Origin of the sequence: Curtobacterium sp. P97 (assembly GCF_023712445.1) — a bacterium.
GTDB lineage: Bacteria > Actinomycetota > Actinomycetes > Actinomycetales > Microbacteriaceae > Curtobacterium.
Genome location: NZ_JAMAYF010000002.1, coordinates 1 through 115,343 on the forward strand (window position 1 = coordinate 1; position 115,343 = coordinate 115,343).

Below are 115,343 nucleotides of genomic sequence, written 5' to 3' on the forward strand. Positions count from 1 at the left end.
GAAGCTAAGCCTCTCAGCGCCGATGGTACTGCAAGGGGGACCTTGTGGGAGAGTAGGACGCCGCCGGACTCAACTTCAGCAACACCAGGAAACCCCTGACCGTGATCGGTCAGGGGTTTCCTGCGTTTCCGGGCCGACCCGCACACCGCCACCGCAGGTCGGGCAGCGTGGCGCGCCGGTAGGATCGTGTGGTCATGACTGCACCGTTCACCACTGCCACCGGCTCCGACGTCCGAGTCCGTTTCTGCCCGAGCCCGACCGGGACCCCGCACGTGGGGCTCATCCGGACGGCCCTGTTCAACTGGGCCTACGCGCGCCACACCGGCGGCAAGCTCGTGTTCCGCATCGAGGACACCGACGCCGCTCGGGACAGCGAGGAGTCCTACGAGCAGATCCTCGACGCGCTCCGGTGGCTCCGGCTCGACTGGGACGAGGGCGTCGAGGTGGGCGGTCCGCACGGTCCGTACCGCCAGTCCGAACGCTCGGACGTGTACGAGGACGTCATCGCGAAGCTGCGTGCGTCCGGCCACGTCTACGAGTCGTACGTGACACCGGAGGAGATGGAGGCCCGGAACACGGCCGCCGGTCGCGACCCGAAGCAGGGGTACGACAACCACGAGCGCGACCTGACCGAGGCCGAGCGCCAGGCGTTCCGCGACGAGGGGCGGCAGCCGGCGCTGCGGCTGCGTGTGCCCGACCGCGACCTCAGCTTCGACGACCTGGTGCGCGGCGAGATCACCTTCAAGCAGGGCACCTTCCCGGACTTCGTGGTGGTCCGCCCCAACGGCAAGCCGCTGTACACGTTCACGAACCCGGTCGACGACGCCCTGATGGGGATCACCCACGTGCTGCGCGGCGAGGACCTGCTGTCGTCGACCCCGCGGCAGATCGCGCTGTACGAGGCGCTCGTCGAGGTCGGCATCACCGACGTCGTCCCGCGTTTCGGTCACCTGCCGTACGTCATGGGGGAGGGCAACAAGAAGCTCTCGAAGCGCGACCCCGAGTCGAACCTGTTCCACCACCGTTCCGCCGGCATGGTGCCGGAGGGGCTCCTCAACTACCTCGCGCTGCTCGGCTGGTCGATCGGCCCGGACCGCGACGTCTTCTCGTCGGACGAGATGGTCGCCGCGTTCGACGTCGTCGACGTGAACCCGAACCCCGCCCGCTTCGACCACAAGAAGGCCGAGGCGATCAACGGTGACCACATCCGTCTGCTCGACGCCGACGACTTCCGCGGACGCCTGCTGCCGTACCTGACGGACTTCGTGTCGGTGCCGCCGACCGCCGAGCAGGAGCGGGTGCTCGCGGCTGCGGCCCCGCTGGTCCAGGAGCGCATGCAGCTCCTCGGCGAGGCTCCGGCGATGCTCGGCTTCCTGTTCACGACCGACGACGAGCTCGTGGTCGAGGACGACGCCCGCGCCACGCTGAAGGACGACGCCGGGGACGTGCTCCACGCCGGGGTCACCGCGCTCGAGGGCGTCGAGGACTGGACGACCGGGTCGATCGAGGCAGCCCTGCGGTCGTCCCTCATCGACGGCATGGGCCTCAAGCCGCGCGTGGCGTTCGGACCGCTCCGCGTCGCCGTGTCCGGGCGCCGGATCAGCCCGCCGCTGTTCGAGTCCATGGAGATCCTCGGCAAGGAGTCCACACTCACCCGTCTCCGCCGACTCGCGGACCGCTGACACCGTCGTGGTGACGACTCCGGGTGCGCGGGACGGCGACGGCCTGTCCGTCGACGTCGCGGTCATCGGTGCCGGTCCGGCCGGGCTGAGCGCTGCGCTCAACCTGGTCCGCGCTCGGCGGACGGTGCTGCTCGTCGACGCGAACCGACCGCGCAACGCTGCCACACTCCGTTCGCACGGCTTCGTCACGCGCGACGGGATCTCGCCGCTCGAGCTCCGGAAGCTCGGCCGGGTCGAGGTCGAGTCCTACCCGGAGGCGACCGTCGTGCAGTCGGTCGTCGACCGTGTGGCCCGCGACGGTGACGGCTGGTCGGTGCACGGTTCCTCCCGCGGGGCCGAGCTGCGGGCCCGCGCGAGGGCCGTCGTGGTCGCGACGGGGCTCCGGGAGGAGTTCCCGGCACTGCCGTCCCTGCGAGCCCTCTACGGCACGTCGGTGCACAGCTGCGTCGAGTGCGACGGGTACGAGCACGCAGGGCAGCCCCTCGCGTTCCTGTGCGAGACGCCCGACGTGGTGGACCGCGCGTTGCTCGTCGGTTCGTGGACCGACGACCTGGTGGTGTACACGAACGGTGTCGCGGTGCTGGACGATGCCGGCCGTGCGCGACTGTCGGCGGCGGGCGTGACGGTCGACGAACGGCCCGTGGCCGACCTCGAGGGCGGTCGGGACGGCCTCACCGGTGTCCGCCTGGCGGACGGCGACGTGCGGCCGCACACCGGAGCGTTCGTGCGACCCATGTGGCACGCCGACCTCGACTGGCTCGACGCGCCGGCGGACCGGGACGCCGAAGGGCTCCTCCGCGTGGACCGCGTCGGTCGGACCCGGGTGCCCGGGCTGTACGCCGTCGGGGACGTCACCCCGCCGGGTCCCGAGCAGCTCGTCGTGGCAGCCGGTCACGGGGCGTCGACGGCAGCCGCGGTGCACCGGGACCTGGTGGGTGGTCTCGAGGACCTCCGGGATGCTGTACAGTAGTTGATCGTGCCCCGGACAACGGGGAACGGAAGGCCAGCAGGCCTTTTGGGGTATGGTGTAATTGGCAACACAGCGGTTTCTGGTACCGTCGTTCTTGGTTCGAGTCCAGGTACCCCAGCTGGAAGGAAAAGCCCCCGGGAGATCCCGGGGGCTTTTCCCGTTCCCGGGCGCCTCGTACGAGGAGACACGCCCGGATCGACACGGAACGCCCGAATCAGCACCGGGCGCGCGACCGGACGCGGAACGCCCGGAACGACACCGGACGCCGGCACCGAGGAGACGCCGGCACCGAGGAGCGCCGGTGTCCCGGAGGTGTCGACGGTCGGTCCATCGTGGTCGGCGTCCGGGCAGGAGCCCGCTCGGCGTCAGTCGGCCGCGCGGTACGCCACGACCCAGTCGACGAGCACGTGCCCGTCGGACCCCGCCGGCACGCGGGCGTCGCCGATCGCGGTCTCGGCCTGCAGGGTGACGCGCATCGGCACCCTCGGCACGGCGCCCGTCGTCGAGGCGACGAGTGCACCGTCCCACCAGAAGCGCACGATGTCGGCGGTCCACTCGACGGTGGCGACGTGCCAGTCCTCCTGGCCGCCCGGCACCGTCGGAGCGTCCTCCGGCAGGAACCGCATGGTGCGGTCCGCGGCGTCGAAGCTGCCCGGCACCGCCGACACCGGGCGGACGTCGCCGCCCAGGTCGCCCTCCGGCCAGTCGATCTCGCCCTCGTTCCAGTCGCCCGACAGCGGCCAGAGGAGCATCACGAACTTGTAGCCGGGGGCGTCACCGGCCCGGTAGCGGATCGAGACGCGCTGGTGCGTGTACGACCGGTAGCCCGCGGGCAGCACGGCCGCGACGAGTGGCTGACCGTCCTCGGTCCGCAGGTGGAAGTCGAGCGTCGAGTCGTGGACCGAGACGACCTCGTCCGGGTGGTAGATCCCCTTGCCCGAGGTGTCGCGGAACCCGCGGTACTCGGCCATCGCCGGGTAGACCGCGAGCAGGTCGCCGTGGGCGGCGTCGCGGTCGAAGTCCTCGGCGAGGTACGGGACCCAGCGGACCCCGCCCGACTCGACCGTCCCCGAGGGCATCTCCGCGGGCACGGCACGGTCGGCCCGGCGGATCGCCGTCGGCAGGACGACGGCCACGGTGCCGGTCAGCGCCGCGGCGCCGACGAGTCCCGCGACGACCGCACCGTGGCGCAGCACGTCGCGCCGTGTGGGGCCCGGTTCGGGCGTCGCGGGCTCACGCCGCACGGGCGACCTCGTAGACACGGACACCGTCGCGGTCGTAGCGCAGCGTCCCGCGATCCGCTGCCGAACGTTCGAGGGCGTCGACCTCCGCGCCCGTCGCGGTGCCGCGGGCGACCACGTCCGCGCGCTCGGCGTCGGAGAACACCAGCCACGCGTCCCCGCCGTGCGCCCGGTCCGCGAGCGACTCGTCGAGGTCGGCCGGCGTGATGCCGTCCGGGTACCACTGCGTGAGGTCGCCCAGCGACTGCACCTGGCCCCAGCGCTGCAGGTACGCGGGGTACCCGGCGCCGATGACGGCAGGGAAGCCGCCGACGGTCGTCAGGGTGTCGTCCGCCGTGAAGCGGCCGTCCAGCCACCGCGCCGCCAGGACCTCGCCGGCCGGCGTCCGGTTCGCCTGCTCGGCCTGGAACGTCGTCGCGACGAAGAGCAGCGTCGTGACGCCGACCAGTGCGCCGGTGAGCAGGAGACGGAGCCGACGCCCGTGCAGCGCGTGGACGGCGGCGATCGCCAGGAAGGGCGCCGAGAAGAGCACGACGCGGAACCTGCCCTCACCCCCGTAGCTCTGCCCGAGGACGAGCACGACCGGGCACGCGGCGAGCCAGAGCACGAGCAGCGCCCGGTGGCCGTGACCGGCACGCACCGTCCGCACGATGCCGACCAGGGCGACGACCGCGACCAGGGCGGTGAGGGCGAGCACCCCGCGGCTCTGCAGGGTGGTCGCGAGCGACGGGATCGCGATCGACGTCGAGGCGGCCGTGGCGTTGCTCACCGGGTCGAACCCGGTGGTCAGGCCGAACTTCTCCTGCACGTAGTCGAGGTTCGGCAGGAGGTACAGCAGCGGTGCGGCGACGACGGGCAGCGCGGTCCACCAGGGGCGGACGACCCCGATCGCGACGAGCGGGACGAACGCGGCGACGAGCACGTAGGGCGTGAGCTGGTGCGACGCCGTGATCACCGCCTGGAGGAGCACGACCAGGACCACCGCGGTGAGGGTCGCGGTGCGGGTGGCGGCGGTACCGGGGTCGACGGCCGCGGCGGTCCCACCGGTCGGCACGATCGGTGCCCGGCGGGCCCGGAGCAGCCGGGAGACGACACCGACGATCCCGCGCCCGAGCGCGTTCGGGGTGCTGCGCAGCGTGGTGAGCACGACGAGCACGACGGCGAGGAAGAGCGCGAAGGCGAACGCCTGCGGTGAGTAGTAGTCCTGACCGACCCAGTTCGCGGCGCTGAAGACCACGGCGGCCGTGACCGTCCAGCGGCCCCGGAGCCCGAGCGCCCGGGCGATGCCCAGGACGAGCGCACCGTCGAGCAGGGCGAACGCGACCTCCACGAAGCGGACCGGCGCGGCGGCGTCCGTGGTCCCCGTGACGGAGCCGAGGAAGGCGCTCACCGCGAAGAAGCCCGGCCAGCGGTTGTAGATGTCGATCGCCGGGTCGACCGAGCCGTGCTGCTGGATGTACGCGGTGACGGCGATGTGCTTGAAGACCCAGGGCGGTCGGGGCTCGGCAGCCGCGAGGTTCGCCGTGCCGTACACGACCACGACGAGCACGGCGGCGGTGGCGGTGCGGAGCGCGGCCGGGAACCGACGGTCGACCAGCGCGACGACGGTCACCGCGAGGACCGCACCGGCACCGACCCACCACACTGGGGGGACGGCGGTGAGCAGGCCCCACTCGCCGAGCGCCCCTCTGGTGGTCTGCGCCGTGCCGACGACCCAGAGCGCGACCCCCGTGACGAGCACGCCGCCGCCGACCGCGAGCCGGACGAGCGTACCGTCGCGGCGTGCTGCCCAGGCGGAGCGGACGGCGTGCTGCACCGACGCCCGGTCGGACGACCGGGCCGTGACGACCCCGTGCGCCAGCGCCGCCCAGCCGCTGACGACGAGGACGAGGCCCGCCGCCGGGACGGGGGCCCAGCGCTGGGTCCAGACCATGGCGAGGGCGACGACGGTGTCGACCGCGGCGCCGGCGACGAGGACGAGCGCCGCCCGGCTCACCGGCTCGGTCAGGCGGAGGGGCCGGACGACGGCCGTCCCGGGCACGACGAGGAGCGCCGTCAGGACCACGGCGGTCTGCACCGGACCGGTCGTCCCGGTGAGCAGCACCGCCGTCGCCGCGAACGCCAGCACCGCGGCAGCGACCGCCGGCAGCGGGGACCGGTGCACCCGGTGCGCCCGGCGGAGTTCCACCCGCGTGGGCGCCGTCGCGGTCACGGGGTGACCACCGCGGAGGTGAGGGGCATCGGGCGTTCCTTCGGGTCGGGTGCCGGCTGTCGAGGCAAGTCGACCATCGTCGACCGCCACCGACGAGGGTGCCGACGGTGTTGTGCGGGTGCCCTGCGGCATTGCGGCATCACGCACGGTCGCGTCCGCTCCTGCGGGGGAACCGCAGGCTCCCCGCGGCCGCGTTGACGCCACCGCCGGGGCCGACGACGGTGGTCCCATGACCTCCACGCCGCCGCGACCGTCGTCGTCCCGCCTCGTGCTCGAGCGCACGATGGCGAGCCCCGAGCCGCCCACCTGGCCGGGTGCGGTCTGGGTCGGCGCCGTCGACGCGTACGAGGTCCCCGACGGCGACGTCGCGATCCCGCTGGCGGACGCCGCCGGCCACCGGACGGCGCGGCTCCTCGTCCGTGCGGGCACGTCGCCCCGGGGCTTCGTCGACCTGCCCGTCACCGACGGGGCGGTCGACGCCTCCGAGCTCCGCGCGGCCGTCGACGCGCTGCCCCCGGCCGAGCACCCGCCCGTGCCGGTGCGGCTCCCGAGCACGACCGTCGTGCTCTGCACCCGCGACCGCGCCGACCAGCTCGCCGACGCCCTGCGGTCGGTCCTCGCGCTCGACCATCCCGACCTGGAGGTCGTCGTGGTCGACAACGCGCCGTCCGACGACGCCACCCGTCGACTCGTCACCGCGCCCGGCACCGACCCGCGCATCCGGTACGTGCTCGAGCCGACGCCCGGGCTGTCCAGCGCCCGGAACGCCGGTGTCCGTGCCGCCCGTGGCGAGGTCGTCGCGTTCACCGACGACGACGTGGTGGTCGACCGCGGGTGGCTCCGTGCCCTCGCGTCCGGCTTCGCCCGCGGGGAGGACGTCGTGTGCGTCAGCGGGCTCGTGGCGAGCGGCGAGCTCCGCACGCCGGCCCAGCGCTGGTTCGACGAACGGGTGACCTGGTCGCGGAACCTCACCCCGCGGGTGTTCCGGCTCACCGCCCCGCCGGCGGACCGGCCGCTCTTCCCGTTCTCGGTGGGCGACTACGGCACCGGGGCGAACTTCGCGATGCGCCGTGACGCGGTGCTCGCGCTCGGCGGCTTCGACGAGGCGCTCGGCGTCGGCACCGCCACGGGCGGCGGCGAGGACATCGACGTCTTCGCCCGCGTGGTGCTCTCCGGCGCGGCCCTCGCGGTCGAGCCCTCCGCCCTGGTCTGGCACCGGCACCGCGCCGACGTCGCCGCACTCCGCACCCAGGCGGTCGGGTACGGCACCGGGCTCGGGGCGTGGCTGACGAAGACCGCCCTCCGGCCACGGACGCTCGGGATGGCGCTGGTCCGCGCGCCCGGCGCGGTCCGGCACCTGCTCGCCGGGCCGGCGGTCCCCGCGGCGGACGTCGCCGGTGGGCCGGCGCGCTCCGACACCGTCCCCGCAGCGGGTGACAGCGCCTTCGACCGCGAGGTCGCCGCGGTGCGCGGCGTCGAGCTCCGCGCCGTGCTGCGGGGTGTCGGTCGCTACGCGCGGTCCCGTCGCAGGGTGCGCGCCCGCTCGGCTGCCGCCCGCCGGACCTCCTGATCCGGCACGCGGTCCGACCGCGTGCCGACCGGGAGGCGCGCCGTGCGCCCGCACCGCGGGCTGCGGCCCGGCCCGGTACCGGACAGCAGCGACCGTCGCGCGGCCGCACCCCGCGCCGCGACGCGACGACGTGCGGGACGTCGGACGAACGGTCCACCCGTCCCGCCCCTCCCGGTCGCCACGTGGCGCGTCGGGCGGTGCGTCGGAGCGTCAGCACGTGCCTCCCGGCCGCCGTGCCCGCACGATCCGCGCCCGCTTGCGGGATTCCGTACGCGCGGTCGCGGCTGCCGCAACGCACCCCGCGCCGCGTTGACCGGTGACCACGGCGCGGACGAAGGTGGGACCGCCGCGGGAACGGCGTACCCCCGTCCCCGCGGCGAGAGCACCCCACCCGCCCCACGGACCATCCCCACACGTCCCACCGGCGCCCACCCAGCGCCGGACCGACGGGACACGACCCACGCAGCCTGAACCCGACAGGAGCACCATGAGCACCACCGTCCGACCCCGAGACCCCCGTGTCTCGGTCGTCATCCCCGCACGCAACGAGGCGCGCAACCTCGAGATCATCCTGCCGATGCTGCCGCCCGTGCACGAGGTGATCCTCGTCGACGGGAACTCGGTCGACGACACCGTCGCGACCGCGCGGCGCCTGATGCCGTCGATCACGGTCGTGCAGCAGACCCGGAAGGGCAAGGGCAACGCACTGGCCTGCGGCTTCGAGGCGGTCACCGGCGACGTCGTCGTCATGTTCGACGCGGACTGCTCCGCGGACGCCGCCGAGATCCCGCGCTTCGTCGACGCCCTCGTCGCCGGTGCCGACGTCGCCAAGGGGTCCCGGTACGCGCCCGGCGGCGGCAGCGACGACATCACGGTGATCCGGGGCCTCGGCAACAAGGGGCTCAACATCATCTCGAACCTGCTGCTCGGTGCGCGGTACACGGACCTCTGCTACGGCTACAACGCGTTCTGGGCGGACACGCTGCCGACGGTCGGTCTGCTGTCCTCGACGCTCCCGCAGCCCGCCGACGGATCGATGCGGTGGGGTGACGGCTTCGAGATCGAGACGATCCTGACCTGCCGGTGGTCCGCCGCCGGCTTCGCGATCACCGAGGTCCCGAGCCACGAGAAGCTCCGCGTGCACGGCACGAGCAACCTCAACGCCGTGAGCGACGGCATCCGCGTCCTCACCTCGATCATGCACGAGCGTCGTCGCGCCGGCGAGGTCGCCGCCCGCGCCCGTCTCGCGCCGACGCCGGTGCGCGCCCGCGCCGTTGCGGAGCCGGTGGCCGTCCTCGACGAGGAAGCCGCGTGAGCCTGCCCACGGTCGCGGTCGTCATCTGCGCCTACACCCAGCAGCGCTGGGGCGACCTGCAGGCAGCCGTGGAGTCGGCGAAGCGGCAGCCCGAGGCCACCGAGGTCGTCGTCGTGATCGACCACGAGCCCGAGCTGCTGCTCCGCGCCGCGGCCAGGTGGCCCGAGCTGCGGGTCGTCCCGAACGCCGAGGAGCGCGGCCTGTCCGGCGCCCGGAACACGGGCGTGGCACTCGCCGCGTCCGACGTCGTGGCCTTCCTCGACGACGACGCCGCGGCGGACCCGGACTGGCTGATGCACCTCGTCGAGTCCCTCGAGCTGCCCGACGTCGTCGGGGTCGGCGGCCGCGCGACCCCGTCGTGGCCGGACACCACCGGCGCCGGACCGTTCCCGGACGAGCTGCTCTGGATCGTCGGCTGCAGCTACACCGGGCTGCCGACCGAGGCCGGCGACGTCCGGAACGTGATCGGGTCGAGCATGGCGTTCCGGCGGGACGTCCTGCTCGCCGCGGGCGGGTTCCGGTCCGGCATCGGTCGGGTCGGCAACCAGCCGCTGGGCTGCGAGGAAACCGAGCTCTGCATCCGGATCGCCCAGATGCGCCCGACGGCCCGGATCCGCTACGAGCCGCGGTCGAACGTCTCGCACCGCGTGTCGGCCGACCGGGTGTCGATGCGGTACGTCCGTCGTCGCAGTTACTACGAGGGGATCTCGAAGGCCGTCCTGAGCCGACGGGTCGGTGCGCGGGACTCGCTCTCGAGCGAGGGCACCTACCTGACCCGGGTGCTGCCGGGGGCGCTCCTGCGCGAGCTCGGGACGGTCGGCCGTGGTGGTGGTGTCCGTGCGCTCGCGATCGTGACGAGCGTCGTCGCCACGGTGACCGGGTACGCGGTCGGGCGGACGTTCGGCGCCGTCGTGGTGCGGGCGACGGCGCCGGCTCCGGAGCCCGTCGCGGTCTGACCCTGGCAGATGCAAGGCCCCCGGTACCCCGAGTGGGTACCGGGGGCCTCGCGCGTGCTGCCCGGGCGGGCGTCGGTGCGCGCGGGTGCCGGTCAGCGCGAGCCGCCGCGGGCCGCCCGGAGCCGCTGCAGGAACCAGGGCAGGCAGGCGACGACGCCGACGATGCGCACGACGTCCCAGACGGTGTCCTGCGGGGCGAGCAGGGAGGCCGCAGCCAGGAGCACGGCCGGCACCACGACGAGGGGGACCCGGCGGGCGGGTCCACGCCACAGCCTCCGGTCCCGCAGCGCGGCCTGCTGCAGCACGGCGAGCAGCGCGTACGACAGCACCGTGGACAGCGCGGCGCCGGCGATGCCGAGCGGTGGGACGAGCAGCAGGTTCGCGCCGACGTTCACGGCGGCGGCGGTGGCGGCGATCACCCCGACGGCGACACCGCGGCGCTCCACGACGAGCAGTCGTCCGGTGGCGCCGCTCGCGACGACCGGGAAGGCCGTCAGGGCGACGACGAACACCACGACCGACAGCTCCTCGACCCGGTACGAGGGCGGTGCCAGCACCGGGAGCGCGACCGGCGACACGAGGGTCACGGCGAGGAGCACCGGCGCGAGGAGCAGGTACAGCTCGTCACGCGCGTGCATCGCGAGGCGCCGTCGTGCGGCGGCGTCGCGGAGCGCGGCGAAGTGCGGCGCCCACGCGCTGTTCGTGAAGGTCAGGAGCAGGACGACCGCCGAACCGACGACGTAGGCGATCTGGTAGCGGGCCACCTCGTCGGGTCCGAGGAGGCGCTGCACGACGATGCGGTCCCCGGCGTTCAGGACGAAGTAGGACAGGTTGCCCAGCGCGATCGGCACGCCGAGCCGGAAGGCGCGTGCCGTCGTCGCGTGGTCGACCAGCCCCCGCAGGCGCGGGCGGACGGCGACGACGCCGATCACCATCGCCACGCCCTGCGCGACCACGCCGCCCCAGGCGTAGGTGGTCGCGTCGGCGTGCACGAGTACGAGGAGGCCGAGGCCGATGACCGAGCCGCCCACCGACGACAGCAGGCTGGTGACCGCGAAGACGCGGATCCGGTCCTGCGCCACGAGGAGCGCCAGCGACGTCTGCACGACCGCCGCGGGCAGCGTCCAGAGCACCGCGACCAGGAGGAGCGGGTGCTGGCCGACGAAGCCGGCCGCGTCACCCCACGCCGGCAGCGACCCCAGCGCCGCGAGCGTGACGAGGGTCGCGAGGACCGCACCGACCGGGACGAGCCCGCGGGCCCGACGGTCGTCGCCGTCCTCGGCGCGTTGCAGCACCGCCGCCTGGTCGAGTCCGGCCACGGCGAGGACGCCGAGCGCCTGGAAGAGCGCGATGGCGGACGCGAGCACGCCGAACTCGGACGGCGGCAGCAGGTGCGCGAGGACGGGGGAGACGAGCGAGCTGACGACCAGCTGCATGGACCAGACGACCACGTAGAGCATGCCCCGGCCGAAGAGCGCCGAGGCACCCGTGCGGACGGCGGTGCTGCCGGTGTCGGTGCTGCCGGTGTCCGTGCCGGCGGTGCTGCCGGGGCTGCTCGTGGTGTCGCGGGTACGGGCGACGTGCCGCCCGGCGCGCCGCACCGTCGTCGTCCGCGTCGCACTCCCGGTGTCGGACGGGACGCTCACGGCGCGGTGGCCCCGGCGGGACGGTGCGCCCGCAGGCCGACCGCCGCGTCGACGAGGTCGAGCAGGTCGGCGCTGCGGCTCGTGGAGAACTTCCGCGCGAACAGGTACGGCGGCTGGTCGTCCGGACCGGTCCAGTGCTCCAGCAGGCGTCCGGCGTCCGGCGTCCCGAGCCACGGCGGGCTCTTCATCCGGGTACCGTCCCACCCGATGTACCAGAGCGGGTGCTCGAGGTGCTCGTCGGCGAACCCCGGGACGAGTGCGGGGGAGTTCAGGATCGAGGCCACGAGCGACTCGTCGGCGATCCACACGCGGCGCCAGAAGCGCACGAGGTCCGGGCGGGCGTCCACGACGTCGACCACGGCCTGCGCGTGCTCACGACTGATCAGCTTCACCTGGGACCCACCGGTCAGGACGACCCCACGCGGCAGCCGACGCGGCACCGGCAGCCGCAGCATGTGCTTGCGCCACGCCCAGTGGCGGTAGCGGAACCGCGACCAGCCCCCGCCGCGCCAGTCCGGGTGCGGGAGCGGGTGGGTGACGAGGAACGAACGACCGGGGTGGCGCCCGAGCACCGCGCGCACCTCGTCGGCGGTGGCGAGCGGGTAGTCGCTGCCCGTCAGGACGGCGATGTGGCTCGCATCCGTCCCGGCGAGCGCGGCGCGGTACCCGGCGAGCTCCGCTGCTGCGTTCTCCCACCGCGCCCATCCGGTGCGCCGGCGGTCGAGCAGGTGGACGCGCGGCGGGAGCCCGTCGGTCATCGCGTCGTGCGCGGCGTCCGGAGTGCGGACGTCGCAGTGCAGGAAGACGGGGAAGGGGTCCAGCGCCTCGAGGAGTCGGCGGACCTGGGTCGGGTCCTCGTGTGCGAGGACGACGCAGGCGAGCTCCGCGGTGGGGGTGGGCATGCGAGCGACGCTAACTCCGGCCCCGGAGCCCGACAAGGAACCGCCGGGGCGGCTGCGGGGATGCAGCGGTTTCCCGCACGCGGTACCGCTCGAGCGCGGCGGTCAGCCCCGGCGACGGAAGCGCGGGCAGTCGCAGAGCGCGCAGTCCGAGCCGCGTCGGTAGTGCTCGTGCGCCTCCCGCTGGTGGCCGCACGCGCACGTGGCGGCGTCCGTCGCGCTCGGCGCGACGAGGTGCAGCACCGGCGCTGGACCCGTGGCGTCGTCCGCCGGGACGTCACGGCGCTCGGTGTCGGTACCCAGCAGCATGCGCCCTCCTCGCGCCCGACGCAGTCGTCGGACGTGACCGATCCTACGGTCACGCGTGGCGCTGCGCCTCCGGGTCACCCGGCGAGGGGCCGTCCCGCCCTGACGGCGCGCCAGCGTCGACGACTGCGGAGCCATGCGGACGGTCCCGCGGGGAACCCCCGGAGCTCGTGGTACGCCAGTGACCGCGGCACCGGTGTGCTCGCCGGAGCCGGGAGGGTCGGGTCCGCGGCCCGTCGGTGGTCGGCGCCACGGCCGCGGAACAGGGCCGCGGCCGCGACCCGGGCCTTCGCCGTCGCCGCGAGGGGGACGAGCCGAGCGAGGACGGCGACGTGTCGTCGGTCCCGGGCCACGAGTGCGCAGAGCAGGGCGGCGAACCCGACGCCGTTGCCGTGCAGCTGCGCGTGCAGCTCCGCGACGGTCCGGCGGTGCCGGTGGTGCACGACGGCGCGGGGTTCGAAGCCGATGCGTCCGCCGCGCCAGAGGGTCTCGACGAACATCGCCAGGTCCTCGCCGCCGCGTGCGGGGGACCCGGCGCCGAGGGTCGGGTCGAACCCACCGACCGACTCGAGCAGTGTCCGGCGGAACGCCATGTTCGCGCCGGCGCCGTACGCACCGATGCCGTACACCGGGAACCGTCGCCGGACCGAGCCGTCCGGTCGCACCGCGGCCACGCGGGCGAAGCGCATCGCGCCGGGCACGTCCTCGGGGACGATGGTCACCGGCTCGAAGGAGCGCTCGCCGCTGAAGCCGCCGTAGTACGCCTCGTACCAGACCTGCGCGGGCGTCGCGAGCTCGGTCGGCAGGACCACGCCGACGACGGCGTCGAGCTCCGGCTCACGGACGAAGCGCTCGCCGAGGGCACGGAGCCAGCGCGGGTCGACCTGCACGTCGTCGTCGGTGAACGCCACGACCTCGCCCCGTGCCGCAGCGATCCCCGCGTTCCGCCCGGCGGACAGCCCGGGGCGCCGTTCCTCGACGAGTCGGACACGGCGTCCCGCGAGCAGGGCCGGCAGCGGGTCGTCCTCCGGGACCCGGACACGGTTGTCGACCACGATGACCTCGTGCTCCGGGTGGTCGTGGCGCTCGAGGGCGTCGAGCAACCGACCGAGGCCCTCGACGCGGTCGACCACGGTGGACACGACGACGGAGACCGACGGCAGGTCGTCGTCGTCGTGCACGGGGGCCGGCGCGGTCGGGGTGGTCACGGACGACGATGCGGCGAGCGCCCGCAGCACCCGCGCGGCGTCGGACGGGTCGGCCGTCAGCGTCAGCCCGGCCGTGCAGACGGGGTACCCGTCGCGGCGTCCGACGACGAGGGCCTCCGTACCGGTCCCGTCGGCGACGAGCTCCGGCAGCGCGGCATCGAGGTCGACGTGCACGACGCGCCGGGGTCCGGGCAGGGCGACGGCGGTGGTGGTGGCCATGTCCCGGACGCTACGGGCACGCATCGACGTCCGACAACGGCGTGCCAGGACCGTGGCGGGACCCGTGCGGAACCCCGCAGCCACGCGCGTAGGGTCGCCCGCATGGAGGTCACCAAGCTCGAGCACGCGTGCCAGGTCGTCACGAAGGACGGGGCACGGCTCGTCCTGGACCCCGGCGGGTTCACCCGCCCGGTCGACGTGACCGGGGTCGTGGCCGTCGTCGTGACGCACGAGCACCCGGACCACGGCACCCCCGAGCAGCTGCACGGGATCCTCGACCGGAACCCGGACGCGGTGGTCCTCGGGCCGTCGGGCGTGGCCGCGGCGCTCGCCGACGCGGGCATCACGGTCGAGGTGGTCGGCGACGGTGACCACCGCGAGGTCGGCCCCTTCACGCTCGACCTGCACGGCGCCCGGCACCAGCGCATCCACTCCTCGGTGCCCCTCGTCGACAACACCGGGGTGCTGGTGGACGGTCGTCTCTTCCACCCCGGGGACGCGTACACGGTGCCCGGCGTCCCCGTCGAGGTCCTCGCTGCTCCGGTCGGCGCACCGTGGCTCAAGGTCGAGGAGATGATGGACTGGATCGCCGCGGTCGGTCCGCGGCGCGCCTACCCGGTGCACGAGGCGACGCTGTCCGAGATCGGCTTCGCCATGCACACCGACCGGCAGCGCGAGGCGCTCGGGGACGGGGAACTCGTCGTGCTCCGGCCCGGCGAGTCGCTCACGATCTGAGACACTGCGGATCCGCCCGGAGGCGCGGCACACCCGGGCGACACGCCCCGTTTTGGCAGCGTGCGCGCGTTGTGCCATACTTATCGGGTTGTCGGAACGGCCCCATCGTATAGCGGCCTAGTACGTCGCCCTCTCACGGCGGTAACGCGGGTTCGAATCCCGCTGGGGTCACCACAGGTGGCTAGCCTCCGAGTCCGACAACGAGTGTGTCCCGCTCTCGAGCGGGGCGTGCGGCCCCATCGTATAGCGGCCTAGTACGTCGCCCTCTCACGGCGGTAACGCGGGTTCGAATCCCGCTGGGGTCACCACACCCGAGAACCCCTCCGAGCTCCGGCCCGGAGGGGTTCTCGTCGTTCGCGGCGAGGCGGTGCTCTCGGGGATGCGGAGCCCGTTGCTCCCGGCGAGGCGCCGCCCGTCGATCAGTGGGCGGTCGCGGTGGTCGAACCACCGCTCCGACGCGCCGCGAGGCGCGTGTTCGCCGCGGTCGCCGCCGTCGTCATCCGCGCGAGGAACCGCAGTGCGGCCCGGAGCTCGGTGGGGTCGCTCTCGCGGAGGGCGCCCGCGATCTCGCGCCCGGCGAGCGCGAGGAACGCCTCGTTCGCAGCCCGCGCCGCGGCGGTCGCGCGCAGGGTCACCCGCCGGCGGTCCGTGCTCTCGCGGTGGCGGGTCACGTGACCTGCCGTCTCGAGCCGGTCGACGAGCACCGAGGTCGCACCCGACGTCATGCCGATCTGCCGGGCGAGCTGCGCGGGGGAGAGCGGCTCGCCCGCCTGCTCGGCCCACAGCACCTGACCGAGGGCGTTCGCATCCGTCGTCGACATCCCCATCCACACGCCGAGGTGCCGGTCGAGCTCCTCGAACGCCACGGCCCAGTCCCGGAGGTGGTGCATGACGGCGACCTCGTCGTCCTGCCAGTCCGTCGTGAGCGGGTCGATGTCGGGCATCCAGGTTCCTCCACAGTCAAGTCGCTTCACTGTAAAGCACGAGCGGTCGGTCCCAGCCGACCGCGCAGCACACGAGGAGCAGGACATGTCCGCACCACACGCAGTGATCTCGGGAGCGAGCATCGCAGGTCTGTCCGCCGCCTGGTGGCTCCGGCACACCGGTTGGGACGTCACCGTCGTCGAACGCGCTCCGGCCTTCCGTGACGGCGGGCAGAACGTCGACGTCCGCGGCGTCGCGAAGCAGGTGCTCGAGCGGATGGGGCTGACGGATGCGGTCCGTGCCGCGAACACCACCGAGACCGGGACCGTCCTGGTCGACACCGAGGGACGGGTGACCGCGACCCTGCCCGAGGGGCCGGACGGCGCGACCGCCGAGCTCGAGGTGCTCCGGGGCGACCTGGCCCGCACGGTCCGCGACGCGCTGCCCGACGAGGTGCCCTTCGTCTTCGGTGAGCGGATCACCGACGTCGACGACACCGCGCCCGGACACGTCGCCGTCACGACGACCTCAGGTCGGACGCTCCGGGCGTACCTGCTCGTGGTCGCCGAGGGTGTCCGGTCGACCACCCGGGCGCTGGTGTTCGACCACCCGGGCGACGTCGCCGAGCGGGACCTGGGCGTCACGATGGCGTTCGGGACGATCCCTCGGACGGACTCCGACGACCGACGGTGGCGCTGGTACAATGCCGTCGGTGGACGCCAGGTGCACCTGCGCCCCGACCCGTACGACACGACCCGCGCGATCCTGGCCTGGGCCGGCGACGACGACGGGGTGACCGGCGCCGAGCGCACGGGGGTGCAGGCGGGGCTCGAGGAACGGTTCGCCGACGCCGGGTGGCAGTCGCGCCGTGTGCTCGACGGCTTCGCGACGTCGGACGACGTCTACGTCGACCGGCTCACCCAGGTGCGGATGCCCGTCTGGCGGCGGGGCCGCGTGGCCCTCGTCGGCGACGCAGCGTGGTGCGTCACGCCCATGGGCGGAGGAGGCGCGTCGCTCGCCCTCACGAGCGGGTACGTGCTCGCCGCATCGGTCACGGGTCGCTCCTCGGACCGTGCGGACCTCGACCGTGCGCTCGCGGCGTTCGACGACTGGATGCGACCGCTCGTGGACGACGTGCAGGGCATCCCGCGCGGGATCGTCCGGTTCGCCTACCCCCGGACTCGGCTCGGGCTCGCGCTCCGCCACGTCGCCGACAGGGTGCTGCTCGAGGGGCCGCTGCAGGGCCTCGCCGCGAAGGCCACCCGCGTCGCCGAGACCGACCGCGAGCTCCCACCGGTCCCGGTGGCCTGAGGCTGCTCGGCGGCACCGTTCGGCGAGACGCTGATCGGGTCCGGGGTCCGGGGTCCGGCGGTCAGCGCTCGACGTCAGCACTCGGCGGTCGACCGTCCCCGCGGGTGCCCTCGTGGGTGTCGAGCCAGCGGTCCAGGTCGCGGGCGGCGGCCCGGCCCGCGCGGTTCGCCCCGACGGTCGACTGCGACGGGCCGTAGCCGACGAGGTGCACGCGCGGCTCGTCGGTCACCTGCGTACCGGCGACCGAGACGCCGCCGAGCGGGCCGCGCAGGTGCATCGGCGCCAGGTGGTCGAGGTCCGCGCGGTACCCGGTCGCCCAGAGCAGGACGTCCACCGAGGTGTCGGTGCCGTCGGCCTCCACGACGCCGTGCGGTCGGACCCGCGTGAACATCGGCCGCCGCTCGAGCACACCGCGCCGAGCGGCGTCACGCAGCGCGCCGGTCCAGATCAGTCCGGTGTACGACACGATGCTCGCCGGCGGTCGACCGGCCCGGACGTCGGCGGCCACGCGTCGTTCCACGTCGACGCCGTCGACCTCGTGGACGAAGCCGCCCGGCAGGAACACCGGTTCGCGCCGGGTGTACCAGACGGTCGAGGTGACGAGGCTGATCTCCCCGAGCAGCTGCACCGCGGAGATCCCGCCGCCGACGACGGCCACGCGCCTGCCGCGGAAGTGCTCGGCGTCGACGAAGTCGCGACTGTGCAGCTGCTCGCCGAGGAAGGACGCGGCACCCGGCACGTCCGGGACCACCGGGGTGTCCCACGTGCCGGTGGCGTTCACCACGGCGCGCACCAGCCACGAGCCGTGGTCCGTGTCGAGACGGAGTGCCCCGTCGGGGCGGTCGTCGACCGGGGTCACCGACCGCACGCGGACGGGCCGCAGCACCGGGAGGGCCTCGCGCGCCTCGTGGTCGGCGAAGTAGCGGGGGACCGCGGTGCGGGCCTCCTCCGCAGGGTCGACGGGTGGGAGCGGCGTGCCGGGCAGGTCGTGGATGCCGTTCACCGTGGCCATCCGCAGCGACGCCCACCGGTGCTGCCACGCGCCTCCTGGCCGCTGGTTCGCGTCGAGCACGACGACGGTCCTGCCGGCCGGCCCGCCGCGGTCCCCGGCGCCGGACACGGCGCGGAACCCGCGTCGGCGCAGGTGGTGCGCGACCGACAGCCCGGCCTGCCCCGCGCCGATGACGGCGACGGTCGCGACGGCGTCGACGGTCGCGACTGCGTCGGCGGTCGCGTCCGCGTCGGCGTCGGCGGCGGACGGAGGGCAGGTCACCCGGTGAGCGTACCGGGGCAGGCCGGGGCGAGCCGAGCGCGACAGAACGACCGGTCTTCCCCCGGGTGTGGCTTCCGTTCCGCGGAGGAGTGAGGTTAGCCTTACCTAACGTGAACAGCTCCACGCCATTGCTCGAACTCCTCACGTCCGACCGCTCCGACCGGTACCGCAGGGTCGTCCGGGGCGCGGTCGACCGGACCGCCGACCGACTCGCGGCCGTCACCGCGCCGACCACCGACACGCCCGCCGCCGTCCTCCGGCAGCGTGTCGCGGCGGTCGACCTCGACCGACCGCTCGGGTCGGCGGAGGCCGCCGTCGCCGAGGTCGACGACCTCTTCACCGCGGAGGCCGTCTGGTTCCACGACCCCGGGTACCTCGCGCACCTCAACTGTCCGGTGGCGGTGCCCGCGGTCGCTGCCGAGGCGGTCCTCGCGGCGGTCAACCCGTCGGTCGACACCTGGGACCAGTCGCGGATCGGCACCGAGATCGAACGTCGGACGGTCCGGTGGGTCACGGACGCGATCGGCTTCCCGACGGGGGACGGGGTCTTCACCTCGGGTGGGACCCAGTCGAACCTGCACGCCCTGCTCCTGGCGCGCCAGGCCGCGACCGCACCGCTCCGCGCGGGAGACCGTGCGCACCGCTCGCCGGCACTCGACGACCTCGTCGTGTTCGCCACCGCGTCGAGCCACTTCAGCGTCCGGAAGTCCGCGATGCTGCTCGGCCTGCCGGAACGTGCCGTGGTCGACGTCGCCGCCGACGCAGCGGGCCGGATGCGACCGGACGCCCTCGCCCACGCGATCGCCGACGCCCGGCGCGAGAGCCGGACGCCCGCGGCCGTCGTCGCGACCGCGGGCACGACCGACCGCGGCTGCATCGACCCGCTCGAGGCGATCGCCGACGTCTGCGACCTCGAGGACGTCTGGTTGCACGTCGACGCCGCGTACGGCTGCGGTCTGCTCGTGTCCCCGACCCGCCGACACCTGCTCGCCGGCATCGGACGAGCGCGGAGCGTCACCGCGGACTTCCACAAGTCGTTCTTCCAGCCGGTGTCGTCGAGCGCGCTGCTCGTGCGGGACCCGGAGGACCTCCGCCGGGCCTCGTGGCACGCGGACTACCTCAACCCCGAGGACGCCGACGAGCCGAACCAGGTCGACAAGTCCTTGCAGACCACCCGACGGTTCGACGCCCTCAAGCTCTGGGCGACCCTCCGGGCGAGCGGCGCCGAGGCGATCGGACGGGCCTTCGACGCGGTGCTCGACGTCACGGAGCGGGTGCACGAGCACGTCGCGGCACACCCGGACCTGGTGCTCGTCGCGCCGACGCAGCTGAGCACGGTGCTCTTCCGCTGGCAGCCGGACGGGGTGTCGGACGCCGAGGCCGACGCACTCGTCGCGCCGCTGCGCGCGGCCCTGCTCGCCGAGGGGCGGGTACTCGTCGCGAAGACCGTGATCGACGGCCGTCCGTGCAGCAAGCTCACCCTGCTCAACCCCACCACGAGCACGACGCAGGTCGTCGCGGCGCTCGACCACGTGGTCGACACCGCGGCGCGCCTGCACGCCAGCGGCGTCCCCAGCACGGCCGGCACGACGACGGGAGCAACCCGGTGACCACCAGCACCAGCACCAGCACCACCAGCACCAGCGCCACCAGCACCAGGACCAGCGACACCGGCACCAGGACCAGCGACACCGGCGACGGTGCCGGCCGCGTCCTCGACCTGGTCGGGATCGGGATCGGCCCGTTCAACCTCGGGCTCGCCTGCCTGACCGACCCGATCGACGACCTCGACGCCGTGTTCCTCGACCAGGCCGACGGCTTCGCCTGGCACCACGGCATGATGCTCGACGACGCCACCATCCAGGTCCCGTTCCTGGCCGACCTCGTGACCATGGCGGACCCGACGTCGCCGTTCTCGTTCCTCGCCTGGCTCAAGGAGACCGGGCGGCTCTACCCCTTCTTCATCCGCGAGGACTTCCACCCCCTGCGCGTGGAGTACGACGCCTACTGCCGCTGGGCCGCCGAACGGCTCGACACGCTGCGCTGGGGCCGTCGGGTCGTCGCCGTCGAGCACGACGAGGACACCGACCTGTTCACCGTGCACGCCGAGACCCCGAGCGGGTCCGAGCGGTACGTCGCCCGGCACGTCGTGCTCGGCATCGGCACGGAACCCGCGGTGCCCGAGGCGCTCCGCGACCTCGACGGACCGGTCGTGCACTCCGCGGGGTACCTGCCGGCGCGTGACGCGCTCCGGAGCGCCGACTCGATCGCCGTGGTCGGGAGCGGGCAGTCCGCGGCCGAGGTCTACCGCGACCTGCTCGAGGGCATCCGCGACGGCGGCTACCGCCTCGACTGGATCACCCGATCGCCCCGGTTCTTCCCGATGGAGGACACCAAGCTCACGCTCGAGATGACGAGCCCGGAGTACACCGACCACTTCCACGCCCTGCCCGGCGAGGTGCGAGACCGGCTCGGTCGCGAGCAGCGGGGGCTGTACAAGGGCATCAGCGCCGACCTGGTGGACGAGGTCTACGACACGCTCTACCGGATCAGCGCCCGCGGGCCGGTCCCGACGACGCTCCGGACCGACACCAGCGTCGTCGCGGCTGCGTGGCTGCCCGAGCGGGACCGCTTCCGACTGACCCTCCGACACGCGCAGCTCGGCACCGAGGCGGTGCACGAGGTCGCCCGGCTCGTCCTCGCGACCGGGTACCGACCGCGGACCCCGGACTTCCTCGCCCCGGTCGAGCACCTCGTCCGCCGCGACGACCGCGGTCGGTTCGCCGTCGCACGCGACCTGCACGTCGACACCCTCGGCGGACGGATCTGGGTGCAGAACGCCGAGGAGCACACGCACGGTCTGACCGCCCCCGACCTCGGGATGGGGGCGTGGCGGAACGCCTCGATCATCCGCTCCGTCACGGGGCGGTCCGTGTACGGCCTGGAGGAGCGGATCGCCTTCCAGGAGTTCGGCCTGCCCGGTGGACGGCCGGTTCCGGACGCTGCTGCCGACACCGGAGCGGCCGCTGCGGCCGGCACCGGGCCGGACGCTGCGACCGGTCCCGTCGCCGACGCCCCGGCGAGGGCCGCAGCCGCGGCAGCCCGCCGGACCGCGACCGCCGGGGCCGCGTCGTGAGCGCCCCGGCGACCGTCGCCGCACGGGCGGACGCGACCACGGGCCTCCCGTCCGTCCACCCGGTGGTCCCGGACCGCGACGCCGCCGTCGTGCAGGCGTGGCTCGCCGCCCCGGCGTCCTCGTGGTGGGCGATGACCGACCACGACACCGACGCGGTCCGCACGTACCTCCGTTCCGTGCAGGAGGACCCGGCGCAGGCGGGGTGGGTGCTCCGGTGGGAGGGCGAGCCCGTCGCGTACGCGGAGACCTACGACCCGGCGGCCGTGCTGCTCACCGACGTGTGGGACGCGGAACCGGGCGACGTCGGCATGCACCTGCTCGTCGCTCCGCCGCCCGACGAGGGACGTGTCCACGGGCTGACACGTGCCGTGATGCGAGCGGGGGTCGAGCACTGCCGCGACGCCCTCGGCGCGCAGCGGGTCGTCGTCGAGCCGGACGTGCGCAACACGGCGGTGCAGCGGAAGAACGCCGAGGTCGGGTTCCGTGTCCTGCGCGAGGTCGACGTCGACGGAAAGCGCGCGCTGCTGTCGGTCCTGGACACCGGCCGGATCGGCACGCCCGACGACGACGGACCCGCCGCGCACCTGCGGCCGGAGCACCTCGAGCCGGCCGAGCGGCACCTCGTCGCCAAGGCGATCGCGGAGTTCACGCACGAACGGTTGGTCGCCCCACGGCCCGACGGTGCGGGCTGGGTGCTCGACGCCGGGGACTCGACCTACCGCTTCCGCGCGCGGGTGCACACGCTCGAGCACTGGGTCGTCGACGAGGCCTCGCTCACCCGCAGCCGCGCGGGCGTCCCGGCGCCGCTCGATGCACAGGACCTCGTGCTCGCGCTGCACGAGCAGCTCGGGATCCCCGACGCCCTCCTCGGGACGTACCTGGAGGAGATCGCCTCGACGCTCGCCAGCGCCGCGGCGAAGCACCGGCGCGGCGGCCCCTCCGCCGCGCAGCTCGCCCGCGGCCGGTCGGACGGCGACGTGGTCGCGGGGTTCCAGGACGCCGAGGCCGCGATGACCGAGGGGCACCCGGCGTTCGTCGCCGCGAACGGGCGGATCGGGTTCGGGCTCGACGAGTACCGCGCGTTCGCCCCCGAGTCCGGCGGGCGCTTCCGGTACCGGTGGCTCGCAGCCCGTCGTGAGCACACGCACCTGGCGCTCGCCGCGGACCGGTCCGAGCACCAGCACTGGGACGCCGAGCTCGACGCGTCGACGGTCGCGCGCTTCCACGAGGTGCTCGACCGCCGCGGGCTCGACCCCGCGGAGTACACGTGGTTCCCGGTGCACCCCTGGCAGTGGCAGCACCGGATCGCGGTGACGTTCGCCCCGGACCTCGGGCGGCAGGACCTCGTCGACCTCGGCGAGGGGCCGGACGACCACCAGCCGCAGCAGTCGATCCGCACCGCGTTCAACCGTTCCCGGCCGGAGCGGTCGTACGTGAAGACGGCGCTCGCCGTGCAGAACATGGGGTTCCTGCGGGGGATGTCGCCGGCGTACATGCGGACCGCGCCCGCGGTGAACGACTGGGTGGCGGGACTCGTCGAGGCTGACCCGGTCCTGGCCGACGCCGGCTTCGGGGTGCTCCGCGAGCACGCGGCGATCGGGTACACGGGGGACGTCTGGCACCGGATCGGGGCCGTGCCCGCACAGCAGGGCGCGCCGCAGCGGAAGATGCTCGCGGCGCTCTGGCGGGAGAGCCCGGTGCCGCGCCTGCTGCCGGGGGAGCGGCCGATCACCATGGCGGCGCTGCTCCACCGGGACGCGAGGGGGCGGTCGGTGGCTGCTGCGCTCGTCGCGGAGTCGGGGCTCGACGCCGCGTCGTGGGTCGAGCGGTACCTTCACGCGTACCTCCGCCCCGTCGTGCACTGCCTGACCGAGCACCAGCTGCTGTTCATGCCGCACGGCGAGAACCTCGTGCTCGTGCTGCGCGACGGTGCGGTGTCCCGCGTGTTCATGAAGGACATCGGGGAGGAGGTCGTGGTCGTCGGGGACGTCCCGGTGCCCGCCGGGATCGAGCGGATCGTGCACCCGGTCGACGACGACGAGGCGGCGCTCGGGGTCTTCACCGACGTGTTCGACGGGGTGCTCCGGTACCTCGCGGCGATCCTCGACGACGACGGAGTCCTGCCGAGCAGGGTCTTCTGGCGGCTCGTCGGCTCCTGCGTGGACGACGCCGCGGCGGGACGGGCGCGGCCGATCGACCTCCGCGTGCCGGACTTCGAGCACTCGTGCCTCAACCGGCTGCAGCTGCGGAACACCCTGCAGATGGTCGACCTGTCGGCGCAGACCGACTCGCTCATCCGCGCCGGCCGCACGGCGAACCCCGTCGCACGCTGAGGGTCCGCTCACACGGGCGGCTCCGGGCCGGTCCCGCGGGCGGCGGGCACGCTCCCGCGGGTCCGGTCGTGGCAGGCTGGCAGGGTGACCAGCGCCGTGCAGCTCATCCGCTCCGACCGACTCAGCTCCGTGGCGGAGTACGCGTACGCCGCCACCGCGCCTGCCGGTGCCCGACTGGTGTTCCTCGCCGGGGCCTGCCCGCTCGACGAGCAGGGTCGCACCGTCGCCAGGGGGGACCACCGTGCCCAGGCCGCTCGGTGCATGGCCAACCTCGAGACGGCGCTCGCCGCGGCCGGCGCCGGACTCGGCGACCTCCTGCACACCCGCGTGCTCGTGGCGTCGTCCGACCGGGCCGACCTCGTCGCCGCGTGGGAGGTCGTCCGGGCCGCGATGGGGGACCACGACGTGCCCAGCACGCTGACGGGCGTGACCGTCCTCGGCTACGACGACCAGCTCGTCGAGGTCGAGGGCGTGGCCGCCCTGGTGGACTGACGTCCGTGGACACCCGCACGACCGACCGGCCCCCGCACCGTCGCTGGCGGTACCTCGGACTCGTCGCGCTCGGCGGTGCGATCGGCACCGGGGTGCGGGCTGCGCTCGCCGCAGCGTTCCCCGCGGTGGACGGCATCAGCTGGACGATCCTCGGCATCAACGTCGTCGGAGCGTTCTGCCTCGGGGTGCTCCTGGAGGCACTCGCGCACGCGGGTCCGGACCTCGGCCGACGTCGGGCGCTCCGGCTGTTCGTCGGCACGGGCGTCCTCGGTGGTTTCACGACCTACTCGACCCTCGCCGACGACACCGCCCGGCTGCTCGACGTCGGGCGGTGGGGCGCCGGCACCGGGTACGCGCTGCTGTCGGTGGTGCTCGGGCTGGCCGCCGCGGCAGCGGGAGCGTGGGTCGCCGGCGCTCGGCGCTCCCGGGGCGCTCGGAGCGGGGGTGCCCGGTGACCCTGCTCGGACTCCTGCTGGTCTCCCTCGGCGGCGGGGTCGGCGCGGCGCTGCGCTGCTGGCTCGACGGCACCGTCAAGGCCCGGGTGGACGGCACCGCGCTCGGACGCTTCCCGCTCGGCACGCTCGTCATCAACGTGACGGGATCGCTCGTGCTCGGGCTCGTCACCGGGCTCGGGGAGACCGGCGCCCTCGGCCCCTCGGTGGTCGCCGTGCTCGGGACGGGCATGATGGGCGGGTACACGACGTTCTCGACGGCGAGCGTCGAGACCGTGCAGCTCCTCCGATCCGGCAAGACCCGGACCGCCGTCCTGAACGGCCTCGGGATGCTCGTCGTCTCGGTCGGCGCAGCCGCGCTCGGCCTGCTCATCGGAAGGAACACATGACCTCGGAACGCCCCGGCGAACTCGTCCTCGTCCGCCACGGAGAGACGGAGTGGTCGAAGAGCGGTCAGCACACCGGCCGCACCGACATCCCGCTCACCGACGAGGGCATCGAGCAGGCGAAGCGCGCCGGCCGGTACCTCGCCGACCGCACCTTCGCGCTCGCGCTCTCGAGCCCGCTGCAGCGCGCGCGGGACACCGCTGCGCTCGTCGGCGTCGACCCCGAGCTCGACGAGGACCTGTACGAGTGGGACTACGGCGCGTACGAGGGCCTGACCACCCCGCAGATCAAGGTCAAGCGGCACGGCCCGTGGGACCTCTGGACCGACGGGGTCCCTGCCGGCGACACCCCGGGTGAGAACGCCGCCGAGGTCCGGGTCCGCGTCGAGCGGGTCCTGAACCGCGTCCGTCCGGTCCTCGCCGAGGGCGACGACGCGATCGTGGTCGCGCACGGACACGTGCTCCGCGCGCTCGGTGCCGCCTGGATCCGCCTCGCGCCGCAGGACGGAGCCGTGCTCAAGCTCGGCACCGCCACCGTGAGCTCGCTCGGCTACGAGCACGGCCGCCCCGTCATCGACTCCTGGAACGTCGCCCCGCGCGACTGACGCGCGCTCGCTGGCGCGTCCTGCTCCCGCACGACCCGGGGCACGTCGCGCCACGTGTTCCCGCGGCGCGACGTGCTCGCAGTCGTGCGCGCGACAGGCGACCCGGTTGCGGTCGGGAGGCGCGGTGCGGGCTGACCACGCGCCTCCCGTCCGGCGCGCGCTCGCTTGCGCCTCCCGTCCGGCGCGGGCTCGCTTGCGCCTCCTGCTCCCGCACGACCCGGGGCACGTCGCGCCACGTGTTCCCGCGGCGCGACGTGCTCGCGGCTGTGCGCGCGACAGGCGACCCGGTTGCGGTCGGGAGGCGCGGTGCGGGCTGACCACGCGCCTCCCGTCCGGCGCGCGCTCGCTGGTGCGTCCTGCGCCCGCACGACCCGGGGCACGTCGCGCCACGTGTTCCCGCGGCGCGACGTGCTCGCGGCTGTGCGCGCGACAGGGCGCGCTGCGCGGCACCGGCGCGCCGCGTCGGCGCCGCGCCGCGTCGGCGCCGCGCCGACGCCCCGTCAGACGGTGCGGATCGCGCTCGTCGCGCCGAGCGGCCGGCCTCGTCGACGCTCGACGAACCGCCCGACCACCAGGAGCGCGACGCTCACGAGCGCACCGAGCAGCGTCTGCGCGATGCGGTCGAGTGCGAGGAGCTCCGGCGCCTCGGGCAGGCTCAGCCACGACACGGCGAGCGCGAGCGGCGTGAGGAAGAGCAGGGTCACGGCGTAGTGCCGCGCGACGAAGATCTCCGCGAAGAACTGCCCGACGACGGCGATCACGACGATCCACCAGACGCTCGGCTCGAGCAGCAGGATCCCCACGGCCACGACCGTGCCCCCGACGGTGCCGACCACCCGCTGCCAGGCGCGACGCAGCGTGTGCCGCTGCCGGAGCGCGGGGAGCGTCGACACCACAGCGATCACCGCCCAGTACGGGTGTCCGAGCCCGGGGATCGTGACGGCGACCGCTCCGGCCACGACGGACCCGACGACGTTGAGGGCGACGGTCTCCCGCAGCGCCGGCGTGCGCAGGACGTCGAGCGTGCGGTGCTTGCGTGCCGCCAGCGGCCGGAAGCGGTGCGGCGCCCGTGGGTGCAGGAGTCGACGGAGCACCGCGCCCGACATCGCCACGAGCCACGCCCACGCGACCGAGCCGACGATGATCAGCAGGACCGTCGGCAGGTCGGCGGGCCGCAGCGGGACGAGCGAGGAGACGACGAACGCGAAGACCGGGAAGATCGGCTGCGCGGGGATCGTCTGCAGCGCCGTGAGCGTGCACACGGCGACGACGAGCACCACCACGAGCCCGACCGCCTGCAGCCACAGCGGGTGCCCGAGCAACGCGACGCCGATGCCCGCGAGCATGCACGCCGCCTGGAGCGCACCGGCGACGCCGGTCGTGACGGCACGCTGGCGGTACGGCTCGGTCGCGCCGAAGATCGCCGTGAACCCGGCGAACATCGCGAACGCCGCGTATCCCGGCATCCCCAGGGCGATGAGCAGCGCGAGCGGTGCGCCGCCGGCGATCGCGGCGCGGGCTGCGCCCTCGAGGTTGGTGGTCCGGGTCGAGTGCGCAGGTGTCGTCATGTCGTCACCATCTTCCCACCGCGACGGGTGTCGCCGACGCGGGTCGCCTCGTCCGGACCGCACCACGGCCGGACGGGAGGCGCGTGGCGGCGCCGCACCGCGCCTCCCGTCCGTCCCGGCCCGCGTTGGTATACCAACCTGCTAGACTCGCCGGACCGAGCCGCGAGAGCGGTACCGCAACGTCGATGAGGAAGGGCCGGGCCGATGGGAAAGACGCTCGCCGAGAAGGTGTGGGACGACCACGTCGTGGTCAAGGGCGAGGACGGGAGCCCGGACCTCCTCTACATCGACCTCCACCTCGTGCACGAGGTCACGAGCCCGCAGGCCTTCGACGGCCTCCGCCAGGCCGGCCGCCCGGTGCGTCGCCTCGACCTGACCATCGCGACCGAGGACCACAACACCCCGACCCTCGCGATCGACCGGCCCATCGCCGACCCGACGAGCCGCACGCAGATCGAGACCCTGCGTCGCAACTGCGAGGAGTTCGGCGTCCGTCTGCACTCCCTCGGTGACAAGGAGCAGGGCATCGTCCACGTGGTCGGCCCGCAGCTCGGCCTGACGATGCCCGGCATCACCGTCGTGTGCGGGGATTCGCACACGTCGACCCACGGTGCGTTCGGCGCGATGGCGTTCGGCATCGGCACGAGCGAGGTCGAGCACGTCCTCGCCACCCAGACCCTGCCGCTGAAGCCGTTCAGGACGATGGCGATCACGGTCGAGGGCACCCTGCGCCCGGGCGTCACGGCGAAGGACATCATCCTCGCCGTGATCGCGAAGATCGGCACCGGCGGCGGGCAGGGCTACGTGCTGGAGTACCGCGGCTCGGCGATCCGCTCGCTCTCGATGGAGGGGCGCATGACGATCTGCAACATGTCGATCGAGGCCGGTGCCCGCGCCGGCATGGTCGCCCCCGACCAGACCACCTACGACTACGTGCAGGGCCGCGACCACGCGCCGACCGGTCAGGACTGGGACGACGCCGTCGCGTACTGGGACACGCTGGCGACCGACGACGACGCCGTCTTCGACGCCGAGGTCTTCATCGACGCGGACGAGCTCGAGCCCTTCGTCACGTGGGGCACGAACCCCGGCCAGGGCGTGTCGCTGTCCGAGACGGTCCCGGACCCCGCGGGCTACAGCGACCCGAACGACCAGGCCGCCGCGCAGCGTGCACTCGAGTACATGGACCTCGAGGCCGGCACACCGATGAAGGACATCGCGGTCGATGCGGTCTTCATGGGGTCCTGCACGAACTCGCGCATCGAGGACCTCCGGGCCTTCGCGTCGGTCATCCGGGGACGGAAGAAGGCGGACGGCGTGCGGGTCATGGTCGTGCCGGGGTCCGCCCGGGTCCGGCTCGAGGCCGAGGCCGAGGGGCTGGACCGGGTCTTCACCGACTTCGGCGCGGAGTGGCGGTTCGCCGGCTGCTCGATGTGCCTCGGCATGAACCCCGACCAGCTCGCACCGGGGGAACGGTGCGCGAGCACCTCGAACCGCAACTTCGAGGGGCGGCAGGGCAAGGGCGGCCGCACGCACCTGGTGTCGCCGCTCGTCGCCGCCGCCACCGCGGTCCGGGGCACGCTGTCGAGCCCGTGGGACCTGGAGACCGACGACGCGATCGCGACGGTCACCGACGACACCGCCGCGACGGCAGCGACCGCTGAAGGAGCCAACTGATGGACAAGATCACCACCGTCACCGGGATCGCCGCGCCGCTGCAGCGCTCGAACGTCGACACCGACCAGATCATCCCCGCGGTCTACCTCAAGCGCGTCACGAAGACCGGCTTCGAGGACGCCCTGTTCGCCGGGTGGCGCCAGGACCCCGACTTCGTGCTCAACCAGCCCGTCTACCAGGGGGCGCAGGTGCTGGTCGCCGGCCCGGACTTCGGGACCGGGTCGAGCCGCGAGCACGCGGTCTGGGCGCTCCGCGACTTCGGCTTCCGCGTGGTGGTGTCGAGTCGTTTCGCGGACATCTTCAAGGGCAACGCGGGCAAGCAGGGCCTGGTCACCGCGATCGTGACCGAACCGGAAGTCGAGGCACTCTGGGCCGAGATCGCGGCGAACCCGGGCATCGAGGCGACCGTCGACCTGGTCGCGCAGCGCGTGTCGCTCGGCGCGGTGGACGTGCCCTTCGAGATCGACGCCTACACTCGTTGGCGGTTGATGGAAGGGCTCGACGACATCGGGCTCACCCTCCGTGACGAGTCCTCGATCACGGAGTTCGAATCCCGCCGCTCCCGATGGCGGCCGAAGACATTGCCGGTGAAGTAGTGAACTCCCTCGTACAGGACGCAGCAGCAGCAGGGGCCCGCGTCGGCCTCAAGTCGGACGAGATCGTCATCCGGGGCGGCAAGCCGCTCGTGGGGCGCATCGAGGTCCGCGGCGCGAAGAACCTCGCGACCAAGGCGATGGTCGCCTCGCTGCTCGGCGACACCCCGTCGATCCTCAAGGACGTGCCGGACATCTCCGACGTGAAGGTCGTCCGCGGCCTGCTCGAGGTGCACGGTGTGCGGATCACGGACCCTGCACGAGGCGAGCTCATCCTCGACCCGGCGAACGTCGAGTCGGCGCACTTCGCCGAGATCGACGCCCACGCCGGCTCGAGCCGCATCCCGATCCTGTTCTGCGGTCCGCTGCTGCACAAGCTCGGCGAGGCCTTCATCCCCGACCTCGGCGGCTGCCGCATCGGCGACCGTCCGATCGACTTCCACCTCGACGCCCTGCGCGCGATGGGTGCCGTGGTCGACAAGCAGCTCAACGGCATCCACCTCACCGCCCCGGACGGTCTCAAGGGTGCGAAGATCGAACTGCCGTACCCGAGCGTCGGGGCGACCGAGCAGGTCCTGCTCTCGTCGGTCCTGGCCGAGGGCGTCACCGAGCTCCGCAACGCGGCGATCGAGCCCGAGATCATGGACCTCATCGCGATCCTGCAGAAGATGGGCGCGATCGTCACGGTCGAGCCGAGCCGCACGATCTTCATCGAGGGCGTCGAGTCGCTCCGCGGGTACACGCACCGCGCGATCAACGACCGCAACGAGGCCGCGAGCTGGGCCTCCGCCGCGCTCGCCACCAACGGCGACATCTTCGTCGAGGGTGCCGACCAGCAGGACCTCATGACGTTCCTCAACGTCTTCCGCAAGGTGGGTGGCGGGTTCGACATCCAGGAGGACGGCATCCGCTTCTACCGCGAGCGCGAGACCCTGCGCCCGGTCGTCGTCGAGACCGACGTCCACCCCGGCTTCATGACGGACTGGCAGCAGCCGCTCGTCGTCGCGCTGACCCAGGCCGAGGGCACGAGCATCGTGCACGAGACCGTGTACGAGAACCGCTTCGGCTTCACCGACGCCCTGAACGAGATGGGTGCCGACATCGTCGTGCACAAGGAGGGGCTGCCCGGGCACGACCGCCGTGTCGCCCGCCGCCCGTTCGAGCAGGCCGCGGTCATCACCGGCCCGACGACGCTGCACGCCGCGAACGTCCGCGTCCCCGACCTGCGCGGCGGCTTCAGCCACCTCATCGCCGCCCTGACGGCCGAGGGCGAGTCGCACATCACGAACGTCGGCATCATCAGCCGCGGGTACGAGCACTTCATCCCGAAGCTGCGCAAGCTCGGCGCCGACTTCGACTTCGCGGGCTAGGCGCGTGGACGGCACGACGGGCGGCGACGGCACGGCGAGCGGCGCGGGTGACGGCCTGGAGGCACGGCGTGCGTCCGCCTCGGACGTCACCACGGGCCTCCCGAACCCGGGGCGCCGGTGGCGGCGCGGCGAGCTGAACACCGCCTTCCGCATCACGGCGTCCGTGGTGATCCCGGTCTTCCGGTTCACCGCCCGCTACCACTGGCACGGCCCGAAGCGCCTGCCGGAGGGCGGCGCCTTCGTGCTCGCCCCGAACCACTTCACGAACATCGACCCGCTCGTGGTCGGCACCGCCGTCTGGCTGTCCCGCCGTGCGCCGCGGTTCCTCGCGAAGGCGTCGATCTTCCGGGTGCCGGTCGTCGGCAAGCTCATGGCCGGCATGGGGCAGATCCCGGTCGAGCGTTCCGGCCGCACGCGCCTGAACGACCCGCTCGGCGGCGGCAGGTCCGTCATCGAGCAGGGTGGAGCGATCATCGTCTACCCCGAGGGCACGCTCACCCGTGACCCCGACCTGTGGCCCATGCGCGGCAAGACCGGCGCGGTGCGGATCGCGCTCGAGAACGACGTCCCGCTCATCCCGATGGCCCACTGGGGCACCCAGCGGATCATGGGCCGGTACGCGAAGAAGCTCCGGCTGTTCCCGCCGTCGCGCGTCGACGTGATCGTCGGCGACCCGGTCGACCTGTCGGCGTACCGCGGGAAGCCGCTCGACCAGAAGACCCTGCTGGCGGCGACCGACCTGCTCATGCGCCGGATCACCGAGCTGCTCGAGGAGCTCCGTGGCGAGCAGGCACCGGCGACCCGGTGGGACCCGGCCGCCAACGACCAGAAGGAGACCGGGAAGTTTGACTGACGACCGCTCGGGCCTGCGCCCGCACGACGACCACCCGGACCCCGCCGTGGCAGCCCCAGGCGCCGTCGACACCGCAGCCATCCGCGTGGTCATGCAGTCCACCGACAAGCCGCGCGTCGCCGTCATCGGTGCGGGCAGCTGGGGGACCACCTTCGCGAAGGTGCTGGCCGAGGGCGGTGCCGACACCGTCGTCTGGGCACGTCGGCCCGAGGTCGCACGGGAGATCACCGAGACGAAGCGGAACTCCGACTACCTGCCGGGCATCAACCTGCCGCGCACGCTGACCGCGTCGACGTCGCTGTCCGCGGTGCTCGACGGCGCCGAGCAGGTGTACGTGTCGGTGCCGTCGCAGACGCTCCGGTCGAACCTGTCCGCGATCGCGCCGCTGCTGCCCGAGGGCGTCCCCGTCGTGAGCCTGATGAAGGGCGTCGAGAAGGCCACGGGCCTGCGCATGAGCGAGGTCCTGCACGAGGGCCTCGGCATCGACCGCGACCGGATCGCGGTCGCGAGCGGACCGAACCTGGCGCTCGAGATCGCCCGCCGGCAGCCGACCGCCGCGGTCGTGTCGTCGACGTCGCTCGAGACGGCGACCGCGGTGGCCGCGGTCGCCACGAACCCGTACTTCCGCTCGTTCACGAACACCGACGTCATCGGCACGGAGTTCGGCGGCGTGCTGAAGAACCTCATCGCGGTCGCGATCGGCATCGTCGACGGCGTCGGCTACGGCGAGAACACCAAGGCGTCGATCATCACCCGCGGGCTCGCCGAGATGACCGACTTCGCGGTGTCGCTCGGTGCGCAGCCGTCGACGCTGTCCGGGCTCGCCGGCCTCGGCGACCTGATCGCGACCTGCCAGTCCCCGCTGTCGCGGAACAACACGGCCGGCCGCCTGCTCGGTCAGGGGTACCGCTTCGACGAGGTCGTGCGCCAGATGAACCAGACCGCGGAGGGCCTGGCATCGGTCGCCCCGATCCTCGAACTGGCGGCGGCGAACGGCGTCGACATGCCCATCGTCGGGCAGGTGGCCGAGGTCCTCGCCGGTAGGCTCGACCCGCGCAACATCGCGCCGCACCTCACCGAGACCGACGAGCCGCAGGGCGAGTGACCGGTCCGGTCCCGACCACCAAGGGGACTGCCATGCCCACGATCGCTCCCGCTCCCACGACCGTCGCCGTGCTGTTCGGCGGCCGGTCCAGCGAGCACGAGATCAGCTGCGTGACCGCCGGCGGGATCATGGACGTCGTCGATCGCTCGGTCTACGCGGTCGTGCCGATCGGCATCACGAAGGAGGGCGCCTTCACCCTGCAGTCCGACGACCCGGCGCAGTGGGCGCTCCGGGACGGCGCGCTCCCCGTCGTGCCGGACAACGGCACCCGTGTGGCGTTCCCCACGTCGCCGGCCACGAACGAGCTGGTCGTGTCGCACCCGGACGGCTCGGTCACGACGATCGCGGTCGACGTGGCGTTCCCGATCCTGCACGGTCCGTTCGGTGAGGACGGCACGGTCCAGGGGCTCCTCGAGGTCGCCGGGCTGCCGTACGTCGGCGACGGCGTCCTCGCGAGCGCCCTGGCGATGGACAAGCACACCGCGAAGGCCGTGCTCGAGCACGCCGGGCTGCGGGTCGCGCCCTGGACGACCGTGCTCCGCCGGCAGTGGTCGGCCGACCCCGACGGCGTCGCCGAGGCCGTCGCGGTGCACGGGTGGCCGCTCTTCGTGAAGCCCGCCCGCGCCGGGTCGAGCATGGGCGTGTCCCGGGTCGACGAGCCGTCGCAGCTCGCGGCCGCGATGGACCTGGCGTTCGAGCACGACGCGAAGGTGATCGTCGAACCGCGCGTCGCCGGGCGCGAGGTCGAGGTCGCGGTGCTCGAGGGCCGCGACGGTGTCCCGCGCACGAGCCTGCCGGGCGAGATCGTCGTGGCGGAGGACGGTTTCTACGACTTCGCGTCGAAGTACCTGGGCGGCGACGAGGCGCTCCTCTGCCCCGCGCCCCTGACCGCCGACGAGACCGACGCGATCCGGTCGATCGGGGCACGGGCGTTCGAGGCGATCGGCGGTGCGGGTCTCGCGCGCGTGGACTGCTTCCTGACCGACGACGGCTTCGTCGTGAACGAGGTCAACACCATGCCGGGGTTCACGCCGCTGTCGATGTACCCGCGCTGCTGGGCGGCGTCCGGGATGTCCTACGGCGAACTCGTCGCCGAACTCATCGAGCTGGGACGGGTCGCCGTCCGCTGACGTCCGGCGTCGCGTGCAGCAGGCCGTGCGCGCCGCACGCGGTCGTCACCCCTGCACGTCCGAGGGGTCGAGGCAGCGGTGTCCGTCCTCCGGCAGCGTCGACACGACGTCCGACAGGTCCTGCACCACCTGGTTCGTGGTCTTCGTCGAGTCGATGACGACCTGCACCGCGGGGGAGCGACCGAACGTCGTGTAGACGACCTGCTCGCCGCGGTCGTCGCGGATCCAGTCGACCCCGCCCTTGCTGAAGCACGGCAGGTCGGACACCGTCGGCACCGCGACGCCGCAGTGGTAGAGCGCTGCGGCCGGGTCGCCCCACGCGGCCGTCGACTGCGCGTTCGTGTTCCGCAACGGCAGGTCGTTCCCGACGGTCGTGGGGAGGCGGACCTGCACGGCTGCGCACGCGGCGGTGTCGGCGGACGGAGCGGGTGCCATCGACACGGCGTTCGTGCACCCGGTCAGCCCGGCGGCGAGTGCCACGGCGACACCCGCGATCGCGGTCCAGCGGAGGGGTCGGCGCACGGTGTCCATCGACGTCCAGGCTACCGTTGCGGACGTGGACGAGATGGACGACGCCTGGACCGGACCGACTGTGGGACAGCTGGGGGAGCTCGCCGTGCTGGACCGGATCGTCCGTCGACTGCCGGCGGGTGCACCGGACGTCGGTCCCGGTGACGACTGCGCCGTCGTCGCGGCCCCGGACGGCCGGTTCGTCGTCACGACGGACATGATGGTGCACGGGCCCGACTTCCGGTGGGCGTGGTCGTCGCCGGCGGACGTCGGGTGGAAGGCGGCAGCGACGAACCTGTCCGACGTCGCAGCGATGGGCGCGACGCCGAGCGGACTCGTGATCGCCCTGGCCGCGCCGCAGGAGACCCCCGTCGCGGTGCTCGAGTCCTTCGCGGACGGGGTGCGGGCTGCCGTGGACGAGCTCTGCCCGGGCTGCGGCGTGGTCGGCGGGGACCTGTCGACCTCGGCCGTGTTCACGGTCTCGGTGACGGCGTTCGGCGACCTCGGTGGGCGAGCGCCGGTGCTCCGCTCGAGTGCACGTCCCGGCGACGTCCTCGCGGTCTCGGGGGAGCTCGGCCGCGCCGCTCGTGGCCTCGCACGGCTGTTCCGCGACGGCGTCGACGCGCACGGAGAGCCCTCGCGGTCGGCGACCGTCGCGAGCGGCGCGGACACCGACCCCGACGTGGACCGGCAGCGACGCCCGGTCCCGCCGATCGCCGACGGTCCGCTCGCGGCCACGGCCGGGGCGACCGCGATGCTCGACCTGTCCGACGGGCTGGCGATCGACGCCGGGCGGCTCGCCCGGGCCAGCCGGGTGACGCTCGACCTCGATGCCGACGGTGTCGCGGGCGCCGACGACCTCGCACTGCACGGCGGCGAGGACCACGGCCTGCTCGCCACCTTCCCGCCCGGCGTGACGCTGCCGGGCGGCTTCCGGCGCATCGGCGCGGTCGTCGCCCGCGGCGGCGCGGACCTGGTGCGCGGAGGCGAGCCGGTCCCGACGACCGGGTGGGACCCGTACGCCGACTGGGACGGCGCCGCGGGCTGACCGTCGGAGCCGCGCCGGGCCTCCCGGCCGCCCGCGTCCGACCGCCCGCGTCCGCACGCCCCGCGTCAGGCCGGGGTGACGGCCTCCCACGCCACGGTCTCACCGTAGCTGCGCTTGCTGAAGGGCTCCAACCCGGCCGGCCACGTCGGCTCCGGCGACCGCTTGCTCCGCTCGACGACGACCACCGCGCCCGCCGTCAGGCGCAGCACGAGTGCCTCGAGCACGTCCGCGATCTCCTGCTCGGCGACCTCGTACGGCGGGTCGACGAAGACGAGGTCGAAGGTCCGCACCGTGCTCCGCAGGTAGCCGAGCGCCGGCTGCGGCTGCACGTCGATCCGCACCCCCGGCACCCGCTGCTGCACGGCCTTCGCGTTCGCCCGGCACGCCTGCGCGGCAGCGGACGCGCGGTCGACGAGCACGACCTCCGCCGCCCCGCGGGACGCCGCCTCGAGCCCCAGGGCGCCCGTCCCCGCGTAGAGGTCCGCGACCGAGGTGCCCTCCACGAGCCCGCGCGCGCCGAGCGACGAGAACAGGGCCTCGCGCACGCGGTCGCTCGTCGGCCGGGTGCCGGACTTCGGCACCCGGAGCGTCGTGGAACCGGCGGCGCCGGCGATGATGCGGGTCATGCAGCCACCGTAGCGGCGTGCACGGCTTCCACAGGCCGGACGGGAGGCGCGCGGTGCGTCGGACCGGCCCGGTACCGTGGTCGCGTGGTCACCTCCGACACCCCCGACACCGAGGCGCCGCCGGTGCGGCCCGACCTCGGCCCCGCGCCCCTCGACGCCCGGCTGGGCGGGGTCCTCGGCGGACGGACGGCGAAGGCGATCGAGAAGGCCTTCGGGTACCGCACCGTCGGTGAGTTCCTCGAGCACGCACCCCGGCGGTACGCGGAGCGCGGCGCCCTGACCGCGCTCGACTCGCTCGCGATCGGCGAGTCGGTCACGATCGTGGCCGAGGTCATCGACGTGCGCGAACGGACCATGCGCGCTCGACGCGGCTCGATCCTCGAAGCGAAGATCGGTGACGGCAAGGGCCTGCTCACGCTCACCTTCTTCAACCAGGGGTGGCGCACGAAGGACCTCGTGCCCGGTGCCCGTGGGATCTTCGCCGGCAAGGTCGGCGACTACCGGGGTGCGCGGCAGCTCGCCCACCCGGACTACGAGCTGTTCGACCGCGACGACCCCCGCGCGACGGCGGACCCCGAGGACGAAGAGGCGATCCGCTGGTCACGGCAGCCCATCCCGATCTACCCGGCGACGGCGTCGCTGACCTCGTGGCAGATCGCGAAGGCGATCGCCGTCGTCCTCGACACCCTGCCCGACGTGCCCGACCCGATCCCGGCACCCGCGCGAACGCGACTCGGCCTGGTGCCGTTCCGCCGAGCACTGGAGCTCCTGCACCGTCCGGAGAAGGTCGCCGACTTCAAGCGCGCGCAGGACGCGCTGCGCTACCGCGAGGCATTCGTGCTGCAGACCGCCCTCGTGCAGCGGCGCATCGCTGCCCGGGCGACCGCTGCCACCCCGCGTCGGGCGGCGCCCGGCGGGACCCTCGAGCGTTTCGACGCCTCGCTGCCGTTCACCCTGACCGACGACCAGCAGGCGGTGGGGGCCGAGATCGCGCACGACCTGGCGGGGGACTGGCCGATGCACCGGCTGGTGCAGGGCGAGGTGGGCTCCGGCAAGACCCTGGTCGCGATCCGGGCGATGCTGACGGTCGCCGAGTCCGGTGGGCAGTCGGCCCTCATCGCCCCGACCGAGGTGCTCGCGGCGCAGCACCTCCGGTCGATCGTCAAGTTCCTCGGCCCCGACCTGGCGGCCGAGCTCCGGCCGGTCATCCTGACGGGCTCGCAGTCGACCGACGAACGGCGCCGGGCACTGCTCGCGGCGGCATCCGGCAGCTCACGGCTCGTCGTCGGCACGCACGCGCTGCTGGGCGACCGGGTCGACTTCGCGGAGCTCGGTCTGGTCGTGGTCGACGAGCAGCACCGGTTCGGCGTCGAGCAGCGCGAGGCGCTGCGGACGAAGGGCGCGACCCCACCCCACGTGCTCGTCCTCACCGCGACGCCGATCCCGCGCACCGTCGCGATGACGGTGTTCGGCGACCTCGACGTGTCCACCATCACCGGGCTGCCGTCGGGCCGTGCCGGTGTCGAGACCTTCGCCGTCGGGCTGGCCGAGCACCCCGGGTGGGAGGGGCGCATCTGGACCCGGATGGCCGAGGAGCTCGCCGACGGGCGGCAGGCCTTCGTGGTCTGCCCGGCGATCGACGACGCCCACGCCGAGGACGACGGCGGCCCCGAGCCCGCCGAGGACGACGCGCCGAAGCACGCACCGGCGACGGTGCTCGCGACGGCCGAGCGGATGCGGGCCATGCCGGTCCTGCAGGACCGACGGATCGAGGTCCTGCACGGGCGGATGACCGCGGACGAGAAGGACCGCGTCATGACGTCCTTCGCGGCCGGCGACGTCGACGTGCTCGTCGCGACGACCGTGATCGAGGTCGGCGTGGACGTGCCGAACGCGTCGATGATGGCGGTGCTCGACGCCGACCGTTTCGGGGTCTCCCAGCTCCACCAGCTGCGCGGTCGCATCGGTCGTGGGCAGTACGCCGGGGTGTGCCTGCTCGTGACGACCGCCGAGGCCGAGACGACCGCACGCGAGCGCGTCGACGCGGTGGCGGCGTCCGACGACGGCTTCGAGCTCGCCCGCGTCGACCTGGAGCTCCGGCGCGAGGGCGACGTGCTCGGCGAGCGGCAGTCCGGCGGCCGGTCGTCGCTGAACCTGCTCCGCGTCGTCGAGCACGCCGACCTCATCGTCGACGCACGCGGCGAGGCCGAACGCGTGCTCGAGCCCGACCCCGAGCTGCGGGAGCACCCCGCCCTGCGCGAAGCCCTGGCACGGCGGCTCGACGAGTCCGACGCCGCGTTCCTCGGGAAGAACTGACGCCGTCGGCAGGTAGCGTGACGGACATGGCCCAGATCGCCGTCGTCCCCGGCTCCTTCGACCCCGTGACCCTCGGGCACCTCGACGTCATCGGGCGTGCCGCGCGGCTGTTCGACGAGGTGCACGTGCTCGTCGTGCACAACCCGGACAAGCAGCCCGCGATGTTCGCCGCCGCCGACCGGGTGCGGTTGATCGAGCAGTCCCTCGTCGAGACCGGGGCACCGGACAGCGTCCGGGTCGGGGAGTGGACCTCCGGCCTGCTGGTCGACTACTGCCGACAGGTGGGTGCGGGTGTGCTCGTGAAGGGTGTGCGCTCGGGCGAGGACGTCGCGTACGAGACACCGATGGCCATCATGAACCGGCACCTGGCCGACGTCGAGACGGTCTTCCTGCTGCCCGAGGCGTCGCGGGCGCACGTGTCGAGCTCCCTCATCCGCCAGGTCGCGACGCTCGGGGGCGACGTGACGCCCTACGTGCCCGTCGTCGTCGCGGACGCGCTGGCCGAGCACCTCGGGCGCTGACACGCCGCATCCCGGGCGTCCTCGACGTCCGCAGGAGATCGCGGTAGACTCGTCGATCGTGTCTTCCCCCGTGAACAGCCCCTTCGCCCTGCGCGTGCGCGACCTCGCGCACCGGCCGGGCGAGATGCGCGAGCACTCGCTCGACGTCGAGGTGCCGGACGCGATGGGCGCCGGCGTCATCGCCGTGCGCGAGGGCGCCACGCTGCAGCTCGACGTGAAGCTCGAGGGCCTGCACGAGGGTGTCCTGGTCTCCGGACACGCCTCGGCCGAGGCCACGGGGGAGTGCTCGCGCTGCCTCATCGACATCAGCGAACCGGTCGAAGTCGACTTCGCCGAGCTGTTCGCGTACGATGTCTCGGAGGATTTCGACTTCTTCGTTCACGATGACCACGTGGATTGTGAACCGGTCGTTCGAGATGCGGTAGTGCTGGCGCTGCCGTTCCAGCCGGTCTGCCGGCCGGACTGCCCCGGCCTCGACCCCGTCACGGGTGAGCGGCTGGCCGACCTCGGCGAGGTCACCCCGCGCGAGGTCGTCGACCCGCGTTGGGCCGCGCTGAGCGGCTTCCGGGGCGCCGACGCGGACAGCACCGACGCCGACAGCACCGATGCCGACGACAGCACCCCCACCCAGAGCCCCGAGGGCGACGGCCGCACGGCCTGACGCACCTCGACCCTGACCACCGACCAACCGAAAGAGAACCACCATGGCCGTTCCCAAGCGCAAGCAGTCCCGTGCCAACACGCACGCCCGTCGTTCGCAGTGGAAGGCCGCGCCGGTCCAGCTCGTGAAGACGATCGAGAACGGCAAGGTCACCTACAGCCTCCCGCACCGCGCGAAGGTCGTCGAGGACTCGGCCGGCACCGCCCTGTACATGGAGTACAAGGGCCGCAAGGTCGCCGACGTCTGATCGGACCGGACCACATGACAGCGACGTCCGGCGCCACGGGGTCCCGCCCCGTGGGGCCGGACGTCGTTCGTCTGCAGGGCATCCTCGACGTCCAGATCGACGCCGAGCTGCTCCAGCTCGCCCTCACGCACCGCTCGTACGCGTACGAGCACGGGGGCATCAAGCACAACGAGCGCCTCGAGTTCCTCGGGGACTCCATCCTCGGCCAGGCCGTGACCGTGAAGCTCTTCCGGTCGTTCCCCGACCTCGACGAAGGTGAGCTCGCCAAGCGGCGCGCCAGCCTCGTCTCGACGGTCGCCCTGGCCGAGATCGCCCGCATGATCGGGCTCGGCTCCTACCTGCGCCTCGGCAAGGGCGAGGAGCAGACCGGCGGCCGGGGCAAGGCGTCGATCCTGGCCGACACGGTCGAGGCCGTCATCGGTGCGACGTTCCTGTCCGCGGGCCCCGACGCCGCGACGGACCTGGTGCTGCGACTGGTCGAGCCGCTGCTCGTCGACCCGGACCGCTTCGGCGCCGCCATGGACCCGAAGACGAGCCTGCAGGAGCTCGCCGCGAGCCTGTCCCTCGGCAACCCGGCCTACCGGGTGACCGAAGAGGGCCCCGACCACGACAAGACCTTCCACGCGACGGTCGTGCTGCAGGGCGAGGACGTGTCGACGGGGTCCGGCACCAGCAAGAAGACCGCCGAGATGGCCGCCGCGCTCGAGGCGTGGACGCGGCTCTCCGGCCGGGCGGCCTGACCGCGTGCCCGAACTCCCCGAGGTCGAGGTCGTCCGCGCCGGCCTCGAACCCGCCGTCAGCGGTGCCCGCGTGCTGCACGTCGACGTGGTCGACGACCGCGCACTCACCCGGCACGACGGCCCGGCCGAGGACTTCGCCGAACGCCTGACCGACCGCACGATCGCCGCGGCCGTGCGCCGTGGCAAGTTCATGTGGTTCCCCCTCGTCCCCGAGCGCGACGGCGACCGACCCGAGGCACTCGTCACCCACCTGGGGATGTCCGGTCAGGTCCTGCTCGGCCGCGACCGACCGGCCGCGAGGCACCGCCGCATCCTGATCGACGTGCAACCGACGGGGACCGACCGAGACGGCCGTCCCGAGCAGCCGGTCGCGCTGGAGTTCGTCGATCAGCGGACCTTCGGGTCGATGGCGATCGACGCGATGGTGCCGACCGTCGACGGGGCCCCGGCCGGGTCCGCCGGTGCGGTCGACGCCCACGACCCCGACGCGCCGTGGCGGAGGAGCATCCCGACCCAGGTGTCGCACATCGCCCGGGACCCGCTCGACCCCGCGTTCGACGACGACCGCTTCGTCGCGATGGCGCGGAAGCGTTCCAGCGGCATCAAGCGCGTCCTGCTCGACCAGGGCGTGGTGAGCGGCATCGGCAACATCTACGCCGACGAGTCGCTCTGGGCCGCGCAGCTGCACTTCGACCGTCCGGCCGACCGCCTGCCGCGGGCCGACCTGCACCGGCTCCTGGCCGAGGTCCGCACCGTGCTCGCCCGTGCCCTCGAGGACGGCGGGACGAGCTTCGACGCGCAGTACGTCAACGTCAACGGGCAGTCCGGGTACTTCTCGCAGCGTCTCGCGGTGTACGGGCAGCAGGGGAAGCCGTGCCCGCGCTGCGGCACGACCATCGTGCGCGAGGCCTTCATGAACCGGTCGAGCCACCGGTGCCCCGTGTGCCAACCCGCTCCGCGCCGACGCAGGCGTTAGCCTGACGCGCAACCGAGCACCCGGAGACCCGCATGTACTTGAAGAGCCTGACCATCAAGGGGTTCAAGTCCTTCGCGCAGCCGACGACGTTCGCGTTCGAGCCCGGCGTCACCTGCATCGTCGGCCCGAACGGCTCGGGCAAGTCGAACGTGGTGGACGCCCTCGCCTGGGTGATGGGGGAGCAGGGCGCGAAGACCCTCCGCGGCGGCAAGATGGAGGACGTCATCTTCGCGGGCACCTCGACGCGCGGTCCGCTCGGTCGCGCGCAGGTGCTCCTGACCATCGACAACACCGACGGCCTGCTGCCGATCGAGTACTCCGAGGTGACGATCGCCCGCACGCTCTTCCGGAACGGTGGCAGCGAGTACGCCATCAACGGCGAGAACTGCCGGCTGCTCGACGTGCAGGAACTCCTGAGCGACACCGGGCTCGGTCGCGAGATGCACGTGATCGTCGGGCAGGGCCAGCTCGACAAGGTGCTGCACGCCACGCCGGAGGACCGCCGCGGCTTCATCGAGGAGGCCGCCGGGATCCTCAAGCACCGGCGTCGCAAGGAGAAGACGCTCCGCAAGCTCGACGCCATGCAGACGAACCTGACGCGGTTGTCCGACCTCGCGGGGGAGATCCGTCGGCAGCTGAAGCCGCTCGGTCGGCAGGCCGAGGTCGCGCGCAAGGCGCAGTCCGTCGCCGCGGTGGCCCGCGACGCCAAGGCCCGCCTCCTGGCCGACGAGGTCGTCCGGCTGCGCCGTGAGCTCCACGAGCACCAGGAGGTCGAGACGGGCCGGAAGTCCGAGCGCATCGTCCTGCAGGAGCGCCTCGACCAGACCCGTGCCCGGCAGCAGCAGGTCGAGCAGAGCATGGTCGGTGACGCCGTCGACCGCGCCCGGACCGTCGTGCACCGGCTGGAGAGCGTGCAGGAGCGGCTCCGCGGGCTGTCGAGCCTGGCGAACCAGCGCCTGATGTTCCTCGCCCAGCAGGCCGACGCGCCGCAGCAGGGCCCCACGATCACGCCGGAGCGGGTGCAGGGCGTCCGTGCCGAGGCGGACCGGCTCGAGGCCCGTGCCGCCGAGATGGCAGCCGGGTCCGGGGCAGCGGCGGCGGCCGTCGAGCAGGCGCGGGCCCGCCTGGACGCCCTCGACGAGCAGATCGCCGCGCAGGCCGCGCTCGTCTCGCAGCACGACCTCGAGGCCCAGCGCCTCCGCAACGCCGTGGACGTGCAGCGGTCGCGCCGCGCCTCCGTCGTCGCGGACCGCGAGCGCCGGACCCGGGCGCTGGCCGAGGCCGAGGACCGAGCGGCCCGTGCCGCCGGGGCCCTGCACGACATCGGGGACGACCCCTCCGCCGGGGTGGACGCGGACGCACTCGCCGGCGCGCACGACACGGCGCGGCAGCGGCTCGAGGCAGCGCAGACGGCGCGCGAGACCCTGCGCGACCAGCTCCACGCCCTGGAACGCGAGCGCGACGCACTCGACGCCCGGGTCGCGGCCCTCGGCATGTCGATCGACGTCCGGGACGGGTCGCAGGCGGTGATCGACGCCCGGCGCGAAGGCGTGCTCGGTCGCCTCGCCGACGCGCTGACGGTCGAGCCCGGGTTCGAGGCCTCGATCGCCACAGCGCTGGACGGGCTCGCCGACGCGGTCCTCGCCACCGACCGCGGCACCGCCCTCGCCACGGTCGCCCACGCGCGCGGCGCCGACCTCGGCCGCGTGGACGTCGTCGTCGCGGACGCGGAGCTCGACGGGCCGGGGCTCCCCGCGTCGCTGCCGCCGGGCGTGCGTCCGGCCCTCGACGTGGTGCAGGGGCCGACCGCGATCACCGCGGTGCTCCGCGGGACGCTGGTCGCGGTGGCGGACGACGTCGACCTGGAGGCCGTGCTCGCCGCCGCCCCGCACGCGACGGTCGTCACGCGGTCGGGTGACCTCGTCCGCACCGTCCGGGTGACCGGCGGTGGCGCGCGCACGGTCTCCCGCATCGAGCTCGTGGCGGAACGCGACGACGCGCAGGCCCGCCGTGACGCGGTCGCGGCGGACGCGGCGGACGCGGCCACGGGCCTCCAGGCCGCTCGCCAGGAGGTCGAGGACGTGCGCCGCCGTGCCGACGAGGCCGATCGCGCGCTGCGCGCGCACACCGCGGCGGTCGCCGACTACGACCGCTCCAGTGCCGCGGTCCGCGCCGGGGCGGAGAACGCCGCGGCCGAGGTGGAACGTCTGCGCGCCGCCCTGGGCGAGACGGACGGTGCGGTCGAGGCGGTCGACGCCGCGCTGGCCGGGGCCGAGGACGCGCTGCGGGGGTTCGAGGAGCGACCGCGACCCGTCGTCGACGCGTCCGGGCGCCCGGCGCTGCAGGACGCCGTCGAGTCCGCGCGGGCCGCGGAGATCGAGCAGCGCATCCAGGTGGAGACCGTGCGGGAGCGGGCCCGGTCGGAGCGGAACCGTGCGGCCGGTCTGCAGCGGCAGCTCGAGGCGGAGCGTGCGGCTGCGGAGGAGGCAGCGCGGCTCGCGGTGATCCGGCGCGGACAGATCGCCGTCGCCGAGGGGGTGCTCGCCGACCTGCCGGGCGTGCTCGGCGCGGTCGACCGGTCGCTCGCCGAGGCCCGGGTGCAGCTCGCGACCGAGGAGGCCGAGCGCACGAAGCGGAACACCGAGCTGCAGGTCGTCCGCAACGAGGAGCGCGAGCTCCGCGAGCGGCTGCAGACCATCACCGACGGCGTGCACTCGCTCGAGATGGAGATCTACGAGAAGAAGCTGCACGTGTCCGGCGTGCTCGACCGCGCGCAGAGCGACCTCGGGCTGAACGAGGCCGTGCTCGTCGCGGAGTACGGGCCGGACGTGCCGGTGCCGGTGGACGTCCTGGTCGACCCACGGGTGCTCGCGCGTCGGCACCGCGAGGCCGACCGGGCACGGGCGGCGGCAGAGGCCGCAGCGGCGCCCGACGCGGACGCTCCCGATGGCGACGCCGCCACGACCGCCGTCGCCGATGTCGATGTCGACGCCGACCTGCCCGGGCTCGTCGACGCCGAGTCGACACTGCCCGGCGGTCCGGCGCTGCCCGAGCTCGACACCACCGACGAGGTCGACCCCGCCGACGTCGAGACGGTGCCGTACGTCCGCGCGGAGCAGGAGCAGCGGCTCGCAGCGGCGGAGCGGGACCTCGGCCGGCTCGGCAAGGTGAACCCCCTCGCGCTCGAGGAGTTCCAGGCGCTCGAGCAGCGGCACGCCTTCCTCGCGGAGCAGCTCGACGACCTGCAGAAGACCCGGACCGACCTCCTCACCATCATCGAGGAGCTCGACACGAAGATGCAGACGATCTTCGAGGCGGCGTACAACGACACGAAGGCCGCGTTCGACGTGATCTTCCCGATCCTGTTCCCGGGCGGCACGGGATCGATCACGCTGACCGACCCCGACGACATGCTCGCGACGGGGCTCGACGTCCAGGTGAAGCCCGCGGGCAAGAAGATCGACCGGTTGACGCTCCTGTCGGGCGGTGAACGCTCGCTCGCGGCGGTGGCCCTGCTCGTGGCGATCTTCACCGCCAGGCCGTCGCCGTTCTACATCATGGACGAGGTCGAGGCGGCGCTCGACGACGCCAACCTCGGGCGGCTGCTCACCGTGTTCGAGCGACTGCGGGAGTCGTCGCAGCTCATCGTGATCACGCACCAGAAGCGCACGATGGAGATCGCCGACGCGCTGTACGGCGTCTCGATGCGGCAGGACGGCGTGTCCGCCGTGGTCGGTCAGCGCGTGCAGCGGCGCGAGCCCGCGGACGCGGCCGCGGTCGCGTAGCGCGCCCGCGCCCGGCCCGCGCTGGCCCTGGCGCGCTGGCGGCCGCACGGCGAGACTCGGCTCGGCGGGCACGTTCGTGACGGGGACACCGCGAAACCGTCCGCTGGGGCGAGTCTCGGGGTGCGGAGACGGACGGGAGGCGCGGTGCCAGCCGGCACCGTCCTCCCTCGCAGGCTCGGTCGGCGCGCCCCGCGCAACGCTTCGCGTTGCCGCTGAGCGGGGCGCGCCTGTCCGCCACGTGGTCGCGACTACTTCGCGTCGGCCTCCACGGCCTCCTTCGGCTCGCCCGTCGGGGTCAGGCCGCGCTCCTGGCGCTTCTTCGAGACGATGAGCGAGGCGGCCGTGGCCACCGCGATCGTCAGCGCGATGAAGCTCAGCGAGAACCAGATCGGGATCTCCGGGGCCCACTCGATGTGCTCGCCGCCGTTGATGAAGGGCAGCTCGTTGACGTGCATGGCGTGGAAGACGAGCTTGACGCCGATGAAGGCGAGGATGACCGCCAGGCCCTGACCGAGGTAGATGAGGCGCTCGAGCAGCCCAGCGATGAGGAAGTACAGCTGACGCAGCCCCAGCAGGGAGAACGCGTTGGCGGTGAACACGATGAACGCGTCCTGCGTCAGACCGAAGATCGCGGGGATCGAGTCCAGGGCGAACAGCACGTCGGTGAGGCCGATCGCGACCATGACGAGCAGCATCGGGGTGAACAGGCGCTTGCCGTCGACACGGGCCGTGAGCTTGTCACCGTGGTAGTCGTCCGTGGTCGGGATGATGCGACGCAGGACACGGATGAGCTTCGAGTCGCCCTCGGTCTCGTCGTGCCCGCCGCCCTTCGCCTGCGACCAGGCGAGCCAGAACAGCAGCGCGCCGAACAGGTAGAAGACCCACGAGAAGTTCTCGATGATCGTGACGCCGAGGGCGATGAAGACGCCTCGGGCGACGAGGGCGATCGCGACGCCGACCAGCAGGACCTTCTGCTGGAACTCCTTCGGCACCGCGAAGCTCGACATGATGATGAGGAAGACGAACAGGTTGTCGACCGACAGGGCCTTCTCGGTCAACCAGCCGGCGAAGTACTCGCCACCGGCCTGACCGCCGCCGAAGACCAGGATCCCGACACCGAACAGGATCGCGAGCCCGACGTAGAACGCCGACCAGAACGCGGACTCCTTGATGTGCGGAACGTGCGGGGTCCGCACGTGCGAGTAGAAGTCGAACACCAGCAGCGCGAGGATGCCCGCGATGGTGAGGAGCCAGACGAAGAGGGGAACGTCCAATGGATGTCCTTCAGGTTCGGGGCGTCCCGCGGAGCGGGTACGCCGATGCCTGAAGGTCTCCTCCGCCGTGTCGACCGACTGGTCGGACACGACCGGCGTCCCGGGTCTGGATCGTCCCAGACCGTACTGACGGGTGCGCCGCGCGGGAGTACTCCCCTTCAGGAACCGAGGATACCGGGCGCAGCGCCCACTGGTCGCGCCCTAAGCTGGGAGCATGGCGAGTTCCTGGTCACTGTCCACCCGTCTGCGCGGCCTGTTCCAGCGGAAGACCATCGACGAGACCACGTGGGACGATCTCGAGACCGCGTTGATCGGTGCGGATTTCGGCCCCGACATCGCGGACGAGGTCATCGAGGACCTCCACGCCCGCGTCGACCGGTACGGCACGACGGACCCCGCCGACCTGCAGCGCATGCTCCGCGAGGTGCTCGAGGAGCGCCTGTCGAAGCTCGACACGACCCTCAAGCTCAGCAACCGCCCGGCGGTCGTGCTCGTCGTCGGCGTCAACGGCGTCGGCAAGACCACGACGATCGGCAAGTTCGCGAAGTTCCTCAAGACCTACGACCGCACGGTCGTGGTCGGCGCGGCGGACACGTTCCGCGCGGCGGCGGTCGAGCAGGTCGCGACGTGGGCGCAGCGCGCCGGGGTCGAGGTCGTCCGACCGGCGCAGCCCGGCCAGGACCCGGCCTCGGTGGCGTACCAGACGGTCGAGAAGGCCCTGCGCGACGGCACCGAGATCGTCGTGATCGACACCGCCGGCCGACTGCACACCAAGGCCGGCCTGATGGACGAGCTCGGCAAGATCAAGCGCGTCGTCGAGAAGCAGACCGAGATCGCCGAGGTGCTGCTCGTCCTGGACGCCACCACCGGGCAGAACGGTCTCGCCCAGGCGCAGGCCTTCATCGAGGGTGCCGGCGTCACGGGACTCGTCATCACCAAGCTCGACGGGTCGGCCAAGGCCGGCTTCGTGCTCAGTGTGCAGGAGAAGACCGGCATCCCGATCAAGCTCATCGGGCAGGGTGAGGGCATCAACGACCTCACCGGCTTCACTCCGCACGTCTTCGTCCAGAACCTGGTCGGTTGAGCGCCGTGGTGTCGTCCGCGACCGCGCCGTCCACGACCGGCGGGCGAGGGACCCGACCGCCGGCCACCGTCTCGGTGCTCGAGGTCGTCGTGATGTGCGTGGTCGCGGTCGGGCTGACGATCGGCAGCCTGCTGCACAAGCTGCAGTGCGCCGCCCCCGGGGTCGACTTCGTGACCGCCACCCGCAAGGCCTGCTTCGCGGACACCGTGAGCCTGTTCTCCAGTCGTGAGCTCGCGTCGCACGTGTTCCCGTACGTGCAGCCGCTCGGCGAGAACGGGCTGCCACCGGGGAGCCTCGAGTACCCGACGCTCAGCGGGATCTGGGCGTGGCTGAGCGCGCTGCCGGTGAGCTCGCTGCACGGGTTCCTCGTGGTCACCGCGCTGACCTTCGTGCCCGTGGTCGTCGTCACCGTCGTGGCGCTGGCCCGCGTCGCCGGACGCCGGGCGTGGTTCTTCGCGGCCACGCCGCCGCTCTTCCTCTACGCGCTCTACAACTGGGACCTGCTCCCGGTGATGTGCACGGTCGTCGCGATCGCGGCGGCGGTCTGGTGGCCGGCCGGGCGGTCGCAGGTGTGGCGGGCCGTCGTCGTCGGTGCGCTGTTCGGTCTCGGCGGTGCCTTCAAGCTGTACCCGCTCGTCTTCGTCGCGCCGTTCGTCCTCGCCCTGCTCGTCGACGCGACCGCGTCGTGGGGCGATCGCGTGCGCCGTGCCCTCGGCGCGGTGGCGGGCTCGGTGGGCGTGGTCCTCGTGGCGAACCTGCCGTTCGTGCTCATCAACGCCGAGTCGTGGTTCTCCGTGATCCGCTACCAGGGCATCCGGAACATCGACGGGGCGACGCTCTCGGTCTGGTACTACGCCTTCCAGCCGTGGTCGGCCGAGGACTCGCCCGCGTTCCAGCACACGCTGAACCTGCTGGCGACCGGAGCGACGGCGGTGGCACTGCTCGCGGTGCTGGTCACCGGGTTCGTCCTCGGGCTCTGTCGCGGTCGCATGCCCTGGATCGAGACCAGCGCGGCGCTCCTCTGCGCCTACCTGGTCGCGAACAAGGTGGACTCGCTGCAGTACGCGCTCTGGCTCGCGCCGTTCTTCGTGTTCGTCCGGATCCGCAGCGGTTGGGTGATCGCCTACCTGGCCGCGAACACGCTGCTCTTCGCCGGCTGGTTCCGGCACATCTACCTGCAGGCGATCGGGACCACCGTGCGGACCTACGCGGACGAGGCGATGTCGATCGGTGTCTGGGCGCAGATCGTCCTGCTCCCGATCCTGGCGGTCGTGTTCCTGCGCAGCCGGGCGGTGGACCGCGACGACGAGGTGTCGGTGGTGCACGGAGCGCCGGAGCCGCAGCGGACGCCCACGCCGAGCGCGTGAACACGCGCGCGATCGCCGGCAGCAGCAGCGTCCGTCCGGCCGGCGGGGTCGCCGCCGTCGAGCTCGTCGTGATGTGCGTGGTCGCCGTCGGCCTGACCGTCGGGAGCCTGTTCCAGAAGCTGCAGTGCGCGGGCGAGGGTCTCGACCTGGCGTACGTGACACGACACGCCTGCCTCGGCGACACCCTGAGCCTCTGGGGCATCCGCGACCTCGCATCGCACGTCTTCCCCTACGTCGGGCCGCTGACCACCCGCGGCCTGCCGCCCGGCACGCTCGAGTACCCGACCCTCACCGGGCTGTGGGCCTGGCTCAGCGCCCTGCCGGTCGGGTCCAGCCGCGGGTTCCTCGTGGTGACGGCGCTCACGTTCGTGCCGGTGGTGGTGGTCGTGACCGTCCTCCTCGCCAGGATGGCCGGCCGGCGCGCGTGGATCTTCGCCGCGACACCGCCGCTGTTCCTCTACGCGCTCTACAACTGGGACCTGCTCACCGTGGTGTGCACGACCGCGGGCGTCTTCGCCGCGGTGCGGTGGCCGGCCGGACGTGCGCCGGTGTGGCGTGCCGTCGTGGTGGGCGCGCTGTTCGGACTCGGCGGAGCGTTCAAGCTGTACCCGCTCGCGTTCGTGGCACCGTTCGTCCTCGCACTCCTCGTGGACGCCGGGCCGTCCTGGCCGGACCGGGTCCGTCGTGCCGCCGGGGCGGTGGCCGGCGCGCTCGGCGTGGTCCTCGCCGCGAACCTGCCGTTCGTGCTCGTCAACGCCACGTCGTGGTTCTCCGTGATCCGCTTCCAGGGGACCCGGGACATCGACCCGAGCACCCTGTCGGTCTGGTACTGGGCGCTGCAGCCGTGGTCCGCGCAGAGCAGCCCGGAGGTCCAGCTCCGACTCAACCTGCTCTCGACGGCGGCGACCGCCGTGGCCGTGCTGGCCGTGCTCGCCGTCGGTCTGGTCATCGGGCTCCGGCGCGGCCGCATGCCCTGGATCGAGACGAGCGCGGCGCTGCTGTGTGCGTACCTCGTCACGAACAAGGTCGACTCGCTGCAGTACGTGCTCTGGTTGACGCCGTTCTTCGCCGTCGTGCGGATCCGCCTCGGGTGGGTGGTGGCCTACGTGACCGCGAACCTGCTGCTCTTCGTCGGGTGGTTCCACTCGTTCGCGCTGAAGGCCGTGGGTGTCTCCGCCCGGACCTGGGCGGACGAGGCGCAGACCATCGGGATCTGGGGGCAGATCGTCCTGCTGCCGATCCTGGCGGTGGTGTTCCTGCGGAGCCGTGCGGTGGACCGCGACGCGGACCGCCCGGGGCCGGATCCCCGACCGGGGGCAGCTGCCGGGCTCCGTGCTCGGGGAACGGCGTCGCCGGCTCGCGAGTAGTGTCCGCTTCGGCCCGGGCGTCCGCTCGGTCTCGTTCCAGGGATTGGAGACCCTCATGCCCGCACTGCTGATCATCGCGATCATCGTCGGCCTCGTCCTGCTCTTCAGCGGCATCTTCGTCGGTGCGCTGAAGTTCCTGCTCTGGGTGGGCATCGTGCTCATCCTGCTGGCGGTCATCGGCTGGCTCCTCCGGAGCATCCGCGGTCGCGCGTAGCGTCGGCCGGTCACGTCGGACGTGACCACGGACGGACGGGAGGCCCGGTACCAGCTGGTACCGGGCCTCCCGTCCGTCCGTCGGTCGCCGGATCGGCGCTACACGGCCTGGCGACCCGGGGTCGCCTCGAGCAGGTGGGCGAGGTGCGGCGGCACCGTGCCGCCGCGCGCAACGGTGGCGCGCGCCCACAGCCGGCCCGCCCGGTAGGACGAGCGCACGAGCGGACCGGCGAGCACACCCGCGAAGCCGATGTCCTCGGCGATCTCGCGCAGGTCGACGAACTCCTCCGGCGTCACCCACCGCGCGACGGGCAGGTGCCGCGGCGACGGACGGAGGTACTGCGTCAGCGTGATGATGTCGGTACCCGCCTCGTGCAGCTGCTCGAGTGCGTCGACGACCTCGTGCCGTTCCTCGCCCATGCCGAGGATGAGGTTCGACTTCGTCACCAGGCCCGCGTCGCGGCCCTGCGTGAGGACGTCGAGCGAGCGCTCGAAGCGGAACGCGGGCCGGATGCGCTTGAAGATGCGCGGCACGGTCTCGACGTTGTGCGCGAAGACCTCCGGGCGGGCGTCGAACACCTGCCCGAGCTGGTCGGGGCGGCCGTTGAAGTCCGGTACGAGGATCTCGACGCCGGTGCCGGGGGAGTGCTCGTGGACCTGTCGGATGGTCTCCGCGTAGAGCCAGGCGCCGCCGTCGTCGAGGTCGTCCCGGGCGACCCCGGTCACGGTCGCGTACTTGAGGCCCATCGACACGACCGAGTCCGCCACACGCCGGGGTTCGCCCCGGTCGAGCGGGCTCGGCTTACCGGTGTCGATCTGGCAGAAGTCGCAGCGCCGGGTGCACTGCGAGCCGCCGATCAGGAAGGTGGCCTCCCGGTCCTCCCAGCACTCGAAGATGTTCGGGCAGCCGGCCTCCTGGCAGACGGTGTGCAGCTGCTTGTCCCGGACCAGTACGGAGAGGTCCCGGAACTCCGGGCCCTGCGTCGCGCGGGTCTTGATCCAGGCGGGCTTCGTCTCGATGGGTGTCGCGGCGTTGCGGGCCTCGACCCGGAGCATGCGGCGGCCGTCGGGGGCGAGGGTCATGCGGCGACCTCCTGTCGCGTGGTGCTGCTGATGCGGTGACCGGCGTGCATGCCGTCGACCGCCTGCTGGATCCGCGGCCCGACGAGGGCGGCGACCTCGTCGACCGTGACGTGGCGGCCGGTCGCGCGGCTGAGGGTGGTGACGCCCGCGTCGGCGATGCCGCACGGGACGATCGCGCCGTAGGGGGCGAGGTCGTTGTCGCAGTTGACCGCGATGCCGTGGCTCGAGACGTGCTCGGCGACGTGCAGGCCGATCGCGCCCACCTTGTCGTGCGGGCCGCCGCCCGGTCGGGGCACCCAGACACCGCTGCGCCCGTCGACCCGTCCGGCGGTGACCCCGACCGAGGCCGCCGCGTCGAGGACGACCTGCTCGAGGTCGCGGACCCACGCGACGACGTCGAGCGGGTCGGCGAGCCGGACGATCGGGTAGGCCACGAGCTGCCCCGGCCCGTGCCACGTGATCCGTCCGCCCCGGTCGACGTCGATGACCGGGGACCCGTCGGTCGGCAGGTCAGCGGCTTCGGTGCGGCGCCCGGCCGTGTAGACGCTCGGGTGCTCGCAGAGCACGACGACGCCGGGGGAGCGGCCGGCGACGACGTCGGCGTGGAACGACCGCTGGACGGCGAGGCCCTCCTCGTAGTCGAGGAGCCCGGGCCAGCGGATGATCTCGAGCTGGGGCACGTCGAGCACGCTACCCCGGTTCCTGGACGCAGTCCAACAACCGGTTCGTGGGCGGTCCGGGGCGGTCGGAGGTGGCCCTGTAGAATCGTCGGACCATGGCACAATTCGGCTCACTCTCCGATCGGCTGACCGAGACCTTCCGCAACCTGCGGAGCAAGGGTCGTCTGTCCCCGTCCGACGTCGACGGCACCGTCCGCGAGATCCGCCGGGCCCTGCTCGACGCGGACGTCGCGCTCGAGGTCGTCAAGGCCTTCACCGCCTCGGTGCGGGAACGTGCGCTCTCGGACGAGGTCAACAAGGCGCTCAACCCCGCGCAGCAGGTCGTCCAGATCGTCAACGAGGAACTCGTCGGCATCCTCGGCGGCCAGCAGCGCCGACTCGAGTTCGCGAAGCGACCGCCGACCGTGATCATGCTCGCGGGCCTCCAGGGCGCCGGCAAGACGACGCTCGCGGGCAAGCTCGGCAAGTGGCTCAAGAAGGACGGCCACACGCCGATGCTCGTCGCGGCGGACCTCCAGCGTCCCAACGCCGTGCAGCAGCTCCAGGTCGTGGGCGAGCAGGCCGGCGTGCACGTGTTCGCTCCCGAGCCCGGCAACGGCGTCGGCGACCCGGTCAAGGTCGCGAAGAACGCGATCAAGGCCGCGGTCGACCAGCAGTACGACACCGTCATCGTGGACACCGCCGGTCGACTCGGTGTCGACGCCGAGCTCATGAAGCAGGCGGCGAACATCCGCAAGGCCGTCGACCCGGACGAGGTCCTGTTCGTCATCGACGCGATGATCGGTCAGGACGCCGTCGCGACCGCTCGCGCCTTCCAGGAGGGCGTCGACTTCACCGGTGTCGTCCTGTCCAAGCTCGACGGCGACGCCCGCGGTGGTGCGGCCCTGTCGGTCGCCAGCGTCACGGGCCGCCCGATCATGTTCGCGTCCACGGGCGAGGGGCTCGACGACTTCGAGCCGTTCCACCCGGACCGCATGGCGAGCCGCATCCTCGACCTCGGCGACATCCTGTCGCTCATCGAGCAGGCGCAGTCCGCGTTCGACGAGGACGAGGCGCGCAAGGTCGCCGAGAAGATCGCGACCGACTCGTTCACGCTGAACGACTTCCTCGCGCAGATGCAGCAGCTCCGCAAGGCCGGCTCGATCAAGGGCATGCTCGGCATGCTCCCGGGCGCCAAGGGCATGCGCGAGGCGCTCGACAACTTCGACGAGAGCGAGATCGTCCGGACCGAGGCGATCATCCAGTCGATGACGAAGCAGGAGCGCGAGCTCCCGAAGCTCCTCAACGGCTCGCGTCGACTCCGCATCGCGAAGGGTTCCGGCACCACGGTGACCGAGGTCAACGCGCTCGTCAACCGCTTCGAGCAGGCAGCGAAGATGATGCGCACCGTCGCCCGTGGTGGCGTGCCGCAGATGCCGGGCATGGGGCCGATCCCGGGCATGCACGGCGGCAAGAAGAAGCAGCAGCAGGGCGGCGCCAAGAAGAAGAAGGTCGGCAACCCCGCCAAGCGCGCGGCGCTCGCGTCGGGTGCGGCGGCCCAGCCGCAGCAGCAGGCACCCACCGGGTCCGGTCTCGGACTCGGCGGTCCGAAGGGCGGCAAGGCGCCCACCGAGGAAGAGCTGGCCAGCCTGCAGAAGTTCCTCGGCCGCTAGACGCGACCCATGACGGACGGGAGGCCCGGTACCAGCTGGTACCGGGCCTCCCGTCCGTTCCGTGGTGTCGTCTAGAGCGACTCCCGCAGCTCCGTCACCAGGTGGCGGACCACCGCGCGGAGGTCCCCGCCGTTCTCCTGCGCCACCCGCAGCTGCCGCTGGTACGACGCGCCGTCGGCGATCATCGTGTCCAGGTGGTGCAGCTCCTGCTGGCAGCCCAGCCGGCCGGCGATCGGGTCGAGCCGCTGAACCAGGTCGTGGACCTCGTCGGTGACCAGGCGCTCGTGGCCGGCGGCGTCGGTGATGATCTCGGCCTCCATGCCGTATCGGGCCGCGCGCCACTTGTTCTCGCGGATGAACCACGGCTGCATCGACGGCAGCGTCTCGCCGCGGTCGAGGCGGTCCGAGAGTGCGGTGACGAGGCACTGGACGAACGCGGTCACGGCACCGACCTCGTGGAGGGTCGAGATGCCGTCGGACACGCGGTTCTCGAGCGTCCCCCACCCCGGCGACGGGCGGATGTCCCAGCGCAGGTCCTTGAACCCGTCGATCACACCGGTCTTCGTCAGGTCGTCGACGACGGTCTCGAAGCCGGTCCAGTCGTCGATGCCCGGCGGCAGGCCGCCGGTGGGGAGCTGCTGGAACATGAGGGCACGGTTCGAGGCGTACCCGGTGTCGGTCCCGCCCCAGAACGGGCTCGACGCGGTGAACGCCTGCAGGTGCGGGACGTACGCGAGCATCGCGTTCATGATCGGGACCGCCTTGTCGCGGTCGTCGATCCCCACGTGCACGTGCACGCCCCAGATGAGCATCTGCCGACCCCACCAGCGCGTGCGGTCGATCAGCGTGGTGTAGTGCTCGCTGTCCGCCGTGATCTCCTGCTGGTCCCACTGCGCGAACGGGTGGGTGCCGGAGCACATCACCTGCGCGTCGAGCGGTTCGGCGGCGTCGATCACCTCGCCGATGATGCCCGCGAGCTCGCTCGTCGCCCCACCGACGGTGTCGTGCACCCCCGTGACCACCTCGACGGTGTTCGTGAGGAGTTCCTCGGTCACCCGGTCGGGATCGCCGAGGCGCTCCTGCACGGCGGAGAGCACGGCGGGGGCACGGGGCGCGAGGTCGCCGGTGCCGCGGTCGACCAGCGGGAGCTCCCACTCGACGCCGAGGGTCGACGGGCGGGACTCGGTGAAGCGGATGTCCATGGGGCCATCCTGCCCGTCGGCTTGGAGGGTCGGCACAAGGAGTTCGGTCCCGGGCACGTCGTCCGGCAGAGTGGTCGCCATGAGCAGCGTTGCCGTGCCCGACCTCGCAGTCCTCTCCTCGTCCTGGAACCTCGGACCGCTCCACCTGCGGAACCGGGTGGTGATGGGGTCGATGCACACCGGGCTCGAGGTCCTCGACGACGGCGGTGCCGCGATGGCCGCGTTCTACCGCGAGCGCGCGGCGGGCGGCGTCGGCTGCATCGTCACCGGCGGGATCGCGATCAGCGACGAGGCCCGTGGTGGTCCGGACTTCGCGGTGTTCGGCAGCGGGGGCGCGGACGAACGGTTCCGGGTCGCCGTCGCGGCCGTGCACGACGAGGGCGGAGCCGTGCTCGCCCAGCTCTTCCACGCCGGCCGGTACGCCCTCGCGAACGGCCTGGTCGACCGGTACGGCCGACCCCAGCGCGTGGTGGCTCCGTCGGCGCTGCCGTGGGCGGCGGCGCGCGGGGTCCAGCCGATCGCGCTCACCGACGCCGAGGTCCGCCGGACGATCGACGACTTCGCCGCCGCCGCCCGGTCTGCCGCGGCGATCGGCTTCGACGGCGTCGAGATCATGGCGTCCGAGGGCTACCTGGTCAACCAGTTCCAGTCGCCGCTGACGAACCTCCGCGACGACGACTGGGGTGGGGACGCCGAGCGACGCCGCCGCTTCGCGATCGAGGTCGTCCGGGCCGTCCGCACCGCCGTGCCCGACCTGGCCGTCACGATCCGGCTGTCCGGTGCCGACCTCATGCCCGGGTCGACGACGGACGCCGAGGTCGACGCGCTCGTGCACGACCTGCTGCCGCTGGGCCTCGACGGGATCTCGGTCGGCATCGGTTGGCACGAGTCGCGCACGCCGACCGTGCAGGCCGCGGTGCCGCACGGCGCGTGGCTGGCGTACGCCGAGCGGGTCGCGGGCGTGGTCCGCGAGTCCGCGCACCCCGAGGTGCAGGTGATCGCGTCGAACCGGATGACCGACCTGCGCGACGGCGAGGCGGTGCTCCGCGGCGGGCAGGTCGACGCCGTCGCGCTCGCCCGTCCGTTCCTCGCGGACCCGGACATCGTCCGCCGGTCGCTCGACGGTCGCTTCGACCTGGTGAACACCTGCATCGGCTGCAACCAGGCGTGCCTCGACCGCTCCATCGTCGGACGGCCCGTGTCCTGCCTCGTGAACCCCCGCGTCGGCCGCGAGCTGACCATGCCGCTCCGGCCGACCGTCGAGCCGAAGCGCGTCGACGTGGTCGGCGGTGGCCCGGCCGGGCTGGCCGCCGCGGTGGACGCCGCGCGGCGCGGGCACGCCGTGACGCTGTGGGAGGCGACCGACGCCCTCGGCGGGCAGTTCGCCCTGGCCGCGGCGATCCCCGGCAAGGAGGACTACGCCGCGACCGTCCGGGCGGCGCGGGCCGAGCTCGACGACCGCGGGGCGACCGTGCACACCGGCCGTGCCGCCACCGTCGCCGACCTGCTCGACAGCGACGCCGTGGTGCTCGCGGCAGGGGTCGTGCCCCGCGTGCTGGACGTCCCGGGCGCCGAGCTGCCCCACGTGGTGTCCTACGAGGACGCCCTGCGCGACGGGGTCCCGCCCGGCACCGTCGCGGTGGTCGGCGGCGGCGGCATCGGGGTCGACACGGCGGCCTTCCTGGTCGAGTCGCCCGACGAGGCGGTGCGCGCGGCGGAGTTCGCGGCGCGCTGGGACGTCTCCGTCGCCGACGACCTGGTCGGCGACGTCCCGCAACGGCTTCCCGCGGTGGCACGGACGCTCCGCCCCGGCGCCGACGTCACGGTGCTCCGTCGGTCCGGGAAGTTCGGCCAGGGGATCGGCATCACCTCGCGCTGGGTGGCGGTCGGACGACTGCGGGACGCCGGGGTGCGGATGGTCGGCGGGGTGCAGGAGTACCTGCGCATCGAGCCCGGGACGCTGTGGATCCGGGACGAGGACGGTCGGGAGACCGCGGTACCGGCCGACCACGTCGTCGTGTGCGCCGGGCAGGAACGTGCACCCGCGGTCGAGGGCGACGAGGCCGAGGACGCGTCGGGGGTCGCCGTCGCAGGGGGAGGGCTCGCACCGGGCCTGGCTGCCGCGGGGGTGCCGTACGCCGTCGTCGGCGGTGCCCGGGACGCCAGGAGCGTCGACGCGGTCCGTGCCACGAGCGAGGCGATCGAGGCCGTGCGCGCCCTCGCACCGTGACGACACGGCGGCCACGGCGCGTCCCGGCTCGCTTCTCCGGCGGAAACCTGCAAGAATGAACGGTCGAATCGCGTCTGCTCGACCCTCTATCCAGCAGGTCGCGACTTCCTTCGAGCTTCCACCGCGCGTGCCCCCACGCCCGCGGTTCCGGTTCAACCACAACAACACGCAACAGGAGTAATTGTGGCTGTCAAGATCCGTCTCAAGCGTCTCGGCAAGATCCGTGCGCCCTACTACCGCATCGTCGTCGCCGACTCGCGCACCAAGCGCGACGGTCGTGTGATCGAGGAGATCGGTCAGTACCACCCGACCGAGGAGCCCTCGGTCATCAAGATCGAGTCCGAGCGTGCGCTCTACTGGCTCGGCGTCGGCGCGCAGCCGACCGAGCAGGTCGCGGCGCTCCTCAAGCTCACCGGCGACTGGGGCAAGTTCAAGGGCGAGGGCAACACCGAGTCCACCGTCAAGGTCGCCGAGCCGAAGCAGGCCTTCGTCGCGGACACCGCCAAGAAGGCCGTCCTGAAGCCGAAGTCGGAGAAGACGGCCCCCGCCGCCGCTCCGGCCGAGTCGGCCGACGACGCCGCCGAGACGACCGAGGCCTGATTCCTTGCTCGACTCTGCGCTGACGCACCTCGTCAAGGGGATCGTCGATCACCCGGACGACGTCCGCGTCGCCAGTTCCACCTCTGCGCGTGGCGAGGTCCTCGAGGTGCGTGTGCACCCCGAGGACCTCGGTCGCGTGATCGGTCGCGCCGGACGGACCGCAAAGGCGCTCCGCACCCTCGTCTCGGCTCTCGCCGACGGCAAGCGGGTGCGGGTCGACGTGGTCGACACCGATTCCTAGGGAGACGACCCAACTCCGGGTGGGTCGCATCACGAAGGCGCACGGGCTCAAGGGCGGCATCAAGCTCGAGCTCTACACCGACGACCCGGATCGTCGGTTCACGCCGGGGGCGGAGTTCACGCTCCAGGTCCCCTCGGACTCGCCGTGGTCGGGCAAGACCCTGACCATCGACGAGCTCCGCTGGTACAACGGCCACCCGGTCGCCTTCTTCGAGGGCGTCGCGGACCGCACTGCCGCTGAGTCCCTCGCGCGGGCGATCCTCTGGGTCGAGCAGGACGCCGACGCCGAGACCGGTGAGGACGACGCCTGGTACGACCACCAGCTGGTCGGCTTGCGCGTGCTCCGCGACGGCGTCGAGGTCGGTACGGTCGCCCGCGTCGACCACCTGCCCGCGCAGGACCTGCTCGCGATCGACACCCCGTCGCGCGGCGAGGTCCTGGTGCCGTTCGTCTCGGCGATCGTGCCGACGGTCGACACCACGGCCGGGACCGTCACGGTGACGCCCCCGACGGGACTGTTCGAGGACCCCGAGGACACCTCGCGGCCCGAGACGGTCACGCCGACCGACCGCGAGGGCTGATCGTGCGCATCGACATCGTCACGATCTTCCCGGAGTTCTTCTCCGTCCTCGACGTCTCGCTGCTCGGCAAGGCCCGCTCGGACGGGCTGCTCGACGTGCACGTGCACGACCTGCGGCACTGGACGACCGACCGGCACCGCACGGTCGACGACACCCCGTACGGCGGTGGCGCGGGCATGGTGATGAAGCCCGAGCCGTGGGCGCAGGCGCTGTCGTCGATCCTGCGCGAGGACGGTTCGTCGACGCTCGTCGTCCCCACGCCGGCCGGCACCCCCTTCCGTCAGCCGATCGCCCGGTCGCTCGCGTCCGAGCACGACCACCTCGTGTTCGCCTGCGGGCGGTACGAGGGCATCGACGCCCGCGTGTTCGCGTGGGCTGCCGAGCGGTGCTCGGTCGTCGAGCTCTCGCTCGGTGACTACGTGCTGAACGGCGGCGAGGTCGCGGCCATGGCGATGATCGAGGCGGTCGGCCGTCTCGTCCCCGGGGTCGTCGGCAACCCGGAGTCGCTCGTCGAGGAGTCCCACGAGGACGGCCTGCTCGAGTACCCGTCGTACACGAAGCCGGCACTCTGGCGTGACCTCGAGGTGCCGGACGTCCTGCTCAGCGGGCACCACGCGCGCGTCGCCGCCTGGCGGCACGAGCAGCAGGTGGAGCGGACCCGTCGCGTCCGCCCGGACCTGCTGCCCGACGCGTAGCGCCGGCCGCATCGCCGCGGTGCCGGCGCCTCCGGCAGTGGTGCTCCGCGCCGTTCCGGTCGCACGACGTGCCGCCGGCGCACGTTCCGGTCGCGCGACGTGCCGCCGGGCTGGATCGTGAGCGGCAGGTCGCGCGACGAGGGCGCCCGCGTCCCGACGGATGGATGGACGAACGGACGGGAGGCGCGGGGCGGGGTCGCGCCGCGCCTCCCGGCCGTCAGGCGGTCGCCTCGGTGCGCTGGGCGCGTCGCAGGGTGAGCACCTCGGGACCGTCGTCGGTGACCGCCACGGTGTGCTCGACGTGCGCGGCACGGGATCCGTCGACGCTCTTCAGCGTCCAGCCGTCCTCGTCCTGCACGAGTTCGTCGGTGCCCTGCATGAGCCACGGCTCGATCGCGACCACGAGGCCCGTGCGGAGCTTCAGGCCGCGGCCGGGGCGGCCGTCGTTCGGCACGTGCGGGTCACCGTGCATCGTGCGGCCGACGCCGTGCCCACCGAACTGCGTGTTGACGCTGTAGCCGGCGTCCTTCGCCACCCTGCCGATGGCGTAGGAGACGTCGCCGAGCTTGTTGCCCGGTCGGAACTGCTCGATGCCGGCCAGCAGCGCGCGCTCGACCGTCCCGACGAGTCGCTGGTCCTCGTCGCGGGCCGTGCCCACCTGCACCGTGACGGCGGAGTCCGCCACCCAGCCGTCGACGCTCGCGGCGAAGTCCAGGCTGACGAGGTCGCCGTCGACGAGCACGCGGTCGTACGGCAGGCCGTGCAGGGCCGCGTCGTTCACCGACGTGCACAGGTTCCGGCCGAAGGGGGAGTTGCCGAACGAGGGGTGGTAGTCGACGTAGCAGCTCACGGCGCCACGGTCGGCGATCATCCGAGCGGCCACGCGGTCGAGGTCGAGCAGGTTCACGCCCACGTCGACGGTCTCGAGCAGCTCGTCGAGGACGTCGGCGACGAACCGTCCGGCGGCGCGCAGGCCCTCCAGCTCGGCGGGGGTGCGGAGTTCGATCATGCGTCCATCCTGGTCGTTTTGCGAGCGGGCTTCCCTGTGGCATGATGGACCGCTGTGCCCTGGCTGGACTCTGCCACGGGGGAGTCGCCGATTCCGGGCACGCACACTTCTTTCCACACACCGATCCGCGGCGACCCGTGCGCGTCCGCAGAGAGTGAACGAACATGCAGCTCCTCGACCACGTCGACGCAGCGTCCCTGCGCACCGACGTCCCGGACTTCCGCCCCGGCGACACCATCAAGGTGCACGTCAACATCATCGAAGGCACGCGCTCGCGTGTCCAGGTGTTCCAGGGTGTCGTCATCGCCCGCCAGGGCCACGGCCTCGGCGAGACCTTCAAGGTCCGCAAGGTGAGCTTCCAGGTCGGCGTCGAGCGCTGGTTCCCGGTGCACTCGCCGATCATCGACCACATCGAGGTCGTCACCCGCGGTGACGTCCGTCGCGCGAAGCTCTACTACCTGCGCGAGCTCCGCGGCAAGGCGGCCCGCCGCAAGATCAAGGAGAAGCGCGACGCCTGATCGCCTTCACAGTGAGGGCCCGCGAGCCGGGTTCCACTGGACGCCCCCCGCCGATGTACGGTTGTGCATCGACGGGGGGCTTTCCCGTTGTGCGCGCTCCACGGAGCGCAGGGTCTTCCACGTCCGACGAGTGCGGGTGTGGGTCGGCACGCTGGTCGAGCGTGCATGTGAACGAGAGCGGACATGACGGACACCACCGAAGGATCGGGACGCCGCCCACGGGCTGAGCACAAGGGCAACGGCGTCCTGACGTTCCTGCGGGACCTCGTCATCATCTTCCTCGCGGCACTGCTCGTCTCGTTCCTCGTCAAGACGTTCCTGATCCGGTCGTTCTACATCCCGTCGGAGTCGATGGAGAACACCCTGCAGGTGAACGACCGGGTGATCGTCAACGAGCTCGTGCCGGACGTGGTGTCGCTCAAGCGCGGTGACGTCGTGGTCTTCAAGGACCCGGGCGGCTGGTTGACCGGCACGAACGTGCCGGGCGTCGCGCCGACCACGCAGCCGGCGAAGGCGATCGACTGGCTCCTCACCCAGGTCGGTCTCGGGACCGGCGACAGCGACGACCACCTCATCAAGCGGGTCATCGGCCTGCCGGGGGACAAGGTCACGTGCTGCAACGACCTCGGGCAGATGTCCGTGAACGGCGTGCCCATCAAGGAGCCGTACACGCTGCTGCCGAGCGGCGCCCCGGCGTCGGCCGACCCGTTCTCGGTGACCGTCCCCGAGGGCACGATCTGGGTGATGGGCGACAACCGCAACGACTCGAAGGACTCGCGCTACAACCGCGACACCCCGTCGAAGGGCTTCGTGCCGCTGTCGGACGTCACCGGCAGGGCGTTCGTCATCTCGTGGCCCACGAGCCGCTGGACGTGGCTCGACGACTACCCCGACGTGTTCGCGGGTGTGGAGGAGAAGGACCGGTGACCCCGGTCCGGCCATCGCTCCGGGTCGAGAAGAAGCTGCTCGGCTCCGGTCGCGTGACCGTGATCGGCATGGACGAGGTCGGCCGTGGGGCGATCGCCGGTCCGGTGGCCGTCGGGGTCGCGGCGGTGACGATCGACATCGGACGCGTGCCCCAGGGGCTCGCCGACTCGAAACTGCTGTCAGCCGCTCGGCGCACCGAGCTCGAGCCCGTCGTCCGACGGTGGGCACGGACCGCCGTGGGCATGGCGACGGCGGACGTGGTCGACCAGCAGGGGATCGTCCCCGCGCTCGGCCAGGCCGGTGCGGCGGCGCTCGGCGCGCTCGTCGACGACGGGCTGTGCCTCGACGACGCCGTCGTGGTGCTGGACGGCTCGTTCGACTGGTTGTCCCGTGCCGTCCCCACAGCACTGGTCCCGTCCGCCCGGCCGCTCGACGTCGTGGTGCGCGTGAAGGCGGACCGCGACTGCGCCTCCGTCGCCGCAGCGTCCGTGGTGGCGAAGGTCGAGCGCGACGCCCTGATGGTCGCTGCGCACGAGGGGGCTCCGCACTACGGGTGGGCGTCGAACAAGGGGTACGGGTCCACGGCGCACTACGACGGGATCCGGTCCGTCGGGGCGCACGCGCTGCACCGGAAGAGCTGGCTGCACCAGGCGTCGAGCGTCGCCCTGGACGGGTTCGACGAGCTGGCCGTCACCGGCTGACCCACCTCGTCGTCCATCGTCGGTCGGCTCGCCGTAGACTGTGCGGGCGATGGATGACGACGAATTCGACGACTACGACCGCGAGGTCGAACTTGCCCTGTACCGCGAGTACCGCGACGTCGTGTCGCAGTTCCGGTACGTGGTCGAGACCGAGCGGCGGTTCTACCTGGCGAACGAGGTCGACCTCGTCCGCCGTGACACCGAGCACGACTTCTACTTCGAGCTCACGATGAACGACGTGTGGGTGTGGGACGTCTACCGTTCCGACCGGTTCGTGAAGTCCGTGCGTGTCCTCACGTTCAAGGACGTGAACGTCGAGGAACTCACGTCGCGGGAACTCGAACTGCCCAAGGAACTCGCACTCGACGAGTGATCCACAGCTTTTCTGGAATTGCGACTCGGGCTTCTTCCGACGACATTCCCGCAATTGTCGCGCTACGGTGGTGGTGAAGCTTTTCCCGTGACCCACCGTCACGGGGATCACGACCCCTCGACCCAGGAGCACGACATGGCACAGAAGGTCACCGTCCAGCTCGTCGACGACCTCGACGATTCGCCCATCGCCGCCGGCGAAGGCCGCACCGTGGAATTCGCGTTCGACGGTTCGAACTACGAGATCGACCTGTCCGACGACAACGTGGACAAGTTCCGCGAAGCGATCTCGGACTACGTCGCAGCGGCACGGAAGGTCTCCGGTCGTCGTTCCGGTGGCAGCAGTGGTTCCGCGCCGAAGTCCGCACCCAAGCGCGGGAACTCCGAGGAACTCGCGAAGATCCGCGACTGGGCGAAGGAGAACGGTTACGAGGTCTCGAGCCGCGGCCGTATCTCGACCCAGGTGCAGGAAGCGTACGCAGCCGCGCACTGACGCACGACCTCACGAGACCCCGGATGTCCTGACGACATCCGGGGTCTCGTCATTCCTGCACAACATTTCCATCACGAGTGCTCATCCACAGTTCCGCCATCCGACCGACGGCGCCGGTTGCATTGCCGCATCGTCGTCGGTGGAGGCAACGACATGGAACGACGAACACTGGGGCAGTACGGCGAGGACCGCGCGGTGGAATGGCTCACGGCGCGCGGGTACCGATTGGTGGAACGGAACTGGCGGTGCGCACGCGGCGAGGTCGACGTGGTCGCCTGGCACGGGCGGACACTCGTGTTCATCGAGGTCAAGACGCGAGCGGGCACGGCGACCGGGCACCCGTTCGAGGCGATCACCACGGCGAAGACCGCGCGCCTCCGACGGCTGGTGCCGATGTGGTTCGCGGCGCATCCCGACACGCACGCCCCGGCGGTCCGTCTCGATGCGCTGGCGGTGCACGTGGCCGGTGACCGGCACGGCATCGAGCACCTGACGGGGATCCTGTGACCGGCATCGGTCGGTCCGCCGCGGTCGCCCTGCTCGGCGTGACCGGACGGCGGATCGAGGTCGAGGCGCACCTGACGAGCCAGCTGCCCGCCTTCAGCATCATCGGGCTGCCGGACACCTCGTTGGGCGAGGCCCGAGAGCGGGTCCGGGCCGCAGCGGCGAACGCGGGGGCGCCCCTGCCGGCCCGGCGGATCACGGTCAACCTGACGCCGGCGGCGATCCCGAAGCGCGGATCGGGCTTCGACCTGGCGATCGCCATGGCGGTGCTCGCCGGTGCGGACGTCGCGCCCTGCGTGAGCGAACGGGTCGTGTACATCGGGGAGCTCGGGCTCGACGGGCGACTCCGGCCCGTACCCGGGGTCGTGCCGATGCTGCTCGCGGCACGGGACGCCGGAGCCGAGCGGGTGGTGCTCCCCACGGGGAACGCCGAGGAGGCCCGGTTCGTGCGCGGTGTGGACGTCCGCGCCGTGGACTCGCTCCGTGCCGCCGCGATCGACGCCGGGGCGCTCCTCCCGCCGGTCGAGGTCGACCCGGTCGCCGCGCCGCCGGTCCTCCCCGAGCGATCACCCGTCGCCGAGCTGGCCGAGGTCGTGGGCAACCCCACCGGCGTCCGTGCCCTCGTCGCGGCGGCCGCCGGCGGACACCACGCCCTGCTCGTGGGACCGCCGGGCGCCGGCAAGACGATGCTCGCGGAACGGCTGCCGGGCCTGCTGCCGGACCTCGACGACGACGCGGCGCTCGAGGTCGCGGCGGTGCGGTCGGTCGCCGGGCACGGGGTCGCATCGTGGACCACGAGACCTCCGTGGGAGGCCCCGCACCACTCGGCGTCCGCGGTGTCCCTCATCGGTGGCGGCTCCGGCACGGTCCGACCGGGCGCCGTCTCGCGCGCGACTCAGGGCGTGCTGTTCCTCGACGAGGCCCCGGAGTTCCCGCGCGCGGTGCTCGACGCGCTGCGACAGCCCCTGGAGTCCGGACGGATCACGGTGCACCGGGCCGCCGGCGCCGCCGAGTTCCCCGCACGCTGTCAGGTCGTGCTCGCGGCGAACCCGTGTCCGTGCGGCAACGCCGGCTCGATGCGGCAACCGTGCGAGTGCGCGCCGGCCACCGTCCGCCGGTACCTCGGCCGCATGTCCGGGCCGTTGCTCGACCGCATCGACATCCGGGTGCGCGTGCCGCGGGTGACCACCGGCCTGATCCGCGGTGAGGACGGCACGACGCCCAGCACGGCGCAGGCTCGAGCGACCGTCGAGGCGGCACGCCACTCGATGCGCACCAGGCTCGTCGGTACGGGGTGGACCCGGAACGCCGAGGTGTCGGGGGCGTGGCTCCGCGGCCCCGGGCGGGTGGACCGGCGGGCGACGACGGCGCTCGACCAGGCGCTCGACCTCGGCACGCTGACGATGCGCGGCTGGGACCGGACGATGCGCCTCGCCTGGACGCTCGCGGACCTGCAGGGGGACGACCGGCCGGGCGAACGGCACGTGCGCGAGGCCCTCGCCCTCCGGAGTGCGCTGTGACCGGGGCGCCCGACCTGCTCGAGACGGTCGCGGTGCTCCTCGGTCGGGCTGGGGCCGACGCGGTGGACCCGGTGGAGGCAGCGGCGCGCGTGGCGTGGTCGGCCGTCGTGGAGCCGGGGGACGCGGTGGCGGGGATGCTCGTCCAGGGACTCGGGGCCGAGCGCTCGTTCGCGCTCGTCCGGTCGGCGTGCGACGACGGACCCGTTGGCCTGCTCGACTCCTGCATCGACCGGGGTGTCCCGGGGGCTGAGTCCCCGGCACCCTTCGCCCGCACGCTGCGGGTCGCCCTCGAGCGCTGGCGCCCACGGCTCGCCCGGGTCGACGTGCTGACGACGCTCGAGGCCGCGCGCGCGGTCGGTGCGCGGCTCGTCGTGCCGGGCACGGCCGGGTGGCCCACCGGCGTCGACGACCTCGGGCCGCACGCGCCCGTCGTGCTCTGGACGCGGTCGGGGCGTCGGGCCTCCGGTCCTGCCCTGGCCGTCGTCGGTTCGCGGGCGAACACCGTCGCAGGGGCCGAGGCGACCGCGGAGATCGCCTCGGCGGCCGCCGACGCCGGGTGCACGGTGGTGAGCGGTGGGGCCTACGGCATCGACGCGACCGCGCACCGGGTCGCGGTCGCGGCGGGCACGCCGACGGTGGCGGTCCTGGCCGGCGGGATCGACCAGCTCTACCCGACGGGCAACGTCGAACTGCTGCGGAACGTCGCACGGCAGGGCAGCCTGCTGGCCGAGTCCCCGCCGGGTACCCGGCCGACACGGTGGCGGTTCCTCGCACGGAACCGACTGATCGCGGCGCTGGGTGCGGCGACCGTCGTGGTCGAGGCCGGGGCCCGCTCGGGCGCGTTGAACACGGCGCACCACGCTGCGCAGCTCGGCCGACCCGTGTTCGCCGTCCCGGGGGCGTTCTCGTCGTCGGCGTCGGTCGGGTGCCACCGTCTCGTGGCGCAGGGGCGTGCTCAGATCGTCGTGGGTCCGGGCGACCCCGTCGAGGCCGTCGTCGGACGACGCGGATCCGGGCGAGGACACCCGTCGAGGGACGGTGGGCCGACGTGCGCCGACGAGCCGATCGGTGGTCGGCAGGACCCCGAGGTGGTCCGGGTCCTGGACGCATTGGGACGGCGGGCGCTCGGCGAGCAGGAGATCGCCGTGCGCTCGGGCATGGCGGCGGGTGCGGTGGCGGACGCGCTCGCGCTGGCCGAACTGCAGGGGCTCGTCACGCACACCGTCGGCGGGTGGACCAGGTCGTGACGGCGCCGGACGCTTACCCTGGGGCCCGTGGCGGAGCAGACGGACGGGCGACTCGTGGCGGCGGTGGAGTCGTTCCTCGACCACGTCCGTGGCGCCCGGGGCCTGAGCGACCAGACCGTCCGTGCCTACGCGAACGACCTCGACCAGCTGGTGCAGTTCGCCGACGAGCGGCGGATCGCCGCCACCGCGGACCTCGGTCTCGAGGTGCTCCGCGACTGGCTGTGGGAAGCGGACCGACGCGGGCTCGCCCGGTCCACGATCGCGCGCCGGTCGTCGTCGGTGCGGGCGTTCACCCGCTGGGCCAGCGAGACCGGTCTGCTCGACACCGACCCCGGCGCCCGGCTGCGCGCGCCGAAGGGGGCGGGGCACCTGCCGCGCGTCGTGTCGACCGACCAGGTCCGGACGGTGCTCGACGGACTCGCGGCTCGGGCGGACACGGACGACCCTGCTGCGCTCCGCGACCTGGCGGTCGTCGAACTGCTCTACGCCGCGGCGATCCGGGTGAGCGAGCTCGTCGGCATCGGCGTCGAGGACGTCGACCGAGACCGCCTGACCGTGCGAGTGCTCGGCAAGGGCGGCAAGGAACGGGTGGTGCCGTTCGGCGTGCCCGCAAGGGACGCGCTCGAGGCCTGGCTCGGACGGGGTCGCCCGGTCCTCGCTGCGCGCGCTGCCGAGCGGTCACCGGCCCCCGCCCGGCAGTCGGACACCTCCCCGCAGCCGGACCCCTCCGAGCAGCAGGTGCAGCGCTCCGGCGGGCCCGCGCTCTTCCTCGGCGACCGGGGTGGCCGACTCGGGGTCCGCAGCGTGTACCGGGTGGTCGCTCGAGCGCTCGGAGACCTGCCGGGCGCGGGTCCGAGCGGGCCGCACACCTTCCGGCACACCGCGGCGACGCACCTGCTCGACGGGGGAGCGGACCTCCGGGCCGTGCAGGAGCTCCTCGGGCACGCGAGCCTCGGGACGACGCAGATCTACACGCACGTCTCGTCCGCCCGGCTCCGGGAGGTCTACCGAACGGCGCACCCCCGCGCTTGACGGCGAACGGCCGGGCGGGAGTCCCGACGCCGTTCCGCCGCACGGCCTCGCTGCCTCGCGGCCTCCGGCACGTCACCCCGGCCACGCTGACTCCGGGAGCAGGACCGGCCAGGCAGCCGGCGACAGGAACCGCAGCGGATCGACGTAGCGACCCTCGACCCGTGCGCCGAGGTGCAGGCACGGATCGGCGGCGGGACAGTGTCCGACCGTGACGACACCGACCACCATCCCCTGCTGGACGGCGTCGCCCGTCGCCACCGAGGGTTCGACGGAGTCCAGCGTGCTCACGAGGCCCTCCCCGTGGTCGATCGTCACGACGCCCCTGCCGGCGACCTGCCCGGCGAACGACACCGTGCCGTCCGCCACCGCGACCGCAGGGGTACCGACGGACGTTGCCAGGTCGATGCCGCGGTGCCCGGGCGCGTAGTCGTCCGCGGGTGCCTCGATCGGTCGGACCACCTCGCGCGTGCCCGTCGGCCAGACCCACGGCGCCGGAGCGACGTCCTCGCTCGCCACGATCGTTCCGGCCGACCGGTCAGCCTCGTCGGACGTCGCCGGGTGCCCCGACAGGAACGCACTCGCGAGCGCGACCACGAGCGCGACCACGAGCGGACCCGCGAGTGCGACCAGGAGTGCGACCGCGAGGACGAGGAGCCCACCCGGCCGCCCGGGCCGAGGGAGGAGCGGTGACCGTCTCATGTGACGAGGGTCGTCGAGACGCACCCGGGCACGGGCGGCGGCAGGCCGGTCTGGGGACGGTGCCCGCTGCCTCCAGGGCTGTGCAGGGACGGCTGTCGGACGGCGCCGCGCCGCACCACGTCCCCTCGCGGTACCGGCTGCGACACGACACGCGTCGATCGACGCGTGCAACGTCGGCGAACCCGTGCGATCCACGGCGACCCCAGAACGCGTCCAACCCCGCATGCCGCGCCGCGCCGCGCCCCCGCTGCGCCCCGATGTGCCCCGCGAGCCGCCAGCGAGTACAGTCGGGGCCGCTCCGGAACACGCAACGCCGCTCGGACGGCGAACCAGCCGACCGCCGGGGCACCGTGCGCCACCCAGCACGGCGGCAAGAACCTGGAGCACCGTGTCGAACACGTCCACCCAGCACGGCGAGGACCGTGCGTTCAAGGGGAAGGTCACCCTGTTCGCCATCGCGGCGGCAGTCGGCGGCTTCCTCTTCGGATTCGACTCCTCCGTCATCAACGGAGCCGTCGACGCGATCAAGGGCGAGTTCGGCCTGTCCGAGGCCGCCAGCGGCTTCGCGGTCGCCTCCGCGCTCATCGGCTGTGCCTTCGGTGCCTACTTCGCCGGTCGCCTGGCCGACCGCTGGGGCCGGACGCGCGTCATGTTCTGGGCAGCGGTGCTGTTCTTCGTCAGCTCGATCGGCTCCGCCTTCGCGTTCGCGACCTGGGACCTCGTCATCTGGCGTCTCGTCGGTGGCCTCGGCATCGGTACCGCGTCGGTGATCGCCCCCGCGTACATCTCCGAGGTCTCCCCGAAGGCGATCCGCGGCCGACTGGCGTCCTTCCAGCAGCTCGCCATCACGCTCGGCATCTTCGCCGCCCTGCTCTCCGACCAGCTCTTCGCGGTGACCGCCGGTGGCGCCTCGGAGCAGGTCCTCGGCCTCGCCGCCTGGCGATGGATGTTCCTCGTCGGTGTCGTGCCGTCCGTCGTCTACGGCGTGCTCGCGATCACCCTGCCGGAGTCCCCGCGCTTCCTGCTCTCGAAGGGCCGTGCCGACGACGCCCGTGAGGTCATGGGCAAGATCGTCCCGCGTGACACCGTGAACACGAGCCTGGAGGAGATCCAGGACGGCATCAAGAAGGAGGCCAACGAGAAGAAGGGCTCCATCCGGGGCAACCGCTTCGGCCTGCAGCCCATCGTCTGGGTCGGCATCATCCTCGCCGTGCTGCAGCAGTTCGTCGGCATCAACGTGATCTTCTACTACTCGACGACCCTCTGGCAGGCGGTCGGGTTCAAGGAGAGCGACTCGTTCCTCATCTCGACGATCACGTCGATCGTCAACGTCGCCGTCACGTTCATCGCGATCTTCACCGTGGACAAGCTCGGCCGGAAGCCGCTGCTCGTGGCGGGCTCGTCGGGCATGTTCGTCTCGCTCACGATGGTCGCGATCGCGTTCTCGCAGGCCACGATCGTGGACGGCGCGCCGAGCCTGCCCGGCTCCTGGGGCATCATCGCGCTGATCTTCGCGAACCTGTTCGTGGTCTCCTTCGGCGCCACCTGGGGTCCGCTCATGTGGGTCCTGCTCGGCGAGATGTTCCCGAACCGCATCCGCGCGACCGCGCTCGGCGTCGGCTCGGCCGCCAACTGGATCGCGAACTTCGTGGTCACGATCTCGTTCCCGGTGCTCTCCGGCTTCAACCTGACGGTGACCTACGGCATCTACGCCCTGTTCGCCCTGCTCTCGCTGTTCTTCGTCATCGCGAAGATCCCGGAGACGAAGGGCCGCTCCCTCGAGGAGATGGGCATCACGGCAGAGGGCGACACGGTGTCGGCGAAGTAGCGTCCACCGGCGTCACCACCTGACGGGAGGCGCGGTGCGGGTCGGACCCGCACCGCGCCTCCCGTGCGTCCCGGCTCCGTCGTGTCCCGGGCGCGGTCGTGTCCCGGGCACGGTCGTGTCCGGGCGCCGTCGTACCGGGCGCGGTCGTGTCCGGGCTCCGTCGTGTCCGGCGACGGCCTGGGCGTCCGGACCTGCTAGCATTACGACCGCAGCGCGCTCCGGCGCGCTGACTTCGCGCGTCCACAGTGCTCGTGCAACAGCAGTGCTCGTCCAACAGCAGTGCTCTCGCCACGACACGTTCCGCGGCCACCGGTCCTGCTCTCACGAGCGGGCGGCCGCGCGGACAGGGCGCCAGGGGTCACGGCCACCGGTCGCGACCGACACAACCGCAACCGTGCGCACGGCCGAACAGTCGTGTGCCGAGAACAAGGAGGGACGGCATGGCCGTCGTCACCATCCGCCAGCTGCTCGACAGCGGCGTCCACTTCGGACACCAGACCCGTCGGTGGAACCCGAAGGTGAAGCGCTTCATCCTCGCCGAGCGCTCGGGCATCCACATCATCGACCTGCAGCAGTCGCTGGCCTACATCGACCGCGCGTACGACTTCGTCAAGGAGACGGTCGCGCACGGTGGCACGATCCTCTTCGTGGGCACCAAGAAGCAGGCGCAGGGCTCCATCGCCGAGCAGGCGACCCGCGTCGGCCAGCCGTACGTCAACCAGCGTTGGCTCGGCGGTCTGCTCACGAACTTCCAGACGGTCTCCAAGCGCCTCGCGCGCATGAAGGAGCTCGAGGAGATCGACTTCGACGACACGACGAAGGGCTTCACCAAGAAGGAGCTCCTCATCAAGAAGCGCGAGCTGGACAAGCTCCACAAGACCCTCGGTGGTATCCGCAACCTCACGCGGACCCCGAGCGCGCTCTGGGTCGTCGACACCAAGAAGGAGCACCTCGCGATCGACGAGGCGCAGAAGCTCGGGATCCCGGTCATCGGCATCCTCGACACCAACTGCGACCCCGACGAGATCACCTACCCGATCCCGGGCAACGACGACGCGATCCGCTCCGTCGGTCTCCTGACCCGCATCGTCGCCGACGCCGCGGCCGAGGGCCTGAAGACCCGCCACAACGGCGGCGACGAGGAGACGGCCGAGCCGCTGGCCGAGTGGGAGCAGGAGCTCCTCTCCGGTGAGCAGGGTGGCGCGCAGGCCGCTCCGGCAGCCGAGGCCGCCCCCGCAGCCGAGGCTCCCGTCGAGGAGAACGACGCCGACGCGCAGGTCGCCGCGAAGGAGATCGGCGAGCCGATCGCCGACGAGGCCAAGAACGCCGAAGCCACCTCGGCCGAGTAGTCACCGGGGGCGCCGGGCCGGTCGGCTCGGCGCCCCTTCCCTCTCTCTCCACAACACCAGTCCAGAAAGGACTCCAGTCAATGGCCAACTACAGCCTTGCTGACGTGAAGAAGCTCCGTGAGGACCTCGGGGCCGGCATGATGGACGCGAAGAACGCGCTCGTCGAGGCCGACGGCGACTACGACAAGGCCGTCGAGCTGCTCCGCATCAAGGGCGCGAAGGCCGTCGCCAAGCGCGACGACCGTGCGACCTCCGAGGGTGTCGTCGTCGCGACGACCGAGGGTGGCGCCGCCACCGTCGTCGAGCTCGCGAGCGAGACCGACTTCGTCGCGAAGAACGAGAAGTTCACCACCCTCGCCGACAAGGTCGTGGCCGCGGTCGCCGCCGCCGGTGCGTCCGACGTCGAGGCCGGCAACGCCGCGCCGCTCGACGGCAAGACCGTCGCCGAGACGATCGACGAGGCCGCCGCCGCGCTGGGTGAGAAGCTCGCGCTGCGCACCGTCGTCCGTGTCGAGGGCGACGCCTTCGAGGTCTACCTGCACAAGACCAGCCAGGACCTGCCGCCGCAGATCGCCGTCGTCATCGCCTACGCGGGCTCCGACGCCGCCGAGGCGCGGTCGATCGCCCAGCACGTCGCGTTCGCGAACCCGACGTACCTGACCCGCGACGAGATCCCGGCCGAGGCCATCGAGAAGGAGCGCGCGACCGTCGAGGCGATCACGCGCGAGGAGGGCAAGCCGGAGGCCGCCCTGCCGAAGATCGTCGAGGGTCGCCTCAACGCGTACCGCAAGCAGGTCGCGCTCCTCGAGCAGGACTACGCGAAGGACAACAAGCTGTCCGTCGCGAAGGCCGCCGAGAACGCCGGTCTGACGATCCAGGGCTTCGCCCGCGTCAAGGTCGGCGCGTAACGAACCCGTGACGGGGCTCGGAACCACATCGGTTCCGGGCCCCGTTTTCTGCGCGCTGCGACACGCGCGGAGCCGGCCGGGAGGCACGACCTCCTCCGCCGGACCGGCTGCGGCCGGGTAGATTCCCACGAGACATTCGACGAAGGGTGCGCCACATGACGAACGAGAAGACCGGACGCCGCCGGGTCCTGCTGAAGCTGTCGGGGGAGGCGTTCGGGGCCGGGTCCCTCGGGGTGAACCCGGACGTCATCAGCACCATCGCCAAGGAGATCGCGCAGGCCGCGCAGGACGTCGAGGTGGCCATCGTGGTCGGCGGCGGCAACTTCTTCCGCGGTGCCGAGCTCTCGCAGCGCGGCATGGACCGCGGTCGTGCCGACTACATGGGCATGCTCGGCACCGTGATGAACGCGCTCGCGCTCCAGGACTTCCTGGAGCAGGCCGGAGCGGCGACCCGGGTGCAGTCCGCGATCAGCATGACCCAGGTCGCCGAGCCGTACATCCCGCGGCGCGCCGAGCGGCACCTCGAGAAGGGGCGCATCGTGATCTTCGGTGCCGGTGCGGGCCTGCCGTACTTCTCGACCGACACGGTCGCCGCCCAGCGTGCGCTCGAGATCGACGCGCACGAGGTCCTCGTGGCCAAGAACGGCGTGGACGGTGTGTACACCGCCGACCCGAAGAAGGACGCCACCGCCGAGAAGCTGCACCACGTCACGTACCAGGACGCCCTGCTGCAGGGCCTGAAGGTCGTCGACGCGACGGCGTTCTCGCTCTGCATGGACAACGGCATGCCGATGCACGTCTTCGGCATGGAGGGCGAGGGCAACGTCGCGGCCGCCATCCGCGGGGAACGCATCGGCACGGTCGTCAGCAACTGACCCGCACGCTGACTAGACTCGACGCAGTACCGAAGGAGAACCACCGTGATCAGTGATGTCCTGACCGAAGCCACCGAGAAGATGGCGAAGGCCGTCGACGTCGCCAAGGACGACTTCGCGACCGTCCGTACCGGACGCATCAACGCCGCCCTCTTCCAGAAGATCCCGGTCGACTACTACGGCACCCCGACGCCGCTCGCGCAGCTCGCGTCGCTCCAGACGCCCGAGGCACGCACGCTCATCGTCACGCCGTACGACAAGTCGGCCCTCAAGGAGATCGAACGCGCGATCGCGACGTTCCCGAACCTCGGCGCCAGCCCGTCGAACGACGGCGAGATCGTCCGCGTGACGATCCCCGAGCTCACGCAGGACCGCCGCAAGGAGTTCGTGAAGCTCGTGCGTGGCAAGGGTGAGGACCACAAGGTCGTCATCCGGAACATCCGTCGCCGCGCGAAGGACGACCTCGACGCGCTGAAGGGTGAGATCTCCGACGACGAGATCGCCCGCGGCGACAAGGACCTCGAGGCCCTGACGAAGAAGCACGTCGACCAGATCGACGACGCGCTGAAGAAGAAGGAAGCCGAACTCCTCGAGGTCTGATGCGTCTCCCCGAGCCGGGCGGCGACCGCCCCACAGAACCGCGCCCGACCGGAGCAGCCCCGACCACGAAGAAGGGGCTGCGACAGGACTTCGATGCCCGTGCCCGTGCGGCGCGCGCCGACTTCGAGGCGCAGCTCAAGCAGCGCAAGGCGGACTTCGGCGCGCGCAACGAGGCACTGACCGCCCGCACCGGCCGCAACCTGCCGGCCGCGATCGCCATCGCCCTGGCGTTCGCGGTCGTCATGCTGGGGTCACTCCTCATCTGGAAGCCGGCGTTCATGGTCGTCGCGGCCTTCCTGCTCGGGGTGGCCGTCTACGAGCTCGCGAGTGCGATGCGGTTCGCCGGGCGCGACGTGCCGCGCATCCCGAGCGTGGCCGCGGCCGTCGTCATGGTCCCGGCAGCGTTCCTCGGAGGGCAGGTCGCGGCGCTGTTCGCGATCCTCGGCGGCATTGTCCTCATCGCGGTCTGGCGGCTCGTCGAGGTCGCGATCGCGCGGGAGAAGCCGCCGGCCGGTCACGTCGCCCGCGACCTGACGAACGGCCTGTTCGTGCAGGCCTACATCACCCTGCTCGGTGCGTGCATCGTGCTGCTCTCGGCCCAGCCCCGCGGTGAGCTGTGGGTGATCGCCTTCATCCTGGTGGTCGTCGCCGTCGACACGGGTGCGTACGCCACCGGGCTCAACCTCGGCAAGCACCCGATGGCGCCGCGGATCAGCCCGAAGAAGACCTGGGAGGGCTTCGCGGGATCGGTCGCCGCGAGCATCCTGGTCGGCATCGTGGTGACCTGGCTCATGCTCGGTCTGCCCTGGTGGACCGGCATCGTCCTCGGTGTCCTCATCTCGGGCTCCGCCACGCTCGGGGACCTGACCGAGTCGATGATCAAGCGCGACCTCGGCATCAAGGACATCTCGTCGTTCCTGCCCGGGCACGGTGGGCTGCTCGACCGCATCGACAGCATCCTGCCGTCGGCGGCCGTGGCCTACGTGTTGTTCCTGGTGGTCGTCCACTGACCTGAGCGCCCGACGCCCTGTCGGACCGCGCGTCCAGGTGGCGCCATGGTCCGGTGCTGGCAGAATGTCGCCGTGGCCACGACCTTCCCCTCCGCAGACCGCAAGTCCCTCGGGTACGACGTCGACGAGGTCGAGCGGTTCCTCGAGGACGCCCGTCGTGCGTACACCGCGGGCGACACCGCTCCCGGCATCGAGGCGGCGAAGATCCGCAGGACCGCCTTCTCCATGCGCAAGGGCGGCTACTCCACGGCACACGTCGACGCCGCGCTCGAGCGCCTCGAGGACGCCTTCGCCGCTCGCGAGCGGGAGCGTGAGATCGCCGAGACGGGTCAGAAGGCCTGGTACGCCGAGGCCCGCGCCAAGGCGTCGGACGTCGTCGCGCGACTCGAGCGTCCCACCGGGCAGCGGTTCGCACGCACCAGCCCGCTCGGCACCGGCTACCACCCGAAGGACGTCGACGTCTTCGCGGAGCGGCTGGCGGGCTACTTCCGCGACGGCAAGCCGCTCAGCCTGACCGAGGTCCGGTCGGTGGTGTTCCGCCCGAAGCACGGCGGCTACCGCGAGGCGCAGGTGGACGCGCTGCTCGACGCGGTCGTCGAGGTCATGCTCGCCGTCCGCTGACGACGCGCGGGACACCGGTGCTTCTCTTCCCGTGACCGTTCCGTTATCCTGGACCCACTCATGGGCAGGCACACGGCAGACCTCAGCTCCGACCGCGGTACCCGCGAGCACCTCGACCGTCCGGTCGTCGGTGAGCGCCGCGCGGCACGCGACCGACTCCGCACGACGGGGCACTCGGTCCTCCACGCGACCCCGCGGGTCGAGACGGCAGCGCTGCCGTCGACACCGCTGGGCGCACCCGTGACGGCGCCGACCCCGGTCGCGACGTCCGCCGCACCGGAGACCGCTCCGGTCCTCGTCCGCGGACCGATCGCACCGACCGGTGCTGCAGACCCGCGCATCGTCCAGCAGCGACGCGCGGTCGCCGCACCGGCGAAGCCGAAGGCTGCCCGGACCCTCAACTCGTTCATGCGCGGACGCGCGACCATCCCGACGCTGTCGTTCTTCGCCGTCTTCGGCTTCGTCGGCGGCTCGCTGTTCAACCCGATGCAGCCCGACGTCGCCCAGGCCGCCGTCGTCGCCCCGGTGCTCGTCAAGGCGCCCGTGGAGCCGCAGCAGTTCACGGCACACGGCACGTACGCCGCGTTCGACGTGACGCGCGACGGCTACGGCGTCACGCTGCCGAAGCCCAAGGTCGAGGAGAAGCCGGCCGAAGCCACCGACGACCAGGCCGACCCGGCAGCGAAGAGCACGGCCGTCACGCCGTCGAACACGCTCGCGGCGACGGCCGCGACGCCGAACCCGGGCAGCGCGCAGGAGATCGCCCAGCAGATGGTCGCCGCACGCGGCTGGGGGAGCGAGCAGTTCAACTGCCTCGTGTCGCTGTGGAACAAGGAGTCGGGTTGGCGCGTCAACGCGTACAACCCGAGCGGTGCCTACGGCATCCCGCAGGCGCTGCCCGGCAGCAAGATGGCCACGGCCGGTGCGGACTGGCAGACGAACCCCGCGACGCAGATCACCTGGGGTCTCAACTACATCTCCGGCGTCTACGGCACCCCCTGCGGCGCGTGGGGCCACAGCCAGTCCTACAACTGGTACTGATCGGCAGTTCCGGGGTGCCGCGCAGCAACCGACCGCGGCGACCCCGTGGTCGTGGTCCCGAGCCGACCGAGGACGAGACCGGTCTCGACCGCCTCATGAGTTCGTGGAGGCGGACCGAGGTCCGTCGCGGTCGTACCTTCACCGTGCAACCGGTGTCCGCGGCGTCCGCACAGAAGGAGTACGTCTGTCCGGGCTGCGGCCTGGCCGTGCTGCCGGGTGTCGCGCACGTGGTGGTCTGGCGCGCGGACGGTGTGCTCGGGGACGACGCCGACCTGGCGTCCCGCCGACACTGGCACAACCACTGCTGGAGCATCGCATGAGCACCGAGATCCGCTCGAACACCGAGCTCCCCGCCCGACGTACCGACATCGAACTGGTGACGGACGACCACCTCACCCTCGTCGGCGAGCTCGCCGAGCCGCTCGACCGGCCTGCGCGGGGCACGCTCGTGACGCTCCACCCGCTGCCGACCGCGCACGGGTTCATGGACAGCCACGTGCTGAAGAAGGCTGCCTCGCGCCTGCCCGCGCTGGCCGACATCGCGGTGCTGCGGTTCAACTTCCGGTCGGTGACCTCGCCACGGGGCACGTCCGAGGGCGTCTTCGGTGACGGTGAGTCCGAGGGCTTCGACCTCCGCGCCGCCGTGCAGGAGACCGTCGCACGCGGACTGCCGACCCCGTGGCTCCTCGGCTGGTCGTTCGGCACCGAGGTCGTCCTCAAGCACGGCCTCGAACACGTCGCCGCGGGGAACGTCGCCGGCGTGGTGCTGCTGTCGCCCCCGCTGCACCGGACCTCGGACGACGAGCTCCGACGCTGGGCGGACGTGGACGTCCCGGTCGTCGCGCTGGTCCCGGAGCACGACGACTTCCTGCAGCCGGAGGACGCGGTCCGCCGCTTCGCCGTCGCGCCGAACGTGCGGGTCGTCCCCGTCGCGGGCGCGAAGCACCTGTGGGTCGGGGAACGGTACGTCCGCACGGTCCTCGACGCCGTCGCGGACCTCGTGGTCCCGGGCAGCGCGCCGCTGCCGACGCACCTCGACGACTGACCACACGGTCGGCGTCGCGACCGGGCTGACGCCACCGACCGGTCAGGGCCGGACGGCGACCGTGCCCCGCGAGCCGACCGTCCCGGGTGAGCGGGGAGCGTTACGGCTGGCGCGGGGGGACGCGACCCGGCCCGGAGGCGCGCGGTGCGCCTCCGGGCCGGGTCGCGGATGCCGTCCTCAGCGGGCGGTGGCGTCCTCGTCGAGGGCCTCGTCGTCCGCCGGCCGGCCGGCCGCCACGGGGGACTCGTCGAGGAGCCCGGTGGCGTGCGTGAGCACGCCGCGCAGGTTCTCCAGGTACCCGGCGACCGCGTCGCGCTCGGTGCGGATGGCGGCGAGCCGGTCCTCGGACTCGGCGATCGCCGCGGCCGACCGTTCCTCGGCCTCCGCGATCATCCGGTGGACTCGCTCCTGGGCGTCGCTGACGATGGTGCGTGCACGTTCCTGTGCCTGCGCGGTGCTCGTGCGCTCGAGGTCGTCGGCCTCCTGCTGCAGCCGCTCGGCGCGCTCCCGCGCCTCGGACGCGCGGCGGGTCGCCTCGGCGAGCTGCAGGTTGGCCTCGTCGAGGTACTTCTGCGTCTCGGCCACCGTCTCCTGGTGCTTCTGCAGGTAGTCCTGCTCGGCGTCGTCACGGCGGGCGGCGAGCTCGGACTCGAGCGCCGCGCGGGCCTCGTCGCGTTCCCGGGCGATCGCCGTGCGGACCTCGTCGCGTTCCTGCTGCAGGTCGGCGCGCACCGTGTCGACCTCCTGCTGCAGCGCCGTGCGCTCGGCCTCGAGGTCGGAGAGCTCGGCCGTGCGGCGGTCGGCGATCTCGGTGTCGACCTCGGCGTGCTCCCGCTCGCGGCGCGCAGCGAGCTCGTCGGCGTGCTCGCGAGCGGCGCGCTCGGCGGCGGCGTCGGCCTCGGCGCGCTCGCGTTCGAGGCGGGCGCGGTGCTCCTCGAGTTCCGCGGCGATGCGGGCAGCGGTCTCCTCCACCAGGCGTGCGTTCTCGGCCCGGGTCTGCTCCTCGTCGACACGGAGCTGCGCACGGGCGGCCTCGAGCTCCTGGTCGAGGGCGGTGCGGGCCTCGGCTGCCTCGCGCTCCCAGCGTGCGCGGGCGGCACCGAGTTCGGCGTCGAGCTCACGACGACGGTCGCTGGTCTCCGCCTCGAGTGCGGCCCGGCCGCGCTCGACCTCGGACTCGAGCTCGGCCCGGCCGGTCTCGAGCGCGAGCTCGTGCGCTCGGCGCTGCTCGTCGCGCTCGCGCTGCCAGGCAGCGCGGCCCTCGGCGACCTCGCGCTCGAGGGCGGCGCGCCGCGTGGTCTCCTCGCGGTCGAGGTCCGCGGTGCGCCGGGCGTGGTCGGCCTCGAACACACTGCGTCGGTGCTCGGTCTCACGGTCGAGGTCGGCAGCGGCGCGACGGGCGTCCTCGGCCGCGCGCTGCGCGTCCTCGCGCAGCTCGGCGACCTCGCGCTCGACACGGGCACGCAGGGCATCGGTCTCGCGGATGGCGACCGAGCGGACCTCGGCGGCCTCGGTGACGGCTGCACCCCGGACGGCGGCGGCCTCGTTGCGGGCGTCCTGGGTCAGCAGGCCGGCCTCGGCACGGGCACGCTCGATCGTGTCGGACGACTCGGCCCGGGCGCGGGTGAGCTCGTCGGTCGCACGGGAGCGGGCGTCCTCGAGGGTCTCCGACGCCTCCTGCCGGGCTTCGCGGAGCAGACGCTCGGCCTCGTGCCGACTCGATGCGCGGAGCCGCTGGGCGTCGATGTCCGCCTGGCTGATGAGCCGTGTCGACTGCTCTTCGGCCACGCGCAGGGTGGACTCGAGGCGGGTGCCGAGCCCGCTGTAGGTCGGGGTGCCGGCCTCGTCGAGCTCGCCCTGCAGGTCCGCGACACGCGCCTGCAGGAGACGGATCTCCTTGGCGGCCTCGGCGCGGTCGGTGTTCGACTTGATGAGTTCGCGGCGGAGCTCGTTCACCGAGCGGTCCACCTCGTCGCGGCGGTACCCGCGCAGCTCGGTCCCGAACTCGGCCTCGTCGTTCGCCACGTGTTGCTCCTGGGGGTCGGCGGAGGGCCAGCCCTTGGCCCGCGGACGAGTCTAGTGGCGGCCCACCGGCGCCGACTGAGCCCGTGGACAGCGGTGGGGGATGCGATGTCCAGGGTGCCTCGCTATCCTGGAGCGCTGATTCGCGCGCCGATCCCCCCACCCCCGGCGCGGTAGGGAGAAGATCCGTGCGATTCGTCCTGGCGATCGTCAGTTTCGTCATCGGTCTGCTGCTCGTCGGTCTCGCGGTCGGGCAGCGCACCGTGTTCGCGCCACCCTCGTCGCTCGTCGCAGAGTCCTCGAGCACGGCCTCGGCCCCGGTGACCGTGATCCCGGGGTCGACGCTCAACGCGAACCCCGGGTACCAGCGCATCGACGTCTCGGGTTCCGGGACGGTGTTCGCGGCCTACGGCAGGACCGCCGACGTCGACGCGTGGATCGGTGACGCGAAGCACACCACCCTGCGCTTCGACGCCGAGCAGGACCGCCTGGTCGGCCGCACGACGGGATCGGCCGACTCCGTGCCGGACCCGAAGGGCAGCGACCTCTGGTACCAGGAGTGGGACGGTGCGGGACGGTTCACCGTCCGGTTGCCCGCCGACGTCTCGGTCGTGGTGCTGGCCGACGGGTCCGACGCCGCGCCGACCGACGTGTCGGTGACCTGGCCGCGGGACACCGCGACGCCCTCCGTCGGTCCGCTCCTCGTCGCGGGCGGACTCTTCCTGGTCGGTGGCGTCGCGCTGCTGGTCTGGGCGTTCCTGCACCAGCGTCGTGGTCGTGGTCCGCGTCGCCGCAGCGGTGGGTCGCGTCCGCCGCGCGTGCGGGCGTCGCGTCGTGCAGCCGCCGCGGGAGCACAGGTGCCGGTCCGCGGTCGTCGTGGCCGTCGTTCCCTGGTGGCCGTGCCGATCGTGCTCGTGGGGGCGCTCGGTCTCGCTGGCTGCTCGTCGGACTACTGGCCGCAGGGCGGTGGCTCCGGCGCCACCCCGACGCCGACCGCCTCGGCCACCGGCGCCGCGGACTCGACCGAACCGACCGCTGCGACCGAGCAGCAGATCCGCCGGATCGTCGAGCGGGTCGCCGAGGTCGCGTCGAAGGCCGATGCCGACCGTGACGCGACGCTGCTCGAGACCCGCTTCACCGGAGCCGCCCTCGACTTCCGCAAGGCGAACTACGCGATCCGTGAGAAGGACACCGACGTCGAGACGCCGCCTGCGATCTCGGCCGGTCAGGTCTGCGTGGCACTCCCGCAGCAGACCGACAGCTGGCCGCGCACGATCTTCACGGTCGTCGCCGAGGACTGCTCCGCGAAGACCGCTCCGCAGGCCCTCACCCTGGTGCAGGACAGCGCGCGCGACGACTACAAGGTCGCTTACGACGTGTCGCTCGAGGCCGCTGCGGAGATCCCGAGCCTGGCGCCGACGTCGATCGGTGCGGCACGGCTCGCCGGGGACACGAAGCTCCTGCGCATCGCGCCCGACGACATCGCGGCCGCGTACGGCGACGTGCTGGCGAAGGACTCCGACAGCGACTCCGCCTCGCTCTTCGCCTCCGACGGCGACGGTCTGCGCTCGACGATCGGCAAGGCGTACAAGGACAAGAAGGCCGAGTCGCTGCCGGACACCGCGAAGATCGAGTACTCGTCCGAGGTGCCCGACGACGGCGCCGTGGCGATCGCCACGGACGGTGCGGGCGCGCTCGTGTCGGCCTCGCTCGACGAGGTCGAGAAGGTGACCCCGACCGCGGCCGGCGCCGAGGTCAACACCGAGGGGGCGGTCAAGGCCCTCTCCGGCGTCGACTCGAGCACGAAGGGGATCAGCGCGACGTACAGCGTCCAGCTGCTGTTCTCCGTGCCGCCGGTCGGCAGTGATGAGAAGGTGGTCCTGCTCGGGTTCACGCAGGGCCTGACCGCAGCGAGTGAGGTGCAATGACCAACGTCCCCCCGACCCCGTCCGGTCTCCGCGGAGCCGTCGACCTGTCGTCCCTCGTCGACCGCGCTCAGCGGCCGACGCAGCAAGCGGGTGCTCCCGCCGGAGGCCCGGGCGCAGCCGCGGGCACCGGCGGCGCCGGCGCCGCTGCCGTGCCGGGCGGCGTCCCGGCGACCGGTGCCGGTCCCGATGCCGACCTGACCGTCCCGTCGCTCGTCATCGACGTCACCGACCAGAGCTTCCAGGACGTCCTGCAGCTCTCGTCCGTCGTCCCGGTGATCGTCGACATCTGGGCGGAGTGGTGCGGGCCGTGCAAGCAGCTCTCGCCGATCCTCGAGCAGCTGACCGCGGAGTACGACGGTCGCGTGGTGCTCGCCAAGGTCGACGCGGACACCAACCCGCAGCTCGTGCAGGCGTTCCAGGCGCAGTCGATCCCGACCGTCGCCGCCGTGATCGGTGGTCGGCCGCTCGGACTCTTCGTCGGCGCGCTGCCCGAGGCGCAGGTGCGCGACGTCTTCGAGCAGGTCGTCGCCGCTGCCGAGCAGAACGGCGTGACCGGTCGGGTCACCGTCGACGGCGCTGCCGAGACGGAGCCCCAGGGCGAGCCCGCTCCCGAGCCGCTGCCGCCGCACCACCAGGCAGCGTACGACGCCATCGAGCGGGGCGACTACGCCGCCGCCGTGCAGGAGTACAAGACCGCGATCGCGCAGGACCCGAACGACCAGATGGCCGTCGCCGGGCTCGCGCAGGTCTCGTTGCTCGACCGGTTGAACGGTCGCACGGCCGACGAGCTCCGCAGTGCCGCGGCCGCGGCGCCGCAGGACGTCGAGGCACAGATGGCCGTCGCCGACCTGGACGTCAGCGGAGGGCACGTCGAGGACGCCTTCGGGCGGCTGCTCGACCTGGTCCCGACGGTGTTCGGTGCGGACCGTGAGACGCTGCGCGTCCGGCTCGTCGAGTACTTCGAGCTGATCGGGGTGGACGACCCGCGTGTCGTCGCGGCACGCCGCCGTCTGGCGAGCGCACTGTACTGATCGACGCGCCACCGTCGGCCGGTACGAGACGCCGGCGTCAGTGCGAGACGCCGCAGGAACCACGAGACGCCCCCGGGAACGGGGGCGTCTCCTGTGTTCGGGGGCGTCTCGCTCGGCGTGCACCGCGGACGACACGGGCGGACGACGGACGGGAGGCCCGGTGCCAGCTGGCACCGGGCCTCCCGTCCGTCCCGTGGTCGCGTCCGCGCGGCGGCGGGGTCAGTCGGCCAGTCGCAGCCAGACCGCACCCAGCGGCGGGACCACCAGGTGGGCCGAGGCCGGGCGGCCGGCCCACGGCGTCTCGTCGGCCGTGACCGAACCCATGTTGCCGACACCGGACCCGCCGTACTCCGTGGCGTCGGTGTTGAGCACCTCGTGCCAGGTGCCCGCAGCGGGCAGCCCGAACCGGCGCTCGACGGGTACCCCGGAGAAGTTCACGAAGACCGCGAGACGGTCGTCGCCGTCCTTCCGGAGGAACCCGAGCGTCGAGTGCGGCGCGTCGCCGCCCTCGATCCACTCGAAGCCCTCGGGGGAGGAGTCGTGCGTCCACAGCGCCGGGGTCTCCTTGTAGACGCGGTTCAGCGACGCCACGAGGTCCTGCACGCCGAGGTGTCCCGGATCGTCGAGGAGCCACCAGTCCAGCCCCCGGGCCTCGGACCACTCCGACGGCTGGGCGAACTCCTGGCCCATGAAGAGCAGTTGCTTGCCGGGGTGCGCCCACATGAACGCGAGGTAGGCCCGGACGTTCGCGAGCTTCTGCCACTCGTCGCCGGGCATCTTCCCGTAGAGCGAGCCCTTCCCGTGCACGACCTCGTCGTGGCTGATCGGCAGGGTGAACTGCTCACTGAAGGCGTAGACCAGCGAGAACGTGATCTCGTCGTGGTGGTACGCGCGGTACGCCGGGTCACGCTCGATGTACTGCAGCGAGTCGTGCATCCAGCCCATGTTCCACTTCTGGCCGAAGCCGAGCCCGCCGGCGCTCGTCGGCTGGGTGACACCGGGCCACGAGGTGCTCTCCTCGGCGATCATCACGATGCCGGGGTAGCGCTTGTAGGCCGTGGCGTTCGTCTCCTGCAGGAACGAGATCGCCTCGAGGTTCTCGCGACCGCCGTGGATGTTCGGCAGCCACTCGGTGCGGGAGTAGTCGAGGTACAGCATCGAGGCCACGGCGTCGACCCGCAGGCCGTCGATGTGGAACTCCTCGAACCAGTAGAGCGCGTTCGCCACCAGGAAGTTGCGGACCTGCGGGTGCCCGAAGTCGAACACGAAGGTGCCCCAGTCGAGCTGCTCACCGCGACGCGGATCCGGGTGCTCGAACAGCGCGTAGCCGTCGAACTTCGCGAGTGCCCACTCGTCCTTCGGGAAGTGTCCCGGTACCCAGTCCATGATCACGCCGATGCCGGCGCTGTGCAGGCGGTCGATCAGGTAGCGCAGGTCGTCCGGCGTGCCGAAGCGCGCGGTCGGAGCGTAGTACCCGGTGACCTGGTAGCCCCACGAGCCACCGAACGGGTGCTCGGCGAGCGGCAGGAACTCGACGTGGGTGAACCCGAGGTGCTGCACGTGGCCGATGAGCGCATCGGCGGCCTCGCGGTAGGAGAGCCCGGGGCGCCACGATCCGAGGTGCACCTCGTAGACGCTCATCGGCGCATCGTGGGTCGTCGTCTGCGCTCGACGCGCCACCCAGGCGGTGTCGCCGTCGGACCACGTGTGGTCGGAGGCGGTGACGACCGAGGCGGTCAGCGGCGGGACCTCGGTGCGTCGGGCGAACGGGTCCGCTCGCTCGACCCAGCCGGAGTCGGTGAGGATCTGGAACTTGTACCGCTGCCCGACGAGGGCGCCGGGCCAGAAGAGCTCCCACACGCCGAGGTCGTTCAGGCGACGCATCGCGGTGGTGCGGCCCTCCCACCCCTCGAAGTCCCCGATCACGCGGACGGCGGTGGCGCGGGGTGCCCACACGGTGAACGCGACGCCGTCGACGCCGTCGACGGTGCGGACGTGCGCGCCGAGGTGCTGCCAGAGCTGCTCGTCACGGCCCTCGCCGAACAGGTGGAGGTCGAGTTCGCCGATGGTCGGCGCGAAGCGGTAGGCGTCGTCGGTGGTCCACGTCGCGTCGTCGGCGTCGGTGGACTCGTCGAGGTCGTAGTCGGCCTCGACGCGGTACCGACCGAGCGTGCCGGTCGTGGCGCCCGCCCAGAGACCGTCGCCCTCGTGGGTCAGTTCGACGTCGTCGCCGTCGGGGCGCACGATGCGGACGGCCGTCGCGAGGTGCCGGACGACGCGCACGCTCGTGCCCCCGTCCACCGGGTGCGGACCGAGCACGTCGTGCGGCTGGGACCAACGGCCCTCGGCCACCTGCTGGCGGAGCCAGTCCTCGACCGGCGCCGGCCGGGGAGCCGCTCCCGAGGTCGGGGCGACGTCGGAGCCGCCGGCGGGCGCTGCGTGCTGCGGTGCTGCGTGCTGCGGTGCCGCGGGCTGTGGTGCTGCGGACTCGGGTGCTGGGACGAGGTCCGCCGCGGTCGCCGTCGCTCCCGGTGCCGCCGAGCGTCCACCCTCGGAGAGCGGTGCGTCCGCGCCGTCCGCCGACAGACCGGTCGGGTCCGTGGGCTCCGGGCCGGTCGGTGCCGGGGAGCCGTCACGAGCTGCGCCGGCGAGGGTCGCCGACTCCGGGACCCCGCGGTCCGGCGTCTCCTTCGCCACGGGCGCGGCGCCGGGGAGGTCCTCGTGCGGTGCCGAGACCCGTGGCTCGTACCGGGGGGCCGGTTGGTCGGCCGGCGGGACCACGCCCGGGGCACGGGAGCGGGTCACGGGCGGCGGCGGGGGCGGCACCGGCGGGACGCTCGGCCCCTGGCCTCGGTCCGGGGTGGCGGGGGTGGGACGGTCGGAGCCCATCGGCGGGGTCCCCTTCGGGTCGCTGTCGGTCATCGGACGGGTCCCTCCACGACGAGCAGGTGCACGGGCTCCTGGAAGGCGTCGAGGCGGACGTAGTTGGACGAACCCCACTCCCAGCGCTGCCCGGTGACGACGTCGCGGACGACGAACGGCTGCTCGTTCGGCAGCCCGAGCGCGGCGAGGTCGAGGTGCACGGTGGTCTCGCGCGCCGAGTGCGGGTCGACGTTCGCGACGACGATCACCGTGTCCGCGCGGCCCGACCGGATGAACTCGGCGGGCAGGTGCTTCGAGTAGACGACGATCGCCGGGTCCTCGGCGTCGTGGACGTGCAGGTTCCGGAGCTGACGCAGCGCGGGGTGGGCCTGACGGAAGCGGTTGAGCATCGTGACGTACGGCGCGAGGCTCGCGCCCTCGGCCTCGGCCAGGGCGAAGTCGCGCGGCTTGTACTCGTACTTCTCGTTGTCGATGTTCTCCTCGGACCCCGGGCGTGCGACGTCCTCGAAGAGCTCGTACCCGGCGTACATGCCCCAGGTCGGCGCCCCGGTCGCGGCGAGCGCGGCGCGCACCTTGTAACCGGCGCGACCGCCGAACTGCAGGTACTCGGTGAGGATGTCGGGGGTGTTCACGAAGAGGTTCGGGCGCAGGTAGGCGCTCGTCTCGTGGCTGAGCTCGGAGAAGTAGTCCTCGATCTCCTCCTTCGTGTTCCGCCACGTGAAGTACGTGTACGACTGCTGGAACCCGGCCTCGGCCAGGGCGCGCATCATCGCCGGGCGGGTGAAGGCCTCGGCGAGGAACACCGTGTCCGGGTGCTGGTCGCGGACCTCGCGGATGACGCGTTCCCAGAACCAGAGCGGCTTGGTGTGCGGGTTGTCGACGCGGAAGATGCGGATCCCGAACGCGATCCAGTGCTCGAGGACCCGAAGGACCTCGGTGACGATGCCCTCGGGGTCGCTGTCGAACTGGATCGGGTAGATGTCCTGGTACCGCTTCGGCGGGTTCTCGGCCGTGGCGATCGACCCGTCCGCCCGGACCGTGAACCACTCGGGGTGCTGGTCCACCCACGGGTGGTCGGGGGAGCACTGGAGTGCGAAGTCGAGCGCGACCTCCATCCCGCTGTTCTTCGCCGTCTCGACGAAGACGCGGAAGTCGTCCTCGGTGCCGAGGTCGGGGTGGATCGCGTCGTGCCCACCCTCGGGACCACCGATCGCCCACGGGCTGCCCGGGTCGTGCGGTCCCGGGGTGAGCGTGTTGTTCGGGCCCTTGCGCGCCGTGGTGCCGATCGGGTGGATCGGCGGGAGGTAGATCACGTCGAAGCCCATGCGCGCGACGGCCGGGAGCCGGCGGGCCGCGGTGCGGAAGTCGCCGCTCCTCCACGAGCCGTCGGCGTTCTTCTTCGCCCCTTCGCTGCGGGGGAAGAACTCGTACCAGGCGCCGACGCCCGCGCGCTGCCGCTCGACGTCGAGGAGCTGCGTGGGGGAGTGCGTCCGGAGCGAGGTCAGCGGGGAGTCCTCGACCTCACCCGTGATGCGCGGGTCGTCGACGGCCGTGAGGCGCTCGGTCGGCTCGAGGTCGGTGTCCCGCAGCTGCTCGGCCGCGCGGACGGCGGCGCTGGAGTCGGTCTCGGCGGCGAGTCGGTCGAGCAGGACGGCGCCGTCGAGGAGCGTCGCCTCGGTGTCGACACCGGCGGCGATCTTGAGCCGGGCGGCGTGCAGCCACGTCGCCCAGTCGTCGGAGAACGACTCGACGTGCCACGTCCAGACGCCGACGTGGTCGACCTGCACGGTGGCCTCGTAGCGGTCCGTGCCGGGGGCGCCGAGCAGCATCGGCACGGTGCGTGTGCCGCCGTCCGGGCGTTCGAGCACGAGGTCGGCGCCGATGACCCCGTGGCCCTCGCGGAAGACGGTCGCGCCGAACGTGATCACCTCGCCGTCGAACGCCTTGCCCGGGAACCCGTTCGGGGTCGTCGGCGCGAGCTGGGTGATCGGGATGCGTCCGATCTTCGGTCGGCGGGGTCGATCTGCGGTGGCCACGGAGGCGACGCTACCCGGCCGGAGCGCTCGCGTTCCCCGGAACGCGTTCCCTGTGCAGTGTCGGGCGCGTCACACGGCCTGTGCAGGACGCGCACGTGCGGGCTCCGTCGCCCGTTCCTTCCCCGGACGGGCGCGCGGAGGGCCACGACCCCCCTACGCCACCTCGAAGACGTGGATGCCGGGGCCGTACGCGGTGAAGACCTGCCCGCCCGGCCGGAGCCGCTCGTGGTCGCGGTGCTTCTCGCTCGACCAGGCCAACCGGTACCCGAGCACGTCCTGGCGCGCCGGCAGCGTCAGGTCCCGCGTCCGCCCGCTGCCGTGCACGACCACGAGCACCCGGTCGAACGGCTCGTGCTCCGGGGTCGACTCGGCGAAGTACTGCACGACCCGGTGGATGGGTTGGTCCCACCCCTCGGGGGTCATCGGCTGCCCGTCCGGTCCGTACCACGCCATGCGCGACGCTCCGGGCGTCTCCCGCCCCTCGACCCCGAAGCGCGTCGGCCGGAGCGCCGGGTGCGCTGCGCGCAGCCGCGTGAGCGCCGCGACCGCCTCGGTCATCGCCTCGGCGTCCTCGTCGTCCGACCAGTCGACGGCGGTCAGGTCGTCGGACACGACGTAGGCGTTGTTGTTGCCGTGCTGCGTCCTGCTGCGCTCGTCGCCGGCGGTCAGCATCGGGATGCCCGCCGAGAGCATCAGGGTGCCGACGAGGTTCCGCATCGACCGGCCCCGGGCGGCACGCACCCCGCGGTCGGCCGTGTCGCCCTCGATCCCGTGGTTGAACGAGCGGTTGTCGTCGGACCCGTCCCGCCCGTCCTCGCCGTTCGCCTCGTTGTGCTTGCGGTCGTGCGAGACGAGGTCGAGCAGCGTGAAGCCGTCGTGGGCCGTGACGAAGTTGACGCTCGCGAGGGGGCCGCGCTCCTGGCCGAAGGTGCCGCGGGACCCGGTGAGCGCCTCGGCGAGCCGACCGATGCCCGCCTGCGGGGTGCCGTTCCGGCGTTCCTCGGCGACGTCGGTCAGCCAGAACTGGCGGACGGTGTTCCGGAACCCGTCGTTCCACTCGCTCGTGCCGGGGCCGAACGCCCCCGTGCGCCACCCGTCGGGACCGACGTCCCACGGCTCGGCGACGACGAGCACGTCCTGCAGGTCCGGGTGCTGCCGGATGCGCTCGAGCAACGGGTGCGCCGGGTCGAACACGTGGTGCTCGTCGCGGGCGAGCGCCGCCATCAGGTCGAACCGGAACCCGTCGACCTGCACCTCGCGCGCCCAGTAGCGCAGGCTGTCGACGACCATGTCCGCGGTGGCCTCGACCGAGGTGTCGAGCGTGTTCCCGCAGCCGGTGGTGTCGTAGTACGACGTACCGTCCTCGGTCCAGCGGTACCGCCCCGCCCCGTCGATGCCGCGCAGCGAGGTGGTGGGTCCGCCGGTGCCCTCCTCGGCGGTGTGGTTGTAGACGACGTCGAGCAGCACCTGGATGCCCGCCTCGTGCAGGAGTCTCACCATGCCCTTGAACTCGCGGAGCACCGCGGAGGCACCCGCGGCACGGGCGTCCGACGAGGCGTGGGCCGCGTGCGGTGCGAAGAACCCGAGGGTGTTGTAGCCCCACGCGTTCTCGCGACCGGCGTCCCGGAGCCACGCCTCGGTGTCGAACGCGTGCACGGGCAGCAGCTCGAGGGTCGTCACGCCGATGCGGCGCAGGTGGGCGATGGTGCTCGGGTGCGCGACGCCGGCGTACGTCCCGCGCAGGTGCTCGGGGACGTCGGGGTTCGCAGCGGTGAGCGTGCGGACGTTCGCCTCGTACACGACGGTCCGGTCCAGGGGGACGTCGGGCTTCGGCACACCGCCCCAGTCGAAGGCATCGTCGACCACGACGCTCGTCCACCGTGGGCCGCCGCTCCCAGCGGCCGTCGCCGCGGGGACGATGCCACGCGCGTACGGGTCGAGCAGCGGTCGCGCGGGGTCGAACGCGTGGCGGGGTCCGTCCGGACCGTCGACGAGCAGGTGGTACCGATCGCCCGGCCGCACGTCCGGCGTCTCCGCCGCCCACCGGTCGGTGCCGTCGGTCCGCGACAGGACGTGGCGGGTCTCGACACCGTCGGCGTCGACGACCACGAGGGTCACCGCGGTCGCCGAGGCGGAACGCACCGAGAAGCGGGGCACGCCGTCACCGAGGCGGAAGCCGGGGGTCTCGTCGATCGCGGTGCGGTGCATGACGACCAGGGTACGAGGGGCCGGAGGTATCCTGTGAACGCACACGGAAGGGGCGCAGTCATGCCGGTCTACCTCGACCACGCGGCGACGACGCCCATCCTGCCCGCGGCGCTCGCCGCGTTCACCCGGGCCCTGGCCACGGTGGGCAACCCGTCGTCGATCCACAGCGCCGGCCAGCGCGCGAAGATGCTGCTCGAGGACGGTCGCGCCGCGGTCGCCCGGTCGCTCGACGCGGCGCCGGTCGAGGTCGTCTTCACCTCCGGCGGCACCGAGAGCATCAACCTCGCGGTCAAGGGGCTGTACTGGGCGCGGCAGCAGGACCGTCCGCGGCCGCGCATCGTCGTGCCGGCGGGCGAGCACCACGCCACCGTCGACACGGTCGAGTGGCTCGAACGCCACGAGGGTGCCGTCGTCGACGTGGTCCCGCTGGACGCGCAGGGTCGCGTCGACCTCGTCGGCCTGGAGGCACGGCTCGCCGACGCCTCGGACGTCGCCCTGGTCACGTTCCTGTGGGCGAACAACGAGGTCGGGACCCTGCAGCCGGTCGACCGCATCGTCGAGCTGGCGCACGCCGCCGGTGTGCCGGTGCACAGCGACGCCGTCGCGGCGTACGGGCAGGTCCCGGTGTCGTTCGCGGCCTCCGGCCTCGACGCGCTCAGCGTGTCGGCGCACAAGATCGGTGGGCCGGTCGGGATCGGCGCGCTGGTCCTCGGGCGCCGTGCGACGGTCGAGCCGCTCATCCACGGCGGTGGCCAGCAGCGACAGGTCCGCAGCGGGACGCAGGACGCCCCGGCGGCGGCGGCCTTCGGTGTCGCCGCGGAGGCCGGGCTGCACGACGCGTCGGCCCTGCGCGACCGGCTCGTCGCGGGGGTCCTGGAACGCGTCCCGAGCGCCGTGCTCATGGGCGACCCGGTCGACCGGCTCCCCGGCAACGCCCACTTCACCTTCCCCGGGTGCGAGGGCGACTCGCTGCTGTTCCTGCTCGACGCGGCCGGGGTCGCCGTGTCGACCGGGTCCGCCTGCCAGGCCGGCGTCCCCGAGGCGTCGCACGTGCTGCTCGGCATGGGCCTGTCCGAGGACGAGGCCCGCGGCGCCCTGCGCATCACGCTCGGGTACACCTCGACCGACGCCGACGTCGACGCCTTCCTCGCCGCGCTGCCCGACGCGGTCGCCCGGGCCGGCGCAGCCGGCCTGGCGTCCCGGACGCCTCTGCTCGGACGCTGAGCGACCAGGTCCCCACGGTCCTCCACAGCGGCCACCTGCCGGACGCGAGCCCACACGGCGGAGTGCGGCGAGCCTCCCGGCCGGTGGGCACCGGTAGGATCGGTGACCATGGTCGAACTTGACTTCACCGAGCAGCTGTCCGCCCTCCGCGAGACCTTCGGCAACATCCGCTCGGTCGTCGACGTCGACCGGCTCCAGCGCGAGATCGCCGAACTGAGCGAGCAGGCGGGTGCCCAGGACCTGTGGGACGACGTCGAGCACGCGCAGCAGGTGACGAGCGCGCTCTCGCACAAGCAGGCCGAGCTCCGGAAGATGACCGACACCGAGCAGCGCATCGACGACCTCGAGGTCCTCGTCGAGATGGCGAACGAGGCCGACGACGCCGACTCCGCGGCCGAGGCGCAGGACGAGCTCAAGGCCATCCAGAAGACCATGGGCGACCTCGAGGTGCAGACCCTCCTCGACGGCGAGTACGACGAGCGCCCCGCGGTGATCACGATCCGCGCCGGTGCCGGCGGTGTCGATGCGGCGGACTTCGCCGAGATGCTCCTCCGCATGTACCTGCGCTACGCCGAGCAGCACGGCTTCAAGACCACCGTCATGGACACCTCCTACGCGGAGGAAGCGGGCATCAAGTCCGCGACGTTCGAGGTCGACGCGCCGTACGCCTTCGGCACGCTCTCGGTCGAGGCCGGCACGCACCGCCTCGTCCGCATGTCGCCGTTCGGTGCCGCGGGCAAGCGCCAGACCTCGTTCGCCGCGGTCGAGGTCATCCCGCTCATGCCGGAGACCGCGGTCATCGACATCCCGGAGAACGACATCCGGGTCGACGTGTTCCGGTCCTCCGGCCCCGGTGGCCAGTCGGTCAACACCACGGACTCCGCCGTCCGCCTGACCCACCTGCCGAGCGGCACCGTCGTGTCCATGCAGAACGAGAAGTCGCAGATCCAGAACCGCGCAGCCGCCATGCGCGTGCTGCAGTCGCGCCTGCTGCTCCTGAAGAAGGAGGAGGAGAACGCGAAGAAGAAGGAGCTCGCCGGCAACATCACGGCGAGCTGGGGTGACCAGATCCGCTCGTACGTCCTCGCGCCGTACCAGATGGTCAAGGACCTCCGGAGCGAGCACGAGGTCAACAACCCGTCGTCGGTGTTCGACGGGGACCTGGACGGCTTCATCAACGCGGGCATCCGCTGGCGCAAGCAGGGCGACGATTCCTGAGCGAGCTCGCGGGGGAGTCGAGCCGCGCGCCTCGGTTGACTTCCGGCCCACCCGACCTAGCCTGATCCGGTCATGATCAAATTCGACCAGGTCACCAAGGTCTACTCGGGCAACCCGAGTCCCGCGCTCGACGACCTCTCCCTCGAGATCCTCAAGGGTGAGTTCGTCTTCCTCGTCGGCGCGTCCGGCTCCGGCAAGTCGAGCTTCCTCCGCCTCGTGCTCAAGGAGGAGAAGCCGACCCGCGGGCAGATCCACGTGCTCGGCCAGCGCCTCGGCGCGCTGTCGTCGCGCAAGGTCCCGTACTTCCGCCGCAACCTCGGTGTGGTCTTCCAGGACTTCCGGCTCCTGCCGAACAAGAACGTCTTCGACAACGTCGCGTTCTCGCTCCAGGTGATCGGCAAGAGCAAGGGCTTCATCAGCGAGGCCGTCACCGACGTGCTCAAGCTCGTCGGCCTGGCCGGCAAGGCCACCCGGATGCCGCACGAGCTCTCCGGTGGTGAGCAGCAGCGCGTCGCGATCGCCCGTGCGGTCGTCAACAAGCCGGCGATCCTGCTGGCCGACGAGCCCACCGGCAACCTCGACCCGACCACCTCGGCGGGCATCATGGCGCTCCTCGAACGCATCAACCAGGGAGGCACCACCGTGCTCATGGCGACGCACGACGCCAGCATCGTGAACCAGATGCAGCGCCGGGTCATCGAGCTCTCGAACGGCACCGTCCTGCGCGACGAGCAGTCCGGCGGGTACCAGACGCAGGCGCTGCCGATCCAGCGCGGCTCCGGCGTCTCGAACACGACCGGCATCCAGACGATCCCGGGGCTCATCCGATGAGGCTCGGGCTCGTCATGTCCGAGGTCGGCTCGGGCCTGCGGCGCAACGCGTCGATGGTGGTCTCGGTCGTCCTGGTGACCTTCATCTCGCTCACCTTCGTGGGCACGGCGATCCTGCTGCAGATGCAGATCAACCAGATGAAGGGGTACTGGTACGACCGGGCGCAGGTCGCGGTGTACCTGTGCACCGACACCGACACCACCGGCAACTGCACCGGTGCCAAGGCGACCGAGGACCAGCGCGAGCAGGTCCAGGCGCAGCTCGACTCGTCCACCCTGAAGCCGTACATCGAGAAGACGTACTACGAGGACCAGGACCAGGCGTTCACGCGGTTCAAGGAGCAGTTCAAGGACTCGCCCGCGACCGAGTTCGTGAAGCCGGAGTACCTCAACGAGACCTTCTGGGTGAACCTGAAGAACCCGTCGCAGGCGGACGTGCTCGTCGAGAGCCTGTCGAAGGTCGCCGGCGTGCAGAGCGTCGTCGACCAGCGCGGGTACCTGCAGCCGATCTTCAACCTGCTCAACGCATCGTCGTACACGGCGATCGGCATCGCGTCGCTGATGCTCGTGGCGGCCGTGCTGCTCATCGCGACCACCATCCGACTCTCGGCGTTCAGCAGGCGACGCGAGCTCGGCATCATGCGCCTGGTCGGGGCGTCGAACCGGTTCATCCAGACACCCTTCGTGCTCGAGGGGGTGATCGCCGCCGCGATCGGAGCGGTGCTCGCCGGTGGCGCGATCACCGCGGTGGTCTGGTTCTTCGTCCGGAACTACCTGGCGCAGCGGTTCTCCGGCACCGCCTTCATCGGCATGAGCGACGCGGCCGTGGTCGTGCCCGCGGTGATCGTGATCGGCGTGCTCCTGGCCGGGGTCTCGGCGCTCATCGCGATCCGCCGGTACCTGCGCGTCTGACCCGGCCCGAGCGGCGGTCGATCGTCCGGCGCGAGGCTCGCCGTGGCGGACATCTTCGCGGTGGTCCTGCCATGAACGTGTCCGCCTGCGCGAGCCTGGGGTTGCCGGCGCACCGCGGCGCGCCGGGAAGGTGCGCTGCGGTCGTCGTGTTCACTAGGCTGTAGGGCTGCGCAGCAGCACCGGGGTCCGTGCCCGGTCACGAAGGGAGTCACCATGGCGAAGGAACGCGGCGAGAAGATCGTGGCGACCAACCGTCGCGCGCGCCACGACTACCTGATCGAGGACACGTACGAGGCGGGCATGGTGCTCTCGGGTACCGAGGTGAAGTCCCTCCGCGAGGGGCGGGCCTCGCTCGTCGACGGCTACGCGTTCATCGACGGTGGCGAGGCCTGGCTCGACTCCGTGCACATCCCCGAGTACACCGAGGGGACGTGGAACAACCACGCGCCGCGGCGGAAGCGCAAGCTCCTCCTGCACAAGCAGCAGATCGTGAAGATCTCGCACAAGACCGCGCAGGGCGGGTACACGCTCGTGCCGATGAAGATCTACTTCCACGACGGCCGGGCGAAGGTCGAGATCGCGGTCGCCAAGGGCAAGCGCGAGTTCGACAAGCGTCAGGCCCTGCGCGAGAAGACCGACAAGCGCGAGGCCGAGCGCGCCATGCGCTCGCGCAACCGCCTCGGCGAGTGAGCGCCGCGGGGTGAGCCCTCGGCGAACGCCGGTGGCGTCGTCCAGCACACCCCGCTAGGCTGTGGTCCGCTCCTCACGGGGAGCATTGGCAACTCAACAGCGTGACAGCGGCTCGCACGTCACGGCCCGTACGGGGATGATCGGTTTCGACATTGCCTGTGTGCCGACGGGAAGCGGGCCGAGGACCCACGGTCATCTCGTGAACGATCCGTGGAAAACAACAAGTGCCAATTCCAAGCGCACTGACTTCGCTCTCGCTGCGTAAGCAGCCCAGCACATGAAGTCCGTCGGCCAGGTGATCGTCTTCTAACCTGAGTTCCGGCGTCATCCAGAGGACTTGCTGCACGGTTGCGCCTCAGGGCCGTGCGGGACTTGCACTGAGACTGGGCCCGTCGTCCTAGAAGCCGGTAGCAAAGGACGGGGCCGAGCAGAACGACTCATCCGGATACGCCCGTAGAAGACGTCGAACCGCAGCGATGGACGGGGGTTCGATTCCCCCCATCTCCACCAACGCCGTGCCGTCGAGCCGCTGTCGCGCTGATCGAACCGAGATCGCCACCCGAACGCCCCGTCGTCGTCCCCCAGGACGGCGCCGGGGCGTTCGTCGTTCCCCCGGGGTCCCGGACTACTGTCCGGAGCGAGCGCGGGGCTGGTCCTGCGTCGACCCGACCGGGAGGGCAGCACGTGGTGCAGGAGATCGCGATCCGAGTCCGTCTGCGCGAGCAGGACCGTCTGGGACTGGCGGAGTACGAGCGGATCGTGGGGTCCGTCGCGACCGTCGCCGCCGTCGTCGCCTGGCTGCCGACGCCCGGGTCACGGCTCGTCGTCCGCGGTCGTGGTGCCGAGCCGGTGCGCCTCGAGACGGTGTCGTACGGCACCGTGTTCGAGATGCTCGTCGTGCTCGACCAGCGCTCGGCCGCGGTGGAACGGGCAGCGTCGGCGGTGGCCGCGCTGGTGACGTCGGTGCGCGACGAGCACGTCGAGGACGACGTCGCGGGCATCGCCGGCGAGTTCGACCGCCTCGATCGGTCGGCGCCGCGTGGTCGCTCGGCGGTGGAGCTGGCGCTGCGTGGGTTCCTCGAGGGAGCCCGGGCCGACGTGCTCGCACGGAGGACCACCACGCGGGTCCGTGCTGCCCAGGCGCTCCTGCGGCTCGCCGAGGACGGGGCAGAGCTCGTGGTGGAGCGGGTCGAGGACGCCCTGGCACCCGTGGTCGAGGAGCAGCAGGTCGACGTGCTCTCGGACACCGGCACGTCCGTCGTGGTCGAGCCGGTCGACGGGATCGCGCCCTCCGGTGTCCGCGCCTCGCGCCCGGTGGTCGACGACGACTTCCCGGCGGAACAGCCCGGCGAGCAGGACGAGGGCACGAAGACCAAGGACAAGGACGAGAAGCAGTCCGACAAGAAGAAGAAGGACAAGAAGAAGAAGGACAAGAAGAAGAAGGACAAGAAGAAGAAGGACAAGAAGAAGAAGTCCGGCAAGAAGAAGGACAAGAAGTAGTCCGACAAGAAGCAGTCCGACAAGAAGCAGTAGGACCACGCGGTAGGGCCGGGTCAGAAGTCGAACAGGTTCGCCCGCAGGCCGCCGTCGCCGTACTCCCGGCGCAGCAGCCCCCGGCGGCGCAGTGCGGGCACGAGGTCGCCCGTCAGCCGGTACACCTGCGCCGGGTGCAGGTCGCCGGACAGGATGAACCCGTCGTTGTCCGCGTCCGCCCCGAGCTCCTCCACGAAGTCCGCGAACTCCTCGGCCGTCCCGACGAACCCCGCGCGCGCGCTGATCCGCCCGAGCCGGGCCTTCCGGGTCAGGAGTTCCCGGAGGGGCGCGTCCGGCGTGTCCCCGACCAGCCCACGGACCGTGCCCGCGGACACGTGGTCGCCGAAGGTCCCGTCCGGGATCGGTGCGTCCAGGTCGAGGGCGAGCAGATCCGTCTCGGAGTCGCTCGACCACGCGACGGCGGCGGCTCGGAGATCAGCATCCGACGGGTGTCGTGACGCGGCGACGACCCGCTCGGCCTCCTCGACCGAGGGCACCAGGACCGGCTTGAGCACGAACAGCACCCGCAGGTCGTCCGCGCTGCGCCCGGCGTCGGCCGCGGCGGTCAGCACCCGGGACCGGTACGCACGGACCGCCTCGGCCGTCAACGGTGCGAGTGCGAGCTGCACGTCCGAGTGCGTCCCGGCGAACCCGAGCCCGCGTCCGGATCCGCCGGGGGAGACCACGACCGGGTCAGCGTCGAGCGGGAGCGCGTTGAGCGGGCCGTCGGCGGTGAAGTACGCGCCCTCGTGGTGGAATGCGTCGAGTGCGTCGCCGTCGGCGAAGTGCCAGTCCGTCGGGTCCCCGACGTAGCCGTCGCCCCACGAGTGCCAGAGCCGTCGGAGCAGCGTGATCCACTCCTCGGCGCGGTCGTACGCGGCGTCGTGCGGGAGCGGTGCCGCACCGACGTGCCGGGCGCTGCCGGTGTCGGTCACGACGTTCAGCCCGAAGCGGTCCGAGGACAGGTGCGCGAGTGTCGCGGCCTGCCGCGCGGCGAGGTACGGCGGCGTGATGCCGGCGTTCACCGTCGGTGCGATGCCGATGTGCTGCGTCACCGCGAACAGGTACGGCGCGAGCAGCAGCGGGTCGTGCTTCGGACCGCCGTACGCCTGCCGGATCCGCAGGTCGAGGGTCGCCGGACTGCCGAGGGAGATCGCGTCCTCGGCGATCACGAGGTCCATCCCCGCCTGCTCGAGCGCCCGGACGGACTGCTGGTACAGGTCGGGCTCCGTCCAGTCGTGGCCCCAGTCCCAGTCGGACCGTCCCCAGGCCTGCGGGCCGAACCCCCGCGAGAAGAAGTACCCGAAGTGCTGCAGGTCGCCCACCGTCAGACCTCCTGCCCGACGAGGTGGCCCTGCGGGACGGCGCGTGCGAGGGCCGCGACCTCCGTGGCGGGGGCGGGGCGGGCCTCCCGGCCGGCGCCGTCCCGTCCGGTGGCCGCACGGACCGCCGCGAGGCCGCGCTCCACGTCGGCGAGCAGGTCGGTGACGTCCTCGATGCCGACGGACAGCCGGACCAGGCCGTCGCCGATGCCGAGCTCGGCCCGCTCGGCCGCGGTGCGGCCGGCGTGCGTGGTGGTCGCGGGGTGCAGCACGAGCGAGCGCACGTCACCCAGGTGGGTCATCCGACTGATGAGCTGCACCGCGTCGATGAAGGCGCGGGCGGCCGGCTCGCCACCGGCGAGCGTGAAGGCGAAGACCGAGCCGGCCCCACGGGGCAGGTAGCGCTGGGCGAGGTCGTGGTACGGACTGGAGGCGAGCCCCGCGTGGTCGACGCTCGTCACCTCCGGCTGGCGCTCCAGGAAGGACGCGACGGCCAGCGCGTTCGCGACGTGGCGCTCGACGCGGAGCGACAGCGTCTCGATGCCCTGACGCAGCAGGAAGGCGTTGAAGGGCGACGGCGTCGGACCGATCCGTGACGCGACGACGTCACGCGCGTACACCGCGAAGGCCCGGCTGCCGTGGCGCTCGACGTAGCTCTGCCCGCCGAGGGCGCGGTCCGGCGTCGTGAGGTGGGAGAAGCGTTCCGGTATGCGGCCCCAGTCGAAGGTCCCGCCGTCGACGACGAGCCCGCCGAGGCCGGCACCGTGCCCGGAGAGGAACTTCGACGCGGAGTGCACCACGACGTCGGCGCCGTGCTCGACCGGCCGCACCAGGTACGGCGTCGCCAGGGTGTTGTCCACGACGAGCGGCACGCCCGCCCGGTGCGCGGTGTCGGCGACCCCGGCGATGTCGAGGACGTCGTTCTTCGGGTTGGGGATCGTCTCGGCGAAGAAGAGCTTCGTGTTCGGTCGGACCGCGCGGGCCCACGCGTCGAGGTCGCGCTGGTCCGCGACGAAGTCGACCTCGATGCCGAGGCGCGCCAGGTTCTGCAGGAGCAGGCCCTTCGTGCCCTCGTAGATGCTCCGGGCGCTCACGACGTGGTCGCCCGCCTGCAGGAGCCCGAGGAGCGCCACCGTCACCGCCGCCTGGCCGCTGCCGACGAGGATCGCCTCGGCGCTCCGTTCGAGCAGTGCGACGCGGCGCTCGACGTCGGCGTTCGTCGGGTTGCCCAGCCGTGTGTAGGTGTACCCGTCGTCGACACCGGCGAAGCGCTCGCGGGCCTGCTCGAAGTCGTCGAAGAGGAAGCCCGAGGTCATGTGGATCGCGGGGACCCGCGCTCCGTGTGCGGTGTCGGGCAGGAAGCCGCCGTGCACCTGCTCGGTGGCGAAGCCGTGGCCGTCGTTCGACATGGGGTCCTCCTGGCGTGTCCGTCGTGCGGGTACTCTCGCAGGCCGGACGGGCCGGTGGGGCATTGCGGCGTCGGGTTACGGGCCGGCGGTGCCACCCCGAGCGGGAGCGGCCGTGCTCACGTCTGCGTCTGGGTCTGTGTCTGTGTCTGCGTCTGCTCCGGCGAGCAGTGCGGCGAGGCGTCGGGGGAGTCCCGGGGCGATCGGCTCCGGGAGCGCGTCGACCGGGAACCACCGGACGTCCTCGCTCTCGTGGCTCACCGTCGTCCGGGTGGATGGGTCCGCCGTGGCGACGAAGCCGACGTCCCAGTGCGCCGCGCAGGAGAAGCCGCCGTGCAGGTCGTGGCGGTCCAGGTCGGCCACGACGCCGTCGTCGAGCTCGAGACCGACGATGCCGGACTCCTCGCGGGCCTCGCGCCGAGCCGCCCCGGCCAGGTCGGCGTCCCGAGGCTCGAGGTGCCCGCCGAACTGCACCCAGAACCGGCCCTTGCGGTGCAGGCAGAGCAGGACGCGGGACCGATCGGGCGAGAACACGAAGCACGACGCCGTCAGGTGCTCCGTGCCGAGGGAACGGTCGAGTGCAGCGTCCCCGGTGCTGCGGACGAACCCGACGAACCGCTCGCGGTCGGGCGACGGCGCGTCGGTGAGCGCGGCGAGGGCATCGGCGGGGCGCATCCGACGATCGTGGCACGGCGGACGGGTACGTGCACGCGACGAGACGCGTGTCGATCGACGCGTGGGACGGTTCGTGCGCCGGCATCGTGTGCGTGTGCATCGTTCGACACCGCACCGGTCGATCGACGCGTGCGATGTCGCAGGAGCGCGGCCGGGCTGCCGACGCCGGCCCGCCGACGCCTCGGCCCCGGGTCAGAACAGTGTGCGCACCCCGGCGGCGACGGTGTCCCACGTGGCGAGGAGCGGCTCCCGGGCGAGCCACACCGCCACCCCGTTCACCGCCACGAAGAGCACGAACCACAGCACGGCCGGCACCCGCATCTCGGCGGCGGCGATGTGGAAGTCCGTCTGCACCCGGGCGCCGGTCAGCAGCCAGCGGGCGACGTGCACGAGGGACCGCAGACCGTCCACCACGAACGCGGTGCCGACCGCCGCGACGACGAGCACGGTGGCCTCCGACGGCCGGACCGCCACCCACAGCGCGAGCGCGTCGAAGCCGAGCACGACGAGCAGGCCGAACCAGTTCCGCACGAACGCCAGGGCCAGCAGGCCGACGACGGCGAGCACCACCACGGGGAGCCACCGCGACCCCTGGAGCACCCCGGAGACGAGCAGCACCCCGGCCCAGAGCGGCGCGCTGTACCCGGCGAAGAGGTTGAGGACCCGGACCAGCCAGCGGATCGCCGCCGGCACGCGCCCGAGTCGGACCCAGGCCTCGCCGGAGCCGTCGGCGTGCAGGTCGATCCGGTCGATGCGTCCGCCGAACGGCACCACGACGACGCAGTGGCCGACCTCGTGCACGATGGTGGCCGCGATCCGGGCGACCCGGCCGACCAGGGGCACGACGGGCAGGACGGCGCCGACCAGGACGGCGACGAACACGAGGGGCGGGGCTGCTGCGGTCAAGACGCCAGGATGGCAGCACCCACCAAGAGGACGCTGACCGCGCGGGCCGTCGGGTCAGTGGACGGCGTCCACGACGACGAGCACCACCACGACGACCGTCGCGACGACCGCGAGGCCGGTCAGGACGACGAGGAACACCGTCACCCGGTTGCGCTGCACGTGCCTGGCTACTCGACCGTCACCGACCTCGCGGCGGCGCGGGGCTTGTCCACCGCGCAACCGAGCTGCAGCGCGAGTTCACGCGCCAGCATCTGCAGGGGCACGACCGCCTCGACCGGACCCCAGGGTGCGAGCGACCGTCCCCAGGCCAGGTCGGTGGCCTCCGCGCGGTCGGTGATCGCCGGTACGTCGGAGCCCGCACCGCCGATCGTGACGACGAGGCCCCCGCGGGCCCGGACCTCGGCGACGGCGGAGGCGATGCGCGGGTCCCCGTGGTCGACCACCACGACCGGGGTGCCGTCGTCGACGAGCGCGAGCGGACCGTGCTTGAGCTCACCGACGGGGCAGGACCGTGCCCACCGGTAGGCGAGCTCCTCCACCTTCAGCGCACCCTCGGCTGCGTAGGGCAGCCCGGGCCCGCGGCCGACGAACAGGAAGCCGGGCGCGTCACGGACCGTCGCGGCCAGGAGCGGGATGCGCTCAGCTGCGACCGCGGCGGCGGCCGCCATCCGCTCGGGCAGTCCGGAGAGCTCGTCGACCAGGGCTGCGGCGCGGGTCGGCTCGAGCCGGCCCGAGGCGACCAGTGCCGACAGGACCGCGGTCACGCCGACGACCACCTGCGCCGTGAAGGTCTTCGTCGCGGCGAGCCCGACCTCGGGGCCGGTGTGGCAGGCGAGCACCGCGTCGGCTCGGCGGGCGAGGGACGAGTGCACGTCGTCCGTCAGCGCCAGGACCGGGTACCGGTCGTCGAGCCGGTCGAGCGCCCGGAGGACGTCCGCGGTCTCCCCGGACTGGCTGATGGCGACGACGAGGGTGCCGCGACCGAGGACGGCGTGGTCCACCTCGCTCGCGACGACGATGTCGGTGGGCACGCCGCCGAGGGTGCGCGCGGTGCCGGCGACGACCTGGCCGGCGTGCAGCGACGTCCCGCAGGCGACGACGGCGAGCCGCTCGAACGCCGGTAGCCCGAGCCCCGTCCAGGTGCTGCCGTCCGCGGTGCGCTGCCGGACGCGCTCGAGCAGGTCGGCGACGACCCGGGGCTGTTCGGCGATCTCCTTGGCCGTGTGGTCCGGGTGGTCGCCGAGGTCGACGTCGAGCGCGGTCGTGGCGAACGGGGACGGGGTGGGGAAGGGCACGGGCACGGCGATGCCCTCCGACGACCAGCTCCACGCCTCGCCGAGCTCGACGACGTCACCGTCCCGGAGCGGCACGAAGGTCTCGCACCACCGGGCGATGGTGCCGACGTCGCTCGCGACGAAGTCACCCCGTGCCGAGCGTGCGACGACGAGGGGCGACCGGTTCGCGGCGGCGACCATGCGGCCGTCCCGGGCGTCGAGCACGACGATCGCCCAGGAGCCCCGCAGTTGCGCGGTCGCGATCTGCACCGCGAGCACGAGGTCGGGGTCGACGTGGAGTGCACGCTCGACCAGGTGCCCGATGACCTCGGAGTCGACCTCGGACCGGAACACGTGCCCCTGCTGCTCGAGCGTCGCCCGCAACCGTCCCGCGTTCTCGACGGTCCCGTTGTGCACGACGCTGATCCGGCCGGAGCAGTCGGCGTGCGGGTGCGCGTTCTCCTCGCGCACCGTCCCGCAGGTCGCCCAGCGGGTGTGCCCGATCCCGAGCCCGGTCGAGGCGTCCTCTGCCGGTACCGCGGCCGCCCGTGCAGCGAGGTCCGCCCGCAGGTCCGCGACGCGGGACACCGACCGGACCGTGGCGATCCGACCGGCGGCGGTCCGCACCGCGACGCCGACGGAGTCGTACCCCCGGTACTCCAGCCGTTCGAGACCGTCGAGCAGGAAGGGGGTCACGTCGTCGCTGACGCGCGCCGCGATGATGCCGCACATACGGTGTCCGTTCGGGTGGTGGACCGGCCCGGTGCCGGGGAGCGGCACCGACCGCCGCCGGGTCTGCCGCGGGTCCGGGTCCGTCGCCCGGCCGGTCCACCCGCGGATCAGGCGGGGGCGGACCGGGAGGGTCGGCGGTTCGGGTACCGGACGGTCGTGATCCGCGGACGGGCCCTTCCGGGAAGGGCACGACGGTCGGTGCACCACGAGCCTCGCCCGGCGGGTCCGCCGGGACAACACCGCGCAGCGGCTCTTGCGGTTCACCGCGCGAGCGGTGCGACCCGACGTGTCGTCGGTGCGGACTCCCGCAAGCCGGCTCGCGGTCCGACGTCGGGCGTGACGGACGGGAGGCCCGGTACCAGCTGGTACCGGGCCTCCCGTCCGTCGAGCGGTCGCCCTGCGTCCGCGGGTCGCGCGATCAGGTGAGCAGCGCGACGAGGTGCGAGCGCGAGCGCGCCCCGACCTTCCGGTAGATCTGCGTCAGGCGCAGCTCCACGGTGCGCTGGGACATGAACAGCGACGAGGCGATCTCGCGGTTGCGGTAGCCCTCGGTCACCTTCTGCACGACGGCGCGCTCCTCCGCGGTCAGCTGGGTGAGCACCACGGACGCGTCCGGGGCACTCCGCGGCGACCCCGGGACCGGGGCGGACAGCACCGGTCCGGACCGCAGCGACGTCGGCACGCCGAAGGCCGGCATGACCGCCGTCGGCGCGGGCGTCGCCAGCGGTCGTCGCAGACCCGCCGCCTCGTACGCGGCCGCGGCGGCGGCGCCGAGGCGGGGCCGCTCGGCGTCCGTGCCCACCGCCGACAGGGCGGTGAAGGTGCGAGCGCGCTCGTACTGCGAGTCGTGCGGCTGGAACAGCTCGAGGGCTCGTCGACGCGCCGTCTCACGGGTGGCGTCGTCGGCGACGAGCGCCAGGCTGCGGGCCAGCACGAGCGCGCCCCAGCGGGACGGCCGGGCGTGGTGGTCGGCCGCGAGCCGGGCCGTCGCGTTCCGGGCGTCGTCGATCCGGCCGAGGCGCACGTAGCCCTCGACCAGGTCGCCGAGGTGCCGCAGCACGGTCGGGTTGCGCAGCGACCGGCCGACGGCGTCCGCCGCCTCGAGGGCGGTCACCGCCTCGTCGACACGACCGTCGAGCAGCAGCACACGCCCGCGGAGTGCGTGCAGCCGGGCCGTGGTGCCCCAGAGCAGCACCGTGGAGCGGAGCGCCAGGCACCGGTCCACCACCTCGAGCGCCTCGAGCGAACGACCCTCGGCGAAGTGGCGCCACGCGACCGCGACCGCCCGCGACGGCTCGCGGAGCCGCTGCGCGGACAGGGCGCTCCCGGCCTCCCAGGCGTCGATCGCGCGGAGGGCCTGCCGGAAGTTGCCGGAGCGCAGCTCGTTCTCGGCGGACAGGTAGCGGGCTCCCTCGACCCACACGGCCTCGGTGTCCTGCCCGCGGGCGACGACGAGCGCGAAGACGCGACGTGCGCTCCGGTACCGCTCGGCGAGGCTCAGCGCGTGTGCCACGAGTAGGAGTGCCGGTTCGGACATCGACATCAGCCGCGCCGTCGAGAGTCCGTCGTAGAGCTCCGTGTCGGCGGGCAGCGAACCGTCGAGCGCAGCGACGAGGCACTGCACGGCGCCGGCGATCTCCGCGGTGTGCGGGGTGATCACCGGACCGAGCTGCTCGACCCGGGCGAGCAGGTCGCGGGCCTGCTCGAGGTCCCACGTCTCCGCCCGGAAGCTCGCGACCATCGCCAGGAGCCCGGCGGTCGCGGGGGCTTCGGGTGCCTCCGCGTCCACGGGCACGAGGAGCTCGTCCGCGTGCACGGTCTCGCCGCGCAGGTACTGCACGGAGTACAGGACCCGCAGGCGCCGGACCTCGTCCGACCCGCGCCGGAACGGGCGCATCGCGGTGAGGTAGCGCGCGGCGAGCCCGAGCTGACGCTGTGCGAACAGCGCCTCGGTGACGGCGAGCAGTGCCGTCCGCTCGTCCTCACCGCCCGAGCCGACGTGCAGGGCACGCTCGGCCAGGGCGACCGCGGCGTGCGGTGCCCCGTCGGCGACGTAGCCCGCGGCGGCGTCGAGCAGCGCGACCACGTCGGGGACGTCGTCGACGAAGCTCCGGTGCCACGCGGCGGCGCGCGGGTCCGCCTCGGCGCTCGCCGCGGCGAGCTCGCGGTGCAGCGTGCGCCGGGTGCGTGCGGACATCCGCCAGTACAGGGCTGACCGCAGCAGCGGGTCGCGGACCGTGACGGTCTGGCCGCGCACGACGACGAGCCCGGCGTCGGCGAGGTCGTCGACGGCGTCGCGGTCCCATCCGGTCGTCCTGGCGACCGGCACGAGGGACAGCCGGGCGAGGACGTCCAGACCACGTCCCGCGTCGTCGGTGTCGGTGTCGGCGGCACCCTCGACCACGTCGAGGGTCAGCGCCGCGATGGCCTCGGTCGTGGCGGTCGGGCGCAACGGCAGCACGAGCGGCTCGGTGCCGGTCAGCTGGGCGGTCGAGAGCATGTCGAACTGCTCGCGGAGCGCGCCGGGGTTGCCGCCCGTCGCATCGGCGAGGATCGCGAGGACGCCGTCGTTCGCGCCCTCCGGTGCCATCGACCGGGCCAGCGCGAGGGACACGTCGGCGGCCAGCGGTTCGAGCCGCAGCACGGGGAGGGCCGTGAGCGGACCGTCCGACGGCACGGTCCGGACCGTTGCGACCAGACGCAGTGCCGTGCCGGCGAGTCGACCCGCCAGGAACGCGATGAGCTCCTGGCTCTCGCGGTCCATCCGGTCGAGGTCGTCGATCAGGACGACCGTCGGCGGCAGGGTCAGGGTCTGCACGGCCTCGAGGAAGTCGTGCGCGGCGGCGAGCCCGCTCGTCGCGCCACCGGCCTGCAGCAGGTGCGCGATGTGGGCGGTCGCCCGCGGATCGTCGAGTGCGGTGAACAGGGAGGTCACACCGGCCAGGGGCCAGCGGGACTCGCTCCCGTTGACACCGACCCGCACGACGGGGAGGGAGACGCGGTCAGCGACCGCGTCGAGGACGCTGCTGCGCCCGGAACCAGGGTCGCCGACGACGACCATCGCGGACTCACGAGGGAGTACAGCGAGGGTCGCGATCCGGTCGACCTCGAGACGGCGACCGGTGAGTGCCATGACTCACCGGCCTCCGGGTCCGGGGACGGAGACTGCGGTGGGCGTCCGGTCGGCAGCGCGGCGGGAGACCACGGCGACGGACGGGATCCGGTCGGCGGCACGGGCAGGGACCGTGGCGACGGACGGACGCGAGGCGGCGACGGAGCGCACACCAGGGCTGTCGGTGAGATGACGCGGACGACGAGTGAGGGTGCACTCGGTTCCGCCTGGGAACGATGAAGTCATCGTCTGGACCACCCCTCGGGTCAGGGTTTTCGGACGAGTAATGGACGACGGACCCGACACGGTCCGGGTCTAGGGAACCCGGTGCGTCCGATCAGCCGTGAGCACGATAACCCGCCCATCGGACGCCACCGAAGTGCTCGTCAGCAGAGTGTCCGACTCGCCTGGCCCCAGTCCGGGGGGTCCCTGCCCCCGTCCGGGGGTCCGGCACCGTCGGCCGGGCCGCGCGCAGGGGACAAGCGGGGTACACCGCGGCGCAGCGTCCGCCCTGCCCCGGTGTCGCCCGTGTCGGGACGACCAGGGGCTACGGACGCCGGATGACGTCCACGACGGCGTCGTGCACGTGCCCGTTCGTGGCGAGGGCGCTGCCGTGCCACGGGCCCGGGTCGCCGTCGAGCGAGGTGAAGCGGCCGCCCGCCTCCTCGACGATCGGCACGAGGGCCGCGATGTCCCACGGCTTGAGGTCGGGCTCGCCCGCGACGTCGAGGACCCCCTCGGCGACGAGCATGTACGACCACATGTCGCCGTACGCCCGGGTGCGCCAGACCTCGCGGGACAGGGTGACGAGGGCGTCGAGCCGGTCGTCCTCGTCCCACTGCTGGATGCTGTTGTAGCTGAGGCTCGCCTCGGACAGCGCCGTGACGCCGGAGACCCGCAGGGGCCCGTCGGTCGAGTGTGCGCCGAGCCCCTCCGCGGCCCACCAGCGCTTGCCGAGCGCCGGGGCGCTGACGACGCCGAGCACCGGGCGGCCGTCGACGGCGAGGGCGATGAGGGTCGCCCAGACCGGCACGCCCCGCAGGTAGTTCGCGGTGCCGTCGATCGGGTCGACCACCCACTGCCGGTGCCCTTCGCTCAGGGCGTCGGCGCCGGTGTCCGCCGTCGTCTCCTCGCCGAGGAACGCGTCGTCCGGGCGCTCGGCCGCCAGGCGCTCGCGCAGGGCGCGCTCGACCGCCTGGTCGGCGTCCGTGACGTGCGTGCTGTCGGCCTTCGTCGTGACGTGCAGGTCGGCGGCGCGGAACCGCTCGAGGCTGATCGCGTCGGCGGTGTCGGCGAGGGAGCGGGCGAAGTCCAGGTCGGCGCTGAGGTCCACGGAGGTCAGGCTAGCGCCCTAGGCCGCGACGACCTGCTCCTCCTCGTAGCGTGACACCGCGCGCTCGCGCGCGATGCGGGTCCGGCGTGCGGCGAGCCCGTGCACGAGGACGCCGAGCAGCACCGCGACGACCAGCCACAGCACGAGCACGACCACCGACCGGGTCAGCGACGCTCCGGGGAAGTACACGAGGTCCTGCGCGGCGCCGAGCCAGGCCGCGCCGCTCCAGAACGTGTTGAGCGCCGCGAAGAAGCCGGGCTGGAACGACGGCTGGAAGATCCCGCCGGAGCTCGTGAAGTTGAGCATCACGAAGAGCATCGTCAGGATCGGCGTGGTCCACCGCCCGAGCAGCGGGTGCAGCCCGACGCCGAGGGCGACGATGACGGCGTCGTAGAGCCACGCGAACAGGAAGACCTGCCAGCGGTGGTCCGGGATGACGCCGTAGAGCGGTCCGGCGACCAGGACACCGATGCCGGCGACGACCCCGGCGGTGACGGCGCCGACGACGACCGTCCAGAGCGCGCGGAGCTTCGCGGCCGCCGCGGCGACGGCGATCGCCGAGGCGTACCCGCCGACGCTCAGGCCGACGAGCAGGAAGAAGAGTCCCTGGCCGGTCGGGTCCTCGTCACCGGTGGGCACGACGTCGTGCACGGTGAACGGCAGGTGCTGCTCGTACGCGATCGGCAGGAAGACCTTCTGGGCTGCGGTCGCGGTGGTCTCGCTCGCGGCCGTGGAGACGTAGAGCACGGCGCCGTCCGTCCCCGGCGCGTACACGGCGGCGAGGTCGCGGTCCCGGACCTGCCGTTCGGCCTCGGCCGTCGAGCCGACGACGTGCGCGACCAGCCGGCCGTCGGAGCCGTCGGTGACGGTCTGGGCGAACACCTGGGCCTCCGGGCCCTGGCCGACGATGCCGACCGGGAGCTCGTGCGGGGTCGGGGCGTGGAACGCGCCGAGGTAGGCGAGGCTCATCCCGACCGCCAGGAACAGCGGCACGAGGATGTGCGACCCGAAGGACCGCAGCGACCGTCCGAGGTGTTCGGGGTGCAGGACCGCCGCCATCGCCGCCGTGGGGCGGTCGGCTCGCGACGGGTGCTCCGCCGCGTGGTCACCGTGGTGGACCGGTTCGGGTCTGGCTGTGTTGTGTTCTGCAACTTCGGGCACGAGGGGCAACGGTACACCCGCGCCGCACGCGACGGTCACCACGCACGCGACGGTCCCCACGCGCGGGACGACCCCCGCCTCGGGTCAGTCCGCGCCGGGGTCGTCCGCACCCATGCCGGTGAGCAGGGCGCGGAAGGAGTCGAGCCGCTCGACGCCGGTCGCCCCGAGCTCCCCGTCGTGCACGCGGTCGACGATCTCCCAGTCGTGCGCCTGTGCGAGCGGGATGCCGTCGGCGGGCTCGCGCACCGGGACGGCGTGCGCCGCGAAGGCCCGGAAGACGTTCTCCGGCTGCACGTGCCCGAGCCCGAACGACCGGACGCCGGGGGTGTCGATGATCCACCCACCGTCACGGACGCGCAGCGCGATCGAGGACGACGAGGTGTGCCGCCCGCGACCGGTGACCGCGTTGACCACGCCGGTCGCGCGGGTCGAGCCGGTGATGGCGTTCACGAGCGTCGACTTGCCGACGCCGGAGTGCCCGACCGTGACGGTCACCGTGTCGTCGAGCACCTCGTGCAGGGCGTCGAACGGCACGTCGTCCGACCGGCTCGTGACGATCCGGAGGTCCAGGCAGGCGAAGTGCGCCAGGAACGGTGCCGGGTCGGCCAGGTCGGTCTTCGTGATGCAGAGCACCGGGTCCAGGCCGGCGTCGAACGCCGCGACGAGGTACCGGTCGATGAGTCGCGGGCGCGGCTCGGGGTCCGCCGCCGCGACGACGATCAGCATCTGGTCGGCGTTCGCGACGATCACGCGCTCGACCTCGTCGCTGTCGTCCGCGCTCCGTCGGAGCAGGGTCGACCGCTCGGCGACCTTGACGATCCGCGCGAGCGAACCGGCGTCGCCCGAGACGTCCCCGGCGAGCGACACGCGGTCGCCGGTCACGACCGACTTCTTGCCGAGCTCCCGGGCCTTCGTCGCCGTGATCACCCGCTCGTCGTCCTGGCCGGCCGACACCAGCACGCCGAAGCGCCCGCGGTCGACGTTCGTCACCCAGCCGGTCGGGGCGTCGTCGTAGTTCGGACGGGTCTTCGTGCGGGGCCGGTTGCCCTTCGGGTTCGGCCGGATCCGCACCTTCGACTCGTACTGTCCGTACGGCTCGTCCTCGTCGGTGTCGTCCCCGTCGACGTCGTCCCACCAGCTCACGGCGTCACGCTCCCGTCCGGTGGCCCGCAGCCTGGTCCGCACCGGTCGCCACCAGGTCCGCCCAGAGCTCGGGGAACTGCGGCAGCGTCTTCGCCGTGCAGCCGACGTCGTCGACGGCGACGCCGTCGACGACGAGACCGACGAGGGCGCCCGCGGTCGCCATCCGGTGGTCGTCGTACGCGGCCCAGCCACCCCCGTGGAGGCGGGCGGGCGTGATCCGCAGGCCGTCGTCGAGTTCCTGCACCGAGCCTCCCGACCGGTTCACGTCCGCCGCGAGCGCGGCGAGGCGGTCCGTCTCGTGGCCACGCAGGTGGCCGATCCCGGTGATCTCGCTCGGCCCGTCGGCCAGGGCCGACAGCGCGACGAGCGCCGGTGCGAGTTCGCCGCCGCGGGACAGGTCGAGCGTCACACCCGGCAGGGAGGCTCCACCGGCCACCCCGACGCCGCCGTCGAAGACGAGGTCGTCGCCGTCCCGCGTGACGGTCGCGCCCCACAGGGGCAGGAGCGTCTCGAGGTCGGCACCGACCTGCGTGGTGTCGGTCGGCCAGGTGCGGATCCGGACGGTGCCGCCCGCGACGAGCGCAGCCGCCGCGAACGGCGCGGCGTTCGACAGGTCGGGCTCGATGACGACGTCGCGCGCCGCGATCGGGCCCGGGTGCACCACCCACTCGCCGACGGTCGGCTGGTCCACGCGGACACCGCGAGCGCGGAGCGCCGCGACGGTCATGTCGATGTGCGGCAGGCTCGGCAGCCGCTCGCCGACGTGGGTGAGGTGCAGGCCCTCGTCGAAGCGGGGCGCCGACAGCAGCAGCCCGGACACGAACTGCGACGACGCCGACGCGTCGATCTCGAGACGGCCCCCGCGGACCGATCCGGTGCCGGTGAAGGAGAAGGGCATCGCGCCGTCGCCGTCGTCCGTCACGTCGACCCCGAGGTCGGCGAGGGCGCGGATGATCGCGCCCATCGGTCGCCTCCGCGCGTACGGGTCGCCGTCGACCGTCACGGGGCCGGTCGCCAGCGCGGCGAGCGGCGGCAGGAAGCGCATCACGGTGCCGGCCAGCCCGCAGTCGACGGCGACGTCGCCGTGCATCGGCGCGGGTGTGATCCGGAGGTCCGGCCCGTACGGGTTCGGAGCCGTGCCGTCCGCGGGGACGACCTCGTCGATCCCGACGCCGAGCTGCCGGAGCGCGGCGACCATCAGGGCGGAGTCGCGCGAGTGCAGGGGGAGCCGGATGGTCGAGGGGCCGTCGGCCAGCGCCGCGAGGACCAGCTCCCGGTTCGTCAGCGACTTCGAGCCGGGCAGGGCGACGTCGCCGCGCAGGGGTCCGCGGGCGAGGGGTGCGATCCAGGGATCGGGCTGCTGGGAATGCGTCGACTGGGCCATCGGTTCACCAGGGTACTGAACACCGCGGGAGGACCATTGGCGACAGCGACACTCGAACGGTCACGGACGGCACTGCCGACCGTGCGGACGACGATCGACGGCTCGCTCGGCGGGCTCGGCCTAGACTCGTCCGTGATGACGACCGACGAACCGCAGGCAGCACCGCACGACCTGGTCGAGGAGACCGAGGCGCAGCTCGACGCGGTGTCCGAGGAGGCGGACGCCCTCGAGCCCGAGGCCGAACCGGCGGACGAGAAGACCGTGTCCGAGGCCGAACTGCGCTCCCTGTTCGAGGACCAGGCGCTCCCGTTCATGGACCAGCTCTACGGCGCCGCGATGCGGATGACCCGCAACCCGGCCGACGCGTCGGACCTGGTGCAGGAGACCTTCGTCAAGGCGTACGCGGCGTTCCGGCAGTTCCGTCAGGGCACGAACCTCAAGGCGTGGCTCTACCGGATCCTCACGAACACGTTCATCAACACGTACCGCAAGAACCAGCGGAACCCGTACCAGGGCACGATCGACGAGCTCGAGGACTGGCAGCTCGGCGGCGCCGAGAGCGTCACGCAGTCCGTCTCGGCGCGTTCCGCCGAGGCCGACGCGATCGACCACCTGCCGTCCTCGGCCGTGAAGGACGCGCTCCAGTCGATCCCCGAGGACTTCCGGATGGCCGTGTACTTCGCGGACGTCGAGGGCTTCTCCTACCAGGAGATCGCCGACATCATGAAGACCCCCGTGGGGACGGTCATGAGCCGTCTCCACCGTGGACGCCGGCTCCTCCGCGGGCTCCTGGCGGACCACGCACGCGAGACCGGCATCGTCCCGGACGCAGCGTCGACGGCGACGATGCGCGGGCGGGGCCGGAAGACGACTGCGGCCGCTGGTCGCACCGACGGGAAGGACGCACGATGAGCGGCTGCGACTGCTCGAAGGCCAAGGCCGAGCTCGAGGAGTTCCTGCACGACGAGCTCTGCCGCGAGGACGCCGCGGACATCCGCGAGCACATGGAGTCCTGCGAGGACTGCACGAGCGAGCACCGGGTCGGTGTGGTGCTGATGGAGACGGTGAAGCGCGCGTGCGCCGAGACCGCGCCGGACCAGCTCCGGACCGAGATCCTCGCGCGCATCCGCGTGGAGCAGGCGACGCACTAGCGGTCATCTCCCGACCGCGAAGTGCGTGGCGACCGACGTCCACGGCAGTTCTCGGTTGTACACGCGAGCCGTGTCGACCTCGCCGACGAAGTTCGGCTTGGCCTTGTCCGCACCCGGCCAGTCGGCGGTGGACTCGCGTCCGACGCGCCAGTAGCCCTCGTAGGTGAACGGCTTGGTGTTGTCGGAGCGGTCGGCCACTTGGACACCGTCGAGCCAGAGCGCCATGTGCCCGGGCGTGGACGTGCCCACGGCCATGTGCCACCGGCCGTCGTCGACACGCGCGGTCGAGGTGACCGAGCGTCGGGTGGCGTTCCCACTGTCCTGCACGCCGAACGCGAGGGTTCCTTCCGAGGTGATGTACAGACGGCGGTCCTTGAAGCCGGACGCGGCCGTCTGCCCGGAGCCGAAGGACATGATGCTGCCCTGGGCACGGTCTGTTCGGAACCAGATCTCGATGCTGAAGGTCGAGGGCGCCTCGATCTGCGTCGAGCTGGTGGCGCGCGGCGAGTCGGAGGCGTCTTCGAAGCGGAGGGACGGGTTGTCCGCGCACGAGGCGTCGTGACGCTGTGCGTGCCCCGTCATCACCGCGGGCTGCCGCCCGACGTGGTCGACGATGTCCGGACCCGACTTCTCGTCGAAGTCCCACGCCAGCGACGGCCTGTCCAGCATCCCGCGGAAGCACGGGAAGGTCTTCGCCGTCGCTGCCGCCGCCGCTGCCCCGGTGTCCGCCGAGAAGACCGCGCCCGCCCCGGAGCCGGTGCCGACCGCGGCGGCGGTCACGGCGGCGAGGACGGCGAGGAGCGTCGCGGGGACCGTCGAGACCGTCCGCTCCACGACGGGCGGCGGGGTCGCGAGGTCCACACGCGGCGTGCCGCACCCGCCACACGGCGTGCCGTTGCGCATCCCGCGATCGCTCCCGGCGAGGAGCACGAGCGCGATCGCGAGCGCGAGGGTTGCGGCGAGGTGCGCGACGTCGCCTTCGCGGAGCCACGTCGCCGGGAGACCGACCGCGGGGAACCGCAGCAGGGCGACGCCGCGGACCGCTGACGGCGCCACGGCACTCCGGTCGGGTCGCGGGTTGGCGTCGCCGCGGAGGACGAGCATCCCGTCGTCCCGCACCCGGTCGAGACGGTGCAGGCGGAGGCGGCCCGGATGGTCGGGATCGTCGACCAGCAGCACCCGCCCCGGCGTCCGGGCGGAGTCCGGCAGCGGGGCTGCGGCGACGACGTCGCCGACCTGGACCGCCGGGGCCATGGAGCCGCTCACCACCGTCGTCGTCGGCCAGCCGAGGCAGACGGGCACCAGCGCCCAGAGGAGGAGGGCCACAGCCGTGAGGAGCAGGGTCCTGGCGGCGGTGGCGATCCCGAGCGCGACCGCGTCGCTCGTGCAGCGCCGTCGCGTCCGGGTCGTGTCGCGGGGCATCCGTCGTCCTCTCTCAGCTGGTGGTGGTGTTGCTCCGGAGCGGCCGCTACTTCGACTGCGCCTCCCACACGAACGTGGCCGACGCGGAGGTGTCCTGCGCCGAGTTCGGGGTGTCCTCGCCGAGGGTGTACGTGATGCGGTAGACCGTGGCCTCCGTGCCGGTGGTCGGCGTCCAGGAGCCGTAGCCGTCGGCGAACGAGGTGGATGCCTCGAGCGCGCTCAGCGTGTCGGCGAAGACGCCGTCCTGCGCGTTGAAGCCCTGGCAGTCGGCCCCGGTCGCGGTCCCTCGCTCGACGATGAGGTCGAGGTGGTCCGCGGCCCCGTCGTTGACCACGTCCGCGCCGTAGAAGCGGACCAGCGCCGGCTTGGTGGTCGTCGCGGTGACGGTGATGCACTGCTCGCCGGTGTCACCGGGGACGAGGTCACTGACGTCGAACAGGGCGGTGCCCTGGTGGTCGTCGTCGAGCGCGACGGTGCCGGTGCGCCAGTTGTTGCCGGAGTTGTCGGTCGACGCGGAGAACGCGGCGTAGGACGCGCCGGAGATCACGGCGGCGCTGGCGACGAGGGCCAGCGGGACGGCGACGAGAGCGCTGCGGCGGCTGGAACGGGTAGAGAGGTGCATGGAGTCTCCTTCGAGTGGACGAGTCCCATGAAGGATACGAAATATCAAGTGTTTGCACAAGCGTGTGCTCGTCGTCACACGTCGCCGGCGCTGGGTAGGGTCGCCCCATGACCCTCACCGCCGAGTCGATCACCACCTGGTCCGACACGGACGTCGCCGACGTCACCGCCCTCGTCCGTCTGCTCGGGCACGTCGTCGACGAGTCCGCGATGCGCGCACGGCTGGAACGGCTCGTGCCCGAGGCCGGACACCGCACGTGGCTGGTCCGTGGCGACGACGGCCGAGCGGTCGCCGTGGCGGGTGCGCAGGTCACGTGGTCGTACGCGAGCGACGAGCCCACCGCGCAGCTCCTGCTGCTGGTGGTCGACCCGTCGGCCCGGAGGCTCGGGACCGGTTCCGCGCTCATCGACACGTTCGAGACGTGGGCGAGTGAGCAGGGGGCGCACCGGCTGAGCGCCGTGTCGGCCGCCGCGACGGACAGCGCGCACCGGTTCTACCAGAAGCGCGGGTACCACGAGGCCGGGGTCCGCTACACGAAGCTGAAGTAGCGTCGGGCAGCCCCTGGCGCTGCACGTCGGTGCTGCTGCGTGCCGCGTGCGGCCGCCGCTGCTGCCGCCGCCGTCGGTGCGTCTGCGTGCCCGGGAGATGCGCGCCCTGACGAACGATGCGCCCCGTCTCCACGGGGCGCATCGTTCGTCAGGGGGCGCGGCGGATCAGCCGAGTGCCTTGCGGACGACGTCGGCGGCCTCACCCGCGGAACGCTTCGACGAGCCCGTCGCCGGTGCGGCACTCGCCGGGCGCGAGGCCACGGAGAGCGGACGGCCGTCGAGGTGCGGGGACAGGTTCATGCACACGAACGGCCAGGCGCCCTGGTTCTCCGGCTCCTCCTGGGCCCAGACGACCTCGGCCTGCGGGTAGCCCGCGAGCACCCGGAGCAGCTCGTCGAGGGGGAGCGGCGCGAGCTGCTCCAACCGGACGAGGGCGACGTCGGTCGCGCCGGACTTGTCGAGCTCGGCGCGGA

Annotated in this window: 102 protein-coding genes, 3 tRNA genes and 1 other RNA gene (1 of these 106 running past the window's edge); 72 read left to right on the forward strand and 34 right to left on the reverse strand. The window is 72.7% G+C overall.

Annotated elements, in window-relative coordinates; genetic code table 11:
• The first annotated feature begins 194 nt into the window (after positions 1-194).
• The 3 genes from gltX (at position 195) to M3677_RS01895 (ending at position 2,770) form a co-directional block, all read left to right on the forward strand.
• Complete coding sequence (gene gltX, locus M3677_RS01885; protein WP_066658382.1) at positions 195-1,682, forward strand: glutamate--tRNA ligase; 1,488 nt, start codon at positions 195-197, stop codon at positions 1,680-1,682.
• Positions 1,683-1,692: 10 nt separating this feature from the next.
• Positions 1,693-2,652, forward strand: a complete 960-nt coding sequence (locus tag M3677_RS01890; RefSeq protein WP_251159659.1) for an NAD(P)/FAD-dependent oxidoreductase — start codon at positions 1,693-1,695, stop codon at positions 2,650-2,652.
• A 46-nt stretch (positions 2,653-2,698) separates the two neighbouring features.
• Positions 2,699-2,770: transfer RNA gene (locus tag M3677_RS01895), tRNA-Gln, on the forward strand.
• Between the two features lie 247 nt (positions 2,771-3,017).
• On the opposite strand, the gene M3677_RS01900 is transcribed toward M3677_RS01895, so the two are convergent.
• Entirely contained in the window at positions 3,018-3,896 is an 879-nt protein-coding gene (locus M3677_RS01900) for a glycoside hydrolase family 16 protein (protein ID WP_251159660.1), read from the reverse strand.
• Entirely contained in the window at positions 3,886-6,105 is a 2,220-nt protein-coding gene (locus M3677_RS01905) for a hypothetical protein (protein ID WP_251159661.1), read from the reverse strand. The genes M3677_RS01900 and M3677_RS01905 overlap by 11 nt, the downstream gene beginning before the upstream one ends.
• Positions 6,106-6,334: 229 nt before the next feature.
• Here M3677_RS01905 and M3677_RS01910 point away from each other — a divergent pair, with 229 nt between their 5' ends.
• The 3 genes from M3677_RS01910 (at position 6,335) to M3677_RS01920 (ending at position 9,946) form a co-directional block, all read left to right on the forward strand.
• Positions 6,335-7,675 carry a glycosyltransferase family 2 protein gene (locus M3677_RS01910; protein WP_251159662.1) on the forward strand — a complete coding sequence of 447 codons (1,341 nt, stop codon included), beginning with the start codon at positions 6,335-6,337 and terminating at the stop codon, positions 7,673-7,675.
• Between the two features lie 487 nt (positions 7,676-8,162).
• Positions 8,163-8,990, forward strand: coding sequence for a glycosyltransferase family 2 protein (locus M3677_RS01915; protein ID WP_066654892.1), 828 nt, complete (start codon positions 8,163-8,165; stop codon positions 8,988-8,990).
• Positions 8,987-9,946, forward strand: a complete 960-nt coding sequence (locus M3677_RS01920) for a glycosyltransferase family 2 protein (RefSeq protein ID WP_251159663.1) — start codon at positions 8,987-8,989, stop codon at positions 9,944-9,946. The genes M3677_RS01915 and M3677_RS01920 overlap by 4 nt, the downstream gene beginning before the upstream one ends.
• A gap of 92 nt (positions 9,947-10,038) precedes the next feature.
• Here the strand turns inward: M3677_RS01920 and M3677_RS01925 are convergent, their stop codons facing one another.
• From M3677_RS01925 to M3677_RS01940, 4 genes are all read right to left on the reverse strand, one after another.
• Positions 10,039-11,592, reverse strand: a complete 1,554-nt coding sequence (locus M3677_RS01925) for an oligosaccharide flippase family protein (RefSeq protein WP_251159664.1) — start codon at positions 11,590-11,592, stop codon at positions 10,039-10,041.
• A complete protein-coding gene (locus M3677_RS01930) occupies positions 11,589-12,494 on the reverse strand; it encodes a beta-1,6-N-acetylglucosaminyltransferase (protein WP_066654888.1) in 906 nt (301 codons plus the stop codon). The genes M3677_RS01925 and M3677_RS01930 overlap by 4 nt, the downstream gene beginning before the upstream one ends.
• Before the next feature lie 102 nt (positions 12,495-12,596).
• On the reverse strand, positions 12,597-12,800 hold the full coding sequence (locus tag M3677_RS01935) for a hypothetical protein (RefSeq protein ID WP_066654886.1): 204 nt from the start codon (positions 12,798-12,800) through the stop codon (positions 12,597-12,599).
• Positions 12,801-12,874: 74 nt separating this feature from the next.
• The gene (locus M3677_RS01940) at positions 12,875-14,224 is read right to left on the reverse strand and encodes a glycosyltransferase (RefSeq protein WP_251159665.1); all 1,350 of its coding nucleotides are present in this window, start codon (positions 14,222-14,224) and stop codon (positions 12,875-12,877) included.
• Between the two features lie 102 nt (positions 14,225-14,326).
• Between M3677_RS01940 and M3677_RS01945 the strand changes: the two genes are divergently transcribed.
• The 3 genes from M3677_RS01945 (at position 14,327) to M3677_RS01955 (ending at position 15,267) form a co-directional block, all read left to right on the forward strand.
• Complete coding sequence (locus M3677_RS01945) at positions 14,327-14,959, forward strand: MBL fold metallo-hydrolase (protein ID WP_066654883.1); 633 nt, start codon at positions 14,327-14,329, stop codon at positions 14,957-14,959.
• A gap of 98 nt (positions 14,960-15,057) precedes the next feature.
• Positions 15,058-15,133: transfer RNA gene (locus M3677_RS01950), tRNA-Glu, on the forward strand.
• 58 nt (positions 15,134-15,191) lie between these two features.
• Positions 15,192-15,267 (forward strand) — tRNA-Glu (locus M3677_RS01955).
• A 111-nt stretch (positions 15,268-15,378) separates the two neighbouring features.
• Here the strand turns inward: M3677_RS01955 and M3677_RS01960 are convergent.
• A complete protein-coding gene (locus M3677_RS01960) occupies positions 15,379-15,903 on the reverse strand; it encodes a MarR family winged helix-turn-helix transcriptional regulator (protein ID WP_209682175.1) in 525 nt (174 codons plus the stop codon).
• Positions 15,904-15,988: 85 nt separating this feature from the next.
• Here M3677_RS01960 and M3677_RS01965 point away from each other — a divergent pair, with 85 nt between their 5' ends.
• The gene (locus tag M3677_RS01965) at positions 15,989-17,194 is read left to right on the forward strand and encodes an FAD-dependent monooxygenase (RefSeq protein ID WP_251159666.1); all 1,206 of its coding nucleotides are present in this window, start codon (positions 15,989-15,991) and stop codon (positions 17,192-17,194) included.
• A 61-nt stretch (positions 17,195-17,255) separates the two neighbouring features.
• Here M3677_RS01965 and M3677_RS01970 read toward each other — a convergent pair whose 3' ends face one another.
• A complete protein-coding gene (locus M3677_RS01970; RefSeq protein WP_251159787.1) occupies positions 17,256-18,377 on the reverse strand; it encodes an NAD(P)-binding domain-containing protein in 1,122 nt (373 codons plus the stop codon).
• 200 nt (positions 18,378-18,577) lie between these two features.
• Here M3677_RS01970 and M3677_RS01975 point away from each other — a divergent pair, with 200 nt between their 5' ends.
• The 7 genes from M3677_RS01975 to M3677_RS02005 all read left to right on the forward strand — a co-directional run bounded on the left by M3677_RS01975 (position 18,578) and on the right by M3677_RS02005 (position 25,871).
• Positions 18,578-20,077 carry an aspartate aminotransferase family protein gene (locus tag M3677_RS01975; protein WP_251159667.1) on the forward strand — a complete coding sequence of 500 codons (1,500 nt, stop codon included), beginning with the start codon at positions 18,578-18,580 and terminating at the stop codon, positions 20,075-20,077.
• Positions 20,074-21,603 carry a lysine N(6)-hydroxylase/L-ornithine N(5)-oxygenase family protein gene (locus M3677_RS01980; RefSeq protein WP_251159668.1) on the forward strand — a complete coding sequence of 510 codons (1,530 nt, stop codon included), beginning with the start codon at positions 20,074-20,076 and terminating at the stop codon, positions 21,601-21,603. Before M3677_RS01975 ends, M3677_RS01980 begins: the two co-directional genes overlap by 4 nt.
• On the forward strand, positions 21,600-23,936 hold the full coding sequence (locus M3677_RS01985; RefSeq protein ID WP_251159669.1) for a GNAT family N-acetyltransferase: 2,337 nt from the start codon (positions 21,600-21,602) through the stop codon (positions 23,934-23,936). Before M3677_RS01980 ends, M3677_RS01985 begins: the two co-directional genes overlap by 4 nt.
• Positions 23,937-24,020: 84 nt before the next feature.
• On the forward strand, positions 24,021-24,428 hold the full coding sequence (locus M3677_RS01990) for a RidA family protein (RefSeq protein ID WP_251159670.1): 408 nt from the start codon (positions 24,021-24,023) through the stop codon (positions 24,426-24,428).
• A 5-nt stretch (positions 24,429-24,433) separates the two neighbouring features.
• On the forward strand, positions 24,434-24,883 hold the full coding sequence (locus M3677_RS01995; protein WP_209682185.1) for a CrcB family protein: 450 nt from the start codon (positions 24,434-24,436) through the stop codon (positions 24,881-24,883).
• Positions 24,880-25,269 carry a fluoride efflux transporter CrcB gene (crcB, locus tag M3677_RS02000; protein WP_209682187.1) on the forward strand — a complete coding sequence of 130 codons (390 nt, stop codon included), beginning with the start codon at positions 24,880-24,882 and terminating at the stop codon, positions 25,267-25,269. The genes M3677_RS01995 and crcB overlap by 4 nt, the downstream gene beginning before the upstream one ends.
• Complete coding sequence (locus M3677_RS02005) at positions 25,266-25,871, forward strand: histidine phosphatase family protein (protein ID WP_066654871.1); 606 nt, start codon at positions 25,266-25,268, stop codon at positions 25,869-25,871. The genes crcB and M3677_RS02005 overlap by 4 nt, the downstream gene beginning before the upstream one ends.
• A 500-nt stretch (positions 25,872-26,371) precedes the next feature.
• On the opposite strand, the gene M3677_RS02010 is transcribed toward M3677_RS02005, so the two are convergent.
• Entirely contained in the window at positions 26,372-27,439 is a 1,068-nt protein-coding gene (locus M3677_RS02010; protein ID WP_066654869.1) for an FUSC family protein, read from the reverse strand.
• A 204-nt stretch (positions 27,440-27,643) separates the two neighbouring features.
• Here M3677_RS02010 and leuC point away from each other — a divergent pair, with 204 nt between their 5' ends.
• The 6 genes from leuC (at position 27,644) to M3677_RS02040 (ending at position 34,167) form a co-directional block, all read left to right on the forward strand.
• Positions 27,644-29,116 carry a 3-isopropylmalate dehydratase large subunit gene (gene leuC / locus M3677_RS02015; protein ID WP_251159671.1) on the forward strand — a complete coding sequence of 491 codons (1,473 nt, stop codon included), beginning with the start codon at positions 27,644-27,646 and terminating at the stop codon, positions 29,114-29,116.
• Positions 29,116-29,712, forward strand: a complete 597-nt coding sequence (gene leuD / locus M3677_RS02020) for a 3-isopropylmalate dehydratase small subunit (protein WP_066654867.1) — start codon at positions 29,116-29,118, stop codon at positions 29,710-29,712. Before leuC ends, leuD begins: the two co-directional genes overlap by 1 nt.
• The gene (gene murA / locus M3677_RS02025; RefSeq protein WP_066654865.1) at positions 29,712-31,079 is read left to right on the forward strand and encodes a UDP-N-acetylglucosamine 1-carboxyvinyltransferase; all 1,368 of its coding nucleotides are present in this window, start codon (positions 29,712-29,714) and stop codon (positions 31,077-31,079) included. The genes leuD and murA overlap by 1 nt, the downstream gene beginning before the upstream one ends.
• Before the next feature lie 4 nt (positions 31,080-31,083).
• Positions 31,084-31,932 carry a lysophospholipid acyltransferase family protein gene (locus M3677_RS02030; protein WP_251159672.1) on the forward strand — a complete coding sequence of 283 codons (849 nt, stop codon included), beginning with the start codon at positions 31,084-31,086 and terminating at the stop codon, positions 31,930-31,932.
• Between the two features lie 91 nt (positions 31,933-32,023).
• Positions 32,024-33,037, forward strand: coding sequence for an NAD(P)H-dependent glycerol-3-phosphate dehydrogenase (locus M3677_RS02035; protein ID WP_066658371.1), 1,014 nt, complete (start codon positions 32,024-32,026; stop codon positions 33,035-33,037).
• A 32-nt stretch (positions 33,038-33,069) separates the two neighbouring features.
• Positions 33,070-34,167: a D-alanine--D-alanine ligase family protein gene (locus M3677_RS02040; RefSeq protein ID WP_251159673.1), complete on the forward strand. Its 1,098-nt coding sequence runs from the start codon at positions 33,070-33,072 to the stop codon at positions 34,165-34,167.
• Between the two features lie 45 nt (positions 34,168-34,212).
• Here M3677_RS02040 and M3677_RS02045 read toward each other — a convergent pair whose 3' ends face one another.
• Complete coding sequence (locus M3677_RS02045; protein ID WP_251159674.1) at positions 34,213-34,698, reverse strand: DUF3515 family protein; 486 nt, start codon at positions 34,696-34,698, stop codon at positions 34,213-34,215.
• A gap of 34 nt (positions 34,699-34,732) precedes the next feature.
• On the opposite strand from M3677_RS02045, the gene thiL reads away from it, so the two are divergent.
• The gene (gene thiL / locus M3677_RS02050; protein WP_251159788.1) at positions 34,733-35,725 is read left to right on the forward strand and encodes a thiamine-phosphate kinase; all 993 of its coding nucleotides are present in this window, start codon (positions 34,733-34,735) and stop codon (positions 35,723-35,725) included.
• Positions 35,726-35,790: 65 nt separating this feature from the next.
• Here the strand turns inward: thiL and M3677_RS02055 are convergent, their stop codons facing one another.
• On the reverse strand, positions 35,791-36,351 hold the full coding sequence (locus M3677_RS02055) for an RsmD family RNA methyltransferase (protein ID WP_251159675.1): 561 nt from the start codon (positions 36,349-36,351) through the stop codon (positions 35,791-35,793).
• 123 nt (positions 36,352-36,474) lie between these two features.
• On the opposite strand from M3677_RS02055, the gene M3677_RS02060 reads away from it, so the two are divergent.
• From M3677_RS02060 to M3677_RS02090, 7 genes are all read left to right on the forward strand, one after another.
• Positions 36,475-38,667: an ATP-dependent DNA helicase RecG gene (locus M3677_RS02060; protein ID WP_066658366.1), complete on the forward strand. Its 2,193-nt coding sequence runs from the start codon at positions 36,475-36,477 to the stop codon at positions 38,665-38,667.
• Positions 38,668-38,693: 26 nt separating this feature from the next.
• Positions 38,694-39,188 carry a pantetheine-phosphate adenylyltransferase gene (coaD, locus tag M3677_RS02065; RefSeq protein ID WP_066654861.1) on the forward strand — a complete coding sequence of 165 codons (495 nt, stop codon included), beginning with the start codon at positions 38,694-38,696 and terminating at the stop codon, positions 39,186-39,188.
• 94 nt (positions 39,189-39,282) lie between these two features.
• Positions 39,283-39,849: a DUF177 domain-containing protein gene (locus M3677_RS02070; protein ID WP_308201956.1), complete on the forward strand. Its 567-nt coding sequence runs from the start codon at positions 39,283-39,285 to the stop codon at positions 39,847-39,849.
• A gap of 43 nt (positions 39,850-39,892) precedes the next feature.
• Positions 39,893-40,096, forward strand: coding sequence for a 50S ribosomal protein L32 (gene rpmF, locus M3677_RS02075; RefSeq protein WP_058728177.1), 204 nt, complete (start codon positions 39,893-39,895; stop codon positions 40,094-40,096).
• A gap of 14 nt (positions 40,097-40,110) precedes the next feature.
• On the forward strand, positions 40,111-40,836 hold the full coding sequence (rnc, locus tag M3677_RS02080; RefSeq protein WP_066654858.1) for a ribonuclease III: 726 nt from the start codon (positions 40,111-40,113) through the stop codon (positions 40,834-40,836).
• 4 nt (positions 40,837-40,840) lie between these two features.
• Positions 40,841-41,812 (forward strand): bifunctional DNA-formamidopyrimidine glycosylase/DNA-(apurinic or apyrimidinic site) lyase, encoded by a 972-nt coding sequence (mutM, locus tag M3677_RS02085; RefSeq protein ID WP_251155122.1) that lies wholly within the window; start codon positions 40,841-40,843, stop codon positions 41,810-41,812.
• Between the two features lie 32 nt (positions 41,813-41,844).
• Positions 41,845-45,597 (forward strand): chromosome segregation SMC family protein, encoded by a 3,753-nt coding sequence (locus tag M3677_RS02090; RefSeq protein ID WP_251159676.1) that lies wholly within the window; start codon positions 41,845-41,847, stop codon positions 45,595-45,597.
• Positions 45,598-45,845: 248 nt separating this feature from the next.
• On the opposite strand, the gene M3677_RS02095 is transcribed toward M3677_RS02090, so the two are convergent.
• Positions 45,846-46,871 carry a TerC family protein gene (locus M3677_RS02095; protein ID WP_066654849.1) on the reverse strand — a complete coding sequence of 342 codons (1,026 nt, stop codon included), beginning with the start codon at positions 46,869-46,871 and terminating at the stop codon, positions 45,846-45,848.
• Positions 46,872-47,085: 214 nt separating this feature from the next.
• Between M3677_RS02095 and ftsY the strand changes: the two genes are divergently transcribed.
• The 4 genes from ftsY to M3677_RS02115 are packed head-to-tail and all read left to right on the forward strand — an operon-like array spanning position 47,086 to position 50,903.
• On the forward strand, positions 47,086-47,955 hold the full coding sequence (ftsY, locus tag M3677_RS02100) for a signal recognition particle-docking protein FtsY (protein ID WP_251159677.1): 870 nt from the start codon (positions 47,086-47,088) through the stop codon (positions 47,953-47,955).
• On the forward strand, positions 47,952-49,322 hold the full coding sequence (locus tag M3677_RS02105; RefSeq protein ID WP_251159678.1) for a hypothetical protein: 1,371 nt from the start codon (positions 47,952-47,954) through the stop codon (positions 49,320-49,322). The genes ftsY and M3677_RS02105 overlap by 4 nt, the downstream gene beginning before the upstream one ends.
• A complete protein-coding gene (locus M3677_RS02110) occupies positions 49,319-50,689 on the forward strand; it encodes a hypothetical protein (protein WP_066654844.1) in 1,371 nt (456 codons plus the stop codon). Before M3677_RS02105 ends, M3677_RS02110 begins: the two co-directional genes overlap by 4 nt.
• A 55-nt stretch (positions 50,690-50,744) precedes the next feature.
• Positions 50,745-50,903: a DUF4175 domain-containing protein gene (locus M3677_RS02115; protein ID WP_137767577.1), complete on the forward strand. Its 159-nt coding sequence runs from the start codon at positions 50,745-50,747 to the stop codon at positions 50,901-50,903.
• Positions 50,904-51,001: 98 nt separating this feature from the next.
• Here M3677_RS02115 and lipA read toward each other — a convergent pair whose 3' ends face one another.
• The gene (gene lipA, locus M3677_RS02120; RefSeq protein WP_251159679.1) at positions 51,002-51,985 is read right to left on the reverse strand and encodes a lipoyl synthase; all 984 of its coding nucleotides are present in this window, start codon (positions 51,983-51,985) and stop codon (positions 51,002-51,004) included.
• Positions 51,982-52,674 (reverse strand): lipoyl(octanoyl) transferase LipB, encoded by a 693-nt coding sequence (gene lipB / locus M3677_RS02125; protein WP_251155119.1) that lies wholly within the window; start codon positions 52,672-52,674, stop codon positions 51,982-51,984. Before lipB ends, lipA begins: the two co-directional genes overlap by 4 nt.
• A gap of 86 nt (positions 52,675-52,760) precedes the next feature.
• Between lipB and ffh the strand changes: the two genes are divergently transcribed.
• Positions 52,761-54,317 (forward strand): signal recognition particle protein, encoded by a 1,557-nt coding sequence (gene ffh, locus M3677_RS02130; RefSeq protein ID WP_066654840.1) that lies wholly within the window; start codon positions 52,761-52,763, stop codon positions 54,315-54,317.
• Positions 54,318-54,388: 71 nt separating this feature from the next.
• On the opposite strand, the gene M3677_RS02135 is transcribed toward ffh, so the two are convergent.
• Positions 54,389-55,519, reverse strand: a complete 1,131-nt coding sequence (locus tag M3677_RS02135; protein WP_251159680.1) for a glutamate--cysteine ligase — start codon at positions 55,517-55,519, stop codon at positions 54,389-54,391.
• A 79-nt stretch (positions 55,520-55,598) separates the two neighbouring features.
• Between M3677_RS02135 and M3677_RS02140 the strand changes: the two genes are divergently transcribed.
• The 5 genes from M3677_RS02140 (at position 55,599) to trmD (ending at position 59,865) form a co-directional block, all read left to right on the forward strand.
• A complete protein-coding gene (locus M3677_RS02140; protein ID WP_251159681.1) occupies positions 55,599-57,749 on the forward strand; it encodes an FAD-dependent oxidoreductase in 2,151 nt (716 codons plus the stop codon).
• A 183-nt stretch (positions 57,750-57,932) separates the two neighbouring features.
• A complete protein-coding gene (gene rpsP / locus M3677_RS02145) occupies positions 57,933-58,349 on the forward strand; it encodes a 30S ribosomal protein S16 (protein ID WP_066654835.1) in 417 nt (138 codons plus the stop codon).
• A 4-nt stretch (positions 58,350-58,353) separates the two neighbouring features.
• A complete protein-coding gene (locus M3677_RS02150) occupies positions 58,354-58,590 on the forward strand; it encodes an RNA-binding protein (protein ID WP_058730104.1) in 237 nt (78 codons plus the stop codon).
• 19 nt (positions 58,591-58,609) lie between these two features.
• On the forward strand, positions 58,610-59,170 hold the full coding sequence (gene rimM, locus M3677_RS02155) for a ribosome maturation factor RimM (RefSeq protein WP_308201957.1): 561 nt from the start codon (positions 58,610-58,612) through the stop codon (positions 59,168-59,170).
• Positions 59,171-59,172: 2 nt separating this feature from the next.
• Positions 59,173-59,865 carry a tRNA (guanosine(37)-N1)-methyltransferase TrmD gene (trmD, locus tag M3677_RS02160; protein ID WP_251159682.1) on the forward strand — a complete coding sequence of 231 codons (693 nt, stop codon included), beginning with the start codon at positions 59,173-59,175 and terminating at the stop codon, positions 59,863-59,865.
• Between the two features lie 217 nt (positions 59,866-60,082).
• On the opposite strand, the gene map is transcribed toward trmD, so the two are convergent.
• The gene (gene map / locus M3677_RS02165) at positions 60,083-60,874 is read right to left on the reverse strand and encodes a type I methionyl aminopeptidase (RefSeq protein WP_066654828.1); all 792 of its coding nucleotides are present in this window, start codon (positions 60,872-60,874) and stop codon (positions 60,083-60,085) included.
• 164 nt (positions 60,875-61,038) lie between these two features.
• Between map and rplS the strand changes: the two genes are divergently transcribed.
• The 9 genes from rplS (at position 61,039) to M3677_RS02210 (ending at position 68,188) form a co-directional block, all read left to right on the forward strand.
• Entirely contained in the window at positions 61,039-61,392 is a 354-nt protein-coding gene (gene rplS, locus M3677_RS02170) for a 50S ribosomal protein L19 (RefSeq protein ID WP_058730094.1), read from the forward strand.
• Between the two features lie 183 nt (positions 61,393-61,575).
• Positions 61,576-62,319 carry a signal peptidase I gene (gene lepB / locus M3677_RS02175; protein ID WP_066654826.1) on the forward strand — a complete coding sequence of 248 codons (744 nt, stop codon included), beginning with the start codon at positions 61,576-61,578 and terminating at the stop codon, positions 62,317-62,319.
• On the forward strand, positions 62,316-63,020 hold the full coding sequence (locus M3677_RS02180; protein ID WP_066654823.1) for a ribonuclease HII: 705 nt from the start codon (positions 62,316-62,318) through the stop codon (positions 63,018-63,020). The genes lepB and M3677_RS02180 overlap by 4 nt, the downstream gene beginning before the upstream one ends.
• Before the next feature lie 49 nt (positions 63,021-63,069).
• Positions 63,070-63,393 carry a DUF2469 family protein gene (locus M3677_RS02185; RefSeq protein WP_058730091.1) on the forward strand — a complete coding sequence of 108 codons (324 nt, stop codon included), beginning with the start codon at positions 63,070-63,072 and terminating at the stop codon, positions 63,391-63,393.
• A 135-nt stretch (positions 63,394-63,528) separates the two neighbouring features.
• A complete protein-coding gene (locus M3677_RS02190) occupies positions 63,529-63,885 on the forward strand; it encodes an Lsr2 family protein (protein WP_066654821.1) in 357 nt (118 codons plus the stop codon).
• 153 nt (positions 63,886-64,038) lie between these two features.
• Positions 64,039-64,392: a YraN family protein gene (locus M3677_RS02195; RefSeq protein WP_066654820.1), complete on the forward strand. Its 354-nt coding sequence runs from the start codon at positions 64,039-64,041 to the stop codon at positions 64,390-64,392.
• Positions 64,389-65,909, forward strand: a complete 1,521-nt coding sequence (locus M3677_RS02200) for a YifB family Mg chelatase-like AAA ATPase (protein WP_251159683.1) — start codon at positions 64,389-64,391, stop codon at positions 65,907-65,909. Before M3677_RS02195 ends, M3677_RS02200 begins: the two co-directional genes overlap by 4 nt.
• On the forward strand, positions 65,906-67,156 hold the full coding sequence (gene dprA / locus M3677_RS02205; protein ID WP_251159684.1) for a DNA-processing protein DprA: 1,251 nt from the start codon (positions 65,906-65,908) through the stop codon (positions 67,154-67,156). The genes M3677_RS02200 and dprA overlap by 4 nt, the downstream gene beginning before the upstream one ends.
• Positions 67,157-67,183: 27 nt before the next feature.
• A complete protein-coding gene (locus M3677_RS02210; protein WP_251159685.1) occupies positions 67,184-68,188 on the forward strand; it encodes a tyrosine recombinase XerC in 1,005 nt (334 codons plus the stop codon).
• Between the two features lie 72 nt (positions 68,189-68,260).
• On the opposite strand, the gene M3677_RS02215 is transcribed toward M3677_RS02210, so the two are convergent.
• Entirely contained in the window at positions 68,261-68,887 is a 627-nt protein-coding gene (locus M3677_RS02215; RefSeq protein WP_251159686.1) for a peptidoglycan DD-metalloendopeptidase family protein, read from the reverse strand.
• 388 nt (positions 68,888-69,275) lie between these two features.
• Between M3677_RS02215 and M3677_RS02220 the strand changes: the two genes are divergently transcribed.
• From M3677_RS02220 to M3677_RS02265, 10 genes are all read left to right on the forward strand, one after another.
• Positions 69,276-70,715 carry a sugar porter family MFS transporter gene (locus M3677_RS02220; RefSeq protein WP_066654813.1) on the forward strand — a complete coding sequence of 480 codons (1,440 nt, stop codon included), beginning with the start codon at positions 69,276-69,278 and terminating at the stop codon, positions 70,713-70,715.
• A gap of 440 nt (positions 70,716-71,155) precedes the next feature.
• Entirely contained in the window at positions 71,156-72,064 is a 909-nt protein-coding gene (gene rpsB, locus M3677_RS02225; protein WP_066654811.1) for a 30S ribosomal protein S2, read from the forward strand.
• Between the two features lie 80 nt (positions 72,065-72,144).
• On the forward strand, positions 72,145-72,972 hold the full coding sequence (tsf, locus tag M3677_RS02230) for a translation elongation factor Ts (RefSeq protein ID WP_066654809.1): 828 nt from the start codon (positions 72,145-72,147) through the stop codon (positions 72,970-72,972).
• A 155-nt stretch (positions 72,973-73,127) separates the two neighbouring features.
• Positions 73,128-73,847 carry a UMP kinase gene (gene pyrH, locus M3677_RS02235; protein ID WP_058729969.1) on the forward strand — a complete coding sequence of 240 codons (720 nt, stop codon included), beginning with the start codon at positions 73,128-73,130 and terminating at the stop codon, positions 73,845-73,847.
• A gap of 45 nt (positions 73,848-73,892) precedes the next feature.
• Positions 73,893-74,447, forward strand: coding sequence for a ribosome recycling factor (frr, locus tag M3677_RS02240; protein WP_066654807.1), 555 nt, complete (start codon positions 73,893-73,895; stop codon positions 74,445-74,447).
• Positions 74,447-75,457, forward strand: coding sequence for a phosphatidate cytidylyltransferase (locus M3677_RS02245; RefSeq protein WP_209682237.1), 1,011 nt, complete (start codon positions 74,447-74,449; stop codon positions 75,455-75,457). The genes frr and M3677_RS02245 overlap by 1 nt, the downstream gene beginning before the upstream one ends.
• Before the next feature lie 72 nt (positions 75,458-75,529).
• Positions 75,530-76,078 (forward strand): DivIVA domain-containing protein, encoded by a 549-nt coding sequence (locus tag M3677_RS02250; RefSeq protein WP_200884098.1) that lies wholly within the window; start codon positions 75,530-75,532, stop codon positions 76,076-76,078.
• Between the two features lie 60 nt (positions 76,079-76,138).
• Positions 76,139-77,119: a transglycosylase SLT domain-containing protein gene (locus M3677_RS02255; RefSeq protein ID WP_251159687.1), complete on the forward strand. Its 981-nt coding sequence runs from the start codon at positions 76,139-76,141 to the stop codon at positions 77,117-77,119.
• A 14-nt stretch (positions 77,120-77,133) separates the two neighbouring features.
• Entirely contained in the window at positions 77,134-77,439 is a 306-nt protein-coding gene (locus tag M3677_RS02260; RefSeq protein WP_251159688.1) for a hypothetical protein, read from the forward strand.
• Positions 77,436-78,164 (forward strand): alpha/beta hydrolase, encoded by a 729-nt coding sequence (locus tag M3677_RS02265; protein WP_209682241.1) that lies wholly within the window; start codon positions 77,436-77,438, stop codon positions 78,162-78,164. Before M3677_RS02260 ends, M3677_RS02265 begins: the two co-directional genes overlap by 4 nt.
• Before the next feature lie 177 nt (positions 78,165-78,341).
• Here M3677_RS02265 and M3677_RS02270 read toward each other — a convergent pair whose 3' ends face one another.
• A complete protein-coding gene (locus tag M3677_RS02270) occupies positions 78,342-80,189 on the reverse strand; it encodes a hypothetical protein (RefSeq protein WP_066654799.1) in 1,848 nt (615 codons plus the stop codon).
• A gap of 185 nt (positions 80,190-80,374) precedes the next feature.
• Here M3677_RS02270 and M3677_RS02275 point away from each other — a divergent pair, with 185 nt between their 5' ends.
• Both M3677_RS02275 and M3677_RS02280 read left to right on the forward strand, forming a co-directional pair.
• Positions 80,375-82,114, forward strand: coding sequence for a hypothetical protein (locus tag M3677_RS02275; protein ID WP_066654797.1), 1,740 nt, complete (start codon positions 80,375-80,377; stop codon positions 82,112-82,114).
• Positions 82,111-83,145: a tetratricopeptide repeat protein gene (locus tag M3677_RS02280; protein WP_251159689.1), complete on the forward strand. Its 1,035-nt coding sequence runs from the start codon at positions 82,111-82,113 to the stop codon at positions 83,143-83,145. Before M3677_RS02275 ends, M3677_RS02280 begins: the two co-directional genes overlap by 4 nt.
• Before the next feature lie 219 nt (positions 83,146-83,364).
• Here M3677_RS02280 and glgB read toward each other — a convergent pair whose 3' ends face one another.
• The 3 genes from glgB to glgX form a co-directional block, all read right to left on the reverse strand.
• Positions 83,365-86,067 (reverse strand): 1,4-alpha-glucan branching protein GlgB, encoded by a 2,703-nt coding sequence (gene glgB, locus M3677_RS02285; protein ID WP_251159690.1) that lies wholly within the window; start codon positions 86,065-86,067, stop codon positions 83,365-83,367.
• Positions 86,064-88,064, reverse strand: a complete 2,001-nt coding sequence (locus M3677_RS02290; RefSeq protein WP_251159691.1) for an alpha-1,4-glucan--maltose-1-phosphate maltosyltransferase — start codon at positions 88,062-88,064, stop codon at positions 86,064-86,066. Before M3677_RS02290 ends, glgB begins: the two co-directional genes overlap by 4 nt.
• Positions 88,065-88,217: 153 nt before the next feature.
• Positions 88,218-90,272, reverse strand: a complete 2,055-nt coding sequence (gene glgX / locus M3677_RS02295; protein WP_251159692.1) for a glycogen debranching protein GlgX — start codon at positions 90,270-90,272, stop codon at positions 88,218-88,220.
• Positions 90,273-90,332: 60 nt separating this feature from the next.
• Between glgX and M3677_RS02300 the strand changes: the two genes are divergently transcribed.
• The 7 genes from M3677_RS02300 to M3677_RS02330 all read left to right on the forward strand — a co-directional run bounded on the left by M3677_RS02300 (position 90,333) and on the right by M3677_RS02330 (position 96,646).
• Entirely contained in the window at positions 90,333-91,496 is a 1,164-nt protein-coding gene (locus M3677_RS02300) for a cysteine desulfurase family protein (RefSeq protein WP_251159693.1), read from the forward strand.
• 108 nt (positions 91,497-91,604) lie between these two features.
• Positions 91,605-92,714, forward strand: a complete 1,110-nt coding sequence (gene prfB, locus M3677_RS02305) for a peptide chain release factor 2 (protein WP_251159694.1) — start codon at positions 91,605-91,607, stop codon at positions 92,712-92,714.
• 72 nt (positions 92,715-92,786) lie between these two features.
• On the forward strand, positions 92,787-93,545 hold the full coding sequence (gene ftsE, locus M3677_RS02310; protein ID WP_066654786.1) for a cell division ATP-binding protein FtsE: 759 nt from the start codon (positions 92,787-92,789) through the stop codon (positions 93,543-93,545).
• Positions 93,542-94,456, forward strand: a complete 915-nt coding sequence (gene ftsX / locus M3677_RS02315) for a permease-like cell division protein FtsX (protein ID WP_209682249.1) — start codon at positions 93,542-93,544, stop codon at positions 94,454-94,456. The genes ftsE and ftsX overlap by 4 nt, the downstream gene beginning before the upstream one ends.
• Before the next feature lie 213 nt (positions 94,457-94,669).
• Positions 94,670-95,146, forward strand: a complete 477-nt coding sequence (gene smpB, locus M3677_RS02320) for an SsrA-binding protein SmpB (protein ID WP_066654782.1) — start codon at positions 94,670-94,672, stop codon at positions 95,144-95,146.
• Positions 95,147-95,278: 132 nt separating this feature from the next.
• Positions 95,279-95,656, forward strand: a transfer-messenger RNA (tmRNA) gene (ssrA, locus tag M3677_RS02325).
• Positions 95,657-95,830: 174 nt separating this feature from the next.
• A complete protein-coding gene (locus tag M3677_RS02330) occupies positions 95,831-96,646 on the forward strand; it encodes a hypothetical protein (RefSeq protein WP_251159695.1) in 816 nt (271 codons plus the stop codon).
• 53 nt (positions 96,647-96,699) lie between these two features.
• Here M3677_RS02330 and M3677_RS02335 read toward each other — a convergent pair whose 3' ends face one another.
• From M3677_RS02335 to aroA, 10 genes are all read right to left on the reverse strand, one after another.
• Complete coding sequence (locus tag M3677_RS02335; protein WP_251159696.1) at positions 96,700-98,004, reverse strand: LLM class flavin-dependent oxidoreductase; 1,305 nt, start codon at positions 98,002-98,004, stop codon at positions 96,700-96,702.
• Between the two features lie 2 nt (positions 98,005-98,006).
• A complete protein-coding gene (locus M3677_RS02340) occupies positions 98,007-99,410 on the reverse strand; it encodes an O-acetylhomoserine aminocarboxypropyltransferase/cysteine synthase family protein (RefSeq protein WP_251159697.1) in 1,404 nt (467 codons plus the stop codon).
• A 75-nt stretch (positions 99,411-99,485) separates the two neighbouring features.
• The gene (locus tag M3677_RS02345) at positions 99,486-100,082 is read right to left on the reverse strand and encodes an NUDIX hydrolase (protein WP_251159698.1); all 597 of its coding nucleotides are present in this window, start codon (positions 100,080-100,082) and stop codon (positions 99,486-99,488) included.
• A 192-nt stretch (positions 100,083-100,274) separates the two neighbouring features.
• The gene (locus M3677_RS02350) at positions 100,275-100,988 is read right to left on the reverse strand and encodes a M50 family metallopeptidase (protein WP_251159699.1); all 714 of its coding nucleotides are present in this window, start codon (positions 100,986-100,988) and stop codon (positions 100,275-100,277) included.
• A gap of 167 nt (positions 100,989-101,155) precedes the next feature.
• A complete protein-coding gene (gene glmS, locus M3677_RS02355; protein ID WP_251159700.1) occupies positions 101,156-102,994 on the reverse strand; it encodes a glutamine--fructose-6-phosphate transaminase (isomerizing) in 1,839 nt (612 codons plus the stop codon).
• A gap of 418 nt (positions 102,995-103,412) precedes the next feature.
• A complete protein-coding gene (locus tag M3677_RS02360; protein WP_251159701.1) occupies positions 103,413-106,127 on the reverse strand; it encodes a LuxR family transcriptional regulator in 2,715 nt (904 codons plus the stop codon).
• Positions 106,128-106,653: 526 nt separating this feature from the next.
• Complete coding sequence (locus tag M3677_RS02365; protein ID WP_251159702.1) at positions 106,654-107,439, reverse strand: inositol monophosphatase family protein; 786 nt, start codon at positions 107,437-107,439, stop codon at positions 106,654-106,656.
• A gap of 18 nt (positions 107,440-107,457) precedes the next feature.
• Complete coding sequence (locus tag M3677_RS02370; protein WP_251159703.1) at positions 107,458-108,600, reverse strand: hypothetical protein; 1,143 nt, start codon at positions 108,598-108,600, stop codon at positions 107,458-107,460.
• 84 nt (positions 108,601-108,684) lie between these two features.
• Positions 108,685-109,743 (reverse strand): ribosome small subunit-dependent GTPase A, encoded by a 1,059-nt coding sequence (gene rsgA, locus M3677_RS02375; protein ID WP_209682276.1) that lies wholly within the window; start codon positions 109,741-109,743, stop codon positions 108,685-108,687.
• Between the two features lie 4 nt (positions 109,744-109,747).
• A complete protein-coding gene (gene aroA / locus M3677_RS02380) occupies positions 109,748-111,127 on the reverse strand; it encodes a 3-phosphoshikimate 1-carboxyvinyltransferase (protein WP_251159704.1) in 1,380 nt (459 codons plus the stop codon).
• Between the two features lie 135 nt (positions 111,128-111,262).
• Between aroA and M3677_RS02385 the strand changes: the two genes are divergently transcribed.
• Together M3677_RS02385 and M3677_RS02390 are read left to right on the forward strand one after the other, a co-directional pair.
• On the forward strand, positions 111,263-112,039 hold the full coding sequence (locus M3677_RS02385; protein ID WP_066658348.1) for a sigma-70 family RNA polymerase sigma factor: 777 nt from the start codon (positions 111,263-111,265) through the stop codon (positions 112,037-112,039).
• Positions 112,036-112,278 (forward strand): zf-HC2 domain-containing protein, encoded by a 243-nt coding sequence (locus M3677_RS02390; RefSeq protein WP_066654764.1) that lies wholly within the window; start codon positions 112,036-112,038, stop codon positions 112,276-112,278. The genes M3677_RS02385 and M3677_RS02390 overlap by 4 nt, the downstream gene beginning before the upstream one ends.
• A 3-nt stretch (positions 112,279-112,281) precedes the next feature.
• Here the strand turns inward: M3677_RS02390 and M3677_RS02395 are convergent, their stop codons facing one another.
• Positions 112,282-113,700, reverse strand: coding sequence for a LamG-like jellyroll fold domain-containing protein (locus M3677_RS02395; RefSeq protein ID WP_251159705.1), 1,419 nt, complete (start codon positions 113,698-113,700; stop codon positions 112,282-112,284).
• A 46-nt stretch (positions 113,701-113,746) separates the two neighbouring features.
• Positions 113,747-114,322 carry a CalY family protein gene (locus tag M3677_RS02400; RefSeq protein WP_251159706.1) on the reverse strand — a complete coding sequence of 192 codons (576 nt, stop codon included), beginning with the start codon at positions 114,320-114,322 and terminating at the stop codon, positions 113,747-113,749.
• Positions 114,323-114,429: 107 nt separating this feature from the next.
• Here M3677_RS02400 and M3677_RS02405 point away from each other — a divergent pair, with 107 nt between their 5' ends.
• Positions 114,430-114,870, forward strand: a complete 441-nt coding sequence (locus M3677_RS02405) for a GNAT family N-acetyltransferase (RefSeq protein WP_066654762.1) — start codon at positions 114,430-114,432, stop codon at positions 114,868-114,870.
• Positions 114,871-115,035: 165 nt separating this feature from the next.
• Here the strand turns inward: M3677_RS02405 and M3677_RS02410 are convergent, their stop codons facing one another.
• Positions 115,036-115,343 carry the 3' end of a multifunctional oxoglutarate decarboxylase/oxoglutarate dehydrogenase thiamine pyrophosphate-binding subunit/dihydrolipoyllysine-residue succinyltransferase subunit gene (locus M3677_RS02410; RefSeq protein ID WP_251159707.1) on the reverse strand. Its footprint extends 3,439 nt past the window's final position, so the window shows 308 of its 3,747 coding nt (coding positions 3,440-3,747); its start codon lies off the right edge, out of view; it ends in the stop codon at positions 115,036-115,038.

What these genes read in the sequence shown, in the direction of transcription:
- glgB (WP_251159690.1), bottom strand. Translation starts at nt 86,067, where the DNA reads ATGACCGACAGCGACCCGAAGGGGACCCCGCCGATGGGCTCCGACCGT.
- M3677_RS02190 (WP_066654821.1), top strand. Translation starts at nt 63,529, where the DNA reads ATGGCACAGAAGGTCACCGTCCAGCTCGTCGACGACCTCGACGATTCG.
- ftsX (WP_209682249.1), top strand. Translation starts at nt 93,542, where the DNA reads ATGAGGCTCGGGCTCGTCATGTCCGAGGTCGGCTCGGGCCTGCGGCGC.
- rplS (WP_058730094.1), top strand. Translation starts at nt 61,039, where the DNA reads ATGCAGCTCCTCGACCACGTCGACGCAGCGTCCCTGCGCACCGACGTC.
- M3677_RS02265 (WP_209682241.1), top strand. Translation starts at nt 77,436, where the DNA reads ATGAGCACCGAGATCCGCTCGAACACCGAGCTCCCCGCCCGACGTACC.
- M3677_RS02300 (WP_251159693.1), top strand. Translation starts at nt 90,333, where the DNA reads ATGCCGGTCTACCTCGACCACGCGGCGACGACGCCCATCCTGCCCGCG.
- ffh (WP_066654840.1), top strand. Translation starts at nt 52,761, where the DNA reads ATGGCACAATTCGGCTCACTCTCCGATCGGCTGACCGAGACCTTCCGC.
- M3677_RS01930 (WP_066654888.1), bottom strand. Translation starts at nt 12,494, where the DNA reads ATGCCCACCCCCACCGCGGAGCTCGCCTGCGTCGTCCTCGCACACGAG.
- aroA (WP_251159704.1), bottom strand. Translation starts at nt 111,127, where the DNA reads ATGGCCCAGTCGACGCATTCCCAGCAGCCCGATCCCTGGATCGCACCC.
- rnc (WP_066654858.1), top strand. Translation starts at nt 40,111, where the DNA reads ATGACAGCGACGTCCGGCGCCACGGGGTCCCGCCCCGTGGGGCCGGAC.
- M3677_RS01945 (WP_066654883.1), top strand. Translation starts at nt 14,327, where the DNA reads ATGGAGGTCACCAAGCTCGAGCACGCGTGCCAGGTCGTCACGAAGGAC.
- M3677_RS02195 (WP_066654820.1), top strand. Translation starts at nt 64,039, where the DNA reads ATGGAACGACGAACACTGGGGCAGTACGGCGAGGACCGCGCGGTGGAA.
- M3677_RS01915 (WP_066654892.1), top strand. Translation starts at nt 8,163, where the DNA reads ATGAGCACCACCGTCCGACCCCGAGACCCCCGTGTCTCGGTCGTCATC.
- M3677_RS02045 (WP_251159674.1), bottom strand. Translation starts at nt 34,698, where the DNA reads ATGGACACCGTGCGCCGACCCCTCCGCTGGACCGCGATCGCGGGTGTC.
- M3677_RS01965 (WP_251159666.1), top strand. Translation starts at nt 15,989, where the DNA reads ATGTCCGCACCACACGCAGTGATCTCGGGAGCGAGCATCGCAGGTCTG.
- lepB (WP_066654826.1), top strand. Translation starts at nt 61,576, where the DNA reads ATGACGGACACCACCGAAGGATCGGGACGCCGCCCACGGGCTGAGCAC.
- M3677_RS02005 (WP_066654871.1), top strand. Translation starts at nt 25,266, where the DNA reads ATGACCTCGGAACGCCCCGGCGAACTCGTCCTCGTCCGCCACGGAGAG.
- glmS (WP_251159700.1), bottom strand. Translation starts at nt 102,994, where the DNA reads ATGTGCGGCATCATCGCGGCGCGCGTCAGCGACGACGTGACCCCCTTC.
- M3677_RS01935 (WP_066654886.1), bottom strand. Translation starts at nt 12,800, where the DNA reads ATGCTGCTGGGTACCGACACCGAGCGCCGTGACGTCCCGGCGGACGAC.
- M3677_RS02010 (WP_066654869.1), bottom strand. Translation starts at nt 27,439, where the DNA reads ATGACGACACCTGCGCACTCGACCCGGACCACCAACCTCGAGGGCGCA.
- M3677_RS02255 (WP_251159687.1), top strand. Translation starts at nt 76,139, where the DNA reads ATGGGCAGGCACACGGCAGACCTCAGCTCCGACCGCGGTACCCGCGAG.
- M3677_RS02360 (WP_251159701.1), bottom strand. Translation starts at nt 106,127, where the DNA reads ATGGCACTCACCGGTCGCCGTCTCGAGGTCGACCGGATCGCGACCCTC.
- M3677_RS02135 (WP_251159680.1), bottom strand. Translation starts at nt 55,519, where the DNA reads ATGGACATCCGCTTCACCGAGTCCCGCCCGTCGACCCTCGGCGTCGAG.
- thiL (WP_251159788.1), top strand. Translation starts at nt 34,733, where the DNA reads ATGGACGACGCCTGGACCGGACCGACTGTGGGACAGCTGGGGGAGCTC.
- ftsY (WP_251159677.1), top strand. Translation starts at nt 47,086, where the DNA reads ATGGCGAGTTCCTGGTCACTGTCCACCCGTCTGCGCGGCCTGTTCCAG.
- rpsB (WP_066654811.1), top strand. Translation starts at nt 71,156, where the DNA reads ATGGCCGTCGTCACCATCCGCCAGCTGCTCGACAGCGGCGTCCACTTC.
- gltX (WP_066658382.1), top strand. Translation starts at nt 195, where the DNA reads ATGACTGCACCGTTCACCACTGCCACCGGCTCCGACGTCCGAGTCCGT.
- M3677_RS02280 (WP_251159689.1), top strand. Translation starts at nt 82,111, where the DNA reads ATGACCAACGTCCCCCCGACCCCGTCCGGTCTCCGCGGAGCCGTCGAC.
- M3677_RS02055 (WP_251159675.1), bottom strand. Translation starts at nt 36,351, where the DNA reads ATGACCCGCATCATCGCCGGCGCCGCCGGTTCCACGACGCTCCGGGTG.
- leuD (WP_066654867.1), top strand. Translation starts at nt 29,116, where the DNA reads ATGGACAAGATCACCACCGTCACCGGGATCGCCGCGCCGCTGCAGCGC.
- glgX (WP_251159692.1), bottom strand. Translation starts at nt 90,272, where the DNA reads ATGCACCGCACCGCGATCGACGAGACCCCCGGCTTCCGCCTCGGTGAC.
- M3677_RS02140 (WP_251159681.1), top strand. Translation starts at nt 55,599, where the DNA reads ATGAGCAGCGTTGCCGTGCCCGACCTCGCAGTCCTCTCCTCGTCCTGG.
- M3677_RS02405 (WP_066654762.1), top strand. Translation starts at nt 114,430, where the DNA reads ATGACCCTCACCGCCGAGTCGATCACCACCTGGTCCGACACGGACGTC.
- prfB (WP_251159694.1), top strand. Translation starts at nt 91,605, where the DNA reads ATGGTCGAACTTGACTTCACCGAGCAGCTGTCCGCCCTCCGCGAGACC.
- M3677_RS02390 (WP_066654764.1), top strand. Translation starts at nt 112,036, where the DNA reads ATGAGCGGCTGCGACTGCTCGAAGGCCAAGGCCGAGCTCGAGGAGTTC.
- pyrH (WP_058729969.1), top strand. Translation starts at nt 73,128, where the DNA reads ATGACGAACGAGAAGACCGGACGCCGCCGGGTCCTGCTGAAGCTGTCG.
- map (WP_066654828.1), bottom strand. Translation starts at nt 60,874, where the DNA reads ATGATCGAACTCCGCACCCCCGCCGAGCTGGAGGGCCTGCGCGCCGCC.
- tsf (WP_066654809.1), top strand. Translation starts at nt 72,145, where the DNA reads ATGGCCAACTACAGCCTTGCTGACGTGAAGAAGCTCCGTGAGGACCTC.
- M3677_RS02040 (WP_251159673.1), top strand. Translation starts at nt 33,070, where the DNA reads ATGCCCACGATCGCTCCCGCTCCCACGACCGTCGCCGTGCTGTTCGGC.
- M3677_RS02385 (WP_066658348.1), top strand. Translation starts at nt 111,263, where the DNA reads ATGACGACCGACGAACCGCAGGCAGCACCGCACGACCTGGTCGAGGAG.
- smpB (WP_066654782.1), top strand. Translation starts at nt 94,670, where the DNA reads ATGGCGAAGGAACGCGGCGAGAAGATCGTGGCGACCAACCGTCGCGCG.
- M3677_RS02245 (WP_209682237.1), top strand. Translation starts at nt 74,447, where the DNA reads ATGCGTCTCCCCGAGCCGGGCGGCGACCGCCCCACAGAACCGCGCCCG.
- M3677_RS01960 (WP_209682175.1), bottom strand. Translation starts at nt 15,903, where the DNA reads ATGCCCGACATCGACCCGCTCACGACGGACTGGCAGGACGACGAGGTC.
- M3677_RS02185 (WP_058730091.1), top strand. Translation starts at nt 63,070, where the DNA reads ATGGATGACGACGAATTCGACGACTACGACCGCGAGGTCGAACTTGCC.
- M3677_RS02340 (WP_251159697.1), bottom strand. Translation starts at nt 99,410, where the DNA reads ATGTCGAACGACGGCCACGGCTTCGCCACCGAGCAGGTGCACGGCGGC.
- M3677_RS02345 (WP_251159698.1), bottom strand. Translation starts at nt 100,082, where the DNA reads ATGCGCCCCGCCGATGCCCTCGCCGCGCTCACCGACGCGCCGTCGCCC.
- M3677_RS02035 (WP_066658371.1), top strand. Translation starts at nt 32,024, where the DNA reads ATGCAGTCCACCGACAAGCCGCGCGTCGCCGTCATCGGTGCGGGCAGC.
- M3677_RS01910 (WP_251159662.1), top strand. Translation starts at nt 6,335, where the DNA reads ATGACCTCCACGCCGCCGCGACCGTCGTCGTCCCGCCTCGTGCTCGAG.
- M3677_RS02090 (WP_251159676.1), top strand. Translation starts at nt 41,845, where the DNA reads ATGTACTTGAAGAGCCTGACCATCAAGGGGTTCAAGTCCTTCGCGCAG.
- M3677_RS02395 (WP_251159705.1), bottom strand. Translation starts at nt 113,700, where the DNA reads ATGCCCCGCGACACGACCCGGACGCGACGGCGCTGCACGAGCGACGCG.
- ftsE (WP_066654786.1), top strand. Translation starts at nt 92,787, where the DNA reads ATGATCAAATTCGACCAGGTCACCAAGGTCTACTCGGGCAACCCGAGT.
- lipA (WP_251159679.1), bottom strand. Translation starts at nt 51,985, where the DNA reads ATGACCCTCGCCCCCGACGGCCGCCGCATGCTCCGGGTCGAGGCCCGC.
- M3677_RS02215 (WP_251159686.1), bottom strand. Translation starts at nt 68,887, where the DNA reads ATGAGACGGTCACCGCTCCTCCCTCGGCCCGGGCGGCCGGGTGGGCTC.
- M3677_RS02115 (WP_137767577.1), top strand. Translation starts at nt 50,745, where the DNA reads ATGCCCGCACTGCTGATCATCGCGATCATCGTCGGCCTCGTCCTGCTC.
- coaD (WP_066654861.1), top strand. Translation starts at nt 38,694, where the DNA reads ATGGCCCAGATCGCCGTCGTCCCCGGCTCCTTCGACCCCGTGACCCTC.
- rpmF (WP_058728177.1), top strand. Translation starts at nt 39,893, where the DNA reads ATGGCCGTTCCCAAGCGCAAGCAGTCCCGTGCCAACACGCACGCCCGT.
- M3677_RS01940 (WP_251159665.1), bottom strand. Translation starts at nt 14,224, where the DNA reads ATGGCCACCACCACCGCCGTCGCCCTGCCCGGACCCCGGCGCGTCGTG.
- M3677_RS02400 (WP_251159706.1), bottom strand. Translation starts at nt 114,322, where the DNA reads ATGCACCTCTCTACCCGTTCCAGCCGCCGCAGCGCTCTCGTCGCCGTC.
- leuC (WP_251159671.1), top strand. Translation starts at nt 27,644, where the DNA reads ATGGGAAAGACGCTCGCCGAGAAGGTGTGGGACGACCACGTCGTGGTC.